We start from the raw sequence: 113,634 nt of genomic DNA on the forward strand, positions 1-113,634 counted from the left end.
TCACCCCCACCGTCACCATCGCCGCCATCAACTCCCCCACCTCCCTCGTCATCAGCGGCGACCACGACACCGTCCACACCCTCACCACCCACTGGAAAAACCAAGGACGCAAAACCACCCCCCTCCACGTCAGCCACGCCTTCCACTCCCCCCACATGGACGACATCCTCAACCCCTTCCACACCGTCACCCAAAACCTCACATACCACCCACCCCACACCCCCATCATCTCCACCCTCACCGGACAACCCGCCACCCCCACCGACCTCACCACCCCCCAATACTGGGTCGACCAACTCCGCAACACCGTCCACTTCCACCACGGCACCACCGCTCTGCTCCAGCAGGGCGTGGACACCGTCGTCGAGCTGAGTCCGACCGCCACGCTGCTGCCCGTCGTGGCCGAGACCGCCGGGGACCGGGCGCCCCTGCTCGTTCCCGCCGGGCGGCCCGACCTGCCCGAGCGGCAGGCCGAGACGCTCGCCCTGGCGACCGCGCACGTGCACGGCGCCCTCGCGATCGACTGGCCACTGCTGTACGGCGACCGGCGCCCCGTCGACATCCCCACCTACGCCTTCCAGCGGCGGCGCGTGTGGCTGACGCCCGACCAGGCGAACGGCGGCCCCGACCGGTCCGAGGAGTCGCAGTTCTGGGAGGCGCTGGAGCGCGGCGACGTCGAGGCGCTGGCGGCCCTGCTGGACGTGGACGAGGACGTACCGGCGCTGGCCGGGGCGCTGCCCGTGCTGGCCCGGTGGCGGGCCCGGCAGCGGCTGACGTTCGCGCCGCGCTGGCAGCCGGTGGCCGCGGCTGCTCCGGCCGCCGGCCGGTGGCTGCTGGTCGCCCCCGGCGGCGCCCGGGACCTGGCGTCGGCGCTGGCCGCGCGGGGCGCCGAGGTGACCGTGGTACCGGGGGCCGCGGAGATCCCCGTCGACGGCCCGGAGCCGGACGGGGTGGTGGTGGTACCGCCGCCGGACGGCGTGGCGCTGATCGAGGAGGTGTCCCGGGCCCTGGAGAAGGCCGCGGTCCGCGTGCCCGCGTGGCTGGTGACCCACGGCGCGTTGGCGGTGACCGACGCCGACCCGGCGCCCGACGCCGCGCAGGCCCGGCTGTGGGACGCGGTCCTCGCGGCCGAGCACCCGTACCGGCTGGCCGACCTGCCGGCCGACGGTGACCCGCAGGCCGCGGCGCGGCTGGCGGACGGCCTGGGCGTGCATGCCCCCGCGGCGTCCGCCGGACCGGCCGGCGGCCGGTTGGCGGCCCGCGCGCACGGCCTGTACGAGCGGCGTCTGGACCGGCTGACACCGCTGCGGCGCGGCACCCGGGCGCCGGCCACGGCGTGGCTGAGCGGCGGCACGCCGCAGGAGACCGACGAGGTGGCGCGGTGGCTGGTCCGCGGCGGCGTACGGCACCTGCTGCTGTCCGGCGAGCCGCGCGACGTCGGCGGGCCGGCCGGACTCGGGGCGTCCCTGCGGTTCGTCGCCGAGTCACCCGCCGACCTGGCGGCGGACGTGCCCGAACTCCCGCTGGCCGTCGTCCGGTTCGGCGGCGCCGAGGGCGCCGCGGCGGCCGACGGACTGACGGCCGGGCTGGACGTGGCCTCCTTCCTGGTGTTCGCGGCGGACGGCGACACGGCCGAGGCGCGGGCCGAGGCCGTCGTCCGGCACCGCCGGGCCCGCGGCGAGGCCGCCACCCTGGTGCGGTGGGGACCGTGGCCGGCCGGCGGCACCACGTCGCCGGCCGACGCCCTCAGGGCGCTGCGGCCCGTGCTGGACCGGGACGAACCGGTGATCGTCATCAGCGAACGGAACCCGGACCAGGAGGCGTCCGAGCCCGACGCGGCGGCCGGCCCCGGCGACCTGCGGGCACGGCTGGCCGCGGCCGGGCCGGAGGGGCGCGAGGCGCTGCTCACCGCCGAACTGTGCGCGCACCTGGCCGCCGTGCTGGGGCACACCGGCGGCGAGCCGGTCGACGCCGAGCAGGACCTGATGGACCTGGGCCTGACCTCGCTGACCGCCCTCCAGCTGATCAACCTGCTGCAGGAGACCGCGGATCTGGAGCTGACGCCCGCCGCGCTCTACGACAACCCCACGCCGGCCGCGCTCGCGCGCCACCTGGCCGACCTTACGGTGGAAGGAACTCCATGACCGACACAGTCATCATCGCGGGAGCGGGACCGGCGGGTCTGATGCTCGCCTACGAGCTGGGCCTGGCCGGCGTGCCCGCCGTGGTCGTCGAGCGCCACCCACGGCAGCGCGTCGACGCGCCCGGTGTGGCGATCAACCCCAGCACCATCGAACTGCTCGACCAGCGGGGGCTGATGGACGAGCTGCGCGAGGGCGCGCTCGTGCTGCCGACCGAGCACTTCGGCTTCGTCTTCCTGAAGGCCACCGACCTCGGACGCCCCAACGAGAACACCCACCTGGTGCTGCAGCCCCGGCTCGAGGAGCACCTGGAGCGCCATGCCACCCGCGTCGGCGCCACGGTGCGGCGCGGCCTGGAGCTGGTCTCGGTGCGGCCCGACGCCGACGGGGTCACCGTCGGCCTGCGCGGGGACGGCGGTGCGATCGAGGAGCTGCGCGGCCGCTACCTGGTCGGCTGCGACGGGCGGCACAGCGCGGTGCGGGAGCTGACCGGCATCGCGTTCCCCGGCATCGATCCCCCCTTCCACGGCATCGTCGGCGACCTGGAGATCGAACACTCCGACATCCCGCCGGAGTTGCTCGCGGTGCGCCACCACCCCTCGGGCGGCCACTTCCTGGGGGCGCCGACCCTGCCGGGTGTGTTCCGGGTGATGCTGGCCGAGTTCGGCACCGAGTCCCCCGGCGAGGACGTGCCGGTGACGATGGACGAGCTGCGCGAGAGCATCGTGCGGATGACGGGCGTCGATCTCAAGGCGGACCGCTTCCATTGGCTGTCGCGCTTCACCAACGCCACCCGCAACGCGGAGCGTTACTCCGAGGGGCCGGTGTTCATCGCCGGCGACGCCGCGCACGTGCACTACCCGTTCAACGGCAAGGGCATCGGGACCGCCGTCCACGACGCGGTGAACCTGGGCTGGAAGCTGGCGGCGACGCTGCGGGGCCATGCGCCCGAGGGTTTGCTCGACACGTATCACGCCGAGCGGCACCCGGTCGGTCAGGCCGCCTGCGACCTGGTGCGGGCCCAGGTCGCCCTGTGCCACCCTCCGGAGGCGGTGGCGCCGCTGCGGGCGCTGATCGGCCGGCTGGCGGAGTTCGAGGACGTCCGCCGCTATCTGGTGGAGGCCATCACGGACCTGTCGGTGCGCTACCCGGCCGAGGAGGGCGCGCACCCGCTGGTCGGCGCCAGGCTCCCGCACGCGGTGCTGTCCGCCGCGCAGGGCCCCGTCCCGGTGGCGGAGCTGCTGCGGCCCGGCGGCGGCCTGCTGCTCGACCTGACGGGCAGGCCGTCGGCGTACGCGGCGGACGTGGAGGGCCTGGCGGGCCGGGTGCGCACCGCCGAGGTGCGGCCCTCGGACGACATCGACGCGGGCGCCGTGCTGCTGCGGCCCGACGGGCACGTGGCCTGGGCGGCCGGCGACACCGCCGACCACGAGGGCCTGCGCACCGCCCTGAAGGCGTGGTTCGGCGCCGCCTGAGCACCGTGCCGGACGCAGGGCCCCCGCGGCGTGCCGCGGGGGCCCTGCGCGCGTGGTACGGCCGCTGCCGCCCGGGGCGGCCGGGGGTCCACGACGAAGCGGTCCGCGGGGCGTGTGCCCCGCGGACCGCTTCGTGTGCCGCCGTGACGTCAGACGTGGCAGAGGGTGAAGGTCGCCAGCGTGTCGTCGCGGGTCAGGAAGTCCCACTCACGGATGCCGAAGTAGCCGCGGTAGCGGCCGCCGACGCCGGTCAGGGAGATGTAGGACTTGCCGCCCTGCAGCATCGCGCTGATGTCGGCGACGCCGAGGGTGGTGACGACACCACCGCCCGCGAACCTGATGGTCTCCTGGTAGCGGCCGAAGATGTGGCCGTCGGAGGGCCGGGTGTACAGGAGGCGGACGGTGCCGTGGGTTTCGGCCACCAGCGTCCCGTCGTCCTTGCGGAAGTCGTTGTTGAAGTGGCCGATGTCACCGACGCTCGGCACCCCGACCGGGTCCGCGTCCTCCTGGGAGCGCGACAGGACGTGCTCGTTGGCGGTGATGGTGGTGCAGACCGTGTTGGGCACGGGCTTCGGTCCGGCCTCGGCCGAGGTGGCGGCGGCGGAGCCGGGGACGACGAGGACGCAGGCGGCGAGCGAGACCGCGGCGGCCGCGATGAAGGCAGGCCGGGGCACCGATTTCAGACGCACGATGGGATCTCCAGATTCTGGTCGGAGCGAACGCCGCAAGTCTCGGAACACCTGCTAAGCGCCTGCTAAAGCAGGTCTGTTCCGGACAGCTCGTCGGATACGGCGGTCCGGTCCCGCGGGTGCGCGGCGCGCGAGGAGCCCGCGAGCGCGGCGGTACGGGTCAGCGCGGCCAGCAGGGTCTGGGTGTAGGGGTGCCGTGGCGCGTCGAAGACCTGCGCGACGTCGCCCTCCTCCACGACCGTGCCGTCCTTCATCACCAGCACCCGGTCGCAGACCTCGCGGATCACCCCGAGGTCGTGCGAGATGAAGAGCAGGGCCACGCCCAGGTCGGCGCGCAGGGCGGCGAACAGGTCGAGGATCTGCGCCTGGACGGAGACGTCGAGGGCGGAGACCGGCTCGTCGCAGACGATGATCTCGGGCTCGGGCGCCAGCGCGCGGGCGATGGCGACGCGCTGGCGCTGGCCACCGGAGAGCTCGACGCCGCGGCGCTGGAGCACGGAGGGGTCCAGGCCCACCCGGCGCAGGAGTTCGGTGATCCGTTCGCGTTCCGCGGCGGCCGCGCGCCGGCCGGGGCTGCCGAGGGCCTCCCCGACGATCCGCTCGACGCTGAAGCGCGGGTCGAACGACTCCAGCGGGCTCTGCTGCACGGTCTGCACGCGGGACCTGCGGGGCCGCCGTGCGCGCTCCGTCGCCTCGCTCCAGGGCTCGCCGTCCAGCCGGACGGCGCCCTGGTCCGGCGCCAGCATGCCGGTCACCAGATGGGCGAGGGTGGTCTTGCCCGAGCCCGACTCGCCGACGACGCCGAGTGCCTCGCCGGGCCGCAGCCGGAACGAGACGCCGTCCACGGCGTGCCGCCACGTCCGGTCGGGGGACCGGAAGCGCTTGACCAGATCCGTCGCGTCGATGAGGGGTTCGGCCGGATTCCCGCGCGGCTTCGGACGCGGCGCGGCCTCGGCCGCGTCCCTGTCGCCCGTCGTGTCCTCGGCGGCGGTCTCGCCTGCGTGCCAGCACCGCACCGTGCCCCCGTCGGCGGCCCCGTCCGCGTCCAGGGGGCCCTTTCGGGGCAGGGGGAGCAGCGGCGGCAGTTCGGCACGGCAGCGGGAGTCCGCGAGCGCGCAGCGGGTGCTGTAGGGGCAGCCCGGGCCGTCGGCGGGCGGTGCCAGGACCGCGCCCGCCCTCCTGCGCGGCCGGGCGGCCCGGTCGAAACTGGGCGCTGCGGCGAGCAGGTCGGCGGTGTAGGGGTGGACGGGCCGGGTGAGCAGCCGCTCCACGGGCCCCTCCTCGACCACCATGCCCGCGTACATGACGGCGACGTGGTCGGCCATCCGCCCCACGACGGTGAGGTCGTGACTGATGAGCAGGACGGCGGCTCCCTCGTCGCGGCGGGCGGCGAGCAGGTCCAGGACCTGTGCCTGGACGGTGGCGTCCAGTGCGGTGGTCGGCTCGTCGGCGATGAGCAGCGGCGGGCCCGCGGCGATCGCGGAGGCGATCAGCGCGCGCTGGCGCAGGCCGCCGGAGAGCTCGTGCGGGTACTGCCGGGCGCGCAGGGCGGGTTCGGGCACGCCGACGTCGGTCAGCAGCTCGACGACGCGTGCGGCGCGCTCGCGGCGGTTGAACAGGCGGTGGACGGTCAGCGGTTCGGCGATCTCGTCGCCGACCCTGCGCAGCGGGTCGAGGGAGGACAGGGCGTCCTGGAGCACGAAGCCGATCCTGGCGCCGCGCAGCCGGCGCCACTGCTGCTCGCTGTTGCGGCGCAGGTCGGCGCCCTCGAAGCGGAGTTCGGCGGCCCGGACGGTGGCGGTGCGGCCGGCCAGGCCGACCAGCGTGCGGGCGGTGACGCTCTTGCCCGACCCGGACTCGCCCACCACCGCCAGACACTGTCCGGGCCGCAGTGCCAGGTCCACGCCGCGCACCGCGCGTACCGGTCCGTGCCGGGTGGTGAACTCCACGGACAGGTCCCGCACGGACAGCAGCGGACCGGCGTCGGCCGGTCCGTGCTCGGCGCCGGCGGCCCGGTCGGTGGTGTCGCCGGCGGTCTGGCTTTCGGTCCTGCCGATGGTCCTGCCGGTCATGAGCGCCGCCCTTCGAAACGAACCTGTAGCTCACGGCCCACGACACCGATGCAGATGACGGTCAGCGTGATCGCGATGCCGGGGAAGACCGCGAGCGACCAGTCGGCCTGGAGGTAGTCGCGTGCCTGGGACAGCATCGAGCCCCATTCCGGGGCGGGCGGCTGCGGGCCGAGTCCGAGGAAGCTCAGCGACGAGCCGACGATCATGCACGAGCCGACGTTCATCGTGGCCAGCACGAACAGCGGCGGCAGCACGTTGGGCACCACATGCCGTGCGATCACGCCCAGGCGGCGCACGCCGAGCGAGGTCGCGGCGCGGACGTATCCGGCCTCCTTGACCACGAGTGTCTGCACGCGGGTGACGCGGGCGAAGCCCGGGGACAGGGAGACGGCGATGGCGATGGCGATGTTGCGCCCGCTGGGGCCGAGGACTGCGACGACCAGCAGGGCCATCAGCGTGCCCGGCATGGACAGGAAGATGTCCGCGATCCGCATCAGGAACTCGTCCAGGACCCGGCCGCCGAGGGCGGCCAGCAGGCCCCACGCGGCGCCGACCGCGAACGCCAGCGCCGTGGCGCCCAGGCCCACGGCGACCGAGGTGCGGGCGCCGTGGACGACGCGGGCGAAGGTGTCGCGGCCGAGCTGGTCGGTGCCGAACACGTGGTGCCCGCTGGGCCCCTGGAGGGCGCTGATGGGATCGGTGGCGTCGGGGTGCGCGGCGAACAGGTCCGGGTGGATCGCCGCGAGGAGCACCAGCAGCAGGTACGCGGAGGCGAGCAGCAGGCCGGGCCGCAGGGCGCGCCGGGCCCCGCCGGAGCGGTGCAGGACGGCGACGGGCGGTACCGCGTCGTTGGTCGCGACGTCGGGGACGGTGGTCATCGCGCCACCGCCCGCAGCCGGGGGTCGACGACCCGGTCCAGCAGGTCGACCGCGGTGTTGATGACGACGAAGGTGGCGGCGGCCAGCACCACCACCGCGGTGACGACCGGGAAGTCCCGGCCGTCGACGGCGGTGAGGGTGATCTGCCCGATGCCGGCGCGGGCGAAGACGGCCTCGACCACGACTACGCCGCCCAGCAGTTGGCCGAGGACCCAGCCGGACAGTGTGAGCACCGGCAGCAGCGCGTGCCGCAGCACGTGCCGCAGCAGCACCCGCCGCTGGGTGGCTCCCCTGGCCCGCACGGTCAGCACGAACGGCTCGTCCAGGGCCCGTTCCACGCCCTCGCGCATGACCAGCGCGATGGCGCCGCCGATCGGCAGCGCCATCGTCACCCAGGGCAGCACCAGGGACCGCACTCCTTCGTTGCCGAGCACGGGGAACATGTGGAGGCGGAAGGAGAACAGGGTCAGCAGCAGGATGCCGACCCAGAAGCTGGGAGTGGACACCAGCAGCAGCTCGATCGCCGAGGACACCGAACGGGCCTTCGGCCGTCCGGCGGTGCTCAGCGCGAGCACCAGCGCCAGCAGGAAGCCGAGGACCGCGGCGCCGACGGCGACCGTGACGGTCGCCCACAGCTGGTCGAGGATCACCTTGGTGACCGGCTGGTTCAGCTGGTAGGAGGTGCCGAGCCTGCCGTGTGCCAGCTCGCCGAGGAAGTGGCCGTACTGGTCGATGAGCGGACGGTCGAAGCCGTACTGGTGGTTGATCAGCCGCAGCACCTGCGGGGAGGCGCTGTTGAGGGTGCCGCTGCCGGCGATCAGTCGGGCCGGGTCGCCGGGCAGCAGGTGCAGTCCGACGAAGGACAGGGTGGCCGCGCCCCACAGCACCACGACGCCGAACAGCAGGCGCCGCAGCCACCAGGTCAGCAGTGGCGGCACGGTGACGGAGGGGACCGGGCGGCCGCGGCGCGGCGCGTGCGGTGCCGGCGGTGTCCGGCCCGTCGCCGGGGAGGGTGTGGTGGCGGTCATTTGGCCAGCCACGCGTCGTAGAAGGTCGGGAAGGACTGCGGGGTGAAGTCCACGCCGTGCAGCTTGTCCGACGCTCCGATGGTGGTCTGCTCGACGTAACCGGGGATCAGGTAGGCGTTCTTCAGGACGTACGCCTGGGCCTTGGCGTAGTCGCGCCTGGCCACGTTCTCGTCCTTGGTGGTGGCCGCCTCCTCCAGCCAGGCGTCCAGTTCCCGGGAGTTGGCGTAGGAGGCGTTCTCGCCGCCCTTGGAGACCAGTTGGTCGCTGCCCCACACCAGCCGCAGGATGTCGGGATCGGCGCGCACGAAGCTGTAGTCGAGCATGTCGTACGTCCCCTTCTGTATGTCGGAGACATACGTGCCGACCGCCACGCTGGGCCGCTTGAGGTTGATGCCGACCTTCTTCGCCTGGGCCTGGAGTCCCTCCGCGAGGGTGTCCCGGCCGTTGCGCTGGCCGGCCGGGGTGTAGGGCCACTCGATGGCGAGTTCCTTGCCGTCCTTGGTGCGGTAGCCGTCGGCGTTGCGCCCGGTCCAGCCGGCCGCGTCGAGCAGCTGGTCGGCCTTCGCCGGGTCGTAGGCCTGGAGCGACGACTCGGCCGCGGTGTCGTAGTAGCCGGTGTTGGGGCTGATGGTGTTCCTGGCCGCCTGGTACTGCCCGAAGTAGACGCTCTTGACCAGCGTGGGCACATCGACCGCGGCCTGGAGCGCCTGGCGGACCCGGACGTCCTTGGTCACGCCGCGCGAGACGTTGAAGTAGACGTTCCAGTTGGCGCCGGGGGCCTGGTGGCGGAGCAGTTGCAGACCGGCCGCCTCGATGGGCTTGGCGTCGATGGGCGGTACGGAGCCGATGGCCTGCACCTGGTGGCTGGTGAGCGCGCCGTACCGGGTGGTGTCCTCGGTGATCAGGTCGATGTTGATGCGGTCGAGGTGGGCGGGGCCGGTGTGCTTGGCTCCGGGCGGCGCGGTGGTGTAGTGCGGATTGCGTACCAGCACGATGTTCTTCTGCTGGGCCCAGGAGACGAAGGAGAACGGGCCCGTGCCGACCGGCTTGTACCGGGACACCGGCAGCGCCAGCGCCTTGGGGCTCTGGATCCCCAGGTACGGCGTGGACAGCGCCTGGAGGAAGGGGGCGAAGGGGCGGCTCAGCTCCACCTTGACGGTCGCTTCGTCGACCACCCTCGACCGCTTGTACGCCGAGATCAGCGACCCCGCGTACTGGGACTTGGTGGCCGGGTCCACCACGTGGTCCAGCGTCTTCTTCACCGCGGCGGCGTCGAACGGAGTGCCGTCCTGGAAGGCGACTCCGGTGCGCAGGTGGAAGGTGTACGTCTTGCCGTCCGGCGAGATCTCCCACCGCTTGGCCAGCCACGGCTTGAAGGTGGTGGGGCCGGTCTGCGCGACGAGCGAGTCGAAGATGGCCAGGCCGACGACGCCGGTGATGTCCGCGGGACTGGCGGCGGGGTCGAGCGAGGGCTGCGTCTGGTCGACCGCGTAGGTGAGCGTGCCTCCGGTCACCGGCGTTCCTCCGTCGCTGCCCGACACGCCACCGGTGGTGCCGGAGGTGCAGGCGGTGAGGGTGAGGCCGAGGACGAGCGGCAGTCCGGCTGCGCGCAAGGTACAGCGTCTGACGGCACCGGGCTTGTTGCGCATCTGGTCAGTCTCCTAGCAGGAAAGGGGCGGCCGGCGCGCGGAGCGGAGCGCGCCCGGGAACGGCGGGGCCGGCGCGGTGCCGGGGCGGGGATCGGGCGGTGCGGACACGGGCACAGCCGGAGTGGAAGGACACGGCTGACCGGGTCGTCACCCGCAGGAGGCGGTACTGCCCAGACAGGTGTGACACCGGTGGTCGGCCACGCGTACCGGGGGACAGCATCCGGCCGTGGCGCGAAACTCCGCCTCTCGCATGTCCCCTCCCCTCTCACATCGGTGGCCCGGCCCAGGCCGGAGCGTCGCCGCACCGACGAGATGCCGTCACGCTAGGCCAACGTTTCGACGCTCCGCAACACACAGCGGAGGCCGCTGTCAAATTAGGGGTACCCCTACAGGGTCGCCCGGTCTACGGGGCCCCTATAAGGGCTGTCACCAGGCCACACCTCGTTGATTCGAGGTCGTGGAACACCTGACGGGGTGTCACGCGACGGGCCTTAGCGGCGCCTTAGGGCGACCCTGGATGCTGGATCGCACACGGCCGGAAAGCGCGGCGCGCGGACACGTGTTTCGTGTGCGGACGTAGCCGGCCGAGGGCCACAGGTCGCGAGGTGAGAAGGACGACGCCGATGACGGTCACCACTCCCGCCGCCGAGCTGCTCCGACGGACGCTGCGGCGTCATGCCGCGGGTGTGACCGTGCTGACCGTGCCGGGGCCCGCGGGTTTCACCGCGACGTCGTTCACCTCGGCCTCCCTGGAGCCCGCGTTGGTGTCCTTCTACCTGTCGACCACGGCCTCCTCGGCGCCGGCGGTGCGCGCCGCCCCCGTGTTCGCCGCGCATGTCCTGGGTGTGGACCAGCAGGAGCTGGCGGAGCGCTTCGCCCGCAGCGGCGTCGACCGTTTCGCCGGAGTCTCCTGGTCGCCGGGTCCCGAGGGGGTGCCGCTGCTGGAGGGCGTCCCGGCATGGCTGACGGCCCGGCCGGTGCTGCGCCAGGAGATCGGCGACCACCTGCTGGTGGTCGGGCAGGTGACCGCCGCCGGCGGCGGCGCCGCCCGCTCCCCGCTGCTGCACCACGCGGGGACGTTCGGTTCCTTCCACGCGCCCCCGGACGCGCGGACAGCCCCGAGGAACACCGCCGTCGCGGCGGCCGCGGCGGGATTCCCCACGGGATTCCGCCCGCCGCCGGGCCTCACGGGACCTACGCCCGCGTGAACCCGCGACCGCGCTCCGCTTCGGCCACGTGCAGTGACTCTGCTGCGCGATTGGCTGCGGGGGGTGGGGTGTTCGAGCGATGATCGCTTCCGCGGTCGCTCTCCTGCCGCGCGGCTGCCGGCGGATGATGCGGATGTCGTCCCAGCCGAAGGGACTGCCGGGGATCCCGGAGCGGACCGCTGCGGTGGCCCGGCGTCTTTCCCCAAGGGGAGCCTGCCGATTCGGGTGCGGGACCGTCTGGCGGGGGTCTTCGCGGACGAGCCGTTCACCGGCGCCTTCGGGGTCCGTGGCGCCTCGGGGATGGCACCGGCGGCGCTGTCCCTGGTCACGGTGCTCCAGTTCGCCGAGAACCTGACCGACCGGCAGACTGCCGCGACGGCCGTCAGGGCGATCGATGGGAAGTACGCGATCGGGGCGGAGCTGACCGATACCGCCTTCGGTCCCAGCGTGCCGGCCCGTTTTCGGGCCCGGTCGGCCGGGCATGGCCTGGAGCGGCTGGTCTTCGACCGGCTGGTCGACCACTGCCGCGACGCCGGGCTGGTCGGGCGCCGGCGGCAGACAGCGCACCGAGACCACCCACGTCATCTCCGCGGTACGGGACCTGAACCGTCTGGAGCCGGCTGGAGAGAGCGTGCGGGCGGCGCTGGAGGCCCTCGCGGTGGCCGCCCCCGCCTGGCCGGCCGACCGGATCGATGTCGCCGAGTGCGCTCACCGCCACGGACCGAGGGTCAACGGCTGGACCATGCCGTCGTCCAAGACCAAGAAGGACCGGCTGGCGCAGGTGTTCGCGCAGGACGGCTGTGCGATCGTGCGGGCCGCCTGCGATGCGAGCGCCCCGCTCCCCGCGAGACGCGGGGGCAGGGCGCTCGTTCACGTCAGGTCAAGAACCGGCGAGTTGGCGCAGCACGTAGTGCATGATGCCGCCGTTGCGGTAGTAGTCCGCCTCGCCCGGGGTGTCGATGCGGACGACGGCGTCGAACTCGACGCCGGTGTCCGTGGTGACCTTGACCGTGCGCGGGGTGGTGCCGTTGTTCAGCTCCTCGACGCCGGTGAAGGAGAAGGTCTCCTCGCCGGTGAGGCCGAGGGACTCCGCGGTGGCGCCCTCCGGGTACTGGAGCGGGAGGACGCCCATGCCGATGAGGTTCGAGCGGTGGATGCGCTCGTACGACTCGGCGATGACGGCCTTGACGCCGAGGAGCGCGGTGCCCTTGGCGGCCCAGTCGCGGGACGAGCCGGAGCCGTACTCCTTGCCGGACAGGATGACCAGCGGGATGCCCTGCTCGATGTAGTTGCGCGAGGCGTCGTAGATGAACGCCACCGGCGCGTCGGGCTGGGTGAAGTCGCGGGTGTAGCCGCCCTCGGTGCCCGGCGCGATCTGGTTGCGCAGGCGGATGTTGGCGAACGTACCGCGGATCATCACCTCGTGGTTGCCGCGGCGGGAACCGTACGAGTTGAAGTCACGGCGCTCGACGCCGTGCTCCGTGAGGTACTTGCCACCGGGGGTGTCGGCCTTGATCGCGCCGGCCGGGGAGATGTGGTCGGTGGTGACCGAGTCGCCGAGCTTGGCGAGGACGCGGGCGCCGGCGATGTCCGAGACCGGGGTGGTCTCCATCGTCATGCCCTCGAAGTACGGGGGCTTCCGCACGTAGGTGGACTGCGGGTCCCACTCGAAGGTGTCGCCCTCGGGGATCGACAGGGCCTGCCACTGGGCGTCGCCCGCGAAGACGTCGGAGTAGGACTTGGCGAACATGTCCTCGCCGATGGCGTTCGCGACGACGTCGTTGACCTCGGCCTCGGAGGGCCAGATGTCGGCCAGGAAGACCGGCTTGCCCTCCTGGTCCACACCGAGCGCGTCACGCGTGATGTCCACCTTCATGGACCCCGCGAGGGCGTAGGCGACGACGAGCGGCGGGGACGCCAGGTAGTTCATCTTGACGTCGGGGTTGATCCGGCCCTCGAAGTTGCGGTTGCCGGAGAGCACCGAGGTCACGGCCAGGTCATGGTCGTTGACGGCCTTGGAGACCTCGTCCGGCAGCGGGCCGGAGTTGCCGATGCAGGTGGTGCAGCCGTAGCCGACGAGGTTGAAGCCGACCTTGTCGAGGTAGGGGGTGAGCCCCGCCTTGTCGAAGTAGTCGGTGACGACCTTGGAGCCCGGGGCGAGGGTGGTCTTGACCCACGGCTTGCGGGTCAGGCCCTTCTCCACGGCCTTCTTCGCGACCAGCGCGGCGGCGACCATGACGTACGGGTTCGAGGTGTTGGTGCAGGAGGTGATGGCCGCGACCGTCACCGCGCCGTGGTCGATCTCGTACGTCGAGCCGTCGGGGGCGGTCACGGTGACCGGGTTGGACGGGGCGCCGTTCGGGGCGACGGCCGGGGAGTCGGAGGCCGGGAAGGACTCCTGACCGGCCTCGTCCACGGAGTCGACGTAGTTGCGGACGTCGATCTTGAACTGCTCGGCGGCGTTCGCGAGGACGATACGGTCCTGCGGGCGCTTCGGGCCGGCGATGGAGGGGACGACCGTCGAGAGGTCGAGCTCCAGCTTCTCGGAGAAGTCGGGCTCGGCGGCCGGGTCCAGCCAGAGGCCCTGCTCCTTGGCGTACGCCTCGACGAGCGCGAGCTGCTGCGGGGAACGGCCGGTGAGCTTGAGGTACTTGATGGTCTCGCCGTCGATCGGGAAGACCGCGGCGGTGGAACCGAACTCCGGCGACATGTTGCCGATGGTCGCGCGGTTCGCGAGGGAGGTGGCGGCCACGCCCTCGCCGTAGAACTCGACGAACTTGCCGACGACGCCGTGCTTGCGGAGCATCTCCGTGATGGTCAGCACGAGGTCGGTGGCGGTGGTGCCGGGGGTGAGCTCGCCGGTGAGCTTGAAGCCGACGACGCGCGGGATGAGCATCGAGACGGGCTGGCCCAGCATCGCGGCCTCGGCCTCGATACCGCCGACGCCCCAGCCGAGCACACCGAGGCCGTTGACCATGGTGGTGTGGGAGTCGGTGCCGACCAGGGTGTCCGGGTACGCCTGACCGTTACGGACCATGATCGTACGGGCGAGGTGCTCGATGTTGACCTGGTGGACGATGCCGGTGCCCGGCGGGACGACCTTGAAGTCGTCGAACGCGGTCTGGCCCCAGCGCAGGAACTGGTAGCGCTCCTTGTTGCGGCCGTACTCCAGCTCGACGTTCTGCGCGAAGGCGTCGCGTGTGCCGAACTTGTCGGCGATGACGGAGTGATCGATGACCATCTCGGCCGGGGAGAGCGGGTTGACCTTCGCCGGGTCACCGCCGAGCGCCTTCACGGCCTCACGCATGGTGGCGAGGTCCACGACGCAGGGCACGCCGGTGAAGTCCTGCATGATCACGCGGGCCGGCGTGAACTGGATCTCCTGGCTGGGCTGCGCCTGCGAGTCCCAGCCACCGATGGCCCGGATGTGGTCGGCGGTGATGTTCGCGCCGTCCTCGGTACGGAGCAGGTTCTCCAGCAGCACCTTCAGGCTGTACGGAAGGCGAGCCGAGCCTTCCACCTTGTCCAGCCGGAAGATCTCGTACGACTCGTCGCCCACGCTGAGCGTGCTACGGGCGTCGAAGCTGTTCGCCGACACGACAGTCTCCTTCATTGATGTGCGCGTTCCACCGCATCCTGCCGCCACGACCACTTGGCCGATCCGCTGAGGTCAGGCTAAGTTAGGTAAGCCTTAGTGGCACAGATATCTCGATGTCGAGATAACTCTAGTGCATCGGTGGCGAATGGTCATGCCCGGCCGCGGTGTGATGTGGCCATCACCGCGCCGATCCGGGGTACCCGACCTCCATGCCTCTCACCTTCCGCAAGAGCTTCCGGATACTTCCCGGCGTACGCCTGAACATCAACAAGGGCTCCTGGTCGATCACGACCGGCGGCGGCAGCCACGGCCCCCGGCACACCCACAGCAGCACGGGACGCCGTACGACGGTGGGGGTCCCCCCGCTCGAGCGGAGTCGAGAGTGGGGGAGGATCTGCCCGGCCCGTTCGGCTGGCGCCGCACCCGTTCCGCCAAGCGCCGCTGACGGTTCGTCACCCGCACGGACTCCCCAGGAGGCGCCATCTCATATCTGAGATAACCTCGATCCCATGGCAGACGACTACCTCGTACGTATCGGCAAGCTCATCCGTGACGCCAGGCAGCACCGTGGCTGGACACAGACGCAGCTTGCCGAGGCACTCGGCACCAGCCAGAGCGCGGTCAACCGCATCGAGCGCGGCAATCAAAACATCAGCCTTGAGATGATCGCTCGAATCGGTGAAGCCCTCGACAGTGAGATCGTCTCTCTGGGATACGCGGGTCCGATGCACCTGCGCGTGGTCGGCGGTCGTCGGCTGTCCGGCTCCATCGACGTCAAGACCAGCAAGAACGCCTGTGTCGCGCTGCTGTGCGCCTCGCTCCTCAACAAGGGGCGCACAGTGCTGCGCCGCGTCGCCCGCATCGAAGAGGTGTACCGCCTGTTGGAGGTGCTGGGCTCGATCGGCGTACGGACGCGGTGGATCAACGACGGCGTGGACCTGGAGATCGTGCCGCCGGCCGTGCTGGACATGGCGGCCATCGACGCCGAGGCCGCCCGCCGGACCCGCTCGATCATCATGTTCCTCGGCCCGCTGCTGCACCGCCTGGACAGCTTCCGGCTGCCGTACGCGGGCGGCTGCGACCTCGGTACCCGGACCATCGAGCCGCACATGATCGCGCTGCGCCGGTTCGGGCTGGACATCGCGGCGACGGAGGGGCTCTACCACGCCCGCGTCGACCGCTCCGTCTCCCCGAACCGCCCGATCGTGCTGACCGAGCGCGGGGACACCGTCACCGAGAACGCGCTGCTCGCCGCCGCCCGGCACGCGGGAGTGACCGTCATCCGCAACGCGTCCTCCAACTACATGGTCCAGGACCTGTGCTTCTTCCTGGAGGCGCTGGGCGTACGGGTCGAGGGCATCGGCACGACGACGCTCACCGTGCACGGCGTACCGACCATCGACGTCGACGTGGACTACTTCCCCTCCGAGGACCCGGTCGAGGCGATGAGCCTCCTGACGGCGGCCGTCGTCACCGAGTCCGAACTGACCGTGCGCCGGGTGCCGATCGAGTTCCTGGAGATCGAACTGGCGGTCCTGGAGGAGATGGGGCTCGACCACGACCGTACGCCGGAGTACTTCGCGGACAACGGCCGTACCCGGCTGGTCGACCTGACGGTCCGCCCCTCCAAGCTGGAGGCGCCGATCGACAAGATCCACCCGATGCCGTTCCCGGGCCTGAACATCGACAACGTGCCCTTCTTCGCGGCCATCGCGGCCTCCGCCCAGGGCCAGACCCTCATCCACGACTGGGTCTACGACAACCGCGCGATCTACCTGACCGACCTGAACCGCCTCGGCGGCCGCCTCCAACTCCTCGACCCGCACCGCGTCCTGGTCGAGGGCCCGACCCGCTGGCGAGCGGCCGAGATGATGTGCCCGCCCGCGCTGCGACCGGCGGTGGTGGTCCTGCTGGCGATGATGGCGGCGGAGGGCACGTCCGTACTGCGGAACGTGTACGTCATCAACCGGGGGTACGAGGATCTGGCGGAGCGGCTCAACTCGGTGGGGGCGCAGATCGAGATCTTCCGGGACATCTGAGCGGACGATGCCGCCGCACCCTGTCTGACCTGCACGAATGCGGGCCAGGAAGGGGTGCGGCGGCACCTGTGGGACTTCTCTGGGACTTTGGGCCGGGACCGGGCTTCTGCCGGTCGACCGGGCTACGCGAAGACCGCGTCGATGGCGGCGCTGCCGCGCGCACCGGCGCGGGGCAGGAAGTGCGCGTACCCGGGGTCCGAGTGGCCGAGCCTCCGGGCCGGGGACACGACCGACTCGCCGGCCTCCAGTTGCTCGGGGGCGTAGAAGTGGCGCAGGGCGTGGTAGCCGTGTTCTCGGGACGGCTCCCAGACTCGGGCCCCGTCCAGGGCGCTCTCCCCCAGCGTGGCGATCACGCCGGCCCCGGCCAGGGCCGGCTTCCAGACGTAGGAGTTGAAGAAGTTCCGGTTGACCGCCTTGCGCTCGCGCCCCGTCACCAGGAGGTCGTACGTCCTCGGCCGGGCGCGGATCGTCCCACGCCATGGTGACCGGCACGGGTTCGAAGACCTCCATGTGCTGTCGTATGGCCTTGGCGACGCTTGAGGGCAGGGGCACGTCGCGGACCTTGCGGCCCTTGGGGAGCCCGAAGCACAGCTTTGTCCGCACCAGTCCCGACGCTGTACAGCGGCAGCGCACCGAGGTGCGGGACGATGTGCCGACGGACCCGCTGCTCGATGCGTTCGAGAGTGGACGGGTCGCCGCTCTGGGTGGGCCACCAGTGGGTCGCGATGTAGTCCTTGAGGGAGATGGCTCCGTCGCGCGGATCAACGAACTCGCCCCGGCGGGCGTCGGTCCGGGCCTGGGCGAGCCAGGTCTTGGCATCCTGGAGTGCGTCGAAGGATCGGTCCTTGACGGCGGGGATGCCCTTGACGCGGTAGCGGGTGCACTTGCCGTACATGGCCGTGCGCTCGCGTTTACCGGTCTTGGGGTTGGGCCGCTTCTTGAGCCATCGGTCTTCTATGTAGCCGGCCAGGTGGAACTCCTTGAAGAAGGGGGCAGATGCGGCGCTCCAGGAGGCGAGGGTCAGGCGCCTGGGATGTAGTCGCCCTGCTGCTGGGGTGCGGTACTCAGTGGGCTCAGCGCCGTGTTGGAGCGGGAGTCGACCTGCTCCTGTTCTCGGATCCAGCTGTCGAGGGCTTCGCATCGGTACATGACACGGCCGCGAGGACCCATCCGGAAGCTCGGCGGGCCCTGCCGCCGGTGCCGCCAGACGTAGGGCGCGTGAGGTGAGAGGCCGAGGTATTCGGCGGCGTCCTTGACGGTCAGGAAGGCCGCGGCAGAGCGCAGCTGAGAGTGCATGGGCATGAGAACTTTCTGCGAGATGTGAGCCAGAAACACGAGCGGGAGGAGAGGGCTGGGTGCGCCTCTCGCTCGGGATCCGGTGAACTGGAACGGCGCGGACGAGCCGTAACTTGCGTCGGCCTACCGGCCGGCAGCGCTCGTCGGCTCGGTCTGAGGCTCCGGCAGGGGCATGACGGCCTCGAAACGGTGCCAGGGAATCTCACTCGGCTTCAGCCGCCGGGATACGTGCCTGCCGAGGCGCCAGTCGACCTGGTGGGAATCCAGGACCGCAGCTCGCGCGTGCCTCCAAACCCTGCGACAGCCCACATCGGGGAACGGCCGCCCATCGGCACAGGTAAAAAACGGCGTGGTCGGGACCGACGCCATAGTGCGGACAATCTCCGCCTTCAAGATCGTCACCAACTCAGGGCTTGCCGGAACACGCCGAACAACACCGGGACCGTCGGTTTCCTCGGCCTGGCCCGTTTGGCCCTGAAGGTGGATCAGCAGACCACTCCTGCCCTCGTCATGAAGTCCAAGGTCTTGGACGCGCAGCGCCATTGTTCCGCTTTGACGGCCCCGACGATGATCATGGCGGCCTTCTCCGGCTCTCGGCTCGAAGGCTGTTCGACTTCGTTGCCGTTCCGGTCAATTCCTGTGGGCTGATTCCGGGTTGGCCTGCCGGATGGCGTCCACGCGGCGTGGGCACCATCCGGGGCGTTGGTGGTCAGGTCTTGAAGGCGTCCTTGGCCTTGTCGCCCGACTGCTTCAGGTTTCCGGAGACCCGGTCGATCCTGCCTTCGCGCTGCAGTCGCCTGTTGCGGGTGGCCCGGCCGACGCGTTCGGTGACCCGGCCCTTGAACGCCTGGGTCTTGTGCTTGATCGTCTGTCCGACGCTCATGAGGTTGTCCTCTGCTCGTTCGCTCGATGGGCTCCCGCGCGATTGCTGCCGTATCGGCGGCTGCCACCGCTACGCCTGCCACCGCCGCGCCCGCGCTTGGCGAAGCCGACGATCCAGACGACCAGCAGTACGGCGGCGACCCACCAGAGTGCCTGCATGGTGAAGCCGAACCCGAACACCATCAGGATCAGCAGAAGGAGAAGAATCCACAGGATCATTGCCGGGCCTCCGGATCGCGGAGAAGTTCCTGAGTCCGCGGGGTCCGGGCGAAGCGGGAAGGTGGAATGCACCGACGGAGTGATCCGGGGTGGCACAGCCCTACGCCGTGCTTCCAGTCAACGCCCGGCGACTTCCCTTGTCAACGCGTGCCGACACGGGCGAGCTCGGCGGGCTGGACAGGGGCCACTGGGGCGAACGGAGCCTCGGCGGGAGCTTCGGCCGGCTCGGCCGGCGGAACCGGAAGGATGCGGTCCTCCCACCAGGACAGGCCCATGACCGTGGCGAGGAGGACGAAGGGAAGTGCTACCGGGACGATGAGTACGTACATGTGTGCCACCTGCGGTGGATGCCGTGTGACGCGGCGGGCGGCGGATCGTGCCCGTCTGGGGCGCATCGAGGCCGCGCCGGGACAGCATGGCGACGGCGGGTGCGGGGAGCTGCCCGTTGGGGGCGGGGTGGGTTCCGGCACTGATGCGCGAGGTGCGCCCTCAAGGGAGCGCGAGAGGTGAGCGACGCTGCCGGGGGCTCGGGCCGTACCGTGCACGCTAGCCCTCGCCGCACGCCCTGAACAGACGGCAAGTGGCCATCCGGTCCTGGCGGAGGACGCCGGGGCTACTGACGTGAGCAGCTTTCCGCAACCTCTGGGCAGGACTACGCTGTTCGAACAGGCCCCGGCCCCCGGCGTGATGCCCTGCCCTGCTCAGCTCTGGGGAGGCCCGCCGTGTTCGCCCTGCTTCTCATCGTCGCCGTGATCCTGTTCGGTTTCGGCTTCCTCAACCCCATCTGGTGGATGGCCGCGGCCATGTTGCTCGTCGACTCCACGCCCTACGGCCGCGATCGTGGCCGTAGCCGTGGTGGACGGGTCCGATTTCGGAGGATCGCCGGGAAGGGGTCGGCAGGACCGCTGGGACCGTCGCTACAGCCGTCAGTACCGCGGGCGCTGGAGGCGCGAGGACCGGCGGGACCGCGAACACCATGGGTGACCGATGAAGTTGCCTGACATCCAGAGGTTCCGGGACGGCTTCGGCCACGCCGGACGCGCCGAGATCGTGGAGAGGCAGATGCCATGCATCGCACAGCCATGCTTCCGGAGGACTGGTGGGATCTGACGGCCGAGGCCCTGACAGAGGACTTGGCGAGTCAGGACGTCGTGGCGCTGCGCGCCCGGGTCGACCGGCTGCGGCGGGCGCTCGTCGGCCGCGCGGTCGTCGATCAGGCGTGCGGCATGGTGATGGTTCTGGCTCCCTGCCGTCGTGGGCCGGCCGGGGGCCTGCTGGTGGACATCTCGCGGCAGTGCGACACCGGACTGCCGGAGGTGGCAGCGGCCCTGGTCGCCGCGTGGGAGGGCGAGCCGCTCCCGTTGCGGATGCGGCGGGCGCTGCGACGTGCACTGCGGCGGCTCTACGCGGAGGACCGGGGGTGCGACTCAGCGTCTGCGGGCGAGCCGTCCGGAAAGGGAAGGCCATGATTCACGCTGTCGATGTCCGGGAGTGGCACGACCGCGACGTCGTCGATACCGAGTCGTACAAGTCCGGTGTGCTCGAAGCGGTCCGTGTGGACACCACCATCGACGAGCCTGCGGTGGCCACCGTGCGGACCGGACCGCCCACAAGGATGGCTGCGATGTGACGTATGCGTTGTGAGGTATGCGGCATGGACCACGTGACCACAGTCCTTGAAGAACAGCCGCTGTTGAGGGCTGTGACTGCGGCGGGGGACGCGGCCCTGGCTGTCGAGGTCCTCGAACTGCGTTCCAGGAACGAGCAGTTGGAGCAGGCGCTGGCGAGCCGTGCGGTGATCGACCAGGCACGCGGCATGGTGATGGTCCTGGCACCGTGTTCCAGTGAGCGAGCCTGGGATGTGCTGGTGGACGTGTCGCAGCACTGCAACGTCAAGCTCCGGGACGTGGCCGCGGCCCTGGTCGCCACGACGGGGGATCAGGAACTTCCCGAGGCGATACAGCACGAGTGGCGTCGCGCACTGCGGCGTCTTCACGCGCTGGAGCGGCGGTGACGGTTCACGCGTTCACGGCTGTGCGGTGTGTTCCGTGATTCGGCGGCCGGGCGGGGATGGCGGCGCAGCAAGGAGATCGAACTGGGGCCGAGGTCGCTGGGCTTCGCAGCGCTCGGATTCCTCACGCTGGTGCCCCTGTTGGTCGTTGTCTCCGCGGCCGATCCGGAGCACGGGCGGGGGTTCGCGCAGTGGCTGGGGGACGGGCTCGGTGTGTCGAGGTCGGCCAGGGACGAGATCGGGCAGCTGTTCGCGAGGCCCGGCCAGGTACTGCGGACCACGACCGCCTTCGGCCTGGCCGCCCTCGCCGTCTTCGGGCTGACGTTCGGGGCGGCGGTGCAGACCGGCTTCGAGAAGGTCTGGGAGCTGCCCCCGGCCCGCTGGTATGCCAGATGGCGGCACGTGCTGTGGCTCGCCGTGCTCGTCGGGTCCCTCCACCTGACTGCCACCACCACGCTGTGGCGTCATTCGCCGGCCGGCACACTGGCAGCGACGCTGAGCGCCGTCCTGTTCTTCTGGTGGTCACAGCGGATGCTGCTCGGCGGGCGGATCGCCTGGAGCGCCCTGCTGCCGGGCGCGTTGGTGACGGCGCTCGGGCTGCTCGGTCTTCGGGTCTTCTCCCGCCTCGTCTTCTCACCGCTGATCGCCTCCAGTGCCGTCACCTACGGTCCCTTCGGAACCGTCCTGGTCGTCCAGTCCTGGCTGGTCGGTGTGGGCGTCGTCGTCTTCGGCGGCGCGCTCACCGGCCGCCTGCTGCACGAGGAACTCCCCCGCGTGGCACAGGCCCTGAAACAGCGGGCCCGGCGTCGGCCCCGGGGCCGGGACAACCGCGCCGGTGACGCCCCGGACGACGACCGGTGACCCGGCCGGTACCGCTCGGCCGTCGCTCGCCGAGTGCGCGCATCAAGCTCCCGGTCCGGGGCACTCGGGGGCGGTGGACGCGTATCGCGCGCCCGCTCCATGAGGAGGACATCGTGACGTCGTCCAACACGCAAGGGCGAGGCCGGACCGTGAAGTCCGCGGCCCGTGCCACCCAGAACGAGACGCTGACCGCCGCGGGGCGGGCAGGCTTTGTCGCACGGGGCGTGGTGTACGTCCTGATCGGCGTCCTTGCCATGCAGATCGCCCTCAGCGGCGGCGGCGAGTCGGCCGACCGACAGGGCGCGCTGTCCCAGGTCGCGGAGCAGCCGTTCGGGAAGGTGATGCTGTGGGCGATGGTGGTCGGCTTCGCCTCCATGGCGCTGTGGCGAGGGGCCCGCGCCGTACTCAACCATGGACCCCGGCGCAAGGCGGGTTCACGAGTCCTCGACGGCGGACGGGCGGTCTTCTACGCCTTCGTCTGCTGGACCACGGCGGTGTATGCCGCCGGCGGCGGCCAGGGCTCCAGCGGCAACGAACAGTCACAGGACGGGACGGCATCCGCGCTCAAACTGTCGTACGGCCAGGTACTGGTGGGGGCTGCGGGCTGCCTCCTGATAGGCATCGGCGCGGTACTCGCCGTCCGGGCGGCCATGCGGAGCTTCCTGAAACAGCTGGACACCGCCGCCATGAGCCACCGTACGAAGCAGATCGTCACCGCTCTCGGTGTGGGCGGAGGCGTGGCGCGTGGCGTGGTGTTCGCCGCGGCCGGGGTTTTCATCGTGGTGGCCGCCGTCCGCTTCGACCCGGACGAGGCCAAGGGCGTGGACGCGACGCTCCGGAGCTTCACGCAGACACCGGTGGGACCATGGCTCCTGGTCGCCGTCGCGATCGGGCTGATCCTCTTCGGCGTCTTCTCCTTCGCCTCGGCCCGCTGGCGCCGACTGTAGAAACGGTGCCCCAAGCCGGATCTGCCGACTCCTCCTCCCGCAGGCTCGCCCCACCACGCGTCAGTGGGCCGGGCGACGGCGCGAGCGCGATACCGAGCGCACGGCCAGGTACAGCACACTGGCGATGACGACCAGCACGCCGGTGGAGAGCAGGGGAAACACCAGCGCACGGAACATGGTCGGGCCCGCCGGCCGCCGCACCTCTCCGACGTCCAGCCATCCCGAGGAGCGGAGCGACACGAGAGCCGGGTGATCGTCCGGGTCCACCAGGGTGGCGCCGAGTGATGCCTGGTGGTCGCTCAGCAGCCGCTCCTGCAGACGGCGGGCCACGTCCTGGTCCTGCGGGTGCGGCTGAACCAGGATGCCGGTGATCGCGAAGACGCCACCGGACGCGGTGAGCTGCTCGATGCCCTGCGGCAGTGCGCCGTCGAATCCCCGCCACCAGAAACCGTCACTGGCCACCGGGAATCCGAAGGCGTACCCCACCAGGTGGTCCGTCTCCGCGATCACCATGGCGAACCCCGGCCGCCGGATGTCACCGGCAAGACGGTTCAGGATGTCCAGGCGGCTACGGCTGCGGTACGCCTCAGCGGCGGACCCCTCGCGGGAGTCGACGTCCAGATCCGCCGGCTCGCCGCCCAGGCCCTGCGCCGGCCGGCGGTTCACACGGCGCAACCGGACGGCGTCCATGGTCGACGACTCGCCTGCATGGGGCTTGTGCGGCTGCCTCTGCTCCGGCTGGGCCGTCATCGCACATCGCCCGAGAGAACAGCCACCGGCGGAACAGTCCCGTGCGGCTGGGCTGGAACAGCCGGAGCGGGGTGGTCCCCGGGCGGCGGTGGCAGATGCCCGAGCGGCAGGCCCAGGAGCAGGAACCCGCAGCCGGTGAGGTCGAGGATTCGGCCCAGTGACGGTGGCGGGTTGTACAGCCGGAGGACTCCGCCGGCGTCAGTGGTGCGCTGGGCGGCGTAGAGGAAGGCGTTGAGGCCGCTGCAGTCGCAGAAGGTCACGGAGGTGAGGTCGACATCGACGATGCGGATGCCGTCACTCAGGCATCGCGCCAGTGCTGTGCGCACCAGCGGTGCCGACCGCAGGTCGATCTCGCCGACCAGGGTGATCAGTGCCCGGTTGTGTCGGTCATGACGGTAGGCGGTGAGCTGTGGGACGGACATGACGCCTCGGTTCCAAAGACCGTCCGGCAGCGAGACGGGAGCGCCGGGAGTCCCGGCTGATCTTGGCGCGCGGCCGACAGGGGCGTACGTTCGGCGGAGGCGGAGCGAGGGCCGGTCCCAGGGCCTGTGCGACAGGACAGAGGACCTGTCCGGTTCACTCCAGAGATGTGCCGGGTGACGGACGAGAGGTCCGCTCCCCGCAACCATCTGTGTCGCGAAACGACAAGCCGCCGGGGTCTGGGACGCTTGTACACCACCGTAGTCCTCGCGCGGTGCGACAGACGGTCCGAAGCTGCCCCATCTCAGGATGTGGACGGTGTCACAGCGTAGCGCCGCGCCCATATCCGGTGGCCTGCACGGTACTTGGGCCCTCAACGCGAAACCTGCGGCGAGCGGCCGCTCAGGTATGGCAGTCCGTCGACTGCCCGAGGAGGTGTCAGACCCCGCGGCCCGGGCCTCAGCAACCGCCGGAGACCGGTGGTCGGACGACCGTCGCGGACGGGGCGGTGGAAGGGATGACGGGCCTGGAGGTCGTCGAGGTGAACATCGCGGTCAACGACGTAACACCTGCCGGCCGAGGCCCCACCGCAGACCAGCGAGGACCGCGTGCTCCAGTCGCGAGGCGAGCAGGGGCAAGGCCCCCGCCCCATCGCTCCTGCGCGGCACAGGGAGAGCCACCAGCTGCAGGCGGTGATCGCCTGACACGGGCGCAACTCGGCCCGGCTGGTGGGTAATCCACAGCGGCTCCGCGTTCCGATCCGTCGGCGCGAGGATGGAACGCGTCGCTTTGCTCAGCGTCGGCTTCCGCTTCGCCGGGGGGAGCTTCGCCGGGCGGAGCTTCGCCCGGTGGAGCTCCGTCGGGCGGACCGGCCGGACCCCACGCCGGCCAAGTGCAGGGCGAGGAAAACAAGCCCGGCGAGCATGAGACTCGTCGGGCTGAAGACCACCTGGGTCGACGTCTCGGTGACACGGATGACGAAGGCGATGACGAAGAGCGCGGCGGCCACGAATGCAAGCATCTGTCTACCCCTGTTGATGGACGACGAGCCACACGTGATCCCGGTGGCTGCGCCGCTGCCTGCCGAGTTCCCCGGACGGCGTCGATCAGTCGCGCAAATCCTGTGCCGGGGTCGGTGGCGAACCCCTCAGCCGCCCAGACCGCAGGTCGACCCGTCGAGCTCATGAACAGATCTGGTGGGCCGTTTCACGGACCCGGTCCGTGCGAATATGGGAAGTAGACAGGCCGCCACCGAGCACCCGGATCCTGATCGGATGCCGCGGCCGGCCATCTGCGACAGTGAGGAGCGCCCCATGGGCGCGAACACGGCCGAAGCTGCGGTACCTGACACCATTCAGGAGCTGACGGACCGACTGACGGCCTCCTACGCCAACCTGCTGACGGCCGCGATCGTGCGGGATGTGGTGCAGGACTGCTACCGGCCACTCAGCAACGCCCGTATCCCCAACTACGTGCCGATCCTCGTCGAGCACAGCAGCCGCACCAAGCTACGACAACTCACCCGGCGCTCCGATCCCCCGATTCTCCTTCGCGAGCGCTCCGACGGGACACGAGGCCACTCGATGACGCGGGCATGCCGAAGGGTTCGAGCCGCCCTGACCCGCTCGGCATAGACACGGCACCCACGGCTTTCGGCATGGGAAAGGGCCGGTCCGCTACTGCAGCGCGTGGACGGCGGCTGAGAACACCGGGGGCATCCGGGATGCTGCGGGGACGATGAGGCGGGCGGTGCCGGGACGGCGGCTCGCCGCCAGCAGGGCCCCGGTCAGCAGTCGGTGACGCCGGGTCAGCCGGGCCCAGGTGTGCTCGTACTCGTCCGGTCGCCCGGTGACCAGGCAGCGGACGGCGGCCCCGGCCGTCGCCAGCGCGAGGGCGATGCCCTCGCCGGTGAGTGCGTCCAGGTAGCCCGCGGCGTCGCCGACGAGCAGGACACGGCCGGCGACTCTGCGCCGCACCCGCTGTCGCAGCGGTCCGGCGCCGCGTACCTCCGTCACTGCCAGGCCTCGCAGCGACGCGGTGAGGGCCGGGAAGGCGGTCAGGTGCTCGTCGTACCCGCGACGGCTGCGGCTGAGGACCGCGACGCCCACCAGGTCGTCGCCGACCGGTGTCACATAGGCTTCGCCGTGCCCGGACCAGTGGACCTCCACGAAGTCCGTCCACGGTTCGACGCGGTAGTGCCGACGTAGTCCGTAGCGGCCGTGAGGGCGGTTCGGCAGATCCAGCCCCAGGCCCCGGCGCACCGGGGAGTGCAGGCCGTCGGCGGCGATCAGCCAGCGGGCCGTGATTCCGGCGGCGGTGACCGTGTCCGCGTTCTGGCGCACCTCGCCGACCTTGCCCGGCAGCATGCGCACGCCGAGGTCGAGAGCGCGCCGGTGCAGTGCGGAGTGCAGCGTCGTACGGCGGATCCCCAGCCCGGTGTGGTCGCGGAAGGACGCTTCGGCGCGGACGGCACCGTCCACGTAGCGGATGCCGCGCAGTTCGCGTCCTGTGGCCTCGACGCCCAGTGCTCGCAGCGCGGCGACGCCGCCGGGCATGACGCCTTCACCGCAGGCTTTGTCCAGGGGCGTGGTCCGGGGTTCGACGACGACGGCCTCCAGGCCGGCGAGCGCCGCGTGGATCGCGGCGGCCAGACCAGCCGGGCCACCACCGGCCACCAGTACGTCGATCACGCCGGCGCGGGTGCGGTCGGCGTGATCGCGACGGCCAGTGCCCGGTTCTCGCAGCGGATGCGCACGGTGAGCAGGGCGGCGTTGAGCACCGTGAACACGGCCGCGGTGACCCAGGCGGTGTGGACGAGGGGCAGGGCCACGCCCTCGGCGACGACGGCCACGTAGTTCGGGTGCCGCAGCCACCGCCACCGGTAGGGGCCGCCGGTCACCAGCGGCAGGCCGGGTACGACGATCACCCGGGTGTTCCAACGGGGTCCCAGGGTGTGGATGCACCACCACCGCAGTGCGTGGGCGCCCGCGAGCACAGCCAGCATCGGCCAGGCCAGGGCGGGTACGAAGGGCCGGTCGGCCAGCCACACCTCGACCGGGCAGGCGATCAGCAGGCCGGTGTGGAGGGCGACCATCGCCGGGTAGTGGCCCTGCCCGGTCTCGGTCGCGCCGCGGGCGGTGCTCCACCGTTCGTTGCGGCGGGCGACGACGAGTTCGGCGACGCGCTCGCCGACGACGGCGGCCACCAGCAGTCCGTACCAGATCATGTGTCCCTATGCCCTTCGCGTCCTTCGTGTCCCTCGTGTCTTTTTGCGGTCCGAACTACCAGCGCAGCAGGACGAGTTCACTGGCGAAGCCGGGTCCCATGGCCAGCAGTACACCCGGTGTGCCCGGCGGCGGGCGACGTTGGGCAAGAGTGTCGCGCAGTACGTGGAGCACCGATGACGAGGACAGGTTGCCGACTTCGGCCAGGTGACGCCAGGTCACATCGAGTGCGTCGGCGGGGAGGTCGAGGGCCTCGGTGACGGCTTCCAGGACCTTGGGGCCGCCGGGGTGGCACACCCAGGCGGTCACGTCCTTCGGCTTGATCCCGTGGTCACCGAGGAACCCCTCGACGTCATCGGCGAGGTAACGGCGCACCACATCGGGGACCTGCGGGTCGAGGACGACCTGGAAGCCGGTGTCCTTGATGTCCCAGCCCATGACATGCCCGGTGTCCGGGTAAAGGTGGCTGCGGGTGTCCACGATCGTCGGGCCGGCGGTCTCGTCCGGACGGCCCGGACGGTTCGTACCGCGGGCGACGACCGCGGCGGCGCCGTCGCCGAACAGTCCGGTGGCGACCAGGTTGGCCATGGAGGCGTCGTTGCGCTGGAAGGTGAGCGAGCACAGTTCGACCGACAGCAGCACCGCCACCTGGTCGGGCCGGCCCAGCAGGTAGTCGTGCATACGGGCCAGGCCGGCGGCGCCACCGGCACAGCCCAGCCCGAACAGGGGCAGCCGTTTGACGTCCGGCCGCAGCCCGAGGCGGCCCACCAGCCGCGCGTCGATCGAGGGGGTGGCGATGCCGGTGACGGAGGTGAAGATCAGCAGGTCCACGTCAGCGGCGGTCAGACCGGCCGTGCGCAACGCGCCCCGGACCGCTTTGGCACCCAGGTCGGTGGCGGCGGCGATGAAGACGTCGTTGGAGGCGCCGAATCCGTCCAGCTCTCCGTACCGTTCGAGCGGCAGCGTCATATGGCGCGAGCCGACCTTCGCGCTGCGGTGCAGCCGGTCCAGGACCCGGCGGTCGGTTCCCTCGGGCAGGCAGGTGCGGGCCACCATGTCGGTGATCTCGGACTGGGTGCGACGGTGCGGTGCCAGGACACCGTGAACGGCGGCGATCCGCGTCATAGGGTTCCCGTCCGGTTACCGACTGGGGTGCGTTGCTCCCCACGTGTTCCCCGGACCGGGGCTTCGACACCATGAATCGCCCGTCCGGCCGTTCGCCCCCGGACGCGTGTGCCGGTCGGGTGGGGACCGGGCGCCTACGATCGGCCGTGTGGGCACTCCCGAGCAGTCGACGACCGGCGGCCCCGAGGCGAGTTGGGCCGGCCGGGTGGCCGGCCTGGCCGGATCGTGCCACCCCGGACCGGTCGTGGCAGTCACCGCCCTGATGGCCGCGCTCGCCGTCACCGCCGGTCAGAGCGCCGCGCGTTGTGTCCTGACCGCCGCCGCCGTGCTGACCGGGCAACTGTCCGTCGGCTGGTGCAACGACGCGTTCGACGCGCGCCGGGACATCGCCGCCGGCCGCCGGGGCAAACCCGTCGTCGACGGCACGGTCGGCGTGACGCAGGTATGGGTGGCCGCGTATGCGGCGCTGGCGCTGTGCGTTCCGCTCTCGCTCGCCTGCGGCCTGTGGGCAGGCGCCGTTCACCTGACCGGAGTGGCGGCAGCGTGGGCGTACGACCTGCGGCTCAAAGCGACAGCATGGTCCTGGGCGCCGTACGCGGTGGGCTTCGCCGCGCTCCCGGCCTTCGTGGCGCTGGGGCTGCCGGGGCAGCCCTGGCCGACCTGGTGGGTCGTCACCGCCGGGGCGCTCCTGGGAATCGGCGCCCATCTGGGCGATGCGCTGCCGGACATCCGCGTGGATCTGGCGGCAGGCGTACGGGGCTGGCCGCACCGGCTGGGCCCGCACCGCGCACGGCTGCTGCTGCCGGTGCCGCTGGTGGCCGCGTCCGCGGTGCTGGTGCTGGGGCCCGCCGGACCACCCGGCAGGTGGGGAGTGTCGGCGCTCGTGGTGACCGTCCTGGTCGCGGTGGCGGGGACGGTGCTGGGACGCCGTTGGGAGCGGGCGGCGTTCGCGGCGGCGGTCGCCGTGGCGGTGGTGGACGTGACGTTGCTGCTGCTGCGCGGCACCGGGATCGCCTGACCATGTCGTCCCAGACCGTTCAGGCCATATGAAACCCACAGACGGTAGCCGGAGTTGACCGATCCCCGCTGCGATTGCCGTCCAGTGACCTCCAAGCGACGATGCCATCTGGAGACGCGCGACGCCTACACGAAATCGGACCCGGCCTTCATCGACTGGAAAGCCGGCGCGACGCTCGACCCGGCCGAGCGCTGGCTCGCCGTGGCTGATTCCCGGCCCCGTGCAGACGGGCTCGTACACCAACCGCACTGCTCACCTCTATTCGCGACCGTCGCGGCCTCATCGACGACGTGCAGCGGCCGTCAGGGTGCGCGTGGAGAAACAGCAGATCGTGTACGGCAACCACACGTTCGCGATCCTTCTGGAAGAGGGAGCGCTCCGAAAGCGCATGGGCGGCACTGAGGTGATGGCCGGTCGACTCGGTTACCTGCTCAGCGTTATGGCGCTTCCCTCGGTGAGCATCGGCATCATTCCTGAAGACGCCGACCGTTCCGGCCTCTGGCCTGTCGAGGACTTCTTCCTGTACGACGACCACACGGTCCACGTCGAACTCGTCTCGGCCCACCTCGCCGTCACGCAGAAGCATGAACTTGCCATGTATGCCCAGACGTTCACGGATCTGGAGTCGAGGCTTTCGAGGAGGTCTGCAGAGTCGCGGTACACGGCCTGGGCGCCAGCGGTCTCCAGGTCCGCGGGTGGGATTCCGCCGGACAGCACCGCGACGGGCGTCACTCCGTCCCGTAGGGCCGCCTCCATGTCCCAGACGGTGTCGCCGACGAACACGGCCCGTTCACTGGGCACACCGGCGAACTCCCTGGCCTGCCGGACAGGATCGGGGGCGGGTTTGCCGTCGGCGACGTCGTCCGCGCCGGCCGCCCCGAGGAGGACGTCGTCCGCGCCGATGGCCCTCCGTGGCGCGGTGAGTTCCGCGCCGCTCGCCGAGGTCGCACGGACGATTCCCCAGCCCCGTCCGGCCGGCGTGCGCCGCAGGTCGCCCGCCGCGTCCAGCGCCGGCAGCCGCTCGAAGTACGTGGCGTAGAGGGCGTGGTGAGCCGCGACGAGTTGCTCGTCCTCATCGGGATCGCGGTCGTCGGAATCGCCGGGCAGCTGCTCCACGCCCCGGACGGAGAGGGTCCCGGACCGTGCGGGCGTCCAGGCCACCGGTGGGACCGCCGGGCACGGCGAAGGGCCGGCACCGGCAGAACGCCGGTGCCGGCCCACGTGTGCTGCCGAGTGACGGTCAGGCTCGGTGGTCCCCGTAGTAGCCGCCGACCTGCTCGTGGTAGCCGGGGTCACCGACGTGCTTGTCCTTGTCGAACTCGGGGGAGTTCTTGATCTCGTCCTTGGTGCGGCCGACATGGATCGTCCGCTCCGCGACGTCGATGGACGAGATGACACCGGCAGGGAGCAGAACCTGCTTGCCGAAGATCCACACTCCGGTGTCAACGACGATGTACGCGGCCCCGACATCCTCGGAGTGCTTGTCGACCTTGCCGATCGAGCCGTCGCTCGCCTCGACCTTGAATCCGACCAGGTCCGTCCCCGTCCGGTGGCCCGACTCGGCCGGGTAGCCCCACATATTGTCCGTCATACAAAAACCTCCCCTTGCAGTACGTGAATACCGAGGAAGCCCGTCCGATATTTCAGTGGGCGTCCCTCAGTGGGTCGAGTGCCCAGCGTTTCTCGTCCCACACAATTTTTTTTCGGTCCACGCATCCGTCGACACGACGGCCAACGCGACGGACGGTACGTAGCCAGCCCACCAGCGGTACCAACGGCCCTTCGCTCCACCGGTTTCGGCACTCCGGAAGACGAATCCCGGGAGTCGCGGAACGGCTGGCGAGACGGCGATCCACCACAGAACGTGAAGGGCCAATCCGGCGCCACCCAATATCAAGGCGAAGAGGAATGGCAAGAATCAACAAAGCCATATAGATTACCCTTTTCAAAGGGCCGTACTGCCCGCCTCACCATATGGTATGCGGGTGTTTTCCGGCCTCGCTTCCCCGGTATGGCGCCGCCCGTCCCGACCGGGACCTTCCGTCCGCCACAGGCGCCGATCCGGCCCTCGTGGCGGGCATCGGCGATGTCCAGGAACGCCCGGTCGACGCGGTCGGTCCGCATGGGACGGGCGAAGCGGGTTACTCGTGGGTCGTGCCGAGAACCAGGGCTGAGAACCGGCATGTTCGCGGTGGTCGCAGGTGCCGCCGCCCTCGTCAGGCGGGCTGCGCGTACCTGGTTCCCTCGATGGCTCCGCGCCCGGCGCCCGCACACATTCCGCGCGTACGGATCGGAGGCCCGGCCACCGGCATCCGTGTCACCGACCCAGCCGACCACGATGTCGTGGAGTTCCTGCGCCGCGCCGGTCCGGCGTTCGGTGAGGACGCCCTCGACAATCCGATGTGGACCGAATCGCGACCGTGCCCGCCCAGGTATCCAGGGAAGGGATTCCAGGGCGGGCTGTGGTCATGGCTGATCGTGCGGCACGAGGGGCACGGTTCAGCGGCGGCGCAGCATCAGGACGATAACGACGATGACAATGATGACGACGACGGTGCCCAGACCTATATACACGAGCTTCTCTTTCCTTCAGGGAGCAGCATCCATCGGTGCTGCGAAGAACCGGGTGCCCCCGTCAAAGCCTTTCAGCCCGCTCCAGTTGTTCTGTTGCCGCCCTGTGACATGCACCCGCAACTGCTGCCCGGTGTTGAAGTCCTCGGTTGCACATTTCTCCGCCACTTCCTCATAGTTCGACCCACCTACGGGCAGGCCGTAAAAGGTCGGGCCATGGTCTCCCCTTCGTCTGATGGACGGCCGGGGCCATAAATGCGCCGAAACAACAGTCACAGTGTTGGTTCAACACGAGAAGGAGCTGGAGGAGGAAGGGGCCGTCGGGTCGTCCCGCGTAGCCAGGAACGCGGGTGCCGGCGGAGGCGGTAGGCGTCGTCAGGAATTGTCTCCGGGCGGGAGATCGGTCTCGTCGTCGTCCTCGGCCTTGTCCCGGACGTCACGCGGTGTGGGTGCGATGACGTTCCGCTGCTCCGCGGACCGTTCACGCGTCTCCTCGTCGACCGGAGGTGTGTCGTCGTCACCGGGAGTCTTCATGGGGTTCCCCTCGCTCGGATTTCGGGTCTCAGGCTGTGTCGCTCGTCGTGCACGCAGCTGACGGTTTCTATGCCTTGTGCTGCATGGCGCGGCGCGCGGGGTTGCCCTGTTCCGCCGCCTTCGGATCCTTCTCGTGGGACTTCGCTCGCACGCCGTCGGCGATGCGCTTGCCGGTCGTCTCGTCGATGTTCGACCAGTACGCGAAGGCGCGTTCAAGGACGGGCTCGCTCACCCCGTTGAGGAGGTGGCCGACGACGTTGTCGACCAGGCGGTCGCGGGCCGCGTCGTCCATGACCTCGCGCACCAGGGTGCCCGGCTGTCCCCAGTCGTCGTCCTCCGGGTGGGACACGTACGCGGCACGAGTGATCTCGCCGTCCGCTTCCCAGCCGGGCGGGGTTCCGTAACGTGCTGTGTCGGCGGCCGGACCGCCCTTGGAGTTCGGGGCGTAGACCGGATCCGCCGTCTTGCGGTAGGCCATCGCTCCGTCCTTGGAGTAGGTGTGGACGTCGACGACGGGCGCGTTGACCGGAAGTTGCTGATAGTTGACGCCGATCCGGTGGCGATGCGCGTCCCCGTACGAGAACAGGCGGGCCAGGAGCATCCTGTCCGGACTCGGCCCGATGCCGGGGACCAGGTTGTTCGGCTGGAAGGCCGCCTGCTCGATCTCGGCGTGGTTGTCCGTCGGGTTGCGGTCGAGCGTCATACGGCCGACCGGGATGAGCGGGTAGTCGCTGTGCGGCCACACCTTGGTGAGGTCGAACGGGTTGAACCGATAGCTCGCGGCGTCCTCGTACGGCATGACCTGCACGTGGAGGGTCCAGCTGGGACAGTCCCCGTCACGGATGTGCTCGAAGAGGTCACGCGTGTGGTAGTCCGTGTCGACGGCGACCATCTGGTCGGCTTCGTGCTGGGTGAAGAACTCGATGCCCTGGTCGGTCTTGAAGTGGTACTTCACCCAGAACCGCTCGCCGTCGGCGTTGATCCACATGTACGTGTGGGACGAGTACCCGTTCATGTGACGCCACGTCCGCGGAATTCCGCGGTCGCCCATCAGCCAGGTGACCTGGTGGGCGGATTCCGGGGAGAGCGTCCAGAAGTCCCATTGCATGTCGTGGTCGCGCAGGTTGTTGTCCGCGCGGCGCTTCTGGGACCGGATGAAATGCTGGAATTTCATCGGATCCTTGATGAAGAAGACCGGCGTGTTGTTGCCGACCATGTCGTAATTGCCTGCGCTGGTGTAGAGCTTCACCGCGAAACCACGCGGGTCGCGCCAGGTGTCCGGGCTGCCACGCTCCCCCGCCACGGTCGAGAACCGGATGAGCAGGTCGGTGCGCGTGCCCGGCTGGAACACGGCCGCCTTGGTGTAGGCGCTCACGTCGTGGCTCACTTCGAAGTGACCGAAGGCGCCACTCCCTTTCGCATGCGGCTGGCGCTCGGGAATGCGCTCCCGGTTGAACTGAGCCATCTGCTCGATCAGGTAGGCGTCCTGCAGTAGGACCGGCCCCCCAGGTCCAACGGTCAGTGAGTGCTCGTCGCTCTCCACCGGAGCGCCCGAGTCGGTTGTGGTGGCGGGGCGGATCTCTGTCATGACACTCCTTCTGCCGACTGTCGACGGGTTTCACGGTCGTCGCGCGGGACGGGCACACGCCGGAACGCGCCGCGCATCGGGCCGACAAGCCGGCTTCGGTGTCGCCGGCCCTCCCGAGGCCCACATGCCGCGTGACCCCGAGCGGCCGCGTCAAACATCGTCCATCGTCCGGGCCACAGCCGCGCCCGGCCGCCGCTTCGACCTGGTGATCACCAACCCGCCCTACGTGCCCAAGTCGGCGACGCGCCGCCCCGGGGGCCCGTCAGGGCCTGGGACGCCGGAAGGGACGGCCGGCCGGACGACGGAGCGGCCGACGGAACCGGAGGAGCTGGTGGTGGTCCGTGCCGAACACGCCTGAACACCCCTGTCGCGTCCCGCGTCCTCGTGCGTGTCCAGCGCGACGGGCCGCACTCGGATGCCCTGCGACGGCCAGACATCGCAGGTCACGGCGTCGGCTGGTCTCTTCCGGGACATCTGATCGGCGTATACCGCCACCTTCCCTCCGACCCGCGTGAACGCGGGCCCGGAGAAGGTGCGGCGGCCTCCTCCGGGACTTGCTGCTCCAGGATTCCGGCCATGATACAAACGCACATGCCAGCCTGATGGATCAGGATTCCGGCTCATGCGATGCCACAGCAGACTACGGCCTTGCACATGCGGCAATATGATCGGTGTGTGGGCAAGGCCGTGAGGCCGTAGTCGGGTCCGTCAGGACCTTGAGGGAGTGGACCCGTGATGACCCGTTCCGTACGCCGGACCCGTCGGATACTGCAGGTGACCGGTGTGGGCGCCGCCGCACTGCTGACCCTGAGCGCCTGCTCGTCCTCCGACGACTCCTCGTCGGCGAAGTCGGGCTCCGCCGCGTCGGGATCCTCCTCGCCGAAGCTGTCCGGAACGGTGACGGTGTTCGCCGCGGCCTCGCTCAAGGAGAGTTTCACGACCCTGGGCAAGGAGTTCGAGAAGGCCCACCCCGGCACCGAGGTCACCTTCAGCTTCGGCGGCAGCGACACACTCGCGGCGAGCATCACCGGCGGCGCCCCCGCCGACGTCTTCGCCTCCGCCAGCCCCAAGACCATGGCGATGGTGACCGACAAGAAGGACGCGGTCGGCACCCCCGCCACCTTCGTCCGCAACCAGCTGGAGATAGCCACCCTGCCGGGCAACCCCGACAAGATCTCCTCCCTCAGGGACCTGACCAAGTCCTCCCTGAAGGTCGTGCTGTGCGACAAGTCGGTGCCCTGTGGCGCCGCCGCCCAGAAGACGCTGGACGCCGGAAAGCTGAAGCTCACCCCCGTCTCCTACGAGCAGGACGTCAAGTCCGCCCTCAACAAGGTGGTGTTGAAGGAGGCCGACGCCGCCGTCGTCTACCGGACCGATGTGAAGGCGGCGGGCAGCAAGGTGACGGGCGTGGAGTTCCCCGAGTCCGCCGTCGCCGTCAACGCCTACCCGATCACCCTCCTCAAGGACGCGCCCAACGCGGAGGCGGCCAAGGCGTTCATCGCGCTGGTGCGGTCCGCCGAAGGCCAGAGTGTTTTGACCGAAGCCGGATTCCTCAAGCCGTGACCTCTCCCTCCCCGGAGCCCTCCCCGGAGAGGGCCGGCGCCGCGGACACCCTCACGGGTGGCCCGCGGCGCCACCGTGTCCTCAAGGGTGTGCGCGGGGGCGTTCCGCTGCCTCTCCTGCTACCCGCGCTGCTCGGCCTGGCGTTCCTCGTGCTGCCGCTCGTCGCCCTGCTCATCAGGACCCCGTGGCGGAGCATGCCCGACCTGCTGACCAGCACCGAGGTGTGGCAGGCGCTCCAACTGTCCCTCGTCTGCGCGACGGCGGCGACCGCGGTGAGCCTGGTGCTCGGGGTGCCGCTGGCCTGGCTGCTCGCCCGGGTCGAGTTCCCGGGACGCGGTCTCGTACGGGCACTGGTCACCCTGCCGCTAGTCCTGCCGCCCGTCGTCGGGGGTGTGGCCCTGCTGATGGCGCTCGGACGCAACGGGGTCGTGGGGAAGTGGCTGGACTCCTGGTTCGGCGTCACCCTGCCCTTCACCACAGCGGGTGTCGTCATCGCCGAAGCCTTCGTCGCCATGCCGTTCCTGGTCATCAGCGTCGAGGGCACCCTGCGCGCCGCCGACCCGCGATACGAGGAGGCGGCGGCCACCCTGGGCGCCTCCCGCTTCACCGCGTTCCGCCGGGTCACCCTGCCCCTCATCGCCCCCGGCGTCGCGGCCGGCGCGGTACTGGCCTGGGCCAGGGCGCTCGGCGAGTTCGGCGCGACGATCACCTTCGCCGGCAATTTCCCCGGCCGCACCCAGACCATGCCGCTGTCGGTCTACCTCGCCCTCCAGAACGACCCGGAGGCGGCCATCGCCCTCAGCCTGGTCCTGCTCGCCGTGTCGATCGCGGTACTGGCCGGCCTACGAGACCGCTGGGTGACCGCCTCATGACCGACATCGACAAGGCCGCCGCAGTCGCTCCCGTACTCACGGACGAAGGGCTCGACGCCCGGTTGGTGGTCGAGCGCGGTTCCTTCCGGCTGGACGTGACACTGAGCGCGGCGCCCGGTGACGTGGTCGCCCTGCTGGGCCCCAACGGCGCCGGCAAGACCACCGCCCTGCGCGCACTGGCCGGGCTCGTCCCCATCACCGGCGGCCGTCTACGGCTGGACGGCGAGCAGTTGGACCGTACGCCGCCGGAGTCCCGTCCGGTGGGCGTCGTCTTCCAGGACTACCTGCTCTTTCCCCACCTGACCGCGCTGGACAACGTGGCGTTCGGGCCGCGCTGTCACGGCGCCACCAGGACGCAGGCTCGCGCCGAGGCGGCCCGGTGGCTGGAGCGTATGGGCCTGACCGACCACGCCGGGGCCAAACCCCGCCGCCTCTCCGGCGGCCAGGCCCAACGCGTCGCCCTCGCCCGAGCCCTGGCCACCCAGCCCCGCCTGCTGCTCCTCGACGAACCGCTCGCCGCCCTCGACGCCCGCACCCGCCTCGACATCCGGGCCCAACTCCGCCACCATCTGGCCGACTTCGAGGCCGTCGCCGTACTGGTGACCCACGACCCCCTGGACGCCATGGTCCTGGCCGACCACCTCGTCGTCATCGAGGACGGCCGCATCGTCCAGGAGGGCACCCCCGCACACATCGCCCGTCACCCCCGCACCGACTACATCGCCCATCTGGTCGGCCTGAACCTCTACCGCGGAGAAGCCGAAGGCCACACGGCCCGCCTCGACTCCGGCACCGGGATCACGACCGGGGAGTACCTCACCGGTCCAGTCTTCGTCGCCTTCCCGCCGAGCGCCGTCACCCTGTTCCGGGAGCGCCCCACCGGCTCCAGCGCCCGCAATGTCTGGCGCTGCGAAGTGGCCGGCCTGGAGATCCACGGCGACCAGATCCGCGCCGACCTCACCGGCGAACTCCCCCTCGCCGCCGACCTCACCACCCTCGCCGCCGCAGAACTCGACCTGCGCCCCGGCACCACGGTGTGGGCGACGGTGAAGGCGACCCAGACGCACGCGTATCCCGCCTGAGAGAGCCCATCGAAATCGCCGAACCCGTCGAATCCGTCGAACCCTCCAAACCCGTTGAACCCGTCGAAGCGGATGTGCGAGCTGCCGTACGGTCTTGAGCTCGCTATTGCGACGACGTGCACGCGCGTGCACGCGGGGTGGCCCGCCCTCGGACTACCGTGGGCCCCACAGCACCCCCAAAGGTGAACAAAACACCCGAACCCTGCGAGGCGTCCCACCATGAGCCTGAGCATCCGCAACCAGCTTCCCGGCACCGTCACCACCGTCACCCCGGGGGAGGTCATGGCGACGGTCAGGGTCCGCCTCGACGGCGGCCAGGACGTCACCGCCGCCATCACCCTGGACGCCGTCAAGGACCTCGGCCTCTCCGCAGGCTCCGTCGTGCGCACCCTGGTCAAGGCCACCGAGGTCTCGCTGGCCACCGGCCCGGTGGAGGGCCTGTCCATCCGCAACCGGCTCACCGGCACGGTGCGCGAGGTCGCCACGGGTGCTGCCATGGCCTCCGTTCGGGTCTCCGTCGACGGCGGCGAACTGACCGCCGCCATCACCATGGACGCGGTCACCGACCTCGGCCTCACCGAAGGCTCCGCCGTCACCGCCCTGATCAAGTCGACAGAGGTCTCGCTCGCGACCGTCTGAGCAACCTGAGGCACAGGGGGGCCAGGACGTGACAAGCGCCGGCCCGGACGCACGCCGCGCCGTATCCCGCCGGGCCGGCGCCTCGTCCAGGGCCGGCCCGCCTCGCGCCCGTCTCGCACTACGCACTTCCGCCCGGCCTAGTAACTGTCGTAGCTGGGCTTACCGTTCGTCCGGTAGACGCCGACAACGGTGCCGCCCTTCGTCGTCGAGACGCTGACCGGCTCCAGCGCGGTCGGGATCGCTCCGTCGGCGAACAACCGCTTGCCGGTGCCGATGATCACCGGATGGATGGTCAGCCGGAACTCGTCGACGAGGCCGTGCCGCATCAGGGTCTGGGCGAGGTCACCGCTGCCGACGACGTTGATGTCACCCCCGTCGGACGCCTTCAGCTCGCGTACGGCATCGACGACATCACCCTCCAGCAGCGTCGAGTTCTGCCACTCGACGGATGTCAGGGTCCGGGACGCCACGTACTTGTCCATGCCGTTCATCCGTGCGGTGAACGGGTTACCGGGATCGGCGGTCGGCCAGTACGACGCGAAGATCTCGTAGGTCTTGCGGCCGAGCAGCATCGCGTCGGACTCCTCGTACCAGCCGGCGATGGCCGCGCCCACCTCGTCGTCGTCCACCGGCTTCTGCCAGCCGCCGTGCTCGAAGCCGCTCTCGGCGTCCTCGTCCGGACCGCCCGGCGCCTGCATCACGCCGTCCAGCGTCAGGAACGTACAAACAATGATCTCGCGCATGGTGCGCCCCTTTCGTCGACAGGTAGACCGCACAAGCCTCGGAAACTCATCGGCTGAACAGCACGGTCGTGGACGAAGCCGTCGCCCTCCTGCTCACCCGCTATCGCGCCGGATCCTGAACCCCGGACCACCGGTTCACGCTGCCCGGACCCCGATACGTCCCTCTCCGTCCCTCTCCAAAGGAAGGACGGACGCGGTGTCGGGAGACCGACCGTGGGGCCCCGGAACGTGCTGACCGGCAGTGATCGGCCAGGTAGGAGTCCTGCTGTCCATTTCGGCCGTGTCTCGGCCGACCCTCTCATTCGAAGCCATCGGCCCCGAGGATCGCCGCGACCACCGGACCGCCCGACCTCAGCACGTCCGCCACGAAACGTCCTCGCCCGACCCCGAGCCCGCGCAGTGCCCGCCCGTGGTCGGCGGCCACGACCAGAACCGCGCCGATGAGCATCACCCGCCAGCCCACCAGCAGCGGCCGCCGGGCCGCGCGCGGCAGCTCCGCGACCGACGTGCGCAGCCACGCGCAGTGGAACGGGACGTGCCGCTCCTCATCCGCCAGGATGCGGTCGGCGACCTCCGACGTCAGCGGATCGTCGGTCCCGTCACGCAGCGCCCGGTAGTAGCGCAGGGCCACCACCTCCGCGACCATCAGGAGCAGCAGCTCCGTCCGTAGTCCCGGCACGCGACGCAGTCGCGCGAACGCGGTGTCGCTCCAGTGCCCGGCCCGCGTCGTCGCCCCGCCCGCCTTGAGCAGCAGGGCGAGGAGCCTCGCGTGGTTCTTCTCCTCGGCGATGAACAGCCGCAGCGCTGCCGCGTACTCCGGATCGCCCGCCGCGTCCGCCTTGGCGAACAGGGCCGAGCTGTCGCCGTCCTCGCCGGCCTGGAATCGCTGGATGCTCGCCCGCACCGCCGGGGGCAGTGAGGCACCCGACTCCCAGCGTGGGTCGGGCCGGGCTGCGCGGCGGTCCCGTTCGGTCTCGAAGTGACGGGCCCATTCGGCGAATCCCGATGCACTCATGCCGCCCTCTTCCATCCCCCGCCCCGCCTGGACGGGGCGGGGTCTCCTCGGTCGTGGGGACGCGGCGAGGGGTGGCACAGTTCCCGTCCGGAACCCGCCACCCGAAGCGGCGGACGGCGATCCCGGTGATCGTCCTGCCTGCCGGACCGGCAACGCGGGGGCACCGGAGGGTGTGCGGGTCGAACCGGTCGAGGTCGTTCGCCACCCACCAGCCCATGTCGTCGCCGGCCATGCTCAGCAGCACGTCGACATCGCGGTGCGCGCCCGAGGCGAGGACGTCCATCGGGTGGGCGTGCACCACCGCGCCGGGCTGCCCCCGGTCCAGGACGACGCCGGTGGCCTTGTCGTCCACCCCGCCCCGGACTCCGAGATCCGTCGGGGCGACCTTCGGGGGCCCACACGTTCAGGTTCAGACAGTCCTCGCCCATCCCGCTGTCCGCTTCCAGCCAGTCACCGCTGTCGGGCTGGACGGAGACGACGCCTTCACGGTCGTAGGGCAGGCCCGGATCGAAGTCCGCGACCACGGGACGGCCGTACCGCTCGGCGGTGGCGTAAGAGATCCCCCACCAGGAACGCACCCCCCGGTGCGGTGGGGGCCTTGGGAGCGGAGTCGGTCATGACGTCGGATTCCTTCCGGCTGGGTTCGGGTCCCTCGCGCGGTGTGTCGTCGGTCGGCGGCCGGTCGCCCCGCGGCTCGTTGCTGGCCCCTTCTCGCACCGCGAGCCGCCCGGGCGGCCTGGGGTCCTGCCGCCGGCATCACCTGACCGAACCGTTTGGTTTGCCGCTGAGCGGTGACCGGCGTACGCTAAAACCGAACTGTTTGGTTTGACATGAGGAGCTCCACATGCACGACAGGACACTCGGCACCCAGGGCCTGACCGCCTCGGCGATCGGCTACGGCTCGATGGGCCTGACCATGGCCTACGGCCCCGGTGACGAGGAGGCGGGCATCGCCGCCATCCGGCGCGCCCATGACCTGGGCGTCACCTTCATCGACACCGCCGAGCTCTACGGCTGGGGCACCGGCTCCAACGAGATCCTGGTCGGCAAGGCGGTCAGGGACTTCCGCGACGAGGTGGTCCTGGCCACCAAGTTCGGCTTCGACATGTCCGACCTCTCCCAGGGATTCGGCCTCAACAGCCGCCCCGACAACATCCGCAAGGTCGCCGACAACAGCCTGCGCTACCTGGGCGTCGACCAGATCGACGTCTTCTATCAGCACCGGGTTGACCCGAATGTGCCGATCGAGGAGGTCGCGGGGACGGTGAAGGAGCTGATCGACGCGGGCAAGGTGAAGTACTTCGGCCTGAGCGAGGCGGGCCCGGAGACGATCCGCAAGGCGCACGCCGTCCAGCCGGTCTCTGTCCTGCAGACCGAGTACTCGCTGTTCGAGCGCGAGGTCGAGCAGCTCTTCCCGCTCCTGAAGGAGCTCGGCATCGGCTTCGTCCCCTACTCTCCCCTCGGTCGCGGTTTCATCACCGGTACCGCGAAGCCCGCCGGCACGTACGACGCCACCGACATGCGCAACACCGACCCGCGCTGGCAGCCCGGCAACTTCGAGAAGAACGTCGAAGCCGTCGAGCGACTCGGCCGGCTGGCCGCCGCCAGGGGCATCACCGTCTCCCAGCTCGCCCTGGCCTGGCTGCTCGCGCAGGGCGAGCACATCGTCCCGATCCCGGGCACCCGGAGCACGGCCCGTATGGAGGAGAACGCCCACGCGGCCGACGTCACCCTCACCGAGGCCGACCTCGCCGCGATCCACGAGATCCTCCCGACCGGCGGATTCGGCGCCCGCTATGCCGAAGAGCACATCCCCAACTGGGTCTGACCACACCCTGAGGGGGCCTACGGATCGCCTGAGGGGGTCTACGGATAGATCGGAAGCCCCCCGGCATGGGCGCCCGTCGCCCTGACGGTCAGGGGTGCTCGGGCCGCCGCCGCGCTCCGCTCACGGGTGGGTCGTGACGTCGCGGGCCGCGAAGGCGGCCGGGGTGAGGCCGGTGCGGTCACGGAAGAAGCGGCCGAAGTTCGCGGGATCGGTGAACCCGAGGTAAGCGGCCACCGTCCGGGCATCCCACCGGGCGTCCCCCAGCAGACGCCGGGCTTCCAGGAGGCGCCGTTCGTCGATGACCTCACGTACCCCCTTGCCCGTGGCCTCCCGGGCGGCGCGGCTGAGGGTACGGACCGAGCAGCCGAGCAACTCGGCGTAGTCCGCGGCTCGATACAGTTCGCGGAAGTGCAGTTCCAAGGCGTCCAGGAAACGTACGTACCTGTCGGCAGGGCCCGTGCCGACCGTGGCCGTGCCGACGGGTGCGACGCCCGGGGCGTTGGCCAGGCGCAGCAGCAGGGATTCGAGCAGGCTGCGGCGCAGGGCATGGTGGATGTCGAGAGGGCGGCGCCCGAGTGCGCGGTGTTCGTCCAGGAGTTGGAGAGCCGTCCGATGGAGCCAGGTGGCGTCGTCGGGGTGCGGGCTCAGCACGGGTGGGGCCTCGTGCGCGGTGAGCGGGGCCAGGAGACGGGCGAGTTCGGGCCGCAGTACGTCCGGTTCGAACAGGATGAACGGGCCGCGGGCGGCGCCGGGCGGATGCCAGCACTGGGCGTGCCCTGGACGTACCCACAGCCACTGGCCTGGGGCGACGGTCCGCGTGACGTGGTCGACGTCGTGCCGCAGCTCACCCTCGGTGACCGCGATGAGGTAGTGGAAGGTGGCACGGCCGGGACGGGGCGGGTTCCACGGCCAGTCGTCGTGCTGGGCGAAGAAGTCCTCGACGGTACTCACCTCAAGCCCGTAGGGAGTGCCGACCGGGGGCTGGAAACCGTACAGCGGGACCACGGCCTGTCCGGCCCGCCCGCTCGGCCTGGGGTGTCGCTTGTCGACCATCACGTGTCCGCAGCCTACTGCCCTTCTCCGTCTGTTCCGGGGAGAGGATGGGCTGTGCCGCCGCGACCGTGCGGCGTGCCCTCCGCGCATCCTCCGCGCCGTCCGCGTCCTTCGATGCCACAGCCCGTCATCGTCCGAGAAAGGCCACGCCCCATGAACGGATCGGCCCTGCACAGGAGCGCGGCCCTCCGCGCGGAGGGACTCCCCGGAGCCCGGCTGGAGCATCCCTTCGGCCCGGACTGGGAGGTGTTCAAGGTGCGCGGCAAGGTGTTCATGCTGATGACCGAGGTCCCGGGGCGTCCCGTGGTGATCCTCAAGGCGGACCCCGGCGAGGCCCACGCCCTGCGGGAGCAGTACCGCCACATCACGCCCGGCTACCACATGAACAAGAAGCACTGGATCACGCTGGAGGGCGGGGAAGGCGTCGACGAGGCGCTCGTCGGGGAACTCGTCACCGAGTCCTACCGGCTCGTCGTCGCCCGCCTGCCCAGGGCCGAGCAGCCCGTCGACCCGCACACCTTCGGCACCGGCACCCGGGCGGCCCGGTGAACGCGGCCGGCGACCGGCTCCAGGACACCGCCCGCCGGGCCGCCCTGGCCCTGCCCGACGTCAGCCACGGCTACCCCTTCACTCCCGGTCTCGACGTGTACAAGGTCGCGGGCAAGGTGTTCCTGATCGTCACCGAGGACCCGGACGAGCAGATCATCACGGTCAGGTGCGAACCCGAACACGCCCGCACCCACGTGCACGACCACGCCTCGATCACACCGGGCCGCTACCTCGACAAACGCCACTGGATCTCGCTGGGGCCGGGACCCGGCATCACCGAGCGGCTGGTCACCGACGCGGTCGAGGACTCCTACGACCTGGCCGTCGAGCGACTGCCGCGACGCGACCGCCCCGGGGCTCGCTGAACGCCACGCGCTTCCCGCGAACGACTGAGACCGCGCCTGATGGTGCCCTGACCGGCGTCAGTCGCTCAGTGCTGTGAGCTCAGGGCGGCGCGCAGGGTGGTGGCCATCAGGCCGATGGCCTCCTTGCCTTCCGCTGCGGGGCCCGCGTGGGTGAAGTAGTGGTCGACGGCCTCGAAGACGCGGTGGGTGACGGGGACACCCGCGGCCTCCAGTGCCTTGGCGTAGGCGGCGCCCTCTTCGTGCAGGCGGTCGTTCCGCGCGGTGATGACCAGGGCGGGCGGCAGTCCGGCGAGGTCGTCGGCGAGTCCGGGCGAGACGAGCGGATCGGTGAGGTCCGCGGGGTCCGGGACGTAGGCGGCGGTGAAGATCCGCATGAGCTGGGGCGTGAGCAGCGGCTTGGCGATGGGGGAACGCTTCGTGGCCGGGTCGGCGAGTTGGTCGAACAGCGCCGAGTCGAGGAGCTGGAGCCGGGGCGTGAAGGTGCCGCGGTCCCGTGCCGTGCGGCAGACCGCGGCGGTCAGGTTGGCCCCGGCGCTGTGTCCCCCCACGGCGAGTCGCGAGCCGTCCCAGTCGTGTGCCTCGCCGTTCTCGGCGACCCACGCGGTGACGTCGTACGCCTGGGTGACGGGAGCGGGGAACGGATGCTGCGGGGCCACGGCGTAGTCCACGTTGATCACGACGCAGCCGGCCTCGGCCGCTATGTAGCGGCAGATGTGGTCGTCCTGCTCGTGGCGGGCGACCACGAAGCCGCCGCCGTGCAGGTTGACGTACACGGGTGCGGGGCTCTCGGTGCCGACCGGCGGACGGTAGACGGTACACGTCACCGGGCCGGCGCCGGTCTCCACCCGGAGGGTTTCCGTGCGCTTCGGGATGTCGGTGAAGCGCAGGTCCTTGTGCACACGGGACATCACGCGGCCGAACAGCAGCTGGATCGCTCTGGCCTGGATTCCGGGGCTGAATGGCATGGCTCGGTCACCCATCACTGCAACTTTGAACTATCAGGATTCCTGATAATGAACGCTCCTCCCGAATCGCGCAATGGGGAACAGGAACCGAGTTCAGGGGTGGGCGCTCAGGGCAGGCGGGGCAGCTCGTCGCGCGCGGAGTGACTGAGGATGCGCAGATCCTCGCTGAAACGGTCCCAGTCCTCGGGCGGCAGCGGTGCCACGAAGTAGCGGCGTATGTTCTCGACGTGCAGCCGGGACGCCCGCACCACGGTCTCCTCCCCCAGCCCGGTCAGCCGCACCAGCCGCCCACGCCGGTCACCCGGATCCTCGGCCCGCTCGACCAGTCCGGCCGCCGCCATCCGGTCGACGAGACGCGTCGCACCACCGGTGGTCAGCACCTGCTCCTGGGCGACGGCCCGCATGGACAGCCCGGGCTCGCCCGCCCGACCCAGGATGAGCAGCACCTCGAACATGAGGTGGCTGATGCCGCACTCCTCCTCCAGGGACCGGCCGAGGATGTACTCCAGCCGGTTCGCCGCACCCTGCAACCGTCCGAACGCCAGCACAAGCGCGTTGTTCGCGGCCTCACGCGGCGACGAGATCTCCGCCCGACCGGCCGCGTCGACACCGCCACCGCCACCGTCGCTCACGCCCTCCACAGCTTCCATGCACCGATCATCCCGTGTCCCAGTTTTGGCAGAGTGCAAAATTTACCCTGAGCAATGATTGAATCCCCTCTCGTTCCCGTACCTCCTGACGTACGAGCCGCTCACATCAGGAGGCACCATGCCCATCTCGGCCAAAACGGCGGGGAACGTGTTCGTGTTCGGCGCTCTGGGTCTGACCCTCACCGCGCTGGCCTACCCGGCCATGGTCGGGGTGCAGAACACGACGAGTTCACCGGACCGCGTCATCGCCAACACCCGGTACGGCCCGCTGACCGAGGCCGACCGGGACTTCGTGGTCAAGGTGCGCGCGGCGGGGCTGTGGGAGTACCCGCTGGGCGAGATGGCGATGGAGCGGGGCACGACCCCGGAGATGAGGGAGGCCGGCAAGCACCTGATCGTCGGTCACGCCGGCCTCGACGACATGTGCCGCAAGATCTCCCCGGAGCTGGGGGTCGTGCTGCCCAACCTGGCGTCGCCGCAACAGCAGCAGTTCGTGGCCACCGCCGACGCGGCCAACGGCAAGGAGTTCGACTCCACCGCCGTCACCATCATGCGGGTGACGCACGGCCAGATCTTCCCGGTCATCGCCAAGACCCGCGCCACCACCAGGAACTCCATGGTCCGCGCCCTGGCCGACCTGGCCAACGACACCGTCCTCGACCACATGACCGTGCTGGAGAACACCGGTCTGGTCAACATCGACCTGGTCAACTTCCAGCAGAGCACGCCACCGAAACTGCCCAAGGACAACACGACCCCGCCGCCGCCCCAGCAGGGCGCACCGGTCGTCGCGCTCACCCCGCGCCCCGACCTGAACATCAACACGGCCGCCCCGGCGCCCACCGGCCCCCCTTCCGCGCCGTCGCCGTCGGCGGGCTGAGAGTCCGGTCCGGAAGACTCCAGCCCGGGAGACTCGGTACCGGCAGACTCCGGACCGGTGTCTCCGGCCGGGATCTCCGATGCCAGGGCGTGTGTCAGACGATCACGGAGTCCACCCAGCCGAGCGGGTGTGTCTCCGTGCCGTCCTCCGCCGGGGCGGGGGGCTCGCCGCCCGCCTCGCTGAACACGGTGAGCGCCTCGACGAGAGCCGCCCGCTGGTCGGGGGCGAGACGGGCGACGATGCCGCAGATCTCGGCCCGCCGCCGAGCCATGACGTCCTCGACCGTGCGACGCCCCTCCTCGGTGAGGCCCAGCTGCGTCTCGCGGCGGTTGTCGGGATTGAGGTGCCGCTCGGCGAGGCCTGCCGCGATCAGCCGGTCGACCATGCGCATCGCGGTGGACGGGGCCACCTGGAGCTGGTCGGCGAGCGTCACCAGCTTCGTGTCCCCGTGGGTGGACAGCACGACCAGCATGCGGAACTGCGGAAGCGTCACGCGTTCCTCGACCGCGGCGAGGGACCGGGCGGAGACCGCCACCAGCAGCCGTGACGCCGTCAGCACCGCACGGGCCACCGCGTCAACATCGTCCATGTCCCCTGCGGGGGTCTCGCGGTCCACCATGGGTCCTTTCTACCGTGCCGAAGTGACCGCCCCCTCCCACCTGGGAAACAGATTGCCTTTCACCCACGACCTCGGGGGCCGAGCGGGAGCGCCTGCGCGACGGTCGGGCGCCTACCGGCGGTGATCCCGCGGTTGTAGCGTGACCGGGTGCCGGACAAGAACTCAAGTGACGTGATCGACTCATCCGACGGGTACCGGGAACTGGGCGAGGCCGCCTGGTCGTGGGTGCTGGACCAGATCCGCGAGGACGACGGTCCGTGGCTGCCGGAGACGGTGGCCGAGGGCCCGGCGGACGGCGGTCCCGACCCCGTACCCGCGAAGGACCGCGACTCCCTGTACGGAGGGATCGCGGGCCTGGCCCCCGTGCTGGCCGAGATCGCCCGCCACCGCGAACCCACCGACCGGGAGCGGTCGTTGGCGACCGGAATCGTGACGAGGCTGTCGGCGGCGGCACGGACCCGGACGGAACCCTCGCTGTACGACGGTCTCGCCGGCGACGTGACGGCGCTGCGGCTGCTCGCGCCGGGCGCGGAGTCGGTCGCCATGCGGCGGCTGACCGAGCTGGCGGCCCCCGACGGCTGGCGGACCACCGTCGAGTTCGAGGCGGACTCCGACGCGCCCCTCAACGACATCATCATGGGCACCGCGGGCGTGGTGCTCACGGCCGTCTGGGCGGGCGGCGAACACGCGGAGTCCATCGCGACGACGGGCTGCGAGGCGCTGCTGCGGGTGGCGCACCGTACGGAGGCCGGTCTGGACTGGGGCATCGGGGCGACCACCGAGTGGCGGGCGCCGAACTACTCGCACGGCACCGCGGGAGTGGCCTCGGCGCTGGCCGTGGCGGGGGCCGCGCTGGGCCGCGAGGACTTCGTCGAGGCGGCCGTCCAGGGAGCCCGGCACGTCCTGTCGGTGGGCTCCCTGGACGACGACGGCTTCGTCGTTCCGCACACGATCCCGCCGTCGAAGCGCGAGGTCGAGCCGGTGACGTACACGTGGTGCCACGGTCCGGCGGGCACCTCGCACCTGTTCTCGGCACTGGCGCACGCGGGCGTGACGGAGGTGTCGGGGCTGGACGTCGGTGAGCTGCGGCAGCGCTGTCTGACCTCGATCCTCACCTCGGGCCTGCCGGAGCGGCTGCGCCCCGGCTTCTGGGACAACGACGGCCGCTGCTGCGGCACGGCCGGCGTGGGCGACGTACTCCTGGACGCGGCTCAGGACAGCGCGGACGCCGGTACCGCGAAGGTTCTGGTGCGCGCGGCCCGGGTGATGGGCGACGCGCTGGTGGAACGGTCCGTGAGGGACGGGGCCGGCGCCCGCTGGCGGTTCGTCGAATACCGCCAGGAGTCCCCGCTGCTGCCCCCGGGCACCGCGTGGATGCAGGGCGCGGCGGGTATCGCGGCGTACCTCTTCCGACTCGCCCGCTTCCTCGACACCGGGCCTGAGGCGGGGGTGGTGGACCGGCCGGACCAGTGGTGGGCGGTCCCGGAGCGGCTGCGCCTCGCGGGCGGTACGGCCGTCTCCTGAGCCCCGGCCGCCCTCGTCGGAGATCCTGGCCCGGCGCGGGTGCGGTGAGGGCGAACTGCCGTCGGAGACTTCGCGGTTGAGCGTACGGTCGTGGATCAGCCGGAGCCTGGGTCGGAGGGGGCGCGGGCGCGGGCGAAGCTCTCGTAGCGTGCGGGCCTGCCCGTGGCGGCCAGGTCTCGAAAGGCATCCGGGGTGCCGCGCCGGTTGACGTCCCCCGACGCGCGGTGGGGGCCTGGCGGCTCAGTGGGCCCAGTCGCCCCGGACATGGCCCAGGTGCCGGGTCATCACGGTCCGTACGCGCTCGGCGTCCCGGGCGATGAGCGCGTCGAGGATCTCCAGGTGCTCCTCGGCGGTCGACTTCAGCAGGCCGCGCTCGGCCAGTGCGGTCAGCCCGTACAGCCGGGACCGTGCGCGCAGGTCGCCGACGACCTCGACCAGATGCTGGTTGCCGGCCAGGGCGAGCAGGCCGAGGTGGAAGCGGCGGTCGGCCTCGACATGGGCGATGAGATCACCGCTCTCCGCCGCGGCCACGCTTTCCTCCGCGTGCGGGCGCAGCGCCTCCAGATCGGCCGGGTCGGCGGTCGCGGCGAGACCGACGGTGGTCGGGATCTCGATCAGCGACCGGATGTGCGTGTACTCGTCGAGCTGCCGCTCGGAGACCGTGGTGACCCGGAAACCCTTGTTGGGTACGGGGTCGACCACGCCCTCCTTCACCAGGTCGAGCATGGCCTCGCGCACCGGGGTCGCCGAGACGCCGAAGCGGGCGGCGAGCGAGGGCGCCGAGTAGACCTCGCCGGGCCGCAGCTCACCGGCGACGAGCGCGGCCCGGAGGGCGTCTGCGACGCTCGCCCGGTAGCTGGGCCGCGACCCGCCGATGCTGGGCAGGGCGGGCCCGGTGCGCTGAGCGGCCATGGGTTCTCCTGGATGGATCTCGGTTCGTGCGATGTTCAGAGTACGAACCCGGCCGGGAACGGATCGTCCGGGTCCAGCAGGTACTGCGCGGTGCCCGTGATCCAGGCGCGGCCGGTGATCGTGGGTACCACCGCCGGGCGCCCGGCGACCTCGGCGTTCTCGACGAGCCGCCCGGTGAACGAGGTGCCGATGAAGGACTCGTTCAGGAAGTCCTGGTGCAGCGGGAGTTCACCACGCGCGTGCAGCTGGGCCATCCGGGCGGAGGTGCCGGTGCCGCAGGGCGAGCGGTCGAACCAGCCGGGGTGGATGGCCATCGCGTGCCGGGACCGGGTGGCGTTCGAGCCGGGGGCCGCCAGGTAGACGTGGTGGACGCCGTTGATGGTCGGGTTCTCGGGGTGTACGGGGGGACCGTCGGCGTTGATCGCGTCCATCAGGGCGAGTCCGGCGGCGAGGATGTCGTCCTTCCGCTCTCGCTCGAAGGGCAGGCCGAACTGGTCGAGGGGCAGGATGGCGTAGAAGTTGCCCCCGAAAGCGAGGTCGTACGTCACCGTGCGACCGTCGGCGAGGGTGGCCTTGCGGTCCAACTCCACCGCGAACGAAGGTACGTTGCGGATCGTGACGGCCTTCGCCGCACCGTTCTCCACCGCCACCTCGGCCACGACGAGCCCGGCCGGGGTGTCCAGGCGGATGGTGGTGACCGGCTCGACGACCGGGACCATTCCGGTCTCGACGAGCACGGTCGCCACACCGATCGTGCCGTGACCGCACATCGGCAGATAGCCGGAGACCTCGATGTAGACGACGCCGTAGTCGCAGTCGGGCCGGGTCGGCGGCTGGAGGATCGCCCCACTCATGGCGGGGTGCCCTCGCGGCTCGTTCATCAGGAAGTTCCGTACGTCGTCCCGGTGTTCGCGGAACCACAGTCGGCGTTCGTTCATCGTCCCGCCGGGGATCGTGCCGATCCCGCCGGTGACGACCCGGGTCGGCATGCCCTCGGTGTGCGAGTCGACGGCGTGCAGGACGAGCTTGCTGCGCATGATCGCGATCCTCTCAGGTTCACTCGGGTCGAAGCGGGCCGGCCGGCCGTCGGCTCAGCCGAGGCCGAGGGCGACGGCCTTCTCGGTGGCCTCGCGGACCGCCGTCTCCTGCTCCGGCAGCAGGGGCATGCGCGGCGGACGGACCGGACCGCCGTGCCGGCCGACGATGTCCATGGACAGCTTGATCGCCTGCACGAACTCGACCTTGGAGTCCCAGCGGTGGAGGGCGTGCAGTTGCCGGTAGAGGGGCAGCGCGGTGACCAGGTCGCCCGCCACGGCGGCACGGTACAGCTCGACCGTCGCCCGGGGCAGGGCGTTGGGGTAGCCGGCGACCCAGCCCACCGCTCCGGCGGTGGCCAGCTCCAGCAGGACGTCGTCGGCGCCGATCAACACGTCGAGCTCCGGGGCGAGTTCCTGGATCTGGTAGATACGCCGGGTGTCGCCGGAGAACTCCTTCACACCCTTGATGTGTCCGGCCGCGTGCAGCTTGGCGAGCAGTTCGGGGGTGAGGTCGATCTTGGTGTCGATCGGGTTGTTGTACGCCACGATGTCGATACCGACCTCGGCGACGGCCGCGTAGTGCGCGAGCACCGAACGCTCGTCGCCGCGGTAGGCGTTGGGCGGCAGCAGCATGACGGCGGCGCAGCCGGCGTCCTTGGCCTGCGCGGCCCAGCGGGCGGACTCGGTGGAGCCGTAGGCGGCCACACCCGGCATGACCCGGTCCCCGCCGATCGCGGCGACCGCCGTCTCGACGACCTTCGCCCGCTCCTCGACGCCGAGCACCTGGTACTCGCCGAGCGAGCCGTTCGGTACGACGCCGTCGCAGCCGTTCTCGACGAGCCAGCGGCAATGGTCCGCGTACGCCGCGTAGTTGACGCTCAGGTCGTCGTTCAGCGGCAGCGCGGTGGCGACGAGGACGCCTCGCCAGACGGGAGTGGGTGTACTACTCATCGGTGCCTCAGCTTTCGGAATTCGGGGGTGGGGAAACGCCCCTTCAGGGGCGCGGGGAACTGCGCGACCAGCCACGACGGACCCGCAGACGAAAAACCGGCCTCAACTTGACGCTCATGGATGCTCGGGCTCCTGTGCCAGCACACCCAGCGGCACCGGCCGTGCGAACGGCCGCCTCGCCGGGCCGGAGGGGCACCCCGCGACCCCGGCGACCCCGGCCGCGCAGACCCGCCCCTGACACCACCCCATACCTGCCCGGGTGAGCAGCTTGACGGTGCGCAGATCCGTCGCCCCCAACTCCTCCACCGCCTCACGGACCTCCGCCGCCGTCACCTCCTCGCAGCGACAGACGACGGTGTCGTCGGCGACCTGTTCCGCCCAGTGGACGGGCGGGGCGTACACGGTGTCGAGGGCGGCGGCGAACCTCCGCAGCCGGGTACGGGTCCGGGCGGCCGTGTCCCGGGCGGCGAGGGGTGGCTCCGCTCCCTTCAGCCGGGCGGCGATCGAGTGTCCGGCGATCTCGCCCTCGGCCAGCGCGAGCACCGCTCCCCCGATGCCGGTGGCCTCACCCGCCGCCCAGACACCGTCGACGTCGGTGCGCTGCTCGGCGTCGGTGATGACGACGGGGTCAGCGGTGGCGTCGATCGAGCACCCGAGGGACTCGGCGAGGTCGGTGTGCGCGAGCATGCCGTGTCCGACGGCGAGGGTGTCGCAGGCGATCCGCCGCCTGGTGCCCGGCCGCACCCGGCCGTGCGTGTCCAGGGCGGCGACGGTGACGGCCTCGACGCGATCGGTGCCGTGCGCCGCGACGACGGTGTGACGTACCGTCACCGGGACTCTGTGGCGAAGCAGTTGGGCAGCGTACTGGGCGGCCTCGACGACCTTCGCCGGGTTGGCGGCGAGCGTCGCGGTGTGCCGTAGAAAGCCGGTGGGGTGCGTGGACTCGACGTACGCGACGACTTCGGCGCCCGCCGCGGCGAGGCCGGCCGCGACCGGCATCAGCAACGGCCCGGTCCCGGCGACGACCACCGTACGGCCCGGCAGCACGAGGCCGCCCTTGAGCATCGCCTGCGCTCCTCCCGCGGTGACCACTCCGGGGAGGGTCCAGCCGGGGAAGGGCAGCACCTTCTCGTAGCCGCCGGTGGCGAGGAGGACCGCGTCGGCGGTGACGGTCTGCGAATCGGTCTGCCCGGGGCCCAGGAGGGCGTGCACGCCGAAGCCCGTGCCACCCCCGAACTCCCGCTCCACGAACCACACATGACGGTCCGCCAGATGCCGGATCCGGCCCGCCGCGACATGCGTCGCCAGTCGGCCCCGAAGTTGCTTCCAGGTGCCCCAGGCGTGGTGCAGGGCCTGAGGCCGGCGTGCCTTCAGCTCGGGCGCGGGCTGCCGGTAGAACTGCCCGCCCGCCTGCGCGCCCGAGTCGAGCAGTACGACCCGTACGCCCCGGTCGGCCGCGGTCAGCGCGGCGGCGAGGCCCGCCGGACCCGCGCCGACCACCGCGAGCGACGACGCGCTAGCCGAGTTCGTCATGGCCGGTGCCCTCCTGGGTGCGGATCGCGTCGCCGGGCGCGGCGGGGACGAGGCAGGCCCGTTGGTTGGGGCGGTCGTTGACGGTGACCAGGCAGTCGAAACAGACCCCGATGCCGCAGAAGATCCCACGCGGCGCACCGCTGCCCCGGGTGCCGCGCCAGGAGGTGATGCCCGCCGACAGGAGCACGGCGGCGACGGTCTGACCGGGCAGTGCGTCGGTCTCGTCCCCGTCCACGGTGACGGTGAACGGAGGACCTGGCCGGGCCCGGGCCAGCTCCAACGGAGTAGTTCTCTTCACCTGCTTCACCTGTCTCACTTGCTTCACCGGTCCCACCTGCTTCACCTTCGTCGGCCTCTTCACGATCCTCACTGCTCCCCGCCGGTGAACCTGTCCGGGCGGAACGGCGTCAGATCGAGGTCGGGTGTCCGCTCCGTCAGCGACTGCGCGATCAGGTGTCCCGTGCCGACCGCGAGCCCGATCCCGGCGCCCTCGTGACCGCACGCCTGGTAGAGCCCCGGCGCCCGGGGATCGGCCCCGATGGCCGGCAGATGGTCCGGCAGATAGGGGCGGAAGCCCAGGTACGCACGCATCGCGTGGACCGTGCCGAGAACCGGGAAGAGGGCCGTCGCCTGGGCGGCCAGGCGGCGCACGACGGGGAGGGAGAAGGTCCGGTCGAAGCCGACCCGTTCACGACTGGCCCCGATCAGCACCGGGCCCCCGGGCGTGCTCTCGACGACCGCGGAGGACTGAAGCCCGGCGTCACCGCTGGCGACATCGGCGACGTAGTCCGCGGCGTACACCTTGTGCCGGACGGTGCCGGGCGGCAGTGGTTCGGTGACCAGGACGAAGCCCCGTCGCGGCAGCACGGGCAGCCGTACCCCGGCAAGCGCGGCGACCTCGCCGCCCCAGGTGCCGGCCGCGTTGACGACGACCGGGGCGTGGATGTCGCCGAGCCCCGCTGTCCGAACGCCGCGCACGGAACCGTCCGGCGCGCGCAGGATGTCCGTGACGGCCGTGCCGGTGCGCAGCTCGGCTCCGGCCCGCCGGGCCGCCCGGACGACCTGGGCGGCGGCGAGGGAGGGCATCACCTGGCAGTCCTGCGGGTACCGGACGCCGCCCGCGAGGCCGGGGGCCAAGTGCGGTTCCAGGGCGGCGAGTTGTCGGGCGTCGACCACCTCGGCCTCGACGCCCGCCGCCCGTTGCCCGGCGGCGAAGGCGGTCAGCGCGGCCATGCCTTCGGCGTCCGAGGCGACGACGATCCCGCCCTTCGCCTCGAACTCGACGGCGCCGCCCATACCGGGTTCGGCGGCGAGGTCGTTCCAGAGGCGGCCGGAGAGCAGCGCGAGGTCCAGCTCGGGCCCCGGCTCCTTGTCGGAGACGAGCAGGTTGCCCTCACCGGCGCCGGTGGTGCCGCCGGCCACCGGTCCCCGGTCGAGGACAAGGGTCCCGAGGCCCGCCCGGGCGAGGTACAGGGCACAGGCGGCACCGACCATTCCGGCGCCGATGACCACAACATCGCAGGTCAGTCGCTTACTCACATCAGTACAATGTCACATGTCTCTACTCTCGCCAAGGGCGCCTGGGTCCGACCCGCGTGAGGGCGGACGCCGGAAATGAGAGCATGGAGCCCTAAACGATAGTGACGTGGATCACTTTCCAGGGGCGCGTATATGCCGCCACGACGATTAGCACTGGTCACAGCTCCGCGGGCGGATGAGACGTTCGGATCGCGGGTGGATCGGATGGCGCGGGTGAACCGATGCCCGTCAGCTGAGGTCGCCGACCTGATGGGGCTGCGCCTTCGGGGGGTTTAGACGTCATCTCATTTGGTGATTCTGCGGTAGCAGAATCACCAAATGAGATGACGTCTAAGGAGGCGTAGACGCCGGTTCCTCGCGTACTCCTCTCCGTCTCGCTCGCCGGACCCGCACCATCTGGCAGTACTGGCACGTCCCGGCTTAGTGTGAGGTCGCCGACGACCGGGTGGTTGAAGCGTTTGGTGCCGCTGCCGTGACGGCGCACGTTGTGGGAGCCCCAGCGGGTGCGGAAGGCGTCACTGCGGGTTGACAGCTCTCCCACCAGGTCGTGGAGGTCCTTGTCGTGCGGGTTGCGGCCGGCCTCAGTACGTAGGACGTCCACGGTCATGTCGGCGATGAGGTCCCAGTCCGGGTAGAAGCGGCGGGCCGCAGGGTCCAGGAACTGGAAGCGGGCCATGTTCGGCGGCTGCGTGCCGCCGTCGTAGATGTCGCTGAAAAAAGCGCGGGCCAGCTGGTTGGCGGCGAGCAGGTCCAGGCGGCCATTCGTCACGAACGCGGGCCCGGCGGTGACAGCGTTCAGGGCCCACTGCAGGGTCTTGGGCGGCACCCACTGTTTGCTGGCGCGCGGCCGTGGCCGGGCGAGCCGGTCGGAGCCTTCTTGTGCCTGGGCGAGATGGAGCAGGTGGGTCCGTTCGACGTCGTCGAGCTGGAGCGCACGGGCGACCGCTTCGAGCACGGCGGGTGAGACACCGGCGAGGTTGCCGCGCTCCAGCTTGCCGTAGTAGTCGACGCTGACGTCGGCCAGTGCCGCGACCTCGCTGCGGCACAGCCCGGGCACACGGCGCCGGGAGCCGGCTGACAGCCCCACCCGCTCCGGGGTGATCTTGGCTCGCCGCGAGGTCAGGAACTCGCGGACTTCGTCACGGTTGTCCACACCCCGACCGTACGCCGCCCGCCAGACCGTAGCGATGTACTGCCAGTACATGCTTCATCAGTCACTGGCTACCCGCGCGGAACGTAGGTTTCCTGGATGGCGTGGCACCCAGCCGCCCGGCCGACGGACACGGCCGGTCCCCCGTATGTAAGGAGCCACCCCCATGCGCGGCGTCGTTATGCACGCCCCCGGCGACTTCCGGGTAGAGGAACGCGAGGACCCGAAGATCCTCGAGCCCACCGACGCGGTCATCCGAGTGGCGGCGGCCTGTGTGTGCGGCTCGGACCTGTGGCCCTACCGTGGGGCCGAGTCCTTCGAGGCGCGCTCCCCGATCGGCCACGAGTACGTGGGCGTGGTGGAAGAGGTCGGCAACGCCGTCACCACCGTCCAGCCCGGCCAGTTCGTGGTCGGCGGCTTCTCCACCTCGGACAACACGTGCGAGAGCTGCCGCGCCGGTTACCAGACCTCCTGTGTCCAGCGCGAGTGGATGAACGAGATGGGCGCCCAGGCGGAGCGGTTGCGAGTCCCGCTCGCCGACGGCACCCTCGTCGCCACCCCGGGCACCCCGGACGAGGACCTGATCCCGAGCCTGCTGACCGCCTCCGACGTCCTGGGCACCGGCTGGTTCGCCGCCGTCGCCGCTCAGGCCGGACCGGGCAAGACGGTCGCCGTGGTCGGTGACGGCGCGGTCGGCCTGCTCGGCGTGCTGGCCGCCCGGCAGCTCGGCGCGGAGCGGGTCATCGCCATGAGCCGACACGCCTCCCGGCAGAAGCTGGCCCTGGAGTTCGGTGCCACAGACATCGTCACCGAGCGCGGCGACGCGGGCGTCGAGAAGATCAAGGAGCTGACCGGCGGCTTCGGCGCGCACTCGGTGATCGAGGCGGTCGGCACCCAGGAGTCGATGCTCCAGGCGATCCGCTCCACCCGCCCCGGCGGCCATGTCGGCTACGTCGGCGTGTCCCACGACGTGACGCTGGACGGCCAGGAGCTGTTCTTCTCCCACGCCCACCTGCACGGCGGCCCGGCCCCGGTCCGCCAGTACCTGCCCCATCTGATCGACCTGATCTGGAACCGTCAGATCGACCCGGGCAAGGTCTTCGACCTCACCCTCCCCCTGGAGCAGGCCGCCGACGCCTACCAGGCGATGGATGAACGCCGCGCCATCAAGGTCCTGCTGAAGCCCTGACACCTGATCCGAACACAGCGGCCGCCCGGCCGGGAGCCGCTCCTGTGCCCTCGCGGCAACGGCACAAGCCGAAGCCGGTGCACAGATGAGTCTCGCCTGGCAGCAACCGCCGCCCGGGCCGTCTGCATCGACGTGATGCACCGTCAGCTCTGACAGCAGGGGCGATCACGGCGGTAGCGTTGCGCCGAGGCCGCCGCCGCTCGATAAGGGCTGGTCAGACGCACTATCATTTTCATCGACGGCCCTCACGCGCGCCACGGCACGGGCCCTGAACACGGTCGTCGGCCATCTGCGGGCTGCGAGCTGCGAGGAAGACGGGGAGTAGTACCGAGGTACTAGCCGGCTGTGCCTGATTCCGTTCCTCGGTACGTGATGGGCGCCCGATACCGCTCCTACGTTGAGATCGCGGGTCAGTCAGGCCCAGCTCACCCAATGATCTCTTCTCCTGGTGGGAGTACTTCCGTGGCCACCTTCCTCTATCGGCTCGGCCGACTGGCCTTCCGGCGACGACGCGTCGTCGTGATGCTGTGGGTCGCCGTTCTGGCCGCCATAGGCATCGGCGCCATGAGTGCGCCCGGCACATCCGCCGGGGCCCTGAGCGTTCCCGGCACGCAATCGCAGAAGGCGATCGACCTGCTGCGGAAGGAGTTCCCGCAGGCCTCCGCCGACGGCGCCACCGCCCGTGTGGTGTTCGAGGCACCCAGCGGGCAGAAGCTGACCTCCGCCGCCAACAAGGCCGAGGTCGAGTCCCTGGTGGCGAAGCTGGAGAAGTCGCCACAGGTGTCGGGCGTCACCGATCCCTACGCCGGCGGCCTGGTCAGCAGGTCCGGCACCATCGCCTTCGCCCAGGTGACCTACAAGGTCGCCCAGACCGACGTCAGCGGCGCGGCACACGCCGTCCAGACCGAGGTCGTCGCCCAGGGTGAGAAGGCCGGTCTGAAGGTGAGTCTGGGCGGCAACGCCGTCGAGTCCAAGGCCGCGAGCAAGGCGGCCGAGCTGATCGGCGTAGGGATCGCCGCCGTAGTCCTGATGATCACCTTCGGCTCGATGATCGCCGCCGGACTGCCCCTGCTCACCGCGATCCTCGGGGTGGCCGCGGCCGTCCTGTCGGTCACGCTCGCCACGCACTTCTTCGACCTCGCCTCGTCCTCCACGACCCTGGCCCTGATGCTGGGCCTGGCCGTCGCCATCGACTACGCCCTGTTCATCGTCTCCCGCTACCGCAACGAGATCCGCGACGGCCACGAACCGGAGGAAGCCTGCGGACGCGCCGTGGGCACTGCCGGGTCGGCGGTCGTCTTCGCCGGCCTGACCGTGATCGTCGCGCTGAGCGGCCTGAGCGTCATCGGCATCGCCATGCTCACCTCCATGGGCCTGGCCTCCGCCTTCGCCGTGGCCGTCGCCGTGGTCATCGCACTGACCCTGCTGCCCGCCCTGCTCGGCTTCGCCGGTATGCGGATCATGAACGGCAGGATGCTGACCCGCCGTATGAAGGCGCTGGAGCGCGGCGAGGGCGAGTCGATGGGGGTGCGCTGGGCAAGGTTCGTCACCCGCAACCCGGTCAAGGTGCTCGCGGTCTCGGTGGCCGCCCTGGCCGTGCTGGCCATCCCCGCGATGTCCCTGCGGATGGCCCTGAACGACGACTCCGGCAAACCCCCCGGCAGCACCCAGCGCATCGCCTACGACACTCTCAGCAAGGGCTTCGGGCCAGGCTTCAACGGACCGCTCACCGTGGTCGTCGACGCCCGGGACAGCGACAGTCCCAAGGCCGCCGCCCAGGACGCGTACACCATGCTGGGCAAGCTGGACGACATCGCGGCCGTCCGTCCGGCCTCGTTCAACCGGGCCGGCGACGTCGCCCTGCTCGGCGTCGTCCCCAAGAGCGCCGCCACCAGTGAGGCCACCAAGGACCTCGTGGGCGAGATCCGCGGCCACGGCGCCGCCCTGCACCAGGACACCGGCGCCGACCTGATGGTCACCGGCCTCACCGCCGTCAACATCGACGTCAGCACCAAGCTCTCCGACGCTCTCATCCCCTACCTGGCCATCGTCGTGGGCCTGGCCCTGATCCTGCTCCTGCTGGTCTTCCGGTCGATCGTGATCCCGCTCAAGGCCGCCCTCGGCTTCCTGCTCAGCGTGGTCTCGACCCTCGGTGTCCTGGTCGCGGTCTTCCAGTGGGGCTGGCTGAAGGACCTCTTCGGCGTCGACCAGACCGGACCCATCGTCAGCCTGTTGCCCATCCTGCTGATCGGCGTCGTGTTCGGACTCGCCATGGACTACGAGGTCTTCCTCGTCTCCCGGATGCGGGAGGAGTACGTCCACGGCGCCGAACCCGAGCAGGCCATCGTGCTGGGGTTCCGGCACAGCGGCCGGGTGGTCACCGCCGCCGCCGTCATCATGGTCTCCGTCTTCTCCGGATTCCTCCTCGACGACGCCGCTCTGATCAAGTCCATCGGCCTGGGGCTCGCCGCCGCCGTGTTCCTCGACGCCTTCGTCGTCCGGATGACCATCGTCCCCGCGGTGATGGCCCTGCTCGGCCACCGTTCCTGGACCCTGCCGCAGTGGCTGGACCGCATCCTGCCGAACGTGGACGTCGAGGGCGAGAAACTGCGCCACGCGCTCGAAGCCGAGCAGGAAGCCGAGCAGACGGCCCCCGCGCCCGTACCCGTACTCGCCGGAGTCACCACGGTCCACACGGGCCCGGACAGCCCGGACGACCGCAGCGCCCCCAACGCCTTCACGGGCGTCACCGCCTCTGATGTCACGGACACGCCGGCACCTGGCCGGCGGACCCCCGGAAAGGCACGCGGACTGTCCGGGCTCAAGCAGCGGCTGGCACGAGGCGGCGGCGACTCCGGTGCCGCCAGTGCCGCCGACACGACGGAGCCGGAGGCGCCGGTCCGCAGGAAGCCGCTGAAGAGCCGGATGCGCGGGCGTTGACCAGAGCGAGCCGTACCTCCGGCTTCCGCACCGGCTCCTGACATGGCGGCCGACTCTCAGCGGCCGCCGCCCCTGCCCAGCCCGTCTCCCCTGCCCAGCCCGCCGGCCCGATCCCCCGGGGCGGGCGGCCTGACATCGTGAAGGGCCCACCCCCGTGCCCGCACCGAGTACCCCCGTGCCCGCACCGAGTACCCCCGTGCCCGCCCCACACCCGGACGAGCGCCGGTTCCTCCAGGCCCTGACGAGCGATCCCGAGCAGCGGGTGATCGCATCGGCCGTCTCCCGGCTCGCCTCGTGGCGGCGGGCCGACCTGGCTCGTCCCCGGGTCCGGCAGTGGGGGGTCCCGGCCCTCTGCCTCGCGGTCGGCAGCGACGCCTACACCAATCCACACAACGTCACCGACCCCCAGCTGCCGATCGTCCTCGCCTTCTGCATCCCGCTGCTGTGGCGGGAGCGACGCCCCATGCTGATCTTCGCCCTCACCACGGCCGTCTCGATCGTGTCCCTTCCCCTCGGTGTGCTGACCGGCGCCGAGTTCGCCCGGGTGGTCGCCCTCTTCAATGTCGGCCGGCACTGCACCCCACGCCAGCTGGCCGCCGCCACCGGCATCACCCTCGTGCAACTCGTCGCATGGGCCTACTTCTTCTGGCGCGGCCAGCAGCTGGAGTACGTCACGCGCCCGGAGCCCGTGACCTTGATGGTGATGGTCGCCGTAGTGGCGTTCGCGGCGCTCGGGCTGCTCCTGCGGCTGGCCTACGCCTACATCGACGTTCTGAAGAAGCAACGCGACCAGCTGGCCCGTCTCGCCACCGCGCAGGAACGCGCCCGCGTCTCCCGCGAGATGCACGACATCCTCGGCCACACCCTCGCCGTCATCGTCGGCCTCGCCGACGGCGCCGCCCCCCTCACCGCGGCCAAGCCCGAACGTGGTGCCCAGACGCTGCGCATCATCAGCGCCAGCGGCCGCGACGCCCTGGCCGAACTGCGCCGCCTGTTCTCCGTCATCGGCGACGACCGCGACGACCGCGCAGGTCAGGGCCGGTCGTACGACGTCCCGCTCGCCCCTCAGCCCGGCCTCGCCGACCTCGACGCCCTGCTCGACCGGGTCCGCGCCGTCGGCCCCACCGTCGCCCTGCACGCGCACGGCGACCTCACCGGCCTGGCCCCGGGACTTCAGCTGTCCGCCTACCGCGTCATCCAGGAGGCCCTGACCAACACCGTCAAGTACGCCGCCTCCGGCACCTCGGTCCACGTCTCCATCGCCGCCGACCCCGGCACCGTACGCATCACGGTCGAGGACACCGGCCCGTCCCGTGCCCCGGGGACACACCGTGGCCGGACGGGCGGCGGCCGGGGGCTGGTCGGCATGCGCGAGCGGGCCGCCCTCTACCGGGGCGAGGTCACCGCCGGCCCCAACCCCCACGGCGGCTGGACCGTCCACGCCACCCTCATCCCCAACCCACCGGCCAACTCCCTTGAGATACACCCCGCTTGACATCGAGCCCCGCGCCTACGGCAGCTCCCTGGTCCCGACGCCGACCGCCCTCGAACGGCACGCACAGGCCTGGAGCGCACTGCGTGCTGCGCGCCGCACCCGGCGGCCTGTGGTCTGCGGCCTGCGGCCTGCTGCCTGCTGCCTGCTGCCTGCTGCCTGCTGCTCAAGAACGCCCGCCGGCTCGAACTCTTCGCGCAGACAGGAGCGTTCGCGCGCGGCGAAGCCGTGGTTGCGCCCTGCACGGCTCGCCGCCTGCTGGACACCGCCACCCCGCAGACCACCTCGCCCGAGCCGACACCCGCCTGACCCACGGCACGGGACTCCCGGGCCCGCCGACCACACCCCTGCCCAGAGTCGACGCGCCTTCCTACCGCGGTACTGCTCAACACCGCCGTATTCGGTCCCGCGGTGCCGATGACGTGCGCGTTTTTCCGCCTGGTTCGACGACAGGGCCACACCCGCCTCGACCCCACCGTGATCCGGGCAAGCCTTCCGCCTCCTCCCCCACCGGCCCTGCCGGTCCCGCTCCGGGCACCGCCGCCCATCGCCAACAGCCGCCTGCGCTGCGGTGCCCACCCAGCAGTTGGTCATCCGTGACAACGACAGGAGAAGCCCATGGGACCGTATGCACGAACAGGTCTGGTCGGGATCGTGAGTTGCGGTGTTCTGTTCACCGCCGTCCTCATCGGACGGCCGGACGCCACCAGCACTCACACCGGCACCGGCGTCAACGCCAAGGACGAGCGACCTCAGCCGGGGCCCTACGTCGCTCTCGGCGACTCCTACACCTCCGGCCCGAAGATCCCCCGGCAGTCCGGGACTCCGGCCGGCTGCGAACGCTCCGACCACAACTATCCCTCGGTGGTGGCACGCCAACTCGGCGTCCCGGCGGCCGACTTCCGTGACGTCAGCTGCAGCGGCGCCACGCTCACCGACCTCACCGCGCCGCAGAAGACGTCCAACGGCACCAATCCCGCCCAGCTTTCGGCCCTGTCGACGCGGACGCGACTGGTCACCCTGGGCATCGGCGGCAACGACATCGGCTTCGGCTCGACGGTCACGAAATGCGTCATGGTGGGCGCGATGTACCGAGGCATCGGCAGCGACCGCCTCTTCTCCGACGACGCGCCCTGCAGGAAGCAGTACGTCGACGGCGGCACCGACGAGGTGGCGCGGAAGATCCAGGAGTCCGGCCCGAAGCTGTCCGCGGCGCTGGCCGAGATCGAACGGCGTGCGCCGAACGCCCGGGTCTACGTCGTCGGCTATCCGGCGATCCTGCCCGCCGACGGCAAAGGCTGCGGCAGGGAACTGCCCCTCGCGCCCGGCGACGCGACCTATCTGCACGACAAGGGGAAGCAGCTCAACACCATGCTGCGCGAGCAGGCCGAGGCCGCCGGAGCGACGTACGTCGACACCTACTCCCCGTCCGTCGGTCACGACGCCTGCTCCGAGAAGACCCGCTGGACAGAACCGTTCCTAGGGACTGAGCGGGAGTGAGTCCTGTTGCCAGGTCTCGTGCTCGGCCGAACGCCCCGGACGGTGTTGGGCGTTCTGGTTGCCCGCGTTCGCTCCGTGTCCGGGCGGCACGGATCGTGTCCGTGGTCCGGGAATGCGGGGGCGGGTTCCCTCACGCCCAGGAACACCCGTTCTGGCCTGGACGGTCCGATGCCCCACCGCATCACTCCGGTGTGGTGGGGGCGGTGCCGTCCGTCGCCGGATCGGGTGTTGCTGGGCGCGCCTTCCGATCGCCACGGCGGCAGCATCATGGCGAGTCGTTGTACGGGTGGTGGTGAGGGGTTTCTGCCAGTGCTGGGCTCCCCAGCGGCTGGTGCAGGCGGGGTCGACGGCGATGACCGCGATACCCGTGGCGTCGGCCATCGACGCCAGCCGGGCGCGGAGTTTCCCGGTGGGCATGCCGGAGATCAGCTGCCTGAAGCGTTTCCTGCGGCCGTGTTTCTCCCGGGTCTTCTCGGTGGTGAAGTCGAGGTCCTCGACCGCGATCGCCTTCACCCCGCAGGTTCTGGCCCAGTGCAGGAGGCGGGTGAGGGCGTGGCGGACCTGGGCGTCGCGGTGTTCGGCGGTGCCGGTGAGGTCGTAGGGGAAGTGGCGTGGGCTGCCGGTGGGGTTGCCGTGGGTGTCGAGGTGCCAGGCGGCGAGGTGGTCGGCGTTCATGTCGACGCCGATCACCCCGTGGGCGAGCGCGGCCTCGATGGGGAGGGTGGGGGTGGGTGGGATCTGCCAGGACGCGGTCACATACCAGCGGTCCCGGGCGGTGTCGTAGTGGATGCGGTAGGCGACCGCCCGGTTGGCCGCGACCCGGTCGGCCCACTCGGTGCCCCGGTGCGCGAACCGCACCGTGCAGGCCAGGACGTACCGTCCGTGCAGGGCGTTCGCCAGATACGCCAGCGGGGCGGGGAGTTTGATGCTCACCTCACCATCCGGGCTGATCCGGATGGTCTCGTTGCCGTGGCGCTTGCCGGACTCCCCATCGGCCTGGCAGAACCAGCGTTCCGCCTCCCACCGCCCACGCCACACCGACTCCGTGAGCTGAGCGGCGTCCAGGTGGTGGCGGGTGCGGGCCAGACGTTTGCCGCCGCGTACGACGTGGACGATGCCGGCCTCGCGGTCGGCCCGCGCGGCAGTCAGCCGGTCCTGAAGGACCCGCAGCCGCCGGGACTTGGCATGCCACTCCCGCCGGGAGCGGTAACCCCCGGGCTTGCCCTTGGTCCCCTTCTGCCCGACCGGCTGGGACAGGCGGTCCTCGACGGTGCGGATGCCCGCTTCGAGGTGGTGGAGGTGCGCCGACTGGCCACGCCGGGCCAGCGCCCACTGATCATGCGTGGCCTTGGTGATCGATCCCGCCCACCGCGACGACGACAACGGTGTCAGCTCCCGCTTACGCACCGCCCACGTCTTCCCGGAATGCGACACACCGTCCCGGCAACGCGCCTTGAGATCCCTCGAAGCCAACGACCCCAGATGCGCACCCAACAGGCGCAGCACCTTCTCATCGTCCGCGGTCAGGTGTTTGAGGCGGGTACGGGCGGCCACACCACTGGGACCGGACGCGACGAACGGCACCGCGATGCTCCTCAGCTCACCCACCCCGCCCCCTTCCCGACCTGAAGATCCCGTCACCATGGGAAACGAGCACCACCCGCGAAGGTCACGCATTCGACGCAAGAACGTCAGTTCCCCACCGAGAACCAGCCCCACAGCCGAGGCACGCGACACGACACCAACCATCCACACTCACTCCCGCCCACCAGAACACTCTTGAACGCACTCCAGCGGCAACAGCTCAGAACCCCTGCGACCCAGCAGCCCGGCCGCCGCCGTCCACCCGAACGCGCACGGCGAGAAGGGCATGGCCGACGCCGTGCTCCGCGCGATCGGCGACTGAACGCCCCGTAGGAGGAACCCGGGAACATGCCCACCGCTCTTGTCGTCGCCGAGGTGAGGCGGACCGTGCGCCGCTTCCCGCAGCCGTGTGGAGGGACGCTGTAGTACCCAGGTACTAGCCGGCGTCACCGTATTCCCACCCACAGTGCCGTGGAGCCCGTCGATACCCCTTCTAGGTTGGGACCCGGGCCTGGTCGGGCCCGTCCACGAAAAGACCTCTTTCCTGGCGGGAACACATCCGTGGCCACGATCCTGCACCGCCTCGCGCCGGTCGGCGTCTCACGTGCTCAAGGCAGCCGGACCGGCCATGACGCTGCCGTGGGACGAAACCGGCTCCGCGCCGTTGTCAGCCGTACGATCAAGGAAGAGCGGTCCGCCCCGGTCGGTGTTCTTCCCGAGTCGCCGCTCGTCCGTCCATTCCCCCCGGCACCGGCGAGCGGACTGCCCGCACCGCGAAGGGCACCGACCTTGACCCCCACTCCCCCACAGGATTCCCGGCCCGGTCGACGCCTCCCCGGTCGGCCCAAGCTGCCCAAGGCGCTGACGGCCGATGATGAGCAGCGTGTGATCGTGTCGATCATCGCCCGGCTGTCTTCCTGGGCGTGGGCGGACCGGACCCACCCCCGGGTCCGACGGTGGGGCGTCCCGCTGTTCTGCGCCGTCCTGGGCCTGCCGTACGTGCTCACTGCCGCCGAAGAATCCGGGATCGCCGAAGAGCTGGCCCTCACCCTCGCGGTGGCCGTTCCGCTGCTGTGGCGGGAGCGTCGGCCCATGCTGGTGTTCGCGCTCATCACCACCAGCGCTGTACTGACGACCTACGCAGGGCCCTCGCACGATGCCAACGCATCCGCCGACGTCGCACGTCTCGTGGCCCTGTTCAACGTGGGCCGCTTCGCCACCCCCGGCCAGATACTCGTCGCCCTGGCCATGTCCATGGCGCAGCTGTTCGCCCGGACCGCCGGGCTTCCGGCCGACGGGCGGCCGGAATACACCGCACGCCCGGAACTCGGCCTGCTGCTGGGGGTGGTGACGGTGACGGCCATCGCCTGCCTCGGCCTCGCCACCCGGCTGGTGAACGTCGTCATCGCCGCTCTGCAGAAGGAGAAGGACCAGCAGGCCCGCCTCGCCGTCGCCCAGGAACGCGCCCGCGTCTCGAAGGAGATGCACGACATCCTCGGCCACACCCTCGCGGTCATGGTCGGCCTCGCCGACGGCGCCGCGGGCCTGACCGAGGCGAAGCCCCAGCGCGGTGCCGAGACCCTGCGGATCATCGCCGACAGCGGTCGCGGCGCCCTCGCCGAACTGCGTCGCCTTCTCGCCGTCATCGGAGACAGCGACGGACCGCACGACGTCCCGCTCACCCCACAGCCCGGCCTGGCCGACCTCGACCCGCTGGTCGAACGCGTCCGTGCCGCCGGCCCTTCCGTGTCCCTCTCCACCGACGGCGACCTCAGCACGCTGGCCCCCGGTCTGCAGTTGGCCGTCTACCGCATCGTCCAGGAAGCTCTCACCAACACCCTCAAGTACGCCGCCGCCGACACCTCCAGCAGCGTCCGGGTGAGCGTCGAACGCGGCACGGTCCACGTCGACGTCGAGGACACCGGCCCCCTCCGTGCACCCCGCGCCCGGAGGAGGAGCACCGGAAACGGCCGCGGTCTGATCGGCATGCGCGAACGCGCGGCCATCTACCAGGGCCAGGTCACCGTCGGACCCAACCGTGCGGGCGGCTGGAGCGTCCACGCCCGCCTCCTGACCACCCCGCCCTCCCCCTAGCCCTCGGCTCCTCCCCTCCCCATTTGCAGGGAGGCACCTCGTATGCGGGGAGGCACCCCCACCATCCACGACCCGAACGGAGAACCCCCGCGCATGACCACCGTGCTCATCGTCGACGACCAGGCCCTGCAGCGCCTCGGCTTCAGCATGCTTCTGGAACAGCATCCCGATCTGACCCTCATCGGTGAGGCCACCCACGGTGCCGAGGCCGTCCGCAAGGCCGCCGAGCTGAAGCCCGATGTCGTCCTCATGGACGTCCGTATGCCCGGCATGGACGGCATCGAGGCCACCAGACGCATCATCGAGTCCGGCGGCCGCTCCCGCGTCCTGGTCCTGACCACCTTCGACCTCGACGAATACGCCTACGACGCCCTGCGCGCCGGAGCATCGGGATTCCTGCTGAAAGACGCCATGCCCGACGAACTCGTCGCCGGCATCCGCGCGGTGGCCGCCGGAGACGCCGTCATCTCGCCCGGACTGACCCGCAAGCTGATCGACGCGTTCGGCAGCCGTCTGCCGGGCCACACGCCCGAACAGGAGCGGCGGCTGGGCCGCCTCACCAACCGCGAACGCGAGGTACTCACCGCCATCGCGACCGGCTGGAGCAACACCGAGATCGGCGAGCGCCTGTCCCTCGCCGAGTCCACCGTCAAGTCACATGTGAGCAGCATCCTGGCCAAGATCGGGGTCCGGGACCGGGTCCACGCCGTGATCTTCGCCTACGACGCCGGACTCGTCAGGCCGGCCTGAACATGGTCGGCGGACTTCGTGGCGGGCCCGGACCCCGGTTCTCGGGGCGGAGGAGAGGGGCGGCGCCGTCTTCGCCACAGGAGCAAGCCCCCGACCGCCGACAGAGCGACCAGCGCGAGGGCGGGGCCGCCCAGCGTGAGGACGCGTTGGAGAGAGGTCGCGGCGGCGTATCCGACACCGACTTCCGCTGTGGCCCAGACACAGGCGGCGACGACGCTGTACGGAGCGATACGCCGGTAGGGCAGGTGGGTGGCGCCCGCGGAGTGCGGGGCGAGGGTGCGCACCACCGGCAGGAAGCGGGCCACGAAGACCGCTCGCCCGCCGTGGCGCGCCATCAGCGTCTCGGCCCGGCGCCACGCGGCATCCGGAACGCGACGGCCCAGGGAGCCGCCGCGCAGCCGGTCACCGAGGTACCTGCCGGTGCGGTGGGCGAGGAAGTCACCCGCGACCACGGCGCCGGCCGCGGCCGAGATGACGAGAAGAAGGTTGACCTGGCCCGTGCGGGCCAGCGCGCCGGCGGTCAGGAGCAGGGTCAGCGTCGGGACGAAGGCACCGACGAGAAGGACCGACTCGGCCAGGACCGCGGCGGCCACCACCGTGTACGCGGCGACCGGCGAGAGGTGGCCGAGGAGGTCGGAGAGCACGTTCACCGGCTCGCCCTGTCCAGCCGCGGCCCGGGCAGGTCCGTCTTCGCGGAGACGAGGGGGCGTCGCAGATGCCAGACGTAGGCCGGCGGAATATTGGCCCACACCGTCCAGCGGCCCGTGGCGTAGGTGCGCTGGTAGGCGGCCATGATCTCGTCCACGGCGGCGTGACGGCGGGCTTCGGCCCGCGATGCCGTCAGTGCGCGGGCCCTGCGGGTGCCGAGGTAGGCGAAGTAGGTCAGCGTGCCGCCGGGGTGGAGGAGTTCCAGGTAGCGGGCCATGATGCGCTCGACCTGCGCGGGCGTGAAGTTGGTCAGGGGGAGCCCGGAGACGATCACGTCGTAGCGCTGGTCGGTGTCGAGCTGCTCGACGTAGATCTGATGCACGTTCACCTGCGCGGACGTGGCGGTCAGGGCCGGGTGCGCGGTGACGAGGCGTCGCAGTCCGGCGGCGAAACGCGGATTGGCCTCGACGATGTCCAGGCGGCTGCCCCGGGACAGCCGCGGTATCAGGGCTCGGGTGACCGGGCCGGTGCCGGCGCCGACCTCCAGGACGGCCAGCGGATGGGGCGCCTGAGCCAGTACGGGGTCGGTGAGTGCACGGGCCAGGGCTTTGCCGCTGGGGGCTATGGCACCCGTGGTGCGCAGATCACGGGCCGCTTCGATCAGGAACATCCAGCCTTCGGCGTTGCGCTGCGTCACGGCATGGTCGCGGGAGAGGGTCCGGTGGTTCATAGAATCGACGCTAGGAGGCCGCGAACGGCATGGAATCCATCGTTCGGCGACCACTTCCCCATACGAAAGTAGGGGGTGGACATCGTCGATCGTCGGACGGAACAACGCACCGCCCTGCCTAGGATGGCGCAGGTGAGCAGCAGAGAAAGCCGCAGATGGGCGGCCTACGGGCGCGTGGTTCTGGTGACTCTGTGCGTACTGGCCGCCGTGCTGAACGACGTCGCACTCGACGGGCCTCACCTGGCCCTCGTCATGGCCACAGCACTGGTGTGCGGAGCGGCCCTGCTCGTGCCCCGGCTGCGGTGGCCCGCCGCACCGTTGCTGATCACGATGGCCACCGCATGGTGGGGATCGCTGTTGCTGCCCATGCTGGCAGTCGTCCTGTACGACCTGGCCATGGACCGCCGCGCTCGGATCGCGGTGGGCTGTGGCGTCGTCGCGCTGAGCGCCAACGTGGTCAGCTACCGGACAACCTCCCTGTGGACGGGCCAGTCCTACGCGGCCACGGTGCTCCTGCCGGTCCTGGCCGTGCTCGTCGGGCTGTGGCTCGGCAGCCGGCGCCGCCTGCTCCTGGCACTGGCGGCCGACGTCGAGCACCTGAGCGTCGAGGCGCAGCTGCGCGAGGAGACGGCCCGCATCACGGAAAGGGCCCGTATCGCCGCCGAGATGCACGACGTCCTCGCCCACCGCCTCAGCCTGATCGCCCTGCACACCGGCGTCCTGGCCACCAGGAGCGACACCCTGCCCGCGCCCGTCGCCGAACGCCTCGGCCTGCTGCGCACGACGTCCGTCGAGGCGCTCACCGATCTGCGTGACGTTCTCGGTGTGCTGCGCGACCCCGACGCGACGCCGGCCGGCGTCGCCCTCACGCCGATGATGAGGGAAGTGGGAGAACTCGCCGACGAGGCCCGCGCCGCCGGCCAGCAAGTCGAGCTGACGACCGACGGCCGTCCCGAGCAGGCTCCGACCACCCACCGGCTGGCGGTGTACCGCCTCGTCCAGGAAGCACTGACCAATGCCCGCAAGCACGCCGACGGTGCTGCGGTGACCGTCCGCATCGGCTACGGCCCGCCCGCCACCCTCGTCGAGGTCACCAACCCCCCTGGCACTCCCCGCGCGGACACCGTGGGCAGCGGCTACGGACTCATCGGCCTGCGCGAACGCGTCACCGCCCTCGGCGGGCACCTGGACTCCGGTCCGGCCGGCGCCGGCGCCTGGCGGCTGGCCGCCCGCATCCCCCACCCCGTCGGCATCGAACAGAACGGCACCCGCACATGATCCGCGCCATGATCGTCGACGATGACGCCCTGGTCCGCCTCGGCCTCGCCGACCTCATCGAAGGTGACCCGGGCATCGAGGTGGTGGCCAAGGCCGCCGACGGCCTCCAGGCCATCGAAGAGGCCACCGTCCACCGCGTCGACGTCGCCCTCGTCGACGTACGCATGCCCCGCATGGACGGCATCGCCGCCACCGCCCGCCTGCGAGCCCTCCCCCACGCGCCCAAGGTGATCATCCTGACCACCTTCGACCTCGACGAGTACGTCTACGACGCCCTCGCAGCCGGAGCCGACGGATTCCTCCTCAAGGACACCGACCCCGCCGAAATCCTGCGCGCCGTCCACCTTGTGGCCGCCGGCTCGGCCATGCTCCACCCCACCGCGGCCCGCCGCCTCATCGACCGCTACCACGCGGTCAACCAGCCCGAGGCAACCGCCGCCAAAGCCCGGCTGGACCGGCTCACCCCCCGCGAACGCGACGTACTCACCCTGCTCGCCCACGGCGACACCAACGCCGACATCGCCACCCGGCTCGCCATGCGCGAGAGCACCGTCAAAGCCCACGTCAGCCGTGTCCTTACCGCCCTGGAAGTCACCAACCGGGTCCAGGCCGCCCTACTGGCCCGCGACGCGGGCCTCACGGCCCGAGAGGGCTGACGAGGGCGGCGGCCCGCCCGCTGATCAGTACCGCGTGGGTTCTGGTCGCTGGTTCCTGATCCCCGCGCTCGGTGGGGACGGAGCATCGGGTTGGGACGGGCCTCGCGGTCGATGGGCGTGAGCCCCTGTCTCTGCCTGCTGCCAGATCGGCATCATTCGGAGTGGCGCCAGTCAGGTGACCGGGTGGAACGTCCACAGCAGGTTGGTGCTCTGCTGCCAGGTCCACTGCTTGGCCGCCGCGCCTTCCACGACCATTCCGCCGCCGTCGAGAACAAGTCCCGTACTCCGGTTGGCGATCGAGTACTGGCCTTGGCCACGGTGGGTGATCTGCCACTGTTGCGTGTCACCGCCGTCCCAGGCCTTCTGCCGGGCCGGGTCGCCGTTGCCGGTGAGGCCCCAGCCGTCGGCGACCATGCCGTTGGTGCGGTTGACGAGCCTGTAGTAGCCGTTCCCGAGTTCGATCGCCTGCCACTGGAGATTGGAGTGCGTTGTCGACTCCCACAGCTTCAGGTTCGAGCCGCTCGCGACCTTGCCACCGCTGTCCAGCACCAGGTGGTTCGTGACGTTGGCCAGGCGAAAGTACCTGTCGGGCCTGAACGTCACCTTCAGTGATCTGATCACGTCGTTGTTGCCGGTCACCCGTAGGTCAGTGGTGTTCGAGGTGAACGTCCAGGCCGTGCCGGTGAAGTTGTCGCCGGAGTAGCCCGTCACCTGGAGGCCGTCGGGCACCAGGACGGACGAGGCCGTGGCGGGCGCCAGGCCTGCGGCGGACAGCTGGGACGAGGTGTAACCGCCCAGCGGCAGGACGGCGCGGCCGGCTTGGTAGTCGACGTCCTGGAACACCGTCGCGGAAACCCTCAGGGGCATGCCCTCGACCTCCACGCACACCACGGAGGCGTTGGCGTTCGGCGCGGTGGCCGGCACGGTGACGTTGATCTGGTCGGTGACGGTGTACGGGAGCGAGATCGAGGGGTTGTCCAGCAGGTAGACGCGGCTGACCGTGTTGTCGACCACCGGGATCCGGAGCTGACCGTTCGTGGGCCAGCTGAAGACATGGGCGAAGAGCTTGCCGTTCTTCCTGGTGACCTTTCCCCACGCGGGTTCGATGACGAACGGGCTGCCGCTGGTGCCGTGGATGCTGTCGCTGTACGTCGACATCCAGGAGGCCACGCCGTTCAGGACGGTCTGCGTTCCCGCGGTGACCGAGCCGTCGCCCTTGGGGCCGATGTTCAACAGGAGGTTGCCGTCCCGGGAGACCACCGTGACGAGCTCCTGGACGATGTCCTTGAGGGATCTGTAGGAGTTCTCGCGCGCCGCGTTGTAACCCCAGGCGCCGTTCATGGTGGCGCACCGCTCCCACGGCCGGCCCATCGGCTCGGCGGGTACACCGAACTCCGCGACCGCGTAGTCGCCGAGACCGTGGTCCCGCTTGACCCGCTCGTTGACGATGAGGCCGGGCTTGCGGGCGATCAGCCAGTCGTAGAGGTCGCGGCCGTCCGATTCCAGCCACCAGTCCTCCAGGGTGGGGCCGGCGGGCTCGTCGAACCAGTCGCCGTCGAACCACAGCAGTGCCGGGTCGTAGCGGTCCAGCAGTTCCTGGAGCTGCGCCTTCAGATCGGTGATGTAGGCGGTGCGGGCGGCCTGCGAGGACATCGTCGTGAGACCGCCCTCGTGGCGGTCGGTCTGGGACGGGTGGTTCCAGTCGAGTATCGAGTAGTACAGGCAGAACTTGATCCCGCGGCTCTCGCACTCCGTCTTGAGATCCTTGAGCGGGTCGGTCCGGATGCCCTTGTAGTCGTGCAGGTTGTACAGACTGGTGGCCGTGGTGTCGGTGAAGCTCGGTACGTCGGAGTCCCACATCGCGTAGCCCTCGTGGTGCTTGGCGGTGATCACGAGGTACTTCATGCCGGCGTTCTTGGCCAGTTCGGCGATGGTGGCGGCGTTGAAACGGGCCGGGTCGAAGTTCTTGGTGACCTGGTTCTGGTAGTTCGCCTTGCTCCACTGTTGGCTGTCGAACGCCCACTCGCCCTGCCCCAGGTACGAGTAGGACCCGAAGTGGATGAACATGCCGAACCGGGCCTCGTACCACCAGTCCATCTTCGAGGGGACGGCATACGCCTCGGCCGTGGCGGGCCACAGAGCCTGCGGCAGGCCGACGGTCGCGATTCCCCCGGCGAGAGCGGCGGCCTTCATCAGAGAGCGTCTACTGAGGCGAGACGGGGACATGGCGCGGCTCCATGGGTCGGGAGGAGACAGGGCAAGGCGGCAGGAGCAGAGCAGCAGTCCAGTGCGCACTCGGCCCCAGAAGATACATAGGATGGATTTATAGGTTCGCGATGGCGTCCACGTCTAGAGGAAGGACGAGAAAACCCGGGAAGACAGCACGCAGAAGCAATCGTTGGAGCGTTCGCGGGAGACAGTTCGCAGTCCGTCGCCACTCGGAACGAAGGCCATACATAGGATCTATTTCCGGCCAGCGACACCCTTCCGCCGAGCAGTACCCGGTGCTTCCGAGGCGACGGAGTCCTGCGCGCGACCGTCCCGGCAGGCGAGCCGTAACCGACCTGTGGCCCCGGCGCCTCGGCCCCGTTGCCTCGCCTTGAGGCCCGGCGCGCTGCTCGGCGGAAACCCGGGCCTCCTCGCACACATCACCGGCGGCCAGGACCGTATCCGAGAACGCCGCGGAGGCCTGTCCGGCTACGCCCGTCGAGGCCTGACACAGGTCCGCCACGGCCTGACCTAAGGGAGGACGACCGTCTTGCCCGTCGCGTGCCCTGCGGCGCTGTGTTCCTGGGCGGCTCCGGCCTCGGCGAGTGTGAAGCGGCGCTCGACAGGCAGGCGGAAGGCCGGCAACGCCGCTGCCTCGGCCCAGGCCTTGCGGTGATCCGATGCTGCCGCGGACACCTGCGCTCCGAGTTGTAGCGTCGCGAAGTCGGAGATCGAAAGGACCCGGGAAGGATCCCCGACGATCTCGATCAGCTCGGGCAACACTCCGGCACCGGAGAGATGAAGGGCTCCATCGACACCCGAGGGCGCCGCCACCGCGACGCGCGCGAGGAGACCCTCGCCGTAGACGACCGGAACCGCTCCCAGGGACGCGAGGTAGTCCTGGTTGGGCGCACCTGCGGTACCCACCACCGTTATTCCGCGGCCGACGGCGATCTGGACGACCGCGGTTCCCACGCCCCCCCGATGCGCCGCTGACGAGCACGGTCTGCCCCGCGGACAGTCCGAGCTGGTCGAGAACCCGTACGGCCGTCTCGACGGCCGCTCCCCAACCGGCGGACTCCTCGACGCTCACTCCCTCCGGCACCGGTGCCACGAGGTCAGAACCGCCACTTCGGCATACGTCGACCGGCCCACGCCGAACACCGACTCCCCGACCACCACATCGACGACGCCCGCACCGAGCGCGATGACCGTGCCTGCCGCGTCACCGCCGCTTCCGGCCGGAAAGGCTACGGGGATCATGCCTTCCATCTGTCCCGAGCGGATCCTCCAGTCGATCGGGTTGACTCCTGCGGCCGCCACGCGGATGAGGATCTCGCCCGGCTGCGGCGTCGGAGCCGAGACGTCGACGAGGTTCAGCTTCTCCGCGCCGCCGTAACTGTCGAACCGGATCGCCTTCATGGCACTCCCTGGGTTCGAGTCCGACCGCATCGCGGGAAGGACTCGTGATCTGCGAACGGCCTCACCACGCTTGTGAGACCGGGTCGTTCTTCTTACGGTCCCGCCTTGGCGAGCACATCGGTCGGGCGGGAGTCGTAGTACTCCTCGAGCCTGCTGATCAGACCGTCGGAACCGGGCTCTGCGCTCTGCCCGCACCCGACGGGCCCCCTGTCCGTTCGCCTCACGTCGCGCGCGGACGCGTCCCTGGCGCTGTCTCAGTCGGTGAGCTGCATCTGCATCTGGAGTTGCAGGAGTTCCTCGACGTGCCGGATCTCGACGATCCGGCCGTCGACCACCCGCGCGACGTCGAGGCCGGAGCAGGTCACCTCACGGCCCGTCGCGGGCAGTCCGAACCAGGGGCCGGTGTGGGTCGCCGTGATCACCCACTGGGAGACGACCCAGCCGTCGTCCGTCTCGGCCTGGTAGACGACCTCGTGACGGGGGTTGGTGAACCCGTCGCGCATGGCGGCGACCATTCCCCTCATCCCCTCGATCGCCGAGGGAGCCCCTGGGGGCAGGTTGTGGTCGATGAGATCGGGCGAGACGAGGGTGTCCAGCGCCGCGATGTCACCCGCGTCGAAGGCGGCGAACAGGCGGGAAGGGACATCGCGGGCGGAAGGGGGCTGACTGTTCATGAGGGGTTTCCTCTCATCTCGATGTGGCGGTGTGGCGGTGTACGCAGTTGGTCATGAGGTGGGGGCGGAGGTGGAGTAGAAGGCGTTGATCTCTGCCAGGACGCGGTCGGGTGCTTCGTGGAGAAGGAAGTGTCCGGCGCCGGGGACGTCGGCGGAGGTGGCGTGGGGTGCGGCGTCCTGGAGGGGCGCCAGGACCATGTCGGCGAGGCCGGCCTGGGTGATCATGCGGACCGGGATGGACAGTGGGGTTTCCTGGAATGTGGTGTTGTCGGCCTCGTCCTCGATCTCTGTCCGGTAGAGCTCGAAGCCGGCGTGCAGCACCTGGGGGCGGGAGTACAGCCGGACGAACTCGGCCAGTTCGTCGGCGGAGATGTTCTCGCCGGCGGTCCTCATCCCCTGGAAGAAGTGGGTGAGGAAGGTCTCGACCCGGCCGGTGACCAGTTCCTCCGCGAGGGGCCGCTGCTTGTTGAAGGAGAAGTGCCAGAACATCGACTCGATGGCGGCGAACTTCAGGTTCCTGCCGGTCAGGCCGTAGTCCATGAGGAACAGGCCCGCTATCTGCTCGCGGTACTGGGCGGCCAGCGGATAGGCGACGCTGACGCCGAAGTCGTGGGCGACGACCTGCACGTTCTCGCGGTGACCGAGGTGGTTGAGCAGCTTGTGGACGTAGGTGGCCAGGACCGCCTTGGTCCTGGAGGACGGGTTCCCGGTCGAGTCACCCAGCCCCGGCAGGTCGATGGCGATGACGGTGCGGCCGGGCAGCAGCGAGGGCATGACCCGGCGGTACTCGTACCAGCTCTGCGGCCAGCCGTGCAGCAGCACCATGACCTGCGGGCCGTCGCCGCCGACGACGTAGTGCATCTGTACGTCGTCGATGGTGGTGAAACCGTGCCGGAAGAGCTTGTTGAACTCGGCGTCGTCCTTGGTCGCCGCGTCGTAGCCGGGGCTGAGCGGCTCCTCCGACCCGACGGCTGCAGCGGGCGGGGCGGCTGTGGTGGAAGCGTTCATGGTCGTGGTGCGTCCTTTGCGACAGGAGGTCTGCAGGGGGGTGTTGTCGTGTACGGCGGTGCGGCTGGAGGCCGGTGGACCGTGCCTGCTCGCGGCCGCCCGGGGCGGGCGGTCAGACGGCGATGCCGCCGTCGACGTTCCAGTTGGTGCCGGTGATGAAGTGGGCCTCGGGACCGGCGAGATAGGCGACGGCGCCGGCGATGTCGGCGGGCTCGGCGAAGTGGTCGAGCGGCATCAGTTGCTTCAGGGATTCCGCGTACGGGCCGGAGGCAGGGGTCATGTCCGTGATGGTGGGGCCGGGCTGCACGTTGTTGACCGTGATGCCGCGCGGACCGAGTTCGCGGGCCAGGCCACGGGTGAGACCGGCGACAGCGGCCTTGGTCAGGGCGTAGACGGTCGCGCCGGGGAAGGGGACGCGGTCGACGATGACGCTGCCGATGGTGATGATGCGACCGCCCTGGCCGAGGTGGGGAGCTGCGGCCTGGACGGCGCTGAACACGCCCCGGACGTTGACCGCGATCAGCCGGTCGAACTCCTCCAGCGGGAAGTCCTCGATCGGCGCGGCGTGGGAGACGCCGGCGTTGTTGACGAGGATGTCCAGTCCGCCGAAATGCTCCGTGGTGCGGCTGACCACGGCCCGGACGGCTTCGTGGTCCGCGTTGTCCGCCTGGATGGCCAGGGCGCCGGTCGCCTCGGCCACGGCGTCGGCCTGGTCCTTGGCGCTGGCGTAGGTGAAGGCGACCTGGGCGCCGTCGGCCGTCAGACGGCGCACGATCGCGGCACCGATACCCCGGGACCCGCCCGTGACGAGGGTGGTCTTGCCGTCGAGGGGTCGTACGCCGGAACGGGTGGTGCCGGGGGCGAGCTGGGTGCCCATAGAGGTCTCCGTTTTCTTCAGCACTTGACTTACGAACCGAACCGCTCGGTTACTATATCCACAATGACACTAACCTGAGCAAGCACGGGATTCCTTCCGTGGCGGCGAACTTTTCCCAAGGAGGCTTCGATGCCCAGCACGGGACGGCCCCGGTCGTTCGACACCGACGAGGCGCTGGAAGTGGCGATGCGGCTGTTCTGGGCCGAGGGCTACGAGGGTGCCTCGCTCGCCGCGCTGACCGAGGCCATGGGGATCAACCGGCGCAGCATCTACGCCGCCTACGGCAACAAGGAGGAACTGTTCCGCAAGGCCGTCGACCGTTACATACAGGGTCCGGGAGCCTTCGTGGGACCGGCTCTCGAGCTGCCCACCGCCCGACAGGTGGCCGAGGCGATGCTGCACGGAGGGGTCAACGCCCACACCCTCCCGGACTGCCCACGCGGCTGCCTGCTGGTGCAGTCCGCACTGGCCGCCGGCCCGGACAGCGAACCGGTCCGCCGGGACCTGGCCGAACGCCGGGAGGCCGGAGTGGCCGCCCTGCGGAAACGGCTCGAACAGGCCCAGGCCGAGGGCGACCTGCCGCCCACCGCCGACCCGGACACCCTCGCCCGCTACGTGAACACCGTCGGACAGGGCCTCGCCGTGCAGGCATCCAGTGGCGCCAGCAGAGAAGACCTGCACCGCGTCGTCGACCAGGCCCTCAGCACCTGGCCGAGCACCTGAACCCACCATCCGCACAACCCCCCTGAGCCGCCGCGGCTTCCCTGTCGGCGGTCGGCGCGGTCCAGGGCGGGGAGTCCAGCAATCGGATTGCCCTATCCGTTTCCAGTGGTACGGTGACACCAGCGAATCGGAACACCCTATCCACATCTAAATATGGATAGCCCTATCCGGATGACTCCCTGCTTGTACCTCCACCAGCCAGTTTTGGGAAAGGATCGCTGTGACCAGCATCGCCATCGTTGGAGCCGGCCCCCAGATGGGCCTGGCCATCGCCCGTACCTTCGGCTCCCAGGGCTTCGACGTCGCCCTGATCTCCCGTAACCGCGAGAAGCTCGACGGCCTTGTCGGCACGCTCGCCGCCGACGGCATCGCCGCCGCGGCGTTCCCCGCGGACGTGCTCGACCGCGACGCGCTCACCCAGGCACTCAAGGACGCCTCCGCGCGGTTCGGCGGTATCGACGTCCTGGAGTACTCCCCGGTGGGGTCGTTCGGTGTCACAAGGCTGACCTCTCCGGCCGGGACCGAGCCGTCCGATGTGGAGTTCGAGATGAACTTCCAGCTCTACGGAGCCATCACTGCGACCAACGCGGTACTGCCGGCGATGCGGGAGACCGGCGCGGGCACCCTGCTCTACACCACCGGCGCCGGCTCGATCTGGCCCGACCCGCGGGTCGCCAACGTCAACGCCGCCGCCGCGGCGCTGCGCAACTGGGCGATGAACCTGCACAAGGAGCTGGACGGCACCGGCATCCAGGCCGCCCACGTCGGCATCGACTCGTCGATCGGCGTCTCCGTCATCCCCGGCGTAGAGGCGGCCGAGCCCGAGCAGATCACCCCGCTCTACTGGGAACTGCACACCACCAAGCGCGACGAGGCCGAACTCGTCTTCCGCCTCGATGCCGAGGGCTTCCCACGCGCCTGACACCGCGCCGACGTTGTTGACTCGGCCCCTCGTCGGACCCCCGTCGCGTCACGGCGCCCCAGCGCCGCGACGCGACCCCGGCCAGGCGTCACCGCTTCGCCTCCCGATAAGTGCAGGTCAGCGGCACTTTCCCTGCCCGCGCCCCAAGCGCGCACCAGTACGATGTCTCTCGAACTGACAGCGCGCAGGTCAGAGGCCTTGGCAACTCTTCGTTCTCAGCGTCGGCCCTCAGCACCCGCCGCCGAGCCGATGACCTGACCCCGAGACGAAGAAGGTGCCCCCAGGTGTCCAGGGAATCCACGGAGACCAACCAGACCGCCGAAACCGTCGCCCCCGAAACCGCGGAGACCAAACACCGTAAGAACCGCCTCTACCCGTCCGTCTCGCCCCAGTTGGCCGCGCTGATGACGACGGGGTGGGCCGACACCGAGCTGCAGGACCTGCGCCCCGTGGAGCAGGCGCCGTACGCCGCCGAGCGCCGCGCCGCCCTCTCCGCCCGGTTCCCCGGCGAGCGTCTGATCGTCCCGGCCGGCAATCTCAAGGTCCGCGCCAACGACACGCACTACCCGTTCCGCCCGTCCACCGAGTACGTCCACCTCACCGGCGACCAGACCGAGGACGCGCTCCTCGTCCTCGAACCCCGCGCCGGCGCCACCGGCCATGACGCCACCGCCTACCTTCTGCCCCGCTCCGACCGGGAGAGCGGCGAGTTCTGGCAGGGCGCGGCACAGGGCGAGCTGTGGGTGGGCCGTCGGCACTCCCTCGCGGAGGCCGAGCAGCTCCTCGGCCTGCCGTGCCGTGACGTCCGAGAGGCCGCCGCCGAGCTGCGTGCGGCCCCGGCCGTCCCCACCCGGATCGTGCGCGGCTACGACGCCGGGCTCGAAGCCGCCGTCGCGACGGACACGGACAGGGAGCGCGACACCGAGCTGACGTCGGTCCTGTCCGAGCTGCGTCTGGTGAAGGACGAGTGGGAGATCGGCGAGATGCGCAAGGCGGTCGACTCGACCGTACGCGGATTCGTCGATGTCGTACGGGAGTTGGCGACCGCCGTCGCCACCTCGGAGCGCTGGATCGAGGGAACCTTCTTCCGCCGCGCCCGACTTGAGGGCAACGACGTCGGCTACGGCTCGATCTGCGCCGCCGGCGAGCACGCCACGATCATGCACTGGCAGCGCAACGACGGCCAAGTCCGCCCAGGCGAGCTCTTGTTGCTCGACGCGGGCGTGGAGACGAACTCCCTCTACACCGCCGACGTCACCCGCACGCTCCCCATCAGCGGCACCTTCTCCCCGCTCCAGCGCAGGATCTACGACGCGGTGTACGAGGCGCAGGAAGCCGGCATCAGGGCGGTCAAGCCCGGTGCCGCCTACCGGGACTTCCATGTCGCCGCCCAGCGCCACCTGGCCGAGAAGCTCGTCGAGTGGGGTCTCCTGAAGGGCGACCCGGAGGACGTGTACGAGCTGGCCCTCCAGCGCCGCTTCACCATGGCCGGCACCGGTCACATGCTCGGGCTGGACGTGCACGACTGCGCCAGGTCGCGCACCGAGGCGTACGTCGACGGCACCCTCGAACCCGGCATGATCCTCACGGTCGAGCCGGGCCTGTACTTCCAGCCGGACGACCTGACGGTGCCCGCGGAGTACCGGGGCATCGGGGTCCGTATCGAGGACGACATCCTGGTGACGGCGGACGGTCACGAGAACCTGTCGGCCGGGCTGCCCCGTACGTCCGACGAGGTCGAGGCGTGGATGCGGGGGCTGACCGGCGCGTAGCACCGGCCGGCCCCCGTAGGCCGTGGGGCCGGGTGCGGATCAGACCTCTGTGAGGACGACTTCCTGGATGTGCTCCGCGTGGACGGTCGGCATCGGGATGAAGCCCGAGCGACGGAACTCCACCAGGCTGGTCTTCACCCGGACCGGGCCGGGCCGGTACGCGCCCGGCTCGGTGGCCTTCGTGTTCGACCACTGGTGCCAGGAGCCGTCACAGCTCGCGGGGATGCTGTCCATGCCGTACCAGACGTTCTCGCCGCGCTCGATCGAGGCGGCGACGCGGACCGAGTCGCCGCCGGCGTTGAGGCAGCGGTAGCTGCCGGCCAGCGTGAGTTCGCCGTCGTGCGTGATGCTGCCGGATTCGACGGTCACCTGGTCGAAGCCCTCGTCCGCGGCCTGGGCCGCCGTCGCGGCGGGGGCCAGGCTCAGCAGCACGGCGCCCGCGGCGACGGCCGCGGCGCGGGAGAGGGACGAGAAGGCCGGGAAGGCCGGCGCGAAGGACAGTGACATGGGGAAACCTCCTTGGGGGGAGTCCACAGGTACTGGTCCCACGCGCCCACGCGCGTGATCATCACCCCTTCGTCGGCGAGTCGCGCGCTCCGACTGCCACGCTTTCGGATCTTTTCCGAATGTCAGGGTGGTGTCACAGCACGTCCGCGTGGTGTCACGCTTCCTCGCCACGACTTGGCGCCGGGCGCCCGGCACGGGCATCGTCAGAAGTGGCAAGGAACCGTCGCAGGCGAACACCCGAGTACCCGAACGCCCGAGCACCCGCATCCGATCCGGAGGCACATCATGTGTTCACACCAGCCGCCGTGCCCCTCGGCCGACCGACCCGACCGCGACGCCGCGCACATCGTCGCCTTCCACCCCGAGCAGGGCTGGAACCTGCTGTGCAACGGCGCGATCGTCTTCGACGACACCGGCGAGCTGCTGCCCGACGGCCGCGTGGTCGCTCCGCACCGCCTGGCGACCGCGGCCTGAACGGCCCCCGTTCCCTGACCCGCTACGGCAGCACCGCGAACCCGTCGAGTTCGACCAGGGCGCGTTCGTCCCAGAGCCGCACGATCCCGACGACCGCCATCGCCGGATAGTCCCGCCCCGCCAACCTCCTCCAGACACCGCCGAGTCGAGGGGCCTGGGCGCGGTATTCGGCGACATCCGTGGCGTACACGGTGACGCGGGCCAGGTCGGCGGGCGCACCCCCGGCCGCACGCAGCGCGGCGAGCAGGTTGGCGAGGGCCCGCTCGAACTGCTCGGGCAGGGTGTCCCCCACGACCTTTCCGTCGGCGTCGAGCGCGGTCTGCCCCGCCAGGAACACCAGCCGGGAGCCGGTGGCGACGACGGCGTGCGAGAAGCCGGTGGGCGGCGAGAGGCCGGCCGGATTGACGCGTTCGGCACTCATCGGGCACCCGCCTCCCCATCCACGTTCTTGTACAACTCCTTCGCGATGACGGCCCGTTGGACCTCGCTCGCCCCCTCGTAGATACGCGGCGCCCGCACCTCCCGGTAGAGGTGTTCGAGGAGATGACCGCGCCGCAGTGCCCGCGCGCCGTGCAGTTGGACGGCCGCGTCGACGACGTACTGCGCGGTCTCGGTGGCCAGCAGCTTCGCCATCGCGGCGCGTCCCGGGACGCCTGGGGCGCCTTCGTCGTACGCCGCCGCTGCCGCGTAGACCAGCAGCCGGGCCGCCTCCGTGCGCAGCGCCATGTCGGCGACCTGGTGGGCGACGGCCTGGAGGTCCTTCAGCTTGCCGCCGAACGCGTCCCGCCCGGCGGTGTGGGCGAGGGTCGCGTCCAGGGCCGCCTGCGCCATACCGACCGCGAAGGCGCCGACACTCGGCCTGAACAGGTTCAACGTGCCCATGGCGACCCGGAATCCGCGGTCGGGTTCGCCGATGACGTCGTCCGCGGTCACCGGTACGGCGTCGAGGGCGAGGGCGCCGATGGGGTGCGGGGAGAGCATGTCGAGGGCGCTGCCGGTGAGGCCGGGCCGGTCGGCGGGGAGCAGGAAGGCCGTGACTCCACGGGCCCCCGCCCCAGCTGTCGTACGGGCGAAGACAGTGTAGAAGTCGGCCTCGGGGGCGTTGGAGATCCAGCACTTCTCGCCGGTGAGACGCCAGCCGGAGGGGCCGTCGGGGGTGGCCGTGAGGGACAGGGCCGCCGCGTCGGAGCCCGCGCCCGGCTCGCTCAGCGCGAACGCGGCCACCGCGCTGCCGTCGCTCACCCGGGGCAGCCAGCGATCGCGCTGGGCCGGGGTGCCATGGGCGTGGACGGGATGGGCGCCGAGGCCCTGGAGGGCGAGGGCGGTCTCGGCCTCGGTGCAGGCGTGGGCGAGGGACTCCCGCATCAGGCACAGGTCGAGCGCGCCGGAGTTGAACAAGCGTGAGATCAGGCCGAGTTGGCCGAGTTCGGCGAGGAGGGGGCGGTTGACACGGCCCGGTTCACCTTTCTCGGCGAGTGGGCGCAGCCGGTCGGCGGCCAGCGTACGCAGCTCGGCACACCAGGCGGCCTGTGCCGGTTCGAGTGAGAATGCGGGCATCGCCGGTCCTCCCTGCGAGGCCGTCGGACGCGGCCCACCTTCGACGATATCGCGCACCGTTGACTGTCGTCACCAACACGATACGCTCCTTTGGCAGGGCCGGTCCGGCCCACCAGTACGCCCACCACGGCAAGGGGGCGAAGCGCTATGGACCCCACGCACACCAGGCATCCCGAGCAGCCCGGACACCCGGGCCATCTCGAACACTCCGGAAACGGCGAGGTCCCAGAGGAACGCACCAGCCCCGTCCGGCGGACCCCCTCGGCCCATGTGGACACCTTCGCCCGCGACCATCTCCCGCCCCCGGACCAGTGGCCCGACCTCCCCCGCGATCTGCCCGAGCTGCGCTACCCCGACCGGCTGAACTGCGCGACCGAGCTGCTGAACGGCCCCGCCGCCGGGCGCCCGGCGTTCCGTACCGGCGCGGGCGAGGTGTGGACGTACGGCGAGCTGCGCGCCCGCGTCGACCGGGTCGCGCATGTCCTGACCAGGGATCTCGGGGTCGTGCCCGGCAACCGGGTCCTGCTGCGCGGCCCCACCACTCCCTGGCTCGCGGCCTGCTGGCTGGCGGTGCTGAAGACGGGCGCGGTCGCGGTCACCGTGCTGGCCCAGCAGCGCCCGCAGGAGCTGCGCACGATGTGCGAGATCGCCCGGGTGGGGCACGCGCTGTGCGACATAAGGGCCCTCGACGACCTCGCCGGAGCGGAGATACCGGGGCTGCGGATCACGACGTACGGCGGCGACGGCCCGGACGACCTGCTGAACCGTCCGGTGCCCGGCACCCCGTACGCCGATGTGGACACCGCGGCCGACGACGTGGCGCTGATCGCGTTCACGTCCGGCACCACCGGTCGCCCGAAAGGGTGCATGCACTTCCACCGGGATGTGCTCGCCGTCGCCGACACCTTCTCGCGGCACGTTCTGAAGCCGCGCGCCGACGACGTGTTCGCGGGCAGTCCGCCGCTGGGTTTCACCTTCGGGCTGGGCGGTCTGGTGGTCTTTCCGATGCGGGCGGGGGCCAGCGCCCTCCTCCTCGAACAGGCGGGCCCCAAACAGCTGTTGCCGGCCATCGCCGAGCACCGCGTGTCGGTGCTGTTCACGGCGCCCACGGCGTACCGCGCGATGCTCGACGAACTCGACGCCCACGACACCGGCTCACTGCGCCGCTGCGTCTCGGCCGGCGAGAACCTGCCCTCGACCACCTGGCGGGCCTGGTACGAGCGCACCGGTCTGCGGCTGATCAACGGCATCGGCGCGACCGAGTTGCTGCACATCTTCATCTCGGCGGCCGACCAGGACATCAGGCCCGGCACGACCGGGCTGCCGGTGCCGGGATGGCACGCGCGCGTGCAGGACGAGAACGGCGGGCCGGTGCCGGACGGCACGCCCGGGCTGCTCGCGGTGCGCGGTCCCGTCGGGTGCCGGTATCTCGCCGATCCGCGCCAGGGCACGTATGTGCGGGGTGGTTGGAACATCACCGGGGACACCTACGTCCGGGACGGCGACGGCTACTTCCGGTACGTGGCCAGGGCCGACGACATGATCATCTCGGCCGGGTACAACATCGCGGGCCCGGAGGTCGAGGAGGCTCTGCTGCGTCATCCGGACATCATGGAGACGGCGGTGGTGGGTCGGCCCGACGAGGCGCGCGGGCAGGTCGTGGTGGCGTACGCGGTGCTCAAGGAGGGCGTACGCCAGGACGCGGAGGCGCTGCGCGCGTTCGTCAGGAAGGAGCTGGCGCCGTACAAGTGTCCGCGCGAGATCGTCTTCCTGGACGCGCTGCCACGGACGGCGACCGGCAAGCTCCAACGGTTCCGGCTGTGCCCCCAGACCAAATGATCTTGACTTAAAGTCATTCATCGAAGGTAGTTGACCAGCGGAAATGGCGAGCAGCAGTGACTCCGGCGGCCTAAAATGATCAACGTGTCCGAACAGCACGCCCCGCGGTCCCTCATCGTCACGCTCTATGGCGCGTACGGCCGTTTCGCGCCCGGCCCGGTGCCTGTCGCCGAGCTGATCCGGCTCCTCGCCGCGGTCGGCGTCGACGCGCCCTCCGTACGGTCGTCCGTGTCCCGGCTCAAGCGGCGCGGCCTGCTCCTGCCGGCCCGGACGGCGCAGGGCGCGGCCGGGTACGAACTGTCGCCGGATGCCCGCCAGCTGCTCGACGACGGTGACCGGCGCGTGTACGCCGCCGCCCCTCCCCCGCACGACGAGGGCTGGATCCTCGCCGTGTTCTCGGTCCCCGAGTCGGAACGGCAGAAGCGTCACGTCCTCCGTTCCCGACTTGCCGGACTCGGCTTCGGCACGGCGGCTCCGGGCGTGTGGATCGCCCCGGCCCGCCTCTACGAGGAGACGCGCCACACCCTGGAGCGGCTGCGTCTCGATCCGTACGTGGACTTCTTCCGCGGTGATCACCTGGGCTTCGCTGCGACGGTCGAGGCGGTCTCCCGCTGGTGGGACCTGGCCGCCATCGCCAAGGAGCACGAGGCGTTCCTCGACCGCCACGCGCGGGTGCTGCGCGACTGGGAGAAACGCGAGGACACCCCGCCCGAGGAGGCGTACCGCGACTACCTGGTGGCCCTGGACTCCTGGCGCCACCTGCCGTACACCGACCCCGGCCTCCCCGCCCACCTGCTCCCCGCCGACTGGCCCGGCGTCCGCTCGGCGGCCGTCTTCCAGGGCCTGCACGCCCGACTGCGGGACGCCGGGGCGGTGTTCGCGGGCCTGTGACCTCAACAACATCAGAGGCCACTGTCGCGCCTGAGCTCACCGTCGACAACGGGGACAGCAGAGGCGGACGAGGTCAACTCCCCAGGGTGAGACGGGGTTTGGGGTCGTCCGTGCGTCCGGTGCGCGGGCGCCGGCTGCCCGCACGGTACGGCGCCGGCCAGACCACGCCCGGCCCCTCGTAGCCCTGCTCGGCCGCCGCGTGCAAGGTCCAGTTCGGGTCGTAGAGATGAGGGCGGCCCAGCGCGCACAGGTCCGAACGGCCCGCCAGGAGCAGGGAGTTGACGTCGTCCCAGGACGAGATCGCGCCGACGGCGATCACCGGAGCACCCGTCTCGTGGCGGACGCGGTCCGCGAACGGGGTCTGGTACGAACGGCCGTACTCCGGACGCTCGTCGGCCACCACCTGGCCGGTCGACACGTCTATCGCGTCGGCGCCGTGGGCGACGAAGGCGCGCGCGATTCCGACGGCGTCCTCGGCCGTGGTGCCGCCGTCCGCCCAGTCGGTGGCCGAGATACGGACCGTCATGGGACGCCCGTCCGGCCACACCTCCCGCACGGCGTCGAAGACTTCGAGGGGGAAGCGGAGACGGGCGGCGAGCGGGCCGCCGTAGGCGTCCGTACGGAGGTTGGTGAGCGGAGAGAGGAAGCCGGAGAGCAAGTAGCCGTGGGCACAGTGGAGTTCGAGCAGATCGAAGCCGGCGCGGGCGGCTCGGCGAGCGGCTGCCACGAACTGTGCCCGGATTACTTCAAGTTGACTGTACGTCAGCTCGTGCGGGGTCTGACTGTCCGGCCCGTACGGAACCGGGGACGCGGCGGCCAGTGGCCAGTTGCCCTGCTCCAAGGGCTCGTCGATGCCCTCCCACATCAGCTTCGTCGAACCCTTGCGGCCGGAGTGGCCGAGCTGGACGCCGAGGGCGGTGCCAGGGGCCTGGGAGTGGACGAAGGCGGCGACGCGCTGCCAGGCCTCGGCCTGTCCCTCCGTGTAGAGACCGGCGCAGCCCGGGGTGATGCGCCCCTCCGCGCTGACGCACACCATCTCGGTCATCACCAGGCCGGCGCCGCCCAGCGCTCTCGCGCCCAGGTGGACTAGATGGAAGTCGCCGGGGACGCCGTCGGTGGCCGAGTACATGTCCATGGGGGACACGACCACCCGGTTGCGAAGGGTCAGCCCGCGCAGCCGGAAGGGCGTGAACATCGGCGGGGTGGCGGGTGGACACCCGAACTCCCGCTCCACGGTGGCGGTGAAGCGCGGGTCGCGCATCCGCAGGTTGTCGTGCGTGACGCGACGGCTGCGGGTGAGGAGGTTGAACGCGAACCGGCGGGGCGGCTGGTCCAGGTAGAGGGGGATGTTCTCGAACCACTCCAGGCTGGCCCGGGCCGCCCGCTGGGTGGAGGCGACGACTGGCCGCCGCTCCTCCTCGTACGCCACCAGCGCCTCGGCCAGGGTCGGCCGCTCCTCCAGACAGGCGACGAGCGCGAGGGCGTCCTCGACGGCGAGCTTGGTGCCGGAGCCGATGGAGAAGTGGGCGGTGTGGGCGGCGTCCCCGAGGAGGACGACGTTGCCGTGCGACCAGCGGTCGTTGACGACCGTACGGAACGTGGTCCACGCCGGTTTGTTCGCGCGCAGTGGCCGTCCCCCGAGGGCGTTCGTGAAGATCTTGGCGCAGCGTTCGACCGACGTGGCGACGTCCGCTTCGTCGAAACCGGCCGCCCGCCACACCTCCTCCCGCATCTCGATGATCACGGTCGAGGCGCCGAATTGATTCTGCGGCCCGGAGGGCCCCGTTGAGGGGTGGTGGTCGGGCGACGGGCGGGAGTACGGGTAGCCGTGCAGCTGCATCACGCCGTGCTCCGTCTCCGCGATCTCGAAGCGGAAGGCGTCGAGGGCGAAGTCGGCGGCGAGCCAGAGGTAACGGCAGCGGTGGCTGGTCAGCCGGGGGCGGAACTCCTGGGCGTAGGCCTCACGGGTGGCGCTGTTCACCCCGTCGGCGGCGATGACCAGGTCGTACGTCTCCGCCAGCCACGCCGGATCCGGGGCCCGCGTACGGAAGCGCAGCTCGACGCCGAGGGAGCGGCAGCGGGCGTGCAGGATCTCCAGGAGCCGACGCCTGCCGAGGGCGGCGAAGCCGTGTCCGCCGGAGGTGTGGCGGGTGTCTCGGTGGACGATGTCGATGTCGTCCCAGCGGACGAAGTGCTGTCGCAGAGCCGCGTGGACCACGGGGTCGGCGTGTTCCATACCGCCGAGGGTCTCGTCGGAGAGGACCACTCCGAAGCCGAAGGTGTCTTCGGGGGCGTTGCGTTCCCAGAGGGTGATCTCCCGATCGGGTTGGCGGCGTTTCAGCAGGGCGGCGGCGTAGAGGCCGCCCGGGCCGCCACCGATGATCGCGATTCGGTGCGGGTGGCTGGTCGTGGCTGCCGACTGCGGGTTGTCGGTGGCCGGTCGCACAGTTCCCCGCACCCCTGGGTCCGCCGTCCCTGAGGTCGGATTCATCGGCCACGCCACTTCGGAGGGCGCTTCTCGGTGAACGCGGCGTGGAATTCGGCGTAGTCCTCGCCGGTCATGAGGAGGGCCTGGGTGGCGGCGTCCAGCTCCACGGCCGCCGCCAGCGGCATGTCCAGTTCGGCGGTGAGGAGGGCCTTCGTCTGCGCGTACGCCAGTGCGGGGCCCTCCGCGAGGCGGCGGGCCAGCGACTGGGCGGCCTCGTCGGCGCGGCCCTCGTCGGTCAGTTCGCTGATCAGGCCGATGCGCTCGGCCTCGGGCGCCCGCACCGGCTCGCCGAGCATCAGCAGACGGGTCGCGTGCCCGAGCCCGACGACCCGGGGCAGGAGGTAGGCGGCGCCCATGTCGCCGCCGGAGAGGCCGACCCGGGTGAAGAGGAACGCGAAACGTGCCGACGGGTCGGCGACCCGGAAGTCCGCGGCCAGCGCGAGGACGGCGCCGGCGCCCGCCGCCACCCCGTGCACCGCGGCGATCACCGGGAACGGACACTCCCGTACGGCCCGCACAACCTGCCCGGTCATGCGGTTGAAGTCGAGCAGCTGGACGGTGTCCATGGAGAGGGTGGCGCCGATGATCTCGTCGACGTCTCCGCCGGAGCAGAAGCCGCGCCCCTCTCCGGCCAGCACCAGTGCTCGTACCGACCGCTCCCGGGACAGCTCGGCGAGCAGGTCGCGCAGGTCGGCGTAGGCGCCGAAGGTGAGGGCGTTGAGTTTCTCGGGGCGGGCGAAGGTGACGGTGGCCACGCCGGTGGGGGCGAGATCGACGCGGAGGTGATCCCAGGTGGAGGTGCGGGGGGTCGAGCCGGTGAAGGGACTCATGCGCGGCCTCCTCGTCGAGGTGGGACGGCTCCCCACGAAACTATCACCTATATATGACTGTCGTCACGAGTCCGCGATACGACAAGTCGAGACGGCCTGTTCCGGTGATCCCGTCCCGTCACGAGGTGTCAATAGCGCGGTAACAGTGGGAGTGGTCGAGGGAGACGGGCCGTTGGTGTGGGTAAGTCGAACGGTGAGCGGGACCGAAGGTCCCGCCCGGCGCCCGACCACCGCCCCTGCCGGACCCCGCCGTACCCTTCCTATTGTTGAAAGCAGGACAGCCTGCTCCATGAACGGAACCGCCGTGCAAGAACTCCCCGCCCCCGCCTCCTGGCGTATCGCCCTGCCGCACACCGCCGCGGCGGTGCCTGTCGCCCGCGCGCTGGTCCGCACGGCCCTGACCGAGCTGGAGCACGCGGCGGCGGACTGCGACACGGCGGAACTCCTCACCGCCGAGCTGGTGGCGAACGCCGTGGAACACACGGCCGGGGACGCGCCGATAGAGCTGGTGGTGGAGTTGCTGCCGACCAGCTGCCAGGTCGAGGTGCACGACCCCGACCCGGCACCGCCGGGAAACCTGACGCGGCCGTTGGCGGAGGAGCCGGACCCCTGGCAGGAACACGGCCGAGGACTACTGCTGATCCGAACCCTGAGCTCGTCCTGCGGACACCGCCCCACAGAATCAGGCAAGGCGGTGTGGTTCCGGGTACCGGTGGTACCGGCCCAGTGGCGGAGGCAGTAGAGCTGCCACCTTCCAGCACGGGCCCGCACCATCAGCCCGTCCGGCGATTGAGGACAAGGCCCGTTCAGGGCCGGCAGCGGGGGTCTGGGGGCGCAGCCCCCAGCGACGGGAGCAAAACCCCCACCCCCTAAGCCAGCGCAGCGACCAGCACAGCCTTGATCGTGTGCAAGCGATTCTCCGCCTCGTCGAACACCACCGAGTGCGCGGACTCGAACACCTCGTCCGTGACCTCCAGCGACTCCAACCCGTACGTCTCGTGTATCTCGCGCCCCACCTTCGTCCCGAGATCATGGAACGCCGGCAGACAGTGCAGGAACTTCACGTCCGAGTTGCCCGTCGCCCGCAGCACGTCCATCGTCACCGCATACGGCCCCAGCGCGGCGATCCGCTCGGCCCAGACCGCCTTCGGCTCCCCCATCGACACCCACACGTCGGTGGCGACGAAGTCGGCGCCCCGGACACCCGCCGCCACCTCCTCGGTCAGCGTCACCCGCGCACCACTCACCTCCGCCAGCTTCCGCGCACCGGCGACGACGTCCTCGGCCGGCCAGTAGGCCCGCGGCGCGACGATCCGTACGTCCATGCCGAGCAGCGCGCCGGTGACCAGATACGAGTTGCCCATGTTGAAGCGCGCGTCGCCGAGGTAGGCGAAGGCGATCTCCTTCAGGGGCTTGTCGCTGTGCTCGGTCATCGTCAGCACGTCGGCCAGCATCTGCGTGGGGTGCCAGTCGTCGGTCAGGCCGTTGAACACCGGCACCCCCGCATACGCGGCCAGCTCCTCCACCGCCGCCTGGCTGTCGCCCCGGAACTCGATCCCGTCGTACATCCGTCCGAGCACCCGCGCGGTGTCCTTCACGGACTCCTTGTGCCCGATCTGCGAGCCCGACGGGTCGAGGTACGTCGTCGAGGCCCCCTGGTCCGCCGCCGCGACCTCGAACGCACAGCGCGTACGCGTCGAGGTCTTCTCGAAGATCAGCGCGATGTTCTTGCCGGTCAGGTACCGCGTCTCCGTCCCCGCCTTCTTCGCCGCCTTCAGCTCGGCGGCGAGGCCGAGCAGCCCGCGGAACTCCTCCTCGGTGAAGTCCAGCTCCTTGAGGAAGTGGCGCCCGGCGAGGGCGGTCGGGACGGTCGCCATGGGGCACTCCAAGTGATCCGGGGCAGGACGTACGGGACACCAACGAATGGAAGTCTATACGACTCCTAACATTTCTATGCGGAAAGGCATTCGAACGCGGGCATGGGAGTCCAAGTTGTTCGACCGCCTACGTCACCGCGTCACGCTCCACCGGGCAGCTCATACAGCGCGGACCACCCCTCCCCCGCCCCAGCTCACTGCCCGGGATCTCTATCACCTCAAGGCCCTGCTTGCGCAGATGCGTGTTCGTGGTCGCGTTGCGCTCGTACGCGACGACCACCCCCGGCTCGACGGCGAGGACGTTGCACCCGTCGTCCCACTGCTCACGCTCGGCCGCGTGCACGTCCTGGGTCGCGGTCAGAACGCGGATCTCGCTCAGCCCGAGTGCGGCGGCGATCGCCCGGTGCATGTGCTCCGGCGGATGGTCGGTGACCTTCAACTCCTTGTCCCCGACGCCCGGTTCGATGGTGTAGGAGCGGAGCATGCCGAGTCCGGCGTACTGGGTGAAGGTGTCTCCGTCGACCATCGTCATCACGGTGTCCAGGTGCATGAACGCACGCCGCTTGGGCATGTCGAGCGCCACGATCGTCTCGGCCGAACCGGCGGCGAAGAGCTTGTGCGCGAGCATCTCGACCGCCTGGGGCGTGGTCCGCTCGCTCATCCCGATGAGTACGGCGCCGTTGCCGATGACGAGCACGTCCCCGCCCTCGATGGTGGAGGGGTAGTCCGCCTGCCCCTGGGACCAGAGGCGGAAGGTTTCGTCACGGAAGAGCGGATGGTGCCGGTAGATCGCCTCGAAGTGCACGGTCTCCCGCTGACGGGCTGGCCAGCGCATCGCGTTGATGGAGACGCCGTCATAGATCCAGGCCGAGGTGTCACGGGTGAAGAGATGGTTGGGGAGCGGACCGAGGAGGAAGTCGTCCAGGTCCATGACATGGAAGCGGACCGAGGTCGGCTCCGCGTGCCCGGCCAGGAACTCCCGCTTGGTGATGCCGCCGATGAGCAGCTCGGCCAGTTCGGTGGCGGGCAGGGTCTCGAAGGCGGCACGGAGATGGTCGGTGGCGAGCGGCCCGTACTCCTTCTCGTCGAAGACACGGTCCAGTACGAGGGTGCGGGCCGCCGGGATCGCCAGGGCCTCGGTGAGCAGGTCGCCGAAGAGGTGGACGGCGACACCCCGGTCACGCAGGACGTCGGCGAAGCCGTCGTGCTCGGCGCGCGCCCGGCGCACCCAGAGGACGTCGTCGAAGAGGAGAGCGTCCTTGTTGCTGGGGGTGAGCCTTTTGAGCTCTAGATCCGGCCGGTGCAGGATGACGCGGCGCAGCCGCCCGGCCTCGGAGTCGACATGGAATCCCATGACTCCATCCTGACCACTCGGCACCCCGTTCACCCGCTGGTCGGCGGTTTATGTGGCACAACACTCCTCACTCCGTCCCGCCATCTCGTCCCCTTGACGATAAGCGGGTGTACCGAATATCGTCCACATGACGACAAGGGATGCGGAAGGGCTTGCGAGCAACTGCTCCCGCACCGGACGAGGGATGGACGACAGACACATGGCCGACATCACCCGGCGCCTCGGCTGGCGCCATCTGCGCGGCACTCCCACCGCCCACATCCGCCATCACCGCTCCGGCCGACTGACACACGACGGTCCCGGACTCAGCTTCTGGTTCCGCGCCCTCACCGCCACCCTCTCCGAAGTCCCGGTCGACGACCGCGAGTTGGCGATGACCTTCCACGCCCGTACGTCCGACTTCCAGGACGTGACGGTCCAGGCGACCGTCACCTACCGCGTCAGCGACCCCGCCCTCGCGGCCACCCGCCTCGACTTCTCCGTCGACCCGGACACCGGCGTCTGGCGGAGCGCGCCCCTGGAGCAACTGGCGACGCTGCTGACGGAGACGGCCCAGCAGCACGCCCTGGACGTCCTGGCCCGTACGGCACTGTCGTCCGCGCTGGTCGACGGGGTGGCGTCGGTACGGGAACGGGTCGCGGCGGGACTGGCCGCCGAGCCGCGGCTGCCGGCCACGGGCATCGAGGTCGTGGCCGTACGGGTGGTGGCACTGCGGCCGGAGCCCGAGGTGGAGCGGGCGTTGCGGACACCCGCCCGCGAACAGATCCAGCAGGAGGCCGACCGGGCGACCTACGAACGCCGTGCGGTGGCCGTCGAACGCGAGCGGGCCATCGCCGAGAACGAACTGGCCAGCCAGATCGAACTCGCCCGAAGAGAGGAGCAGTTGGTCGACCAGCGCGGCACGAACGCCCGCCGGGAGGCCGAGGAGTACGCGGCGGCCGACGCGGTACGGGCCGAGGCGGAGGCGGCGCGGGTGGTACGCCTCGCGGAGGCTGAGGCCGAGAGCGTGCGCGGGGTGGGCGAGGCTCGGGCGCAGGCCCAGACCGCGTGGCTGCACGCCCACGCCGACGCGGACGTGACGATGCTGCACGCCCTGACGGGCACCCGGCTCGCCGAGAACCTGCCCCGGATCGACAGCCTGACGGTGTCACCGGACGTACTGACCGGCCTGCTCGCCAGGCTGGGAGGAACACAGCAGTGAGCCTCGCTCCACGGGCCGTTCTGGTCCATCGCACCACGGAGTACGAGGAGTTGGTGGCCCGGCACGGCACCCACGGCCAGGCCGCCTTCTTCCTGCGCTCCCGGGGACGGGACATCGAGGAGATCGCCGAACGCCACCACCGGGCCCGCCACTCCATGGCGGAGGTGACGGCGGCGATCCCCCTGACCTGGCGTCAGACCCGGGTCGAACGGACCGACCTGGACCGTTTCCTGTTCGCGCCCGAGGACGTGGTCGTGGTGGTCGGGCAGGACGGACTGGTGGCGAACGTCGCCAAGTACCTCAAGGGGCAGCCGGTCCTGGGCGTGGACACCGACCCCGGACGCAATCCCGGGGTGCTGGTCCGGCACCGGCCGGCGGACATGGCGGGTCTGCTGCCCGCGGTGCTCGCGCGGAACACCGCCGTCGACGAACTCACCATGGTCGAGGCGGTCGCCGACGACACACAGCGGCTGGTCGCCCTCAACGAGATCTATCTGGGGGCACCCGGCCACCAGACGGTCCGGTACCGCCTGGGCCTCGACGGCGACAGGGGTGCCGTCGAGGCCCAGGCATCGTCCGGGGTTCTGGTGGGCACGGGAACGGGGGCCAGCGGATGGCTCCGCTCGGTATGGCAGGAACGGGACAGCACGCTGCCCCTCCCCCGCCCCACCGACACCCGCCTCCTGTGGTTCGTGCGGGAGGCATGGCCTTCACCGGTCACCGGGACCTCACTGGTGGCGGGTGAGCTGGCGACGGGGTCGGGCCTCCGACTCACAGTGGAATCCGAGCAGTTGGTGGCGTTCGGGGACGGGATGGAGGGCGACGCGGTGCACCTCACCTGGGGCCAGACGGTCCGGGTGGGAGTATGCGAGGAGCGCCTGCGCCTGGTGAGCTGACCCCATCCCTGGGGGCTGCGCCCCCAGACCCCCTTGTCGCGCTGAACGCGCTCGTCCTCAAACGCCGGACGGGCTGGGTATTCAGCCCGTCCGGCGTTTGAGGACAAGGCCCGTTCAGGGCCGTAGCAGGGGTTCGGGGGCGCAGCCCCCGAGGATGGGACGGGTAGGGGCGGCGGGGGCGAAACCCCTACAGCCGCGGATCCACCGGCTCCGACTCCAACGCCAACACCCCGAACACAGCCTCATGCACCCGCCACAACGGCTCCCCCTCCGCCAGCCGATCCAACGCCTCCAACCCCAACGCGTACTCCCTGATCGCAAGCGACCGCTTGTGGTTCAGGAACCGCCCCCGCAGCCGCGCGAGATTCTCCGGCCGCGTGTACTCCGGCCCGTAGATGATCCGCAGATACTCACGCCCCCGGCACTTGATGCCGGGCTGCACCAGCCGCCCCTTGCCGTCGCGTACCACCCCGCCCAGCGGCTTGACGACCATGCCCTCGCCGCCCCGCCCGGTCATCTCCAGCCACCAGTCGACGCCCGCCCGCACCGACTCCGCGTCGGCCGTGTCGACGTACAGCCGACGAGTCGTCTGCAGCAGTCCCGTGGCGTCGTTCTCCACCAGCCGGTCCAGCAGGGCCAGTTGCTCGTCGTGCGGCAGACCCGCCAGGCTGCGCCCCTCCGTGGCCAGGACCTGGAAGGGCGCCAGCCGCACCCCGTCCAACCCCTCCGTCGGCCAGCAGTAACGCCGGTAGGCCGCCGTGAACGCCGCGGCGTCCGAAGCCCGTTCACGCTGGCGAGCGAGCAGGTCCCGCACGTCGGCACCCCGCGCGGCCGCACCCTCCAGCGCGGCCAGCGCCCCCGGGAACACCGCCCCGGAGGCGGCGCCGACCGCGGCGTACTGCGACCGCAGCAGCCCGGACGCCTTGAGCGACCACGGCATCAACTCGGCGTCCAGCAGCAGCCAGTCGGTGCCAAGCTCCTCCCACAGACCGGCTCCGTCCGCCGCCACCCGTACCCGGCCGAGGATCTCCTCGGTCACCTTCGGGTCGTCGACGAACGGCCGCCCGGTACGCGTGTACAGCGCCCCCGCGGGACCGTCCCCGTCGCCACCGCTGTCGACACCGAACCGCTTGCGAGCCACTTCGGCGTCGCGGCACACCAGTGCCACCGCCCGCGAACCCATGTGCTTCTCCTCGCACACGACCCGCTCGACCCCGTCCGCCCGGTACTGCTCGAACGCCTCCGCCGGGTGCTCCAGATAGCCCTCCACATGGGAGGTAGCCGTCGGGGCCATCGTCGGCGGCAGGTACGGCAGCAGACGCGGGTCCACCGCGAAGCGGCTCATGACCTCCAGGGCCGCCGCCGCGTTCTCCTCCCGGACGGTGATCCGGCCCGCGTGGCGCGTCTCCACCACCCGGCGGCCGTGGACGTCCGCCAGGTCCAGCGGCCGGCCGTCGTGCCCGCCCGGCGCCTCCGACCGCAGCGGTCTGACCGGCTCGTACCAGACCTGCTCGGCCGGTACGTCGACCAGTTCCCGCTCCGGCCAGCGCAGCGCGGTCAGCTTGCCGCCGAAGACGGCACCCGTGTCGAGGCAGATGGTGTTGTTCAGCCAGCTGGCCTCCGGAACCGGCGTGTGACCGTAGACGACCGCCGCCCGGCCCCGGTAGTCCTCCGCCCACGGATAGCGCACCGGCAGGCCGAACTCGTCGGTCTCCCCGGTCGTCTCGCCGTACAGGGCGTGCGAGCGCACCCGGCCCGACGTACGGCCGTGGTACTTCTCCGGCAGACCGGCGTGACAGACCACCAGCCGGCCGCCGTCCAGGACGTAGTGGCTGACGAGTCCGTCGATGAACTCCCTTACCTGCGAACGGAATTCGTCACTCTCTCCGTCCATCTGCTCGATGGTCTCGGCGAGCCCGTGGGTGTGCTGGACCTTGCGGCCCTTGAGGTGACGGCCGTACTTGTTCTCGTGGTTGCCGGGCACGCACAGCGCGTTGCCCGAGCCGACCATGGACATCACACGGCGCAGCACGCCCGGGCTGTCCGGGCCTCGGTCGACGAGGTCACCGACGAAGACGGCGGTACGGCCACCCGGGTGGACCCCGTCCTCGTAGCCCAAAGCGCCGAGCAGGGACTCCAGTTCGGACGCGCAGCCGTGGATGTCGCCGATGATGTCGAAGGGGCCGGTGAGGTGTGTCAGGTCGTTGAAGCGCTTCTCGGTGCGGACCTCGGCGCTCTCGATCTCCTCGACACCGCGCAGGACGTGCACCTTCCGGAACCCCTCGCGTTCCAAGTGGCGCAGGGAGCGGCGAAGCTCGCGGATGTGCCGGTGGATGACCCGGCGAGGCATGTCGGCCCGGTCGGTGCGGGAGGCGTTGCGTTCGGCGCACACGTCGTCGGGCACGTCGAGGACGACGGCGATGGGCAGGACGTCGTACTGCCGGGCCAGCTCGATAAGCTGCTTGCGGCTGCTCTCCTGCACGTTGGTCGCGTCGACGACGGTACGGCGGCCCGCCGCGAGTCGCTTGCCCGCGATGTAGTGCAGGACGTCGAAGGCGTCCTTGCTGGCACTCTGGTCGTTCTCGTCGTCGGCGACCAGACCTCGGCAGAAGTCCGAGGAGATGATCTCGGTCGGCTTGAAGTGCCGCCGGGCGAAAGTGGACTTGCCCGAGCCGGACGCCCCGATCAGGACCACGAGGGAGAGGTCGGTGACGGGCAGCACGCGCCCCTTGTTCTCGACACTCGCGGTGTTCTCAACGCTGCTCATGCTGCCTTCGCCTCCTTCTTCCCACTCGCGGACCTGGTCGCCGCACCGTCACCGGTCTCGTTCCTCATCGTGAACACGGCCATCTGGGTCGGCGGCCCGACCTCCGGGTCGTCCGGCCCGACAGGCACGAACTCCGCCTCGTACCCGTGCCGTTCGGCCACCTTCCGCGCCCAGGAGCGGAACTCCTCCCGCGTCCACTCGAAACGGTGGTCGCCGTGACGGCTGTGGCCGGCCGGGAGGGACTCCCAGCGGACGTTGTACTCGACGTTCGGCGTCGTCACGAGGACCGTGCGCGGGCGGGCGGCGCCGAACACGGCGTACTCCAGGGCCGGCAGCCGCGGCAGGTCGAGGTGCTCGACCACCTCGCACAGCACGGCGGCGTCGTACCCCTTGAGCCGCTTGTCGGTGTAGGCGAGCGAACCCTGGAGCAGCTTGACGCGCGACGCCTGCCGCTCCCCCATCCGGTCCAGCTTCAGCCGCCGCGAGGCGATGGTGAGCGCGCGCATCGACACGTCCACCCCGACGATGTCGGTGAACGCCGGGTCCTTGAGCAGCGCCTGCACCAACTGGCCCTGCCCACAACCGAGATCGAGCACCCGGGCGGCCCCGGACGCCTTCAGCGCCGCGATGATCGCGTCCCGGCGCCGCACGCCGAGCGACATCGGCTTCTCCTCCGGCTCCGTCTCCGTCTCGTCCTCGACGGCGTTGTCGATCTCCTCGACCTCGCTGTCGTCGGACTCGGCCAGCCGGACCAGTTCCAGTCGCTCCATCGCCTGCCGGGTCAGCGACCAACGCCGGGACAGATAGCGGCTGGTGATCAGCTTCTGCTCCGGGTGCGCGGGCAGCCAGCCCTCGCCGGCCCGCAGCAGTTTGTCGACCTCGTCGGGTGCCACCCAGTAGTGCTTGGCGTCGTCGAGTACCGGCAGCAGGACGTACAGGTGACGCAGCGCCTCGGCCAGGGTCAGCGTGTCCGACTCCAGGCGCAGCCGTACGTAACGCGAGTCGCCCCACTCCGGGAACTCCGTGTCCAGCGGGACCGGTTCGGCCGTCACCGTCCAGCCGAGCGGCTCGAAGAGGTTCCGTACGAGGTCCGCGCCGCCCCGAGCCGGGAGCGCGGGCACCTCGATGCTCAACGGACGCACCTCGCCCGGGAGTTCGGGCTTCGCCCGGCACTGGCCCTTCATGGCGCTGCTGAACACCGCGCTGAGCGCGACCGCGAGCAGCGAAGAGGCCGCGTACGGACGGTCGTTGACGTACTGCGCGAGAGCCGCGTCGGGTGCGCCACCGCGCCCCTTGCCCTTGCCGCGCCGGACCAGCGCGACCGCGTCGACCTCCAGCAGCAGCGCCGCCGTGCAGCGCTCGTCGGACGCCTCGGGGTAGAGGACGTGCGCGGTGCCGAAGGAGGTGGAGAACGTCTGCGCGTTGTCGGGATGCTTGTGCAGCAGGTAGCCGAGGTCGGTCGCGGGGCGTTCGGGGGTGCCGGTGGTGCTGATCGTCAGGAACACGGTGGCCAGGCCTCAGAGAAGGGTTTGAACTGGGAATACTTGCTGTGCGTCAACGTACAGCGAACCCACCCGGCGCACTCGGGCATTTTCCCGCCGCAGCGGCTCCGGAGAAGCGGAGCCGACCTCCTCTCTTCTCGCAGGCGGGGGTCAGGTGTCGGAACCCTGTGACAAGATCCGCTGCCATGTCGTCGCTGCCCGCGTGGTCTTCGAGAACCGGTCCCCGTCTGCTCGCCGTCCTGCTCACCCTGCTGGTGACAGCTGCCTCGACCCTGGCCGGCGCGGTCACGGCCGGGGCGGTCGCACCCGGGGCCGCGGCGACACCCGACCGTCCGCGCTACGACGTGAGTCTGCGCGGCGACACCGACGGCTCCCACTGGACGGGGCGCCAACGAGTGTCGTTCCGCAACGCCTCCGATCGCCCGCTGCGTGAGGTGTACGTGCGTCTGTGGGGCAACGGCGACGACGGATGCGGCGCGGCCGGCAGGCCGTCCCCCGTCAGGGTGTCCAAGGTGCGCGGCGGCACTCCGGACCGCCTCACCGTGAACTGCACTGCGCTGCGCGTCACCCTGCCGAAGCCGCTCGCACACGGCGGGCGGACGACCGTCGCCTTCGACGTGTCCATCACCGTGCCCGGACGGAACGGCCGCTTCGGCCGCGAGGGCGCGTTCCGCTTCCTGGGCAACGCGCTGCCGGTCCTGGCCGTGCACGACGCGAAGGGGTGGCACCTCGATCCGTATGTGGCGACCGGCGAGAGCTTCTACACCCTGGCGAGCGACTTCCGGGTGCGTCTGGACCACCCGTCGGCCCTCAAGGTCCCTGCGACCGGCCGTACTTGGACCCGCCCCGGAAAGCCCGGCCGCACGGTCACCCGCAGTGTCGCCGCTCGGGTACGGGACTTCGCGTGGGCGGCCGGCCCGTTCCGCACCGCGACCGAGATCTCGCCCGGGGGTGTGCGCGTGAAGTCGTACTGGTCCCCCGACACGCCCGCCGCGGGCGTCCGCCTCACCCGCCAGGACGGCGTCGCCGCCGTCGACCGGTTCGGCAGGGAGTTCGGCAGGTATCCGTACGGCGAGATCGACCTCGTGATGACCAGCGGGTTCGGCGGTGGCATGGAGTACCCCGGACTGGTCCTCCTCGGCACCACCGAAGAGGGCGGCGCCGTCGTCCACGAAGTGGCCCACCAGTGGTGGTACGGCATCGTGGGCAACGACGAGTACGCCTCGCCCTGGCTGGACGAGAGTTTCGCCCAGTACGCCAACGCGCGCTTCTACGGCTGGGACACCGTCGGCTGCTGGTCGCAGGACGACTGGCCGAACGACAGCGCCGCGCTCACCAACTCGATGGCCTACTGGTCCACCCACCGCGGCGAGTTCCACCTCGTGTACACGGCCGGCTCCTGCGCCCTGGCGGATCTGGAGCGCGCCCTCGGTTCCGACACCATGGCACGACTCCTCAAGCGCTACGCCCACGACCACTGGTACGGCGTCTCCACCACCGCCGACTTCAAGAAGGCCGCCCAGGCGGCGACGACCAGGAACCTGGGCCCCTTCTGGAAGCAGCACCGCATCCGCTGAAGCCCCCGCGCCGGGGCGGTCACGCGGCCGGGAGCGGCTCGGTGACCCGTGTCCTGTGCGTCGTACCCCGTTCGCGACCGGAAGGGCAGGTCTCGACGGCGTACGCACAGGACACACACCGGCCGCACACCGACCATGTGCCGGGTTACGACAGCTGGGACTGAACCTGCGAGGAGATCAGTTCCAGGTGGTCCAGGTCGTCGAGGTCGAGGATCTGGAGGTACATCCGCCGGGAGCCGACCTCCGCGTACCGGCCGATCTTCTCCACGACCTCGGCCGGGGATCCCGCCAGTCCGTTGGCCTTCAGTTCGTCGACCTCGCGGCCGATCGAGGCGGCGCGACGGGCCACTTCCTGGTCGTCCCTGCCGACGCAGACCACGAGCGCGTTCGAGTACGTCAGTTCGTCGTCCTTGCGGCCCGCCTCCTCGGCCGCCGCACGCACCCGGCCGAACTGGCGCTCCGCGTCCTCGACCGACCCGAAGGGCAGGTTGAACTCGTCGGCGTACCGCGCGGTCAGCCGCGGGGTACGGACCGCGCCGTGGCCGCCGATGAGCACGGGGATCCTGGCCTGCACGGGCTTGGGGAGGGCCGGGGAGTCGGTGAGGTCGTAGTGCGTGCCGTGGTGGCTGAACGTTTCGCCGGCCTTGGTCCCCCACAGGCCGGTCACGATCGCCAGCTGCTCTTCGAGGCGGGCGAACTTCTCCTGCGGGAACGGGATGCCGTACGCCTTGTGCTCCTCCTCGAACCAGCCCGCGCCCAGGCCGAGTTCGACCCGTCCGCCGGACATCTGGTCGACCTGCGCGACCTGGATGGCGAGGACGCCGGGGAGCCGGAAGGTGGCGGCCGTCATCAGGGTGCCGAGGCGTATGCGCTTGGTCTCGCGGGCGAGTCCGGCGAGGGTTATCCAGGCGTCGGTGGGGCCGGGCAGGCCGTCCCCGTCGCCCATGCGGAGGTAGTGGTCCGAGCGGAAGAACGCGTCGAAGCCGAGGTCCTCGGTGGCCTTCGCCACGGTGAGCAGGGTGTCGTAGGTGGCGCCTTGCTGGGGTTCGGTGAAGATACGAAGATCCATGGCCCCCATCCTGCACGGTCGAACACCGGTCAACCCCACCGGTGTCCCCTGCCCCACGCCTCCCCAGTCGGGTGAAAAAGCGTCAACCGCGTGTGAGGTGCGGGGCTGTGCCAGTGACCCCCCACAGCGATGATCGTTGGCTCGGTCGGTGCCGGCCCGACCGGCGCCCGCGCCGGCACCGACCGGCCGGCGAGTTCGATTGCCGGCCCGCTCGCTCCGGGGCGCACCCGCGTCGGCCCCTTCGGGGGCCAGGGGCCGAGGAGGCCGTCCATTGTCCGAAGAAGTCGTGCCGCAGCAGGCGGGGCCCACACAGCCGAAGGGGCTGCTGCAGCAGATGGAGGAGCTGATGGCCGCACTGAACGCGGATCTGTCGGCGCTCGACGAGGATTTCCAGTCGGCGGGGGTGTCGTCGTCGTCCGTCGAGGAGACTGAGGCGGGCTGAGGTCGCCGAGATCACCGGGGCCGAGCCTCAAGGCTCGGCCCGCGTCCATCGGCCGCGCACCCGATGACAGCTGATTTCCGCTGATGACCGCCGGTGAATCGCTAGCCCGCGACCCGTTCCGCTCCGCCCGCCGCCTCCCTGGCCGCCAGTTTGCGGAGCATCTCCAGGACCCGGTCGCGGGACTCGTCCGCCGCGTCGATCGACTCCATGCACTGCCAGTACGTCGTCTCGTCGGCCGCCGCGCTGGCGATACCGACCAGGGCTATGCCGGCCTCGCCGAGGAGGTTGCCGAGGCAGACGAGGGCCTGGCGGGCGTCACCCAGCTCGGTGAGCTGGGCCGCGCGTAAGGCGCCGACGGCAAGCCGCGGTTCGTCCAGTACACCGCAGCCTCGGCCCGCCAGTTCGGTCAACCCCAGTGCCTCGCCCCGCAGTTCGGGTGGTCCGGTGACTGCGAGGCGGCTGCCTATCGCCTGCGCGAGGGCCTGCGCCTGCCACACCTCCGCCAGGGTCCGGGACACGCCTTCGCTGATCGCGAGGGCATGTCTGCTCGTCAGAATGAGCTGCACCGCGTCCATGCGCTGCCCCCGTCTGTTCCGACGCGCTGTCCGCACGTCCGCCCAAGCCACACTGTCCACTACCCAGAGTGAAGTGCTGTGGGGCGAAAAGCCAGAGGAAGGCGGAAATCTGCGGACAACAAAAGGGGAACGGATCGCAATCCGACTCCGGAGCGTAACTATTCCGCTTTGGGGAACCTCTGCTCGTTGCGGTCGATCTTCGCGTCGAGGGCGGCCAGCGCGTCGATCCCGAGCACCTCGCACAGTTGGAGCAGATACGCGAGCACGTCGGCGACCTCGTCGGTCACCCGGTGGGCGGTGTCCGGGTCGTCCATCACCCGCGCCGACTCCTCGGGCGTCAACCACTGGAAGATCTCGACCAGTTCGGACGCCTCCACGCTGAGCGCGACGGCGAGGTTCTTCGGGGTGTGGAACGGCTGCCAGTTCCGTGCCGCCGCGAAGTCGGCCAGCCTGCGCTGGAGTTTCGCCACGTCCAACTGGTGGGGGGCCTCGGTGTGTTCCTGGTCTGTCACGGCTTCAGGTGTACCACCGTCACCCCCGGCACCCCCTCCGCCCAGGACGCGTCGCTCACCGCACCGAGGAGGCGGATATGTCCGCGGTCGCACATCCGGGCGGCCAGGCGCAGGAGTTGCTCACGCTGCCGGACGTCGAGGGCCCGGTCGAAACCGTCGGCCAGGACCGTGAGCGTCTGGAGGGCGTCGGGCACCTCGCCGGGCCGGTCGACGGCCAGTACGCCGGGGCCGGTCAGCAGGACCAGCGCCAGACCCGTGTACCTCAACTCGCCGTCGCCCAGCCTGCCGAAGCGGGTGAGCAGTCCGTCGCCCCGGTCGAGCACGGCCCGGACGCGGCCGTCGGCGACCTCGTCGGCGCGTACGTCGCTGACCGGGCCCGCGCAGCCGTCGCGGACGGCGGCGACCAACAGGCCGTGCCGGATGGTGCATTCGGACCGGGTGCGCCGCAGGACCTCGGCCAGGTTGCCGCAGCCCGGCAGGAGCCGCCCGCTGTCCACGGGGACCGCCGCGCGCATCTGGTCGGGCCGGGGATCACAGGCGAAGACGGAGCGCAGGGCGACGACCATCTGCTCGGCGGCGGCGATGACCTGGCGCTGTCCGTCCGTCTTCCCGGCCACCCGCAGCGGCAGCAGGGCCGTGCCGAGCCGGTCGTCCGGCATCGGGGCGCGGGTGACCGAGGCCGAACCGGCGGTGTGCCAGGCGGCCTGGACGGTGCGCCGGCCGGGATCGCGCAGTGCCGTCTCCAGCAGGACCACTCCGCCGGCGCTCAACCGCTCGCCCACGATGCGCAGTTCGGGCTCGGCCTGGACGGCGACGTCGAGCCGTACGGGACCCTCGGGACCGTCCGCCGTACAGCCGATACGGAAGCCGCGTCGGCTCTGGGCGTCGGGGCGGGCGCGTTCCGGTACGCAGGCGGCCGGGTCCCGGAACGCCTCCCCGACTGCGGCGCCGGAGCCGAGCCGGGCCAGCGACTCGTACGCCCTGAGCGCTGTCGACTTGCCGCCGCCGCTCGGACCGGCGAGGAGGGTGAGCCGCCCGAGCGGGAACCTGGCCTGCCGGTGCCCCGCGTAGGCGGCCAGCCTCAGTTCGGTGACGCTCGGCCGGTCGGGAGGAGCCGCCCGCTGTTCCTCGATGGCAGGGGAGGGCGGTAAGTCCAGCGGGAGGGTCATATCCGGACCGTAGGCCTCCGCCTGTGAGGCGAACCGTTTTGTCCGCCGCACCTTCCTACGAACGGGGGACGGATCTCGCCGCACTGCCGGTCTCAGTGCCCCGGGATGCCCGCTCCTCCCATGAGTCCGCCGACCTCGGTCCCGGGCGGGGTGAGAAGGAACACGTTCCGGTCGACCCGGTGCATCCCGCTCGCCAGGCCGAAGACGACGCCCGTGCTGAAATCGAGGACCCGCTTGGCGGTGTCCGCCTCGGCGCCCGTCAGATCGAGGAGCACCGGTATGCCCGCCATCAGCGTCTCGGCGACCTCTCGCGCGTCCGCGAAGACATTGACGCGCAGGACGACGAAACGCCGCCTGGCCTCGGTCTGCGCCTCGGGCATCGCCCGGTGGCCCACCGCGGACGGCCAGGCGTCCCGGCCTCTCAGCGGTACTACCTGGGCGAGCCCCTCCCACTGTTCGTCGGTGACATCGTGGTGGTTCATCGACCCACTCCGCCCTGGCTCGCACTGACTGTCTGCATCAGCCAATTCTTACTCATGGTCACCCGATCGGCCCAATACGACACGCTCAGCGACCCCCTGTGTGAGAAAAATCCGAACACCTATCCGTACCTCACAGCACTGACACTCTGGCTGTGCAGCGGGCGTAACCGCTCATGATCGGATCACGTGACATCGACGTAACGGGCAATTCGTACGCTCACGAGCAGCGGGCCCGGCATGAAGAACGACGGAAGACGGAGAAAGGCAGCACGTGACCACTACCCCCACGACCACGCAGGTGCGAACGGTGTGCTCGTACTGCGGGGTGGGCTGCGGAATCGTGCTGGACATCGGGCTCGGACCCGACGGGCGGCGTACGGTCTTCAAGGCGTCCGGGGACAAGGCGCACCCAGCGAACGCGGGGCGGCTGTGCACCAAGGGCGCGACCACCGCCGACATGCTCAGTGCGCCCGGCCGGCTGACCACCGCGCTGGTCAGGGACGGCTTCGACGACCGGGGCGAGGAACTGGTGCCGGCGCCCGTCGCGGACGCGATCGCGGAGACCGCTCGGCGGCTGCGGGCCATCGTCGACGAGCACGGTCCGGACGCCGTCGCTTTCTATGTCTCCGGGCAGATGGGCCTTGAGGCCCAGTACCTGGCGAACAAGCTTGCCAAGGGGTTCGTGGGCACGAACCAGATCGAGTCCAACTCCCGGCTGTGCATGGCCAGCGCGGGCACCGGCTACAAGCTGTCGCTGGGAGCCGACGGGCCGCCCGGCTCGTACGACGACTTCGACCACGCCGACGCCTTCCTCGTCATCGGGTCGAACATGGCCGACTGCCATCCGATCCTGTATCTGCGGATGATGGAGCGGGTCAAGGCGGGGGCGAAGCTCATCGTCGTCGACCCCCGGCGTACCGCCACCGCCGCCAAGGCCGAACTGTTCCTGCAGATCAAACCCGGGACCGATCTGGCGTTCCTCAACGGTCTCCTCCATCTGCTGCACGCCGACGGGTACACCGACCAGGAGTTCATCGCCGCCCACACCGAGGGCTGGGAGGAGATGCCGGCCTTCCTCGCGGACTACGCACCGGACGCCGTCTCCGCGATCACCGGGATCCCCGAGGACGACATCCGGGCGGCGGCGCGGATCATCGGGGACGCCGGTGAGTGGATGAGCTGCTGGACCATGGGGCTCAACCAGTCCACGCACGGCACCTGGAACACGAACGCGCTGGTCAACCTGCATCTCGCCACCGGCGCGATCTGCCGCCCCGGCAGCGGGCCCTTCTCCCTGACCGGGCAGCCCAACGCGATGGGCGGCCGGGAGATGGGGTACATGGGGCCGGGGCTTCCCGGCCAGCGGTCCGTGCTGGTGGACGAGGAGCGGGCGTTCGTCGAGGACCTGTGGGAGCTGCCGGCCGGCACGCTCCGCAAGGACGGCGCCGGCCACGGCACGATCGAGATGTTCCGGCGGATGGCCGAGGGCCGGATAAAGGCCTGCTGGATCATCTGCACCAACCCGGTCGCCTCGGTCGCCAACCGCCGTACGGTCATCGAGGGCCTGGAGGCCGCCGAGTTCGTCGTCACCCAGGACGTCTTCGCCGAGACCGAGACCAACGCGTACGCCGACATCGTCCTGCCCGGCGCGATGTGGACCGAGGCGGAGGGCGTCCTCGTCAACAGCGAGCGCAACCTCACCCTCGCCCGGGCCGCCGTCGACCCGCCCGGCGACGCCATGGCCGACTGGCGGATCATCGCGGAAGTCGCCCGCGCGATGGGGTTCGACGGGTTCGCGTACGAGAGTGCGGAGGACGTCTTCGAGGAGCTCAAGCGGGCGTGGAACCCGAAGACCGGGTGGGACCTTCGCGGGGTCACCTACGAGCGGCTGCGGGAGACTCCCGTGCAGTGGCCGGCCGCCTCGGTGGACGGGCCCGCGCGCAATCCCATCCGGTACGTCGAGAAGGCGGGCGAGGGTGAAGGCGGGGGGCCGCGGTTCGCCACGGCCAGTGGGCGTGGCGTCTTCTACGCCCGGCCGCAGCTGCCCGCCGCCGAACTGCCCGACGACGACTTCCCGTTCGTCCTCAACACCGGACGCGTGCAGCACCAGTGGCACACGCTGACGAAGACGGGGAAGGTCGCCAAGCTCAACAAGCTGAACTCCGGGCCGTTCGTGGAGGTCCACCCCGAGGACGCCCGGGAGTTGGGGGTCGTGGACGGCGACTCGGTCGAGGTCGCCTCGCGGCGCGGGCGGGCCGTGCTGCCGGCCGTTGTCACGGACCGGGTGCGCAGGGGTTGCGTCTTCGCGCCCTTCCACTGGAACGACCTCTTCGGGGAGTACCTCAGCATCAACGCGGTGACGAGCGACGCGGTCGATCCGCTGTCCCTGCAGCCGGAGTTCAAGATGTGCGCGGTGTCCCTGGTGAAGGTGCACCGGCCCGAGGCCCAGCTGGAACCCCCTGCGACGCCCGAGCCCGTGCGCCCTCAAGTCCCACTGTCCGTACCGGAGTTCGCGTTCACTCCCGCTCCCCCGCCCGTCCTCAGCGCGCAGGAGCGTCAGTACCTCTCGGGTTTCCTCGCCGGGCTGCCCACCGGTGCCGCGGGGATTCCCGTGCTGCCCGCCTCCGCTCCGTTCGGCGCCGAGCACGCCGACTGGGTGAACGGGATGCTCGCCGGGATGTACTCCAGGACCGTGGAGGCTCCGCCGCGGGAACGGGTCGGTGTCGGGGTCCAGGTCGACGGGCGCGAGGTCGTCGTGCTGTGGGCCTCGCAGACGGGCAACGCCGAGGAACTCGCCGGCGCGACCGCCGAGCGGCTGAACGCCGGCGGGCACCGGGCGAGGCTCGTCGGTATGGACGAGGCCGATGTGAGCGCCCTCGCGCGCAGTGCCGATCTCCTCTTCATCACCAGCACCTTCGGCGACGGCGACGCCCCGGACAACGGCTCCGGCTTCTGGGACACGCTCTCCGGGGAGCAGGCACCGCGGCTGGACGGCGTGCGGTACGCCGTCCTCGCGCTGGGCGACTCCTCGTACGACGACTTCTGCGGGCACGGGCGCCGACTGGACGCGCGGCTCGACGAGTTGGGGGCGGTGCGGATCACCCCGCGCACCGACTGCGAGCCCGACTTCGAGCCGTCGGCGGACGCGTGGCTCGACCAGGTGATCGACGTGCTCGGCACGAAGGACGCGCAGGACGCGACTGACGGGAAGGGCTCGGCCGGCGGGCAGAAGCAGCAGCCGGCCGGTGCGGCCCCCCAACCCTCCTCCCCCGCTTCCGCCCCCGGTCCCGCTCCCGCCGTCCGGCCCGCCAAGCCCGCCCCCTCCCCCGCCCGGCTCGTCGGCAACCGGCTGCTCAGCCTGCCCGGCGCGACCAAGGAGGTGCGCCGGTTCACCTTCGACACCAGCGGTACGGCACTGACGTACGAAGCGGGTGACGCGCTCGGGGTACGGCCCGTCAACTCCACTGCCCTGGTGGAGGAATGGCTCGCCGTGACCGGCCTGGACGCGTCAACCGGCGTGGAGGTCGAGGGAGTCGGCGCGTTCTCGCTCTCCGAGGCGTTGCATCGGCAGCTCGACATCACCCGGATCACCCCCGACCTGCTGCGCTTCGTCTCCGAACGGGCCCGGGACAACCGTGAGTTGAAAAAGCTGATGCGATCCGACAACAAGGACGGCCTGGCCCGCTGGTCCTGGGGACGCCAAGCCGTCGACGTGGTCGCCGAGTACGGGGTGCGGGCGTCCGCGCAGGAGTGGGTGAAGGTGCTGCGCCGGCTGCAGCCCCGTCTGTACTCCATATCGTCGAGCCCGCTCGTCGACCCGGCGCGGGTGTCGCTGACGGTGTCCGTGGTGCGGTACGAGAACCTGCACGGCCGGCCGCGCGGCGGAGTCTGCTCGCCCTTCCTGGCCGACGCCGGGCCGGACACGGCGGTCCCCGTCTTCGTCCAGCGCGCGCCGCACTTCAGGCCCCCCGCGGACGCCTCGACGCCGATGGTGATGGTCGGGCCGGGGACCGGGGTGGCGCCGTTCGTGGGGTTCCTCCAGGAACGGCGGGCGCTCGGGCACACGGCGCCGAACTGGCTGTTCTTCGGCGAGCAGCACCGTGCCACCGACTTCTACTACGAGGACGAGCTGGCCGGTCTGGTGACGGAGGGCACGCTGACCCGCCTGGACACCGCGTTCTCCCGCGACCAGCGCAACAAGGTCTACGTCCAGGACCGGATGCGCGAGCACGGGCCCGAGCTGTGGCACTGGCTCCAGGAGGGCGCCCACTTCTACGTCTGCGGCGACGCCTCACGCATGGCGAAGGACGTGGACCGGGCGCTGCGGGACGTCGCGGTGGCGCACGGCGGTCTGAGCGAGGAGGAGGCGGGTGCGTACGTGAAGCAGCTGACGGCGGCGAAGCGCTACGTGCGCGACGTGTACTGACCGAACGACCCGAGGCCACCCGAATCATCGCAAAAAGCTACTGCCGGACACTCTTACCGGCCTCACACCGGACCCTTCACCTCCACCCGCGCGCGGCACACCGGGCACGATTACGTTCCGATGTCGTGCACTTGGCAGAAACGGCGCCGGACGTCACGGCGAAGACCGGTCCCCCGCGATCCCGCCCCCCGGAGTCCGACGCGCCCGCGCAGTGGCACCGTGTGCTGACGCTGCTCGCGACCGTCAGTCTGTTCATCGGTACGCGTGCGGTCTGGACGCAGGCCGCCAGTCACCGGCTGGTCGTCGCCGCCGTCATCTCGCTCTGCTATCTGTCGATCCTGGTCAGCGGTGTGCTGGCGCTGACCGTACGCCGGACGCGTTCGCTCGCCCGCCTCGATCTGTGTGTCCTGGTCACCGCGGTGACACTGACCCTGTGCACGTTCGCCCTGAACCACGCCGGCGGCGACGAGGGCGTCCTCACGGCGCAGGCCGCCCGCGAACTCGTCGCCGGGCACCCGTTGTACGGGCAGCCCTGGCCGTGGCTCTTCCAGCACAACCCCGACGTGGCCCTGACGCCGACCATGAACGGCGGCTACGACCTCACGTACGGCTACCCGCCCCTGGCCCCGCTGCTGACCGCGCCGTTCCTGTGGCTCGGGCACGGCGCACTCGCGGCGACCGCGGTGACGACGGGGACGCTGCTCGTCGGCGCGGTGGCGCTGTGGCGGCTGCTGCCGGTGCCGTGGCGGTCGGCGGCGACCATGGCGTGCCTGGGTTTCGGGTTCCTGCCGAGTTACGCGCGGCTCGGTTACCCGGCCATCATCGGGCTGGTACTGCTCATCCCGGTGGTGGTGCACTGGCCGAGGATCGGCGCGGGCGGGCGGCTGGGGTGGGGCGGTCTGGCGCGGGGCGCCTGTCTGGGCGCGGCCTGTGCCGCGCAGCAACTGCCGTGGTTCCTCGTGCCGTTCCTGCTGGCCGGGATCTACGCCGTGCGCCGGGGCGAACTGGGCGCCCGGCCGGCCGCCGGGGTGGTGCTGCGGATCGCCGGGACGGCGGTCACCGTGTGGCTGCTGATCAACACGTACTTCGCCGTGAGCGAGCCGCGCACCTGGGCGGCCGGGGTCGCGCTGCCGTTGACGCAGAACGCGACGATCCACGGGCAGGGGCTGGTGGGCATCGCGCTGTACTACACCGGCGGCAGCGGCCGGCTGGCCTGGTACAGCCTCGCCAGCATGCTGTTGACCGGGGCCCTGCTGGCGCTGCTCGTCCTGTTCGTGCGACGGCTGGGGCCGGCGGCGACGGTGTTGCCGTGGTGCGCCTTCTTCCTTGCGACGCGTTCGCAGGACGGCTACTACCTGCTGATGACCCCGCTGTGGCTGGCGGCAGCGGTGACCACGCCGGCCGCGTCGTTCGCCGGGGCGTGGCAGCCCCGGCCGCGCTTTCTGTCGGGCCCGCGCAGGCGGCCGGCGCTGATCGCGGCGGCCTCGCTGCTCCTCGTACCGGCGCTGGCGAGCGCGGCCGTGGCGGTCACGGGATCGCCGCCGCTGCGGATGCGGGTGACCAGGGTGCTCACGGTCGGTCCGGGCTCCGTGTCGGAGCTGACGGTCCGGGTCACGAACACGGACGGCAGCGCGCTGGCGCCCCACTTCACGTTCACCACCGGCCAGGGCATGAGCCGGTGGTGGAAGGTGGTTCAGGGACCGGCCACGCTGTCCGCGCGCGCGAGCGCCGTCTACCGGCTCCGGCCGCCCGGGCCGGTGTTCCACGTGCCCGGGCGCCCGGGGACCCGTATCCGGCTGCGTGTGTTCACCGCGTCGCCGGACACGTTGTCGAGCATGGACGTCCGGTTGCCGGGCGAGCGGCCGTAGAGCCCCGGGGCTTGAGCCCCGAGGCCTGAGCCTCAGGCCTTGGCGCGGGTGAAGCGGAGGCTGGTCGTGACCGTCGTACGGCCACGGATCATGCCCAGCTGGTTCCAGCCCAGGCCGAACTGGTCCCGGTCGACGCTGAACTCCGCGTCCAGGGTGAGCGCGTCGCCGCCGGTGTGGGTGAGGCGTGCGGTGACGCTCGTGGGGCGGCTGATGCCGCGCACGGTCAGCTGGCCGGTGACGTGGACGGAGTCGCCGTCGCGGAGTTCGGCGCCGCGCACCGCGAAGGTGATCTCGGGGTGGTTCTCGACGTCGAAGAAGTCGGCCCCGTGCAGGTGCTTGTCCCGTTTGGCGTGCTTGGTGTTCAGGGACGCGGCGTCCAGGGTCACGGTGCCCGTGGCGGAGCCGTCGGGGAGGACCTCGCCACCGCCGCCGGTGATGGCGAACGTGCCCTTCACCGTGACCAGGTTCCACATCGTCTTGTGGGCGATGGCGACAGTGGAGGCCGTCCGGTCGAGCTGCCAGAGGCCGGTTTCGACGGCAACGGTCATGAGCTTGTCTCCTACGGGAACAGGGGCTTGAACGGTGGTCATCCAAATTTGGACGACGGGGTGATGATGTCAACGTAGCCCGTTATCCAAATCTGAACAACCCCTCGTGCAAAATTGGACTACCGGTAGAATCGGCAGCATGGCCGCCCCTTCCGAACTCCCCGCCGATCCGCCCGCCTGTCCCTCCGCCCAGGAGGGCGGACTGCTCCCGGCCGAGCTACGGGGCTGGATGGTCCTGCTGGCCGCGACCGGCGCGATCGAGCAACGGCTCGGCCCCGTCCTCAAGGACACGCTCGGGGTCTCCCACGACGAGTTCCTGGTGCTGTGCCTGTTGGCGGAACGGCCCGACGGCGGGCTGCGGATGACCCGGATCGCGGAACTGCTCGGCCGCCCCAAGACCCGCCTCACCTACCAGATCGCCTGCCTCTCGCACGCCGGGCTGGTCACCCGGCGCGCGGTGTGCGGCGACAAGCGGGGCGTCGAGGTGGCCCTCACCGAGAAGGGCCGCCGTCTGTTCACGGCGGCCTCGCCGGCACTGGCCGACACCGTCTCCTCGGGGCTGGCGATGATCGGCCCCGAGGAGCGCGAGACGATGTGCGCTCTGCTGCCCGAGGAGGCGGACCGGGCAACGCCGTGACCTCCGACCGGCACGCCCCTCCCGTCAGGCGGCCAGAACCGCCGACGGCATCCCGTCCGCGACCTCGGACACGGCCGTCGGCGCAGCTCCGTTCTCGGCCTGGGCGAGCAGCTCGACGAGGGTCGCGCGGGCCCGGGCCACGCGTGAACGCACCGTCCCGACGGGGCAGTCGCTGACCTCGGCGACCTCCGCGTAGGGCAGCCCCATCAGCTGTGTGAGGACGAACGCCTCGCGCCGCTCGTCGGGCAGCGCGGCCAGCAGGTCGAGGAGCGCGACCCCGTCCTCGAAGCCGGGCAGCCCGCGCGGCTGGGCCAGTTCGACGGTCAGGCGCCAGTCCTCCGTGTCGTACAGCCGGGGCCGGGCGGCGGCATGGCGGAAGCTGTCGATCACCGCTCGCCGCGCGATGGCCATCAGCCAGGAGCGGGCCGAGGACCGCCCCTCGAACCGGTGCAGACTGCCGAGCGCCCGCAGGAACGTGTCCTGGGCGAGGTCGTCGGCGGCCTGCGGATCGGCGGAGAGGTGGGCGACGTACCGCACCACATCGCGATGCAGGGCGCCGACGAAGCGTTCGACGGCGACCGGGTCGCCACCACGAGCGGCGAGCGCCCAGGCGGTTGTCGACTCGTCCACCGGCAGGGTCGAGGAGCCCGCGAGGGTCGGGGCGGGCGGTGCGGGAGTGATCACCTGGTGTCCTTCTCGGATCATCCGGAATCCGGCAGGGCGGCCCTCGAAGGCCCTGCGCGGCAGCACGGCGCGAGGGCGGTCCAAGGGCATCGGCGACGCGTGCGCGAGACGTGAACGCGAGCCGCCGGCTACCGGCAAGGGAGGACGGCCGTCCCCTGAGGGTGGGTACGGCCGGGGCCCGGAGCGCCCGCGCGGGCCGACGGAATGACGTCGGCGCCACCTGGAACGGACCGGGGAACCAGCTGTCTCAGACGACAGCGATTCCGGTCGGCGGGCCCCGGGAAATGATCGTGTGGACCAGCGGAAGCAGGCGTGGCGCCCGGTCCGAGCGGTTGCGCCGCGGGCGGGGGCGCAGACGGAGCCAGTCAGGTGTCCCGGACGGCGTGAGCACCATCCGCAGCGGCACGGCCAGCCGGCCGGCCACCGCCCGCACGATGCGGAACGCGGCGCGCTCCCCGTAGGCCAGCCACAGACCGCACAGCAGTGCGGCGAGCGTGTGGGCGGCGAGCATGCCGTACGAGGAGGACAGGAGGTCCGTGCCGTGGCCGCCGTGGGCCGGGTGGCCCGCGCCCTCGCCCATATTCATGCGCATGCCCATGCCGGTGGTGCCGGGGAGGGAGCCGGTGCCGGTGTGCGCCATGTCCATGGAGTCCGTCGTCGTACCGACGGGGCCCGTGACCAGGTCCTGGGCGATCGAGAACACCGAGTGGAGCGCACCCTGGGCGACGACCACCACGGCGACGACCAGCGGGAGTCCGCGTTCGCGGCCGGTCAGGCACCAGCCCGCGCCGGCCGTGACCACTGCCCCGGCGGCCAGCGTCCACCGGTCGACGGAGGAGCCGGAAATCAGCACGTGCCCGAGGGCGGCGAGCAGCACACAGACAGCCGCGAACACCGTGGCCCGTAACGCGCGTGAACCCCGCCCGGCGGTCATCGCGGCCCTCATCCTCCCTTCCGGGGCTCGAACATCACTGGCAGGTACGCAAGTTACCGAGCAACCACTCCGCGGGGTACCCGGGCCGACCTACTCAGATCCAACACACAGTTCGTCACAGGTAGATTTTGAACGCGTTCAAATAATTGCGATACGCTTGCGGCACCAGTTCCGAGCCGTGGGGGAAACCGTGAAGATCGTCATACCCGGAGGAACCGGCCAGGTGGGTACGGTCCTGAACCGTGCGCTCACCGCCGCCGGTCACGAGGTCACCGTCCTGACGAGGCGGCCGACACGCGCCCGTGAGATCGGCTGGGACGGCGAGACCCTGGGCGCCTGGACGGAGGCGGTCGACGGCAGCGACGTCGT

The 113,634-nt window shown here is 70.7% G+C and carries 102 protein-coding genes and 5 pseudogenes (1 of these 107 only partly in view); 47 read left to right on the plus strand and 60 right to left on the minus strand.

Annotation, left to right across the window (positions count from 1 at the left end; translation table 11 throughout):
* A partial coding sequence (locus PV734_RS34715; protein ID WP_319293456.1) for an acyltransferase domain-containing protein occupies window positions 1-2,144 on the plus strand: 2,144 nt, incomplete at its 5' end.
* Entirely contained in the window at window positions 2,141-3,616 is a 1,476-nt protein-coding gene (locus tag PV734_RS34720; RefSeq protein WP_319096205.1) for an FAD-dependent monooxygenase, read from the plus strand. The genes PV734_RS34715 and PV734_RS34720, both read left to right, overlap by 4 nt.
* Before the next feature lie 149 nt (window positions 3,617-3,765).
* Here PV734_RS34720 and PV734_RS34725 read toward each other — a convergent pair whose 3' ends face one another.
* The 5 genes from PV734_RS34725 to PV734_RS34745 all read right to left on the minus strand — a co-directional run bounded on the left by PV734_RS34725 (window position 3,766) and on the right by PV734_RS34745 (window position 9,932).
* The gene (locus PV734_RS34725; RefSeq protein WP_319096204.1) at window positions 3,766-4,305 is read right to left on the minus strand and encodes an allene oxide cyclase barrel-like domain-containing protein; all 540 of its coding nucleotides are present in this window, start codon (window positions 4,303-4,305) and stop codon (window positions 3,766-3,768) included.
* 65 nt (window positions 4,306-4,370) lie between these two features.
* Entirely contained in the window at window positions 4,371-6,377 is a 2,007-nt protein-coding gene (locus PV734_RS34730) for an ABC transporter ATP-binding protein (RefSeq protein ID WP_319096203.1), read from the minus strand.
* On the minus strand, window positions 6,374-7,255 hold the full coding sequence (locus PV734_RS34735) for an ABC transporter permease (RefSeq protein ID WP_319096202.1): 882 nt from the start codon (window positions 7,253-7,255) through the stop codon (window positions 6,374-6,376). Before PV734_RS34735 ends, PV734_RS34730 begins: the two co-directional genes overlap by 4 nt.
* Entirely contained in the window at window positions 7,252-8,283 is a 1,032-nt protein-coding gene (locus PV734_RS34740; protein ID WP_319096201.1) for an ABC transporter permease, read from the minus strand. Before PV734_RS34740 ends, PV734_RS34735 begins: the two co-directional genes overlap by 4 nt.
* Window positions 8,280-9,932, minus strand: a complete 1,653-nt coding sequence (locus tag PV734_RS34745; RefSeq protein WP_319096200.1) for an ABC transporter substrate-binding protein — start codon at window positions 9,930-9,932, stop codon at window positions 8,280-8,282. Before PV734_RS34745 ends, PV734_RS34740 begins: the two co-directional genes overlap by 4 nt.
* A 623-nt stretch (window positions 9,933-10,555) precedes the next feature.
* Between PV734_RS34745 and PV734_RS34750 the strand changes: the two genes are divergently transcribed.
* Window positions 10,556-11,140, plus strand: coding sequence for a flavin reductase family protein (locus tag PV734_RS34750; RefSeq protein ID WP_319293457.1), 585 nt, complete (start codon window positions 10,556-10,558; stop codon window positions 11,138-11,140).
* A 300-nt stretch (window positions 11,141-11,440) separates the two neighbouring features.
* Window positions 11,441-12,058, plus strand: coding sequence for a transposase (locus PV734_RS45935; protein ID WP_415924318.1), 618 nt, complete (start codon window positions 11,441-11,443; stop codon window positions 12,056-12,058).
* Here the strand turns inward: PV734_RS45935 and acnA are convergent.
* Window positions 12,021-14,738 (minus strand): aconitate hydratase AcnA, encoded by a 2,718-nt coding sequence (acnA, locus tag PV734_RS34755; RefSeq protein WP_319096198.1) that lies wholly within the window; start codon window positions 14,736-14,738, stop codon window positions 12,021-12,023. The genes PV734_RS45935 and acnA overlap by 38 nt on opposite strands.
* A 209-nt stretch (window positions 14,739-14,947) precedes the next feature.
* Between acnA and PV734_RS34760 the strand changes: the two are divergent.
* Window positions 14,948-15,183 (plus strand): annotated as a pseudogene (locus PV734_RS34760) (DUF4236 domain-containing protein).
* Between the two features lie 64 nt (window positions 15,184-15,247).
* The gene (locus PV734_RS34765; protein ID WP_319293458.1) at window positions 15,248-16,777 is read left to right on the plus strand and encodes a UDP-N-acetylglucosamine 1-carboxyvinyltransferase; all 1,530 of its coding nucleotides are present in this window, start codon (window positions 15,248-15,250) and stop codon (window positions 16,775-16,777) included.
* Between the two features lie 122 nt (window positions 16,778-16,899).
* Here the strand turns inward: PV734_RS34765 and PV734_RS34770 are convergent, their stop codons facing one another.
* From PV734_RS34770 to PV734_RS34795, 6 genes are all read right to left on the minus strand, one after another.
* The gene (locus PV734_RS34770; RefSeq protein WP_319293459.1) at window positions 16,900-17,211 is read right to left on the minus strand and encodes an integrase; all 312 of its coding nucleotides are present in this window, start codon (window positions 17,209-17,211) and stop codon (window positions 16,900-16,902) included.
* A complete protein-coding gene (locus PV734_RS34775) occupies window positions 17,208-17,672 on the minus strand; it encodes a hypothetical protein (RefSeq protein ID WP_319096195.1) in 465 nt (154 codons plus the stop codon). The genes PV734_RS34770 and PV734_RS34775 overlap by 4 nt, the downstream gene beginning before the upstream one ends.
* 125 nt (window positions 17,673-17,797) lie before the next feature.
* On the minus strand, window positions 17,798-18,079 hold the full coding sequence (locus PV734_RS34780; RefSeq protein WP_319096194.1) for a helix-turn-helix domain-containing protein: 282 nt from the start codon (window positions 18,077-18,079) through the stop codon (window positions 17,798-17,800).
* Between the two features lie 703 nt (window positions 18,080-18,782).
* Entirely contained in the window at window positions 18,783-18,956 is a 174-nt protein-coding gene (locus PV734_RS34785) for a CsbD family protein (protein ID WP_319096193.1), read from the minus strand.
* The gene (locus PV734_RS34790) at window positions 18,953-19,174 is read right to left on the minus strand and encodes a hydrophobic protein (RefSeq protein WP_319096192.1); all 222 of its coding nucleotides are present in this window, start codon (window positions 19,172-19,174) and stop codon (window positions 18,953-18,955) included. Before PV734_RS34790 ends, PV734_RS34785 begins: the two co-directional genes overlap by 4 nt.
* 140 nt (window positions 19,175-19,314) lie before the next feature.
* Complete coding sequence (locus PV734_RS34795; protein ID WP_319096190.1) at window positions 19,315-19,503, minus strand: hypothetical protein; 189 nt, start codon at window positions 19,501-19,503, stop codon at window positions 19,315-19,317.
* Window positions 19,504-20,241: 738 nt separating this feature from the next.
* On the opposite strand from PV734_RS34795, the gene PV734_RS34800 reads away from it, so the two are divergent.
* The 5 genes from PV734_RS34800 (at window position 20,242) to PV734_RS34820 (ending at window position 22,993) form a co-directional block, all read left to right on the plus strand.
* Window positions 20,242-20,643, plus strand: coding sequence for an ANTAR domain-containing protein (locus PV734_RS34800; protein ID WP_319096189.1), 402 nt, complete (start codon window positions 20,242-20,244; stop codon window positions 20,641-20,643).
* Window positions 20,640-20,804 (plus strand): hypothetical protein, encoded by a 165-nt coding sequence (locus PV734_RS34805; protein WP_415924313.1) that lies wholly within the window; start codon window positions 20,640-20,642, stop codon window positions 20,802-20,804. The genes PV734_RS34800 and PV734_RS34805 overlap by 4 nt, the downstream gene beginning before the upstream one ends.
* 24 nt (window positions 20,805-20,828) lie before the next feature.
* Window positions 20,829-21,188, plus strand: a complete 360-nt coding sequence (locus PV734_RS34810) for an ANTAR domain-containing protein (RefSeq protein WP_319096188.1) — start codon at window positions 20,829-20,831, stop codon at window positions 21,186-21,188.
* 27 nt (window positions 21,189-21,215) lie between these two features.
* The gene (locus PV734_RS34815; protein WP_319096187.1) at window positions 21,216-22,046 is read left to right on the plus strand and encodes a YhjD/YihY/BrkB family envelope integrity protein; all 831 of its coding nucleotides are present in this window, start codon (window positions 21,216-21,218) and stop codon (window positions 22,044-22,046) included.
* A gap of 113 nt (window positions 22,047-22,159) precedes the next feature.
* Window positions 22,160-22,993, plus strand: a complete 834-nt coding sequence (locus tag PV734_RS34820; protein WP_319096186.1) for a DUF1206 domain-containing protein — start codon at window positions 22,160-22,162, stop codon at window positions 22,991-22,993.
* Between the two features lie 60 nt (window positions 22,994-23,053).
* Here PV734_RS34820 and PV734_RS34825 read toward each other — a convergent pair whose 3' ends face one another.
* From PV734_RS34825 to PV734_RS34835, 3 genes are all read right to left on the minus strand, one after another.
* The gene (locus PV734_RS34825) at window positions 23,054-23,743 is read right to left on the minus strand and encodes a hypothetical protein (RefSeq protein WP_319096184.1); all 690 of its coding nucleotides are present in this window, start codon (window positions 23,741-23,743) and stop codon (window positions 23,054-23,056) included.
* Complete coding sequence (locus PV734_RS34830) at window positions 23,740-24,165, minus strand: STAS domain-containing protein (protein WP_319096183.1); 426 nt, start codon at window positions 24,163-24,165, stop codon at window positions 23,740-23,742. Before PV734_RS34830 ends, PV734_RS34825 begins: the two co-directional genes overlap by 4 nt.
* A gap of 791 nt (window positions 24,166-24,956) precedes the next feature.
* Window positions 24,957-25,184: a hypothetical protein gene (locus PV734_RS34835; protein WP_319293460.1), complete on the minus strand. Its 228-nt coding sequence runs from the start codon at window positions 25,182-25,184 to the stop codon at window positions 24,957-24,959.
* Window positions 25,185-25,476: 292 nt separating this feature from the next.
* Between PV734_RS34835 and PV734_RS34840 the strand changes: the two genes are divergently transcribed.
* Complete coding sequence (locus PV734_RS34840) at window positions 25,477-25,797, plus strand: three-helix bundle dimerization domain-containing protein (protein ID WP_319293461.1); 321 nt, start codon at window positions 25,477-25,479, stop codon at window positions 25,795-25,797.
* A gap of 42 nt (window positions 25,798-25,839) precedes the next feature.
* Here the strand turns inward: PV734_RS34840 and PV734_RS34845 are convergent, their stop codons facing one another.
* From PV734_RS34845 to PV734_RS34855, 3 genes are read right to left on the minus strand one after another with little or no spacing between them, the layout of a single operon-like run.
* Window positions 25,840-26,853, minus strand: a complete 1,014-nt coding sequence (locus PV734_RS34845) for an NAD(P)/FAD-dependent oxidoreductase (protein ID WP_319293462.1) — start codon at window positions 26,851-26,853, stop codon at window positions 25,840-25,842.
* Entirely contained in the window at window positions 26,850-27,389 is a 540-nt protein-coding gene (locus tag PV734_RS34850) for an isoprenylcysteine carboxyl methyltransferase family protein (RefSeq protein WP_319293463.1), read from the minus strand. The genes PV734_RS34845 and PV734_RS34850 overlap by 4 nt, the downstream gene beginning before the upstream one ends.
* Window positions 27,390-27,444: 55 nt before the next feature.
* Window positions 27,445-28,512 (minus strand): type III polyketide synthase, encoded by a 1,068-nt coding sequence (locus PV734_RS34855; RefSeq protein WP_319293464.1) that lies wholly within the window; start codon window positions 28,510-28,512, stop codon window positions 27,445-27,447.
* Between the two features lie 148 nt (window positions 28,513-28,660).
* On the opposite strand from PV734_RS34855, the gene PV734_RS34860 reads away from it, so the two are divergent.
* Both PV734_RS34860 and PV734_RS45940 read left to right on the plus strand, forming a co-directional pair.
* Window positions 28,661-29,530 (plus strand): UbiA family prenyltransferase, encoded by an 870-nt coding sequence (locus PV734_RS34860; protein ID WP_319096176.1) that lies wholly within the window; start codon window positions 28,661-28,663, stop codon window positions 29,528-29,530.
* Between the two features lie 220 nt (window positions 29,531-29,750).
* Window positions 29,751-30,101 (plus strand): annotated as a pseudogene (locus PV734_RS45940) (Scr1 family TA system antitoxin-like transcriptional regulator); the annotation flags it as partial.
* Between the two features lie 53 nt (window positions 30,102-30,154).
* Here the strand turns inward: PV734_RS45940 and PV734_RS34865 are convergent.
* The 4 genes and pseudogenes from PV734_RS34865 to PV734_RS34885 form a co-directional block, all read right to left on the minus strand.
* A pseudogene (locus PV734_RS34865) lies at window positions 30,155-30,751 on the minus strand (HAD family hydrolase); the annotation flags it as partial.
* Between the two features lie 19 nt (window positions 30,752-30,770).
* Window positions 30,771-31,121, minus strand: coding sequence for a PRC-barrel domain containing protein (locus tag PV734_RS34870; protein WP_319096175.1), 351 nt, complete (start codon window positions 31,119-31,121; stop codon window positions 30,771-30,773).
* A 1,355-nt stretch (window positions 31,122-32,476) separates the two neighbouring features.
* Complete coding sequence (locus PV734_RS34880; RefSeq protein ID WP_319096174.1) at window positions 32,477-32,635, minus strand: hypothetical protein; 159 nt, start codon at window positions 32,633-32,635, stop codon at window positions 32,477-32,479.
* Window positions 32,636-32,702: 67 nt separating this feature from the next.
* Window positions 32,703-34,223 carry a catalase gene (locus PV734_RS34885; protein WP_319293465.1) on the minus strand — a complete coding sequence of 507 codons (1,521 nt, stop codon included), beginning with the start codon at window positions 34,221-34,223 and terminating at the stop codon, window positions 32,703-32,705.
* Between the two features lie 124 nt (window positions 34,224-34,347).
* On the opposite strand from PV734_RS34885, the gene PV734_RS34890 reads away from it, so the two are divergent.
* The 5 genes from PV734_RS34890 to PV734_RS34910 all read left to right on the plus strand — a co-directional run bounded on the left by PV734_RS34890 (window position 34,348) and on the right by PV734_RS34910 (window position 38,379).
* The gene (locus PV734_RS34890; RefSeq protein ID WP_319096170.1) at window positions 34,348-34,581 is read left to right on the plus strand and encodes a hypothetical protein; all 234 of its coding nucleotides are present in this window, start codon (window positions 34,348-34,350) and stop codon (window positions 34,579-34,581) included.
* A gap of 377 nt (window positions 34,582-34,958) precedes the next feature.
* On the plus strand, window positions 34,959-35,786 hold the full coding sequence (gene modA / locus PV734_RS34895) for a molybdate ABC transporter substrate-binding protein (protein ID WP_319096168.1): 828 nt from the start codon (window positions 34,959-34,961) through the stop codon (window positions 35,784-35,786).
* Complete coding sequence (gene modB, locus PV734_RS34900) at window positions 35,783-36,658, plus strand: molybdate ABC transporter permease subunit (protein WP_319096167.1); 876 nt, start codon at window positions 35,783-35,785, stop codon at window positions 36,656-36,658. The genes modA and modB overlap by 4 nt, the downstream gene beginning before the upstream one ends.
* Window positions 36,655-37,740 (plus strand): ABC transporter ATP-binding protein, encoded by a 1,086-nt coding sequence (locus tag PV734_RS34905; RefSeq protein ID WP_319293466.1) that lies wholly within the window; start codon window positions 36,655-36,657, stop codon window positions 37,738-37,740. The genes modB and PV734_RS34905 overlap by 4 nt, the downstream gene beginning before the upstream one ends.
* Window positions 37,741-37,959: 219 nt before the next feature.
* Window positions 37,960-38,379: a TOBE domain-containing protein gene (locus PV734_RS34910; RefSeq protein WP_319096163.1), complete on the plus strand. Its 420-nt coding sequence runs from the start codon at window positions 37,960-37,962 to the stop codon at window positions 38,377-38,379.
* Between the two features lie 137 nt (window positions 38,380-38,516).
* Here PV734_RS34910 and PV734_RS34915 read toward each other — a convergent pair whose 3' ends face one another.
* Window positions 38,517-39,122, minus strand: a complete 606-nt coding sequence (locus PV734_RS34915; RefSeq protein WP_319096161.1) for a dihydrofolate reductase family protein — start codon at window positions 39,120-39,122, stop codon at window positions 38,517-38,519.
* 298 nt (window positions 39,123-39,420) lie between these two features.
* Entirely contained in the window at window positions 39,421-40,137 is a 717-nt protein-coding gene (locus PV734_RS34920; protein WP_319096159.1) for a ferritin-like domain-containing protein, read from the minus strand.
* Window positions 40,138-40,981: 844 nt separating this feature from the next.
* Between PV734_RS34920 and PV734_RS34925 the strand changes: the two genes are divergently transcribed.
* Complete coding sequence (locus tag PV734_RS34925) at window positions 40,982-41,965, plus strand: aldo/keto reductase (RefSeq protein WP_319096158.1); 984 nt, start codon at window positions 40,982-40,984, stop codon at window positions 41,963-41,965.
* Window positions 41,966-42,085: 120 nt separating this feature from the next.
* On the opposite strand, the gene PV734_RS34930 is transcribed toward PV734_RS34925, so the two are convergent.
* Window positions 42,086-43,021 (minus strand): AraC family transcriptional regulator, encoded by a 936-nt coding sequence (locus PV734_RS34930; RefSeq protein WP_319293467.1) that lies wholly within the window; start codon window positions 43,019-43,021, stop codon window positions 42,086-42,088.
* Between the two features lie 150 nt (window positions 43,022-43,171).
* On the opposite strand from PV734_RS34930, the gene PV734_RS34935 reads away from it, so the two are divergent.
* Together PV734_RS34935 and PV734_RS34940 are read left to right on the plus strand one after the other, a co-directional pair.
* Window positions 43,172-43,567 carry an MmcQ/YjbR family DNA-binding protein gene (locus PV734_RS34935; protein ID WP_319096156.1) on the plus strand — a complete coding sequence of 132 codons (396 nt, stop codon included), beginning with the start codon at window positions 43,172-43,174 and terminating at the stop codon, window positions 43,565-43,567.
* Entirely contained in the window at window positions 43,564-43,932 is a 369-nt protein-coding gene (locus tag PV734_RS34940; protein ID WP_319096155.1) for an MmcQ/YjbR family DNA-binding protein, read from the plus strand. The genes PV734_RS34935 and PV734_RS34940 overlap by 4 nt, the downstream gene beginning before the upstream one ends.
* Before the next feature lie 65 nt (window positions 43,933-43,997).
* Here the strand turns inward: PV734_RS34940 and PV734_RS34945 are convergent, their stop codons facing one another.
* Together PV734_RS34945 and PV734_RS34950 are read right to left on the minus strand one after the other, a co-directional pair.
* Window positions 43,998-44,897 carry an alpha/beta hydrolase gene (locus PV734_RS34945; protein ID WP_319096154.1) on the minus strand — a complete coding sequence of 300 codons (900 nt, stop codon included), beginning with the start codon at window positions 44,895-44,897 and terminating at the stop codon, window positions 43,998-44,000.
* Between the two features lie 107 nt (window positions 44,898-45,004).
* The gene (locus PV734_RS34950; RefSeq protein WP_319096151.1) at window positions 45,005-45,547 is read right to left on the minus strand and encodes a MarR family winged helix-turn-helix transcriptional regulator; all 543 of its coding nucleotides are present in this window, start codon (window positions 45,545-45,547) and stop codon (window positions 45,005-45,007) included.
* A gap of 118 nt (window positions 45,548-45,665) precedes the next feature.
* On the opposite strand from PV734_RS34950, the gene PV734_RS34955 reads away from it, so the two are divergent.
* Complete coding sequence (locus PV734_RS34955; RefSeq protein ID WP_319096149.1) at window positions 45,666-46,427, plus strand: DUF4142 domain-containing protein; 762 nt, start codon at window positions 45,666-45,668, stop codon at window positions 46,425-46,427.
* A 94-nt stretch (window positions 46,428-46,521) separates the two neighbouring features.
* Here the strand turns inward: PV734_RS34955 and PV734_RS34960 are convergent, their stop codons facing one another.
* Window positions 46,522-47,046, minus strand: coding sequence for a MarR family winged helix-turn-helix transcriptional regulator (locus tag PV734_RS34960; RefSeq protein WP_319096148.1), 525 nt, complete (start codon window positions 47,044-47,046; stop codon window positions 46,522-46,524).
* 171 nt (window positions 47,047-47,217) lie between these two features.
* Between PV734_RS34960 and PV734_RS34965 the strand changes: the two genes are divergently transcribed.
* Window positions 47,218-48,570, plus strand: coding sequence for a lanthionine synthetase LanC family protein (locus PV734_RS34965; protein WP_319293468.1), 1,353 nt, complete (start codon window positions 47,218-47,220; stop codon window positions 48,568-48,570).
* A gap of 240 nt (window positions 48,571-48,810) precedes the next feature.
* Here the strand turns inward: PV734_RS34965 and PV734_RS34970 are convergent, their stop codons facing one another.
* From PV734_RS34970 to PV734_RS35000, 7 genes are all read right to left on the minus strand, one after another.
* Window positions 48,811-49,482, minus strand: a complete 672-nt coding sequence (locus PV734_RS34970; protein WP_319293469.1) for a GntR family transcriptional regulator — start codon at window positions 49,480-49,482, stop codon at window positions 48,811-48,813.
* 35 nt (window positions 49,483-49,517) lie between these two features.
* Window positions 49,518-50,519: a proline racemase family protein gene (locus tag PV734_RS34975; protein WP_319293470.1), complete on the minus strand. Its 1,002-nt coding sequence runs from the start codon at window positions 50,517-50,519 to the stop codon at window positions 49,518-49,520.
* Window positions 50,520-50,573: 54 nt separating this feature from the next.
* A complete protein-coding gene (locus tag PV734_RS34980) occupies window positions 50,574-51,470 on the minus strand; it encodes a dihydrodipicolinate synthase family protein (RefSeq protein WP_319293471.1) in 897 nt (298 codons plus the stop codon).
* A 114-nt stretch (window positions 51,471-51,584) separates the two neighbouring features.
* Window positions 51,585-53,003 (minus strand): FAD-dependent oxidoreductase, encoded by a 1,419-nt coding sequence (locus PV734_RS34985; RefSeq protein WP_319293472.1) that lies wholly within the window; start codon window positions 53,001-53,003, stop codon window positions 51,585-51,587.
* The gene (locus PV734_RS34990; protein WP_319096137.1) at window positions 52,987-53,328 is read right to left on the minus strand and encodes a (2Fe-2S)-binding protein; all 342 of its coding nucleotides are present in this window, start codon (window positions 53,326-53,328) and stop codon (window positions 52,987-52,989) included. Before PV734_RS34990 ends, PV734_RS34985 begins: the two co-directional genes overlap by 17 nt.
* Window positions 53,329-53,369: 41 nt before the next feature.
* Window positions 53,370-54,542 (minus strand): FAD-dependent oxidoreductase, encoded by a 1,173-nt coding sequence (locus PV734_RS34995; RefSeq protein ID WP_319096135.1) that lies wholly within the window; start codon window positions 54,540-54,542, stop codon window positions 53,370-53,372.
* 157 nt (window positions 54,543-54,699) lie between these two features.
* A complete protein-coding gene (locus PV734_RS35000) occupies window positions 54,700-55,695 on the minus strand; it encodes a helix-turn-helix transcriptional regulator (RefSeq protein ID WP_319293473.1) in 996 nt (331 codons plus the stop codon).
* Window positions 55,696-55,858: 163 nt separating this feature from the next.
* Here PV734_RS35000 and PV734_RS35005 point away from each other — a divergent pair, with 163 nt between their 5' ends.
* From PV734_RS35005 to PV734_RS35020, 4 genes are all read left to right on the plus strand, one after another.
* On the plus strand, window positions 55,859-56,881 hold the full coding sequence (locus tag PV734_RS35005) for a zinc-dependent alcohol dehydrogenase family protein (RefSeq protein WP_319096126.1): 1,023 nt from the start codon (window positions 55,859-55,861) through the stop codon (window positions 56,879-56,881).
* Window positions 56,882-57,343: 462 nt separating this feature from the next.
* A complete protein-coding gene (locus tag PV734_RS35010) occupies window positions 57,344-59,821 on the plus strand; it encodes an MMPL family transporter (RefSeq protein ID WP_319293474.1) in 2,478 nt (825 codons plus the stop codon).
* Between the two features lie 196 nt (window positions 59,822-60,017).
* On the plus strand, window positions 60,018-61,316 hold the full coding sequence (locus PV734_RS35015; protein ID WP_319293476.1) for a sensor histidine kinase: 1,299 nt from the start codon (window positions 60,018-60,020) through the stop codon (window positions 61,314-61,316).
* A gap of 615 nt (window positions 61,317-61,931) precedes the next feature.
* A complete protein-coding gene (locus PV734_RS35020; protein ID WP_319096122.1) occupies window positions 61,932-62,813 on the plus strand; it encodes an SGNH/GDSL hydrolase family protein in 882 nt (293 codons plus the stop codon).
* Here the strand turns inward: PV734_RS35020 and PV734_RS35025 are convergent.
* Window positions 62,793-64,421, minus strand: a pseudogene (locus tag PV734_RS35025) (IS200/IS605 family accessory protein TnpB-related protein). The gene PV734_RS35020 and the pseudogene PV734_RS35025 overlap by 21 nt on opposite strands.
* An 867-nt stretch (window positions 64,422-65,288) precedes the next feature.
* On the opposite strand from PV734_RS35025, the gene PV734_RS35030 reads away from it, so the two are divergent.
* Both PV734_RS35030 and PV734_RS35035 read left to right on the plus strand, forming a co-directional pair.
* On the plus strand, window positions 65,289-66,491 hold the full coding sequence (locus PV734_RS35030; RefSeq protein ID WP_319096121.1) for a sensor histidine kinase: 1,203 nt from the start codon (window positions 65,289-65,291) through the stop codon (window positions 66,489-66,491).
* 93 nt (window positions 66,492-66,584) lie between these two features.
* Window positions 66,585-67,241, plus strand: coding sequence for a response regulator transcription factor (locus tag PV734_RS35035; RefSeq protein ID WP_319096120.1), 657 nt, complete (start codon window positions 66,585-66,587; stop codon window positions 67,239-67,241).
* Here PV734_RS35035 and PV734_RS35040 read toward each other — a convergent pair.
* A complete protein-coding gene (locus PV734_RS35040) occupies window positions 67,211-67,891 on the minus strand; it encodes a DedA family protein (protein WP_319096119.1) in 681 nt (226 codons plus the stop codon). The two genes, PV734_RS35035 and PV734_RS35040, sit on opposite strands and share 31 nt — an antisense overlap.
* Window positions 67,888-68,619: a class I SAM-dependent methyltransferase gene (locus PV734_RS35045; protein ID WP_319096118.1), complete on the minus strand. Its 732-nt coding sequence runs from the start codon at window positions 68,617-68,619 to the stop codon at window positions 67,888-67,890. Before PV734_RS35045 ends, PV734_RS35040 begins: the two co-directional genes overlap by 4 nt.
* A gap of 123 nt (window positions 68,620-68,742) precedes the next feature.
* Between PV734_RS35045 and PV734_RS35050 the strand changes: the two genes are divergently transcribed.
* Window positions 68,743-69,897, plus strand: a complete 1,155-nt coding sequence (locus tag PV734_RS35050) for a sensor histidine kinase (protein ID WP_319293478.1) — start codon at window positions 68,743-68,745, stop codon at window positions 69,895-69,897.
* A complete protein-coding gene (locus PV734_RS35055; RefSeq protein ID WP_319096116.1) occupies window positions 69,894-70,553 on the plus strand; it encodes a response regulator transcription factor in 660 nt (219 codons plus the stop codon). Before PV734_RS35050 ends, PV734_RS35055 begins: the two co-directional genes overlap by 4 nt.
* A 171-nt stretch (window positions 70,554-70,724) precedes the next feature.
* Here PV734_RS35055 and PV734_RS35060 read toward each other — a convergent pair whose 3' ends face one another.
* The 5 genes and pseudogenes from PV734_RS35060 to PV734_RS35080 form a co-directional block, all read right to left on the minus strand.
* Window positions 70,725-72,746 carry an alpha-L-fucosidase gene (locus PV734_RS35060; RefSeq protein ID WP_319293480.1) on the minus strand — a complete coding sequence of 674 codons (2,022 nt, stop codon included), beginning with the start codon at window positions 72,744-72,746 and terminating at the stop codon, window positions 70,725-70,727.
* Window positions 72,747-73,292: 546 nt separating this feature from the next.
* A pseudogene (locus PV734_RS35065) lies at window positions 73,293-74,183 on the minus strand (NADP-dependent oxidoreductase).
* A gap of 254 nt (window positions 74,184-74,437) precedes the next feature.
* The gene (locus PV734_RS35070; protein ID WP_319096112.1) at window positions 74,438-74,857 is read right to left on the minus strand and encodes an ester cyclase; all 420 of its coding nucleotides are present in this window, start codon (window positions 74,855-74,857) and stop codon (window positions 74,438-74,440) included.
* Between the two features lie 51 nt (window positions 74,858-74,908).
* Window positions 74,909-75,865 (minus strand): alpha/beta hydrolase, encoded by a 957-nt coding sequence (locus tag PV734_RS35075; RefSeq protein WP_319096111.1) that lies wholly within the window; start codon window positions 75,863-75,865, stop codon window positions 74,909-74,911.
* Between the two features lie 112 nt (window positions 75,866-75,977).
* Window positions 75,978-76,742, minus strand: coding sequence for a 3-oxoacyl-ACP reductase family protein (locus PV734_RS35080; protein WP_319293482.1), 765 nt, complete (start codon window positions 76,740-76,742; stop codon window positions 75,978-75,980).
* A gap of 129 nt (window positions 76,743-76,871) precedes the next feature.
* Between PV734_RS35080 and PV734_RS35085 the strand changes: the two genes are divergently transcribed.
* From PV734_RS35085 to PV734_RS35095, 3 genes are all read left to right on the plus strand, one after another.
* Window positions 76,872-77,465: a TetR/AcrR family transcriptional regulator gene (locus PV734_RS35085; RefSeq protein ID WP_319096109.1), complete on the plus strand. Its 594-nt coding sequence runs from the start codon at window positions 76,872-76,874 to the stop codon at window positions 77,463-77,465.
* A gap of 220 nt (window positions 77,466-77,685) precedes the next feature.
* Window positions 77,686-78,387: an SDR family NAD(P)-dependent oxidoreductase gene (locus PV734_RS35090; RefSeq protein ID WP_319096108.1), complete on the plus strand. Its 702-nt coding sequence runs from the start codon at window positions 77,686-77,688 to the stop codon at window positions 78,385-78,387.
* Between the two features lie 404 nt (window positions 78,388-78,791).
* The gene (locus PV734_RS35095) at window positions 78,792-80,159 is read left to right on the plus strand and encodes an aminopeptidase P family protein (RefSeq protein WP_319293569.1); all 1,368 of its coding nucleotides are present in this window, start codon (window positions 78,792-78,794) and stop codon (window positions 80,157-80,159) included.
* 39 nt (window positions 80,160-80,198) lie between these two features.
* On the opposite strand, the gene PV734_RS35100 is transcribed toward PV734_RS35095, so the two are convergent.
* Window positions 80,199-80,666: a DUF6299 family protein gene (locus PV734_RS35100; protein ID WP_319096107.1), complete on the minus strand. Its 468-nt coding sequence runs from the start codon at window positions 80,664-80,666 to the stop codon at window positions 80,199-80,201.
* A gap of 285 nt (window positions 80,667-80,951) precedes the next feature.
* Between PV734_RS35100 and PV734_RS35105 the strand changes: the two genes are divergently transcribed.
* Window positions 80,952-81,140: a DUF5999 family protein gene (locus tag PV734_RS35105; RefSeq protein WP_319096106.1), complete on the plus strand. Its 189-nt coding sequence runs from the start codon at window positions 80,952-80,954 to the stop codon at window positions 81,138-81,140.
* A gap of 22 nt (window positions 81,141-81,162) precedes the next feature.
* Here the strand turns inward: PV734_RS35105 and PV734_RS35110 are convergent, their stop codons facing one another.
* Window positions 81,163-81,561, minus strand: coding sequence for a RidA family protein (locus PV734_RS35110; RefSeq protein ID WP_319096105.1), 399 nt, complete (start codon window positions 81,559-81,561; stop codon window positions 81,163-81,165).
* On the minus strand, window positions 81,558-82,697 hold the full coding sequence (locus PV734_RS35115; RefSeq protein WP_319096104.1) for an acyl-CoA dehydrogenase family protein: 1,140 nt from the start codon (window positions 82,695-82,697) through the stop codon (window positions 81,558-81,560). The genes PV734_RS35110 and PV734_RS35115 overlap by 4 nt, the downstream gene beginning before the upstream one ends.
* A 147-nt stretch (window positions 82,698-82,844) precedes the next feature.
* Between PV734_RS35115 and PV734_RS35120 the strand changes: the two genes are divergently transcribed.
* Window positions 82,845-84,536 carry an AMP-binding protein gene (locus tag PV734_RS35120; RefSeq protein WP_319293484.1) on the plus strand — a complete coding sequence of 564 codons (1,692 nt, stop codon included), beginning with the start codon at window positions 82,845-82,847 and terminating at the stop codon, window positions 84,534-84,536.
* A 75-nt stretch (window positions 84,537-84,611) separates the two neighbouring features.
* Window positions 84,612-85,427, plus strand: a complete 816-nt coding sequence (locus PV734_RS35125; protein ID WP_319096102.1) for a PaaX family transcriptional regulator C-terminal domain-containing protein — start codon at window positions 84,612-84,614, stop codon at window positions 85,425-85,427.
* A gap of 73 nt (window positions 85,428-85,500) precedes the next feature.
* On the opposite strand, the gene PV734_RS35130 is transcribed toward PV734_RS35125, so the two are convergent.
* On the minus strand, window positions 85,501-87,918 hold the full coding sequence (locus PV734_RS35130) for a bifunctional salicylyl-CoA 5-hydroxylase/oxidoreductase (protein ID WP_319293486.1): 2,418 nt from the start codon (window positions 87,916-87,918) through the stop codon (window positions 85,501-85,503).
* Window positions 87,915-88,745: an enoyl-CoA hydratase family protein gene (locus PV734_RS35135; protein ID WP_319293488.1), complete on the minus strand. Its 831-nt coding sequence runs from the start codon at window positions 88,743-88,745 to the stop codon at window positions 87,915-87,917. Before PV734_RS35135 ends, PV734_RS35130 begins: the two co-directional genes overlap by 4 nt.
* Before the next feature lie 289 nt (window positions 88,746-89,034).
* Here PV734_RS35135 and PV734_RS35140 point away from each other — a divergent pair, with 289 nt between their 5' ends.
* Window positions 89,035-89,487 carry an ATP-binding protein gene (locus PV734_RS35140; RefSeq protein ID WP_319096098.1) on the plus strand — a complete coding sequence of 151 codons (453 nt, stop codon included), beginning with the start codon at window positions 89,035-89,037 and terminating at the stop codon, window positions 89,485-89,487.
* Window positions 89,488-89,614: 127 nt separating this feature from the next.
* Here PV734_RS35140 and argF read toward each other — a convergent pair whose 3' ends face one another.
* Both argF and PV734_RS35150 read right to left on the minus strand, forming a co-directional pair.
* Complete coding sequence (argF, locus tag PV734_RS35145; protein ID WP_319293490.1) at window positions 89,615-90,622, minus strand: ornithine carbamoyltransferase; 1,008 nt, start codon at window positions 90,620-90,622, stop codon at window positions 89,615-89,617.
* 127 nt (window positions 90,623-90,749) lie between these two features.
* Window positions 90,750-91,976 carry an arginine deiminase gene (locus PV734_RS35150; protein ID WP_319096096.1) on the minus strand — a complete coding sequence of 409 codons (1,227 nt, stop codon included), beginning with the start codon at window positions 91,974-91,976 and terminating at the stop codon, window positions 90,750-90,752.
* A gap of 199 nt (window positions 91,977-92,175) precedes the next feature.
* Here PV734_RS35150 and PV734_RS35155 point away from each other — a divergent pair, with 199 nt between their 5' ends.
* Together PV734_RS35155 and PV734_RS35160 are read left to right on the plus strand one after the other, a co-directional pair.
* Complete coding sequence (locus PV734_RS35155) at window positions 92,176-93,177, plus strand: SPFH domain-containing protein (RefSeq protein ID WP_319096095.1); 1,002 nt, start codon at window positions 92,176-92,178, stop codon at window positions 93,175-93,177.
* Window positions 93,174-94,073, plus strand: coding sequence for a hypothetical protein (locus PV734_RS35160; RefSeq protein WP_319096094.1), 900 nt, complete (start codon window positions 93,174-93,176; stop codon window positions 94,071-94,073). The genes PV734_RS35155 and PV734_RS35160 overlap by 4 nt, the downstream gene beginning before the upstream one ends.
* A 187-nt stretch (window positions 94,074-94,260) precedes the next feature.
* Here PV734_RS35160 and PV734_RS35165 read toward each other — a convergent pair whose 3' ends face one another.
* Both PV734_RS35165 and PV734_RS35170 read right to left on the minus strand, forming a co-directional pair.
* Window positions 94,261-96,840 (minus strand): polynucleotide kinase-phosphatase, encoded by a 2,580-nt coding sequence (locus tag PV734_RS35165; RefSeq protein WP_319293492.1) that lies wholly within the window; start codon window positions 96,838-96,840, stop codon window positions 94,261-94,263.
* The gene (locus PV734_RS35170) at window positions 96,837-98,345 is read right to left on the minus strand and encodes a 3' terminal RNA ribose 2'-O-methyltransferase Hen1 (RefSeq protein ID WP_319096092.1); all 1,509 of its coding nucleotides are present in this window, start codon (window positions 98,343-98,345) and stop codon (window positions 96,837-96,839) included. Before PV734_RS35170 ends, PV734_RS35165 begins: the two co-directional genes overlap by 4 nt.
* A gap of 182 nt (window positions 98,346-98,527) precedes the next feature.
* Here PV734_RS35170 and PV734_RS35175 point away from each other — a divergent pair, with 182 nt between their 5' ends.
* Window positions 98,528-99,919, plus strand: coding sequence for a M1 family metallopeptidase (locus PV734_RS35175; RefSeq protein ID WP_319293494.1), 1,392 nt, complete (start codon window positions 98,528-98,530; stop codon window positions 99,917-99,919).
* Between the two features lie 145 nt (window positions 99,920-100,064).
* Here PV734_RS35175 and PV734_RS35180 read toward each other — a convergent pair whose 3' ends face one another.
* On the minus strand, window positions 100,065-100,988 hold the full coding sequence (locus tag PV734_RS35180; RefSeq protein ID WP_319096090.1) for an LLM class F420-dependent oxidoreductase: 924 nt from the start codon (window positions 100,986-100,988) through the stop codon (window positions 100,065-100,067).
* A 271-nt stretch (window positions 100,989-101,259) separates the two neighbouring features.
* Between PV734_RS35180 and PV734_RS35185 the strand changes: the two genes are divergently transcribed.
* Complete coding sequence (locus tag PV734_RS35185) at window positions 101,260-101,430, plus strand: hypothetical protein (RefSeq protein ID WP_319293496.1); 171 nt, start codon at window positions 101,260-101,262, stop codon at window positions 101,428-101,430.
* 101 nt (window positions 101,431-101,531) lie between these two features.
* On the opposite strand, the gene PV734_RS35190 is transcribed toward PV734_RS35185, so the two are convergent.
* From PV734_RS35190 to PV734_RS35205, 4 genes are all read right to left on the minus strand, one after another.
* Window positions 101,532-102,005: a DUF6099 family protein gene (locus PV734_RS35190; protein ID WP_319096088.1), complete on the minus strand. Its 474-nt coding sequence runs from the start codon at window positions 102,003-102,005 to the stop codon at window positions 101,532-101,534.
* Window positions 102,006-102,163: 158 nt separating this feature from the next.
* Window positions 102,164-102,517 carry a nucleotide pyrophosphohydrolase gene (locus PV734_RS35195; protein WP_319096087.1) on the minus strand — a complete coding sequence of 118 codons (354 nt, stop codon included), beginning with the start codon at window positions 102,515-102,517 and terminating at the stop codon, window positions 102,164-102,166.
* Window positions 102,514-103,686 carry an ATP-binding protein gene (locus PV734_RS35200; RefSeq protein ID WP_319096086.1) on the minus strand — a complete coding sequence of 391 codons (1,173 nt, stop codon included), beginning with the start codon at window positions 103,684-103,686 and terminating at the stop codon, window positions 102,514-102,516. Before PV734_RS35200 ends, PV734_RS35195 begins: the two co-directional genes overlap by 4 nt.
* A 92-nt stretch (window positions 103,687-103,778) precedes the next feature.
* The gene (locus PV734_RS35205; protein ID WP_319096085.1) at window positions 103,779-104,168 is read right to left on the minus strand and encodes a cell division protein SepF; all 390 of its coding nucleotides are present in this window, start codon (window positions 104,166-104,168) and stop codon (window positions 103,779-103,781) included.
* Window positions 104,169-104,439: 271 nt separating this feature from the next.
* Between PV734_RS35205 and PV734_RS35210 the strand changes: the two genes are divergently transcribed.
* Window positions 104,440-108,594 (plus strand): bifunctional nitrate reductase/sulfite reductase flavoprotein subunit alpha, encoded by a 4,155-nt coding sequence (locus PV734_RS35210; RefSeq protein WP_319293497.1) that lies wholly within the window; start codon window positions 104,440-104,442, stop codon window positions 108,592-108,594.
* A gap of 125 nt (window positions 108,595-108,719) precedes the next feature.
* The gene (locus tag PV734_RS35215) at window positions 108,720-110,462 is read left to right on the plus strand and encodes a hypothetical protein (protein ID WP_415924314.1); all 1,743 of its coding nucleotides are present in this window, start codon (window positions 108,720-108,722) and stop codon (window positions 110,460-110,462) included.
* Between the two features lie 32 nt (window positions 110,463-110,494).
* Here the strand turns inward: PV734_RS35215 and PV734_RS35220 are convergent, their stop codons facing one another.
* Window positions 110,495-111,010 carry a YceI family protein gene (locus PV734_RS35220; protein ID WP_319293499.1) on the minus strand — a complete coding sequence of 172 codons (516 nt, stop codon included), beginning with the start codon at window positions 111,008-111,010 and terminating at the stop codon, window positions 110,495-110,497.
* Window positions 111,011-111,149: 139 nt separating this feature from the next.
* On the opposite strand from PV734_RS35220, the gene PV734_RS35225 reads away from it, so the two are divergent.
* A complete protein-coding gene (locus tag PV734_RS35225; protein ID WP_319096082.1) occupies window positions 111,150-111,647 on the plus strand; it encodes a MarR family winged helix-turn-helix transcriptional regulator in 498 nt (165 codons plus the stop codon).
* Between the two features lie 24 nt (window positions 111,648-111,671).
* Here PV734_RS35225 and PV734_RS35230 read toward each other — a convergent pair whose 3' ends face one another.
* Together PV734_RS35230 and PV734_RS35235 are read right to left on the minus strand one after the other, a co-directional pair.
* On the minus strand, window positions 111,672-112,331 hold the full coding sequence (locus tag PV734_RS35230; protein ID WP_319293502.1) for a sigma-70 family RNA polymerase sigma factor: 660 nt from the start codon (window positions 112,329-112,331) through the stop codon (window positions 111,672-111,674).
* Between the two features lie 247 nt (window positions 112,332-112,578).
* Window positions 112,579-113,265: a hypothetical protein gene (locus PV734_RS35235; RefSeq protein ID WP_319293504.1), complete on the minus strand. Its 687-nt coding sequence runs from the start codon at window positions 113,263-113,265 to the stop codon at window positions 112,579-112,581.
* Between the two features lie 190 nt (window positions 113,266-113,455).
* Here PV734_RS35235 and PV734_RS35240 point away from each other — a divergent pair, with 190 nt between their 5' ends.
* A protein-coding gene (locus PV734_RS35240; protein WP_319293506.1) for a TIGR01777 family oxidoreductase crosses the window boundary here: on the plus strand, window positions 113,456-113,634 show its 5' portion. Its footprint extends 820 nt past the window's final position; only the first 179 of its 999 coding nucleotides appear in the window; its start codon is at window positions 113,456-113,458; its stop codon lies off the right edge, out of view.

The sequence above is a fragment of the Streptomyces sp. AK08-02 genome (assembly GCF_033795085.1).
GTDB lineage: Bacteria > Actinomycetota > Actinomycetes > Streptomycetales > Streptomycetaceae > Streptomyces > Streptomyces echiniscabiei.

Bases quoted from the DNA above. Each gene is read 5' to 3' on its own strand.
- PV734_RS34720 (WP_319096205.1), top strand. From the start codon at position 2,141: ATGACCGACACAGTCATCATCGCGGGAGCGGGACCGGCGGGTCTGATG.
- PV734_RS34730 (WP_319096203.1), bottom strand. From the start codon at position 6,377: ATGACCGGCAGGACCATCGGCAGGACCGAAAGCCAGACCGCCGGCGAC.
- PV734_RS34735 (WP_319096202.1), bottom strand. From the start codon at position 7,255: ATGACCACCGTCCCCGACGTCGCGACCAACGACGCGGTACCGCCCGTC.
- PV734_RS34740 (WP_319096201.1), bottom strand. From the start codon at position 8,283: ATGACCGCCACCACACCCTCCCCGGCGACGGGCCGGACACCGCCGGCA.
- PV734_RS34745 (WP_319096200.1), bottom strand. From the start codon at position 9,932: ATGCGCAACAAGCCCGGTGCCGTCAGACGCTGTACCTTGCGCGCAGCC.
- PV734_RS34750 (WP_319293457.1), top strand. From the start codon at position 10,556: ATGACGGTCACCACTCCCGCCGCCGAGCTGCTCCGACGGACGCTGCGG.
- PV734_RS45935 (WP_415924318.1), top strand. From the start codon at position 11,441: ATGGCACCGGCGGCGCTGTCCCTGGTCACGGTGCTCCAGTTCGCCGAG.
- PV734_RS34765 (WP_319293458.1), top strand. From the start codon at position 15,248: ATGGCAGACGACTACCTCGTACGTATCGGCAAGCTCATCCGTGACGCC.
- PV734_RS34775 (WP_319096195.1), bottom strand. From the start codon at position 17,672: ATGTACGGCAAGTGCACCCGCTACCGCGTCAAGGGCATCCCCGCCGTC.
- PV734_RS34780 (WP_319096194.1), bottom strand. From the start codon at position 18,079: ATGCCCATGCACTCTCAGCTGCGCTCTGCCGCGGCCTTCCTGACCGTC.
- PV734_RS34785 (WP_319096193.1), bottom strand. From the start codon at position 18,956: ATGAGCGTCGGACAGACGATCAAGCACAAGACCCAGGCGTTCAAGGGC.
- PV734_RS34790 (WP_319096192.1), bottom strand. From the start codon at position 19,174: ATGATCCTGTGGATTCTTCTCCTTCTGCTGATCCTGATGGTGTTCGGG.
- PV734_RS34795 (WP_319096190.1), bottom strand. From the start codon at position 19,503: ATGTACGTACTCATCGTCCCGGTAGCACTTCCCTTCGTCCTCCTCGCC.
- PV734_RS34800 (WP_319096189.1), top strand. From the start codon at position 20,242: ATGCATCGCACAGCCATGCTTCCGGAGGACTGGTGGGATCTGACGGCC.
- PV734_RS34805 (WP_415924313.1), top strand. From the start codon at position 20,640: ATGATTCACGCTGTCGATGTCCGGGAGTGGCACGACCGCGACGTCGTC.
- PV734_RS34810 (WP_319096188.1), top strand. From the start codon at position 20,829: ATGGACCACGTGACCACAGTCCTTGAAGAACAGCCGCTGTTGAGGGCT.
- PV734_RS34825 (WP_319096184.1), bottom strand. From the start codon at position 23,743: ATGACGGCCCAGCCGGAGCAGAGGCAGCCGCACAAGCCCCATGCAGGC.
- PV734_RS34830 (WP_319096183.1), bottom strand. From the start codon at position 24,165: ATGTCCGTCCCACAGCTCACCGCCTACCGTCATGACCGACACAACCGG.
- PV734_RS34835 (WP_319293460.1), bottom strand. From the start codon at position 25,184: ATGCTTGCATTCGTGGCCGCCGCGCTCTTCGTCATCGCCTTCGTCATC.
- PV734_RS34840 (WP_319293461.1), top strand. From the start codon at position 25,477: ATGGGCGCGAACACGGCCGAAGCTGCGGTACCTGACACCATTCAGGAG.
- PV734_RS34850 (WP_319293463.1), bottom strand. From the start codon at position 27,389: ATGATCTGGTACGGACTGCTGGTGGCCGCCGTCGTCGGCGAGCGCGTC.
- PV734_RS34855 (WP_319293464.1), bottom strand. From the start codon at position 28,512: ATGACGCGGATCGCCGCCGTTCACGGTGTCCTGGCACCGCACCGTCGC.
- PV734_RS34870 (WP_319096175.1), bottom strand. From the start codon at position 31,121: ATGACGGACAATATGTGGGGCTACCCGGCCGAGTCGGGCCACCGGACG.
- PV734_RS34880 (WP_319096174.1), bottom strand. From the start codon at position 32,635: ATGAAGACTCCCGGTGACGACGACACACCTCCGGTCGACGAGGAGACG.
- PV734_RS34885 (WP_319293465.1), bottom strand. From the start codon at position 34,223: ATGACAGAGATCCGCCCCGCCACCACAACCGACTCGGGCGCTCCGGTG.
- PV734_RS34890 (WP_319096170.1), top strand. From the start codon at position 34,348: ATGCCGCGTGACCCCGAGCGGCCGCGTCAAACATCGTCCATCGTCCGG.
- modA (WP_319096168.1), top strand. From the start codon at position 34,959: ATGACCCGTTCCGTACGCCGGACCCGTCGGATACTGCAGGTGACCGGT.
- PV734_RS34905 (WP_319293466.1), top strand. From the start codon at position 36,655: ATGACCGACATCGACAAGGCCGCCGCAGTCGCTCCCGTACTCACGGAC.
- PV734_RS34910 (WP_319096163.1), top strand. From the start codon at position 37,960: ATGAGCCTGAGCATCCGCAACCAGCTTCCCGGCACCGTCACCACCGTC.
- PV734_RS34915 (WP_319096161.1), bottom strand. From the start codon at position 39,122: ATGCGCGAGATCATTGTTTGTACGTTCCTGACGCTGGACGGCGTGATG.
- PV734_RS34920 (WP_319096159.1), bottom strand. From the start codon at position 40,137: ATGAGTGCATCGGGATTCGCCGAATGGGCCCGTCACTTCGAGACCGAA.
- PV734_RS34925 (WP_319096158.1), top strand. From the start codon at position 40,982: ATGCACGACAGGACACTCGGCACCCAGGGCCTGACCGCCTCGGCGATC.
- PV734_RS34935 (WP_319096156.1), top strand. From the start codon at position 43,172: ATGAACGGATCGGCCCTGCACAGGAGCGCGGCCCTCCGCGCGGAGGGA.
- PV734_RS34945 (WP_319096154.1), bottom strand. From the start codon at position 44,897: ATGCCATTCAGCCCCGGAATCCAGGCCAGAGCGATCCAGCTGCTGTTC.
- PV734_RS34950 (WP_319096151.1), bottom strand. From the start codon at position 45,547: ATGGAAGCTGTGGAGGGCGTGAGCGACGGTGGCGGTGGCGGTGTCGAC.
- PV734_RS34955 (WP_319096149.1), top strand. From the start codon at position 45,666: ATGCCCATCTCGGCCAAAACGGCGGGGAACGTGTTCGTGTTCGGCGCT.
- PV734_RS34960 (WP_319096148.1), bottom strand. From the start codon at position 47,046: ATGGTGGACCGCGAGACCCCCGCAGGGGACATGGACGATGTTGACGCG.
- PV734_RS34970 (WP_319293469.1), bottom strand. From the start codon at position 49,482: ATGGCCGCTCAGCGCACCGGGCCCGCCCTGCCCAGCATCGGCGGGTCG.
- PV734_RS34975 (WP_319293470.1), bottom strand. From the start codon at position 50,519: ATGCGCAGCAAGCTCGTCCTGCACGCCGTCGACTCGCACACCGAGGGC.
- PV734_RS34980 (WP_319293471.1), bottom strand. From the start codon at position 51,470: ATGAGTAGTACACCCACTCCCGTCTGGCGAGGCGTCCTCGTCGCCACC.
- PV734_RS34985 (WP_319293472.1), bottom strand. From the start codon at position 53,003: ATGACGAACTCGGCTAGCGCGTCGTCGCTCGCGGTGGTCGGCGCGGGT.
- PV734_RS35005 (WP_319096126.1), top strand. From the start codon at position 55,859: ATGCGCGGCGTCGTTATGCACGCCCCCGGCGACTTCCGGGTAGAGGAA.
- PV734_RS35020 (WP_319096122.1), top strand. From the start codon at position 61,932: ATGGGACCGTATGCACGAACAGGTCTGGTCGGGATCGTGAGTTGCGGT.
- PV734_RS35035 (WP_319096120.1), top strand. From the start codon at position 66,585: ATGACCACCGTGCTCATCGTCGACGACCAGGCCCTGCAGCGCCTCGGC.
- PV734_RS35045 (WP_319096118.1), bottom strand. From the start codon at position 68,619: ATGAACCACCGGACCCTCTCCCGCGACCATGCCGTGACGCAGCGCAAC.
- PV734_RS35050 (WP_319293478.1), top strand. From the start codon at position 68,743: ATGGCGCAGGTGAGCAGCAGAGAAAGCCGCAGATGGGCGGCCTACGGG.
- PV734_RS35055 (WP_319096116.1), top strand. From the start codon at position 69,894: ATGATCCGCGCCATGATCGTCGACGATGACGCCCTGGTCCGCCTCGGC.
- PV734_RS35060 (WP_319293480.1), bottom strand. From the start codon at position 72,746: ATGAAGGCCGCCGCTCTCGCCGGGGGAATCGCGACCGTCGGCCTGCCG.
- PV734_RS35070 (WP_319096112.1), bottom strand. From the start codon at position 74,857: ATGAACAGTCAGCCCCCTTCCGCCCGCGATGTCCCTTCCCGCCTGTTC.
- PV734_RS35075 (WP_319096111.1), bottom strand. From the start codon at position 75,865: ATGAACGCTTCCACCACAGCCGCCCCGCCCGCTGCAGCCGTCGGGTCG.
- PV734_RS35080 (WP_319293482.1), bottom strand. From the start codon at position 76,742: ATGGGCACCCAGCTCGCCCCCGGCACCACCCGTTCCGGCGTACGACCC.
- PV734_RS35085 (WP_319096109.1), top strand. From the start codon at position 76,872: ATGCCCAGCACGGGACGGCCCCGGTCGTTCGACACCGACGAGGCGCTG.
- PV734_RS35095 (WP_319293569.1), top strand. From the start codon at position 78,792: ATGACGACGGGGTGGGCCGACACCGAGCTGCAGGACCTGCGCCCCGTG.
- PV734_RS35100 (WP_319096107.1), bottom strand. From the start codon at position 80,666: ATGTCACTGTCCTTCGCGCCGGCCTTCCCGGCCTTCTCGTCCCTCTCC.
- PV734_RS35105 (WP_319096106.1), top strand. From the start codon at position 80,952: ATGTGTTCACACCAGCCGCCGTGCCCCTCGGCCGACCGACCCGACCGC.
- PV734_RS35110 (WP_319096105.1), bottom strand. From the start codon at position 81,561: ATGAGTGCCGAACGCGTCAATCCGGCCGGCCTCTCGCCGCCCACCGGC.
- PV734_RS35115 (WP_319096104.1), bottom strand. From the start codon at position 82,697: ATGCCCGCATTCTCACTCGAACCGGCACAGGCCGCCTGGTGTGCCGAG.
- PV734_RS35120 (WP_319293484.1), top strand. From the start codon at position 82,845: ATGGACCCCACGCACACCAGGCATCCCGAGCAGCCCGGACACCCGGGC.
- PV734_RS35125 (WP_319096102.1), top strand. From the start codon at position 84,612: ATGATCAACGTGTCCGAACAGCACGCCCCGCGGTCCCTCATCGTCACG.
- PV734_RS35130 (WP_319293486.1), bottom strand. From the start codon at position 87,918: ATGAATCCGACCTCAGGGACGGCGGACCCAGGGGTGCGGGGAACTGTG.
- PV734_RS35135 (WP_319293488.1), bottom strand. From the start codon at position 88,745: ATGAGTCCCTTCACCGGCTCGACCCCCCGCACCTCCACCTGGGATCAC.
- PV734_RS35140 (WP_319096098.1), top strand. From the start codon at position 89,035: ATGAACGGAACCGCCGTGCAAGAACTCCCCGCCCCCGCCTCCTGGCGT.
- argF (WP_319293490.1), bottom strand. From the start codon at position 90,622: ATGGCGACCGTCCCGACCGCCCTCGCCGGGCGCCACTTCCTCAAGGAG.
- PV734_RS35150 (WP_319096096.1), bottom strand. From the start codon at position 91,976: ATGGGATTCCATGTCGACTCCGAGGCCGGGCGGCTGCGCCGCGTCATC.
- PV734_RS35155 (WP_319096095.1), top strand. From the start codon at position 92,176: ATGGCCGACATCACCCGGCGCCTCGGCTGGCGCCATCTGCGCGGCACT.
- PV734_RS35165 (WP_319293492.1), bottom strand. From the start codon at position 96,840: ATGAGCAGCGTTGAGAACACCGCGAGTGTCGAGAACAAGGGGCGCGTG.
- PV734_RS35175 (WP_319293494.1), top strand. From the start codon at position 98,528: ATGTCGTCGCTGCCCGCGTGGTCTTCGAGAACCGGTCCCCGTCTGCTC.
- PV734_RS35180 (WP_319096090.1), bottom strand. From the start codon at position 100,988: ATGGATCTTCGTATCTTCACCGAACCCCAGCAAGGCGCCACCTACGAC.
- PV734_RS35190 (WP_319096088.1), bottom strand. From the start codon at position 102,005: ATGGACGCGGTGCAGCTCATTCTGACGAGCAGACATGCCCTCGCGATC.
- PV734_RS35200 (WP_319096086.1), bottom strand. From the start codon at position 103,686: ATGACCCTCCCGCTGGACTTACCGCCCTCCCCTGCCATCGAGGAACAG.
- PV734_RS35205 (WP_319096085.1), bottom strand. From the start codon at position 104,168: ATGAACCACCACGATGTCACCGACGAACAGTGGGAGGGGCTCGCCCAG.
- PV734_RS35220 (WP_319293499.1), bottom strand. From the start codon at position 111,010: ATGACCGTTGCCGTCGAAACCGGCCTCTGGCAGCTCGACCGGACGGCC.
- PV734_RS35225 (WP_319096082.1), top strand. From the start codon at position 111,150: ATGGCCGCCCCTTCCGAACTCCCCGCCGATCCGCCCGCCTGTCCCTCC.
- PV734_RS35235 (WP_319293504.1), bottom strand. From the start codon at position 113,265: ATGACCGCCGGGCGGGGTTCACGCGCGTTACGGGCCACGGTGTTCGCG.